General features: G+C 45.1%; 114 protein-coding genes, 15 tRNA genes, 1 riboswitch and 1 other annotated feature (1 of these 131 running past the window's edge). Of the genes, 93 read left to right on the forward strand and 36 right to left on the reverse strand.

Going from position 1 to position 115,343, the window contains the following annotated elements; all coding sequences use genetic code 11:
• Window positions 1–35: 35 nt before the first annotated feature.
• The 17 genes from CXK86_RS17930 to CXK86_RS18005 all read left to right on the forward strand — a co-directional run bounded on the left by CXK86_RS17930 (window position 36) and on the right by CXK86_RS18005 (window position 2,924).
• A tRNA-Ser gene (locus CXK86_RS17930) sits at window positions 36–127 on the forward strand.
• A gap of 9 nt (window positions 128–136) precedes the next feature.
• Window positions 137–208, forward strand: a tRNA-Glu gene (locus tag CXK86_RS17935).
• A gap of 67 nt (window positions 209–275) precedes the next feature.
• Window positions 276–351, forward strand: a tRNA-Val gene (locus CXK86_RS17940).
• A gap of 17 nt (window positions 352–368) precedes the next feature.
• Window positions 369–442, forward strand: a tRNA-Met gene (locus CXK86_RS17945).
• 27 nt (window positions 443–469) lie between these two features.
• Window positions 470–547 (forward strand) — tRNA-Asp (locus tag CXK86_RS17950).
• 95 nt (window positions 548–642) lie between these two features.
• Window positions 643–718: transfer RNA gene (locus tag CXK86_RS17955), tRNA-Phe, on the forward strand.
• Window positions 719–738: 20 nt separating this feature from the next.
• A tRNA-Thr gene (locus CXK86_RS17960) sits at window positions 739–814 on the forward strand.
• A gap of 9 nt (window positions 815–823) precedes the next feature.
• Window positions 824–909, forward strand: a tRNA-Tyr gene (locus CXK86_RS17965).
• 6 nt (window positions 910–915) lie between these two features.
• Window positions 916–989 (forward strand) — tRNA-Trp (locus CXK86_RS17970).
• Window positions 990–1,018: 29 nt separating this feature from the next.
• Window positions 1,019–1,091 (forward strand) — tRNA-His (locus tag CXK86_RS17975).
• Window positions 1,092–1,113: 22 nt separating this feature from the next.
• A tRNA-Gln gene (locus CXK86_RS17980) sits at window positions 1,114–1,188 on the forward strand.
• 4 nt (window positions 1,189–1,192) lie between these two features.
• Window positions 1,193–1,267 (forward strand) — tRNA-Gly (locus tag CXK86_RS17985).
• Between the two features lie 6 nt (window positions 1,268–1,273).
• Window positions 1,274–1,347, forward strand: a tRNA-Cys gene (locus CXK86_RS17990).
• 6 nt (window positions 1,348–1,353) lie between these two features.
• Window positions 1,354–1,432, forward strand: a tRNA-Leu gene (locus CXK86_RS17995).
• Window positions 1,433–1,615: 183 nt separating this feature from the next.
• On the forward strand, window positions 1,616–1,753 hold the full coding sequence (locus CXK86_RS32125; protein WP_179087968.1) for a hypothetical protein: 138 nt from the start codon (window positions 1,616–1,618) through the stop codon (window positions 1,751–1,753).
• A 113-nt stretch (window positions 1,754–1,866) separates the two neighbouring features.
• Window positions 1,867–2,541: a class I SAM-dependent methyltransferase gene (locus CXK86_RS18000; protein ID WP_179087969.1), complete on the forward strand. Its 675-nt coding sequence runs from the start codon at window positions 1,867–1,869 to the stop codon at window positions 2,539–2,541.
• Window positions 2,542–2,843: 302 nt separating this feature from the next.
• Window positions 2,844–2,924: transfer RNA gene (locus tag CXK86_RS18005), tRNA-Asn, on the forward strand.
• 56 nt (window positions 2,925–2,980) lie between these two features.
• Here the strand turns inward: CXK86_RS18005 and CXK86_RS18010 are convergent.
• Window positions 2,981–5,344: a helix-turn-helix domain-containing protein gene (locus CXK86_RS18010; protein ID WP_180361792.1), complete on the reverse strand. Its 2,364-nt coding sequence runs from the start codon at window positions 5,342–5,344 to the stop codon at window positions 2,981–2,983.
• 583 nt (window positions 5,345–5,927) lie between these two features.
• Between CXK86_RS18010 and CXK86_RS18015 the strand changes: the two genes are divergently transcribed.
• From CXK86_RS18015 to CXK86_RS18070, 12 genes are all read left to right on the forward strand, one after another.
• Window positions 5,928–6,236: a LiaF transmembrane domain-containing protein gene (locus CXK86_RS18015; protein WP_017692311.1), complete on the forward strand. Its 309-nt coding sequence runs from the start codon at window positions 5,928–5,930 to the stop codon at window positions 6,234–6,236.
• A gap of 35 nt (window positions 6,237–6,271) precedes the next feature.
• On the forward strand, window positions 6,272–6,943 hold the full coding sequence (locus CXK86_RS18020; protein WP_076254540.1) for a PspA/IM30 family protein: 672 nt from the start codon (window positions 6,272–6,274) through the stop codon (window positions 6,941–6,943).
• Between the two features lie 5 nt (window positions 6,944–6,948).
• Window positions 6,949–7,182: a PspC domain-containing protein gene (locus tag CXK86_RS18025; RefSeq protein WP_036673255.1), complete on the forward strand. Its 234-nt coding sequence runs from the start codon at window positions 6,949–6,951 to the stop codon at window positions 7,180–7,182.
• A 17-nt stretch (window positions 7,183–7,199) separates the two neighbouring features.
• The gene (locus CXK86_RS18030; RefSeq protein ID WP_017692314.1) at window positions 7,200–7,709 is read left to right on the forward strand and encodes a PspC domain-containing protein; all 510 of its coding nucleotides are present in this window, start codon (window positions 7,200–7,202) and stop codon (window positions 7,707–7,709) included.
• A 1-nt stretch (window position 7,710) separates the two neighbouring features.
• Window positions 7,711–8,418, forward strand: a complete 708-nt coding sequence (locus CXK86_RS18035) for a PspA/IM30 family protein (RefSeq protein ID WP_017692315.1) — start codon at window positions 7,711–7,713, stop codon at window positions 8,416–8,418.
• A 150-nt stretch (window positions 8,419–8,568) separates the two neighbouring features.
• Window positions 8,569–9,216: a cell wall-active antibiotics response protein LiaF gene (gene liaF / locus CXK86_RS18040; protein ID WP_036605686.1), complete on the forward strand. Its 648-nt coding sequence runs from the start codon at window positions 8,569–8,571 to the stop codon at window positions 9,214–9,216.
• 31 nt (window positions 9,217–9,247) lie between these two features.
• Window positions 9,248–10,363 carry a sensor histidine kinase gene (locus CXK86_RS18045; RefSeq protein ID WP_076254542.1) on the forward strand — a complete coding sequence of 372 codons (1,116 nt, stop codon included), beginning with the start codon at window positions 9,248–9,250 and terminating at the stop codon, window positions 10,361–10,363.
• Entirely contained in the window at window positions 10,305–10,973 is a 669-nt protein-coding gene (locus CXK86_RS18050) for a response regulator transcription factor (protein WP_091020933.1), read from the forward strand. The genes CXK86_RS18045 and CXK86_RS18050 overlap by 59 nt, the downstream gene beginning before the upstream one ends.
• 452 nt (window positions 10,974–11,425) lie before the next feature.
• Window positions 11,426–12,175, forward strand: a complete 750-nt coding sequence (locus CXK86_RS18055) for a YwmB family TATA-box binding protein (RefSeq protein WP_076254543.1) — start codon at window positions 11,426–11,428, stop codon at window positions 12,173–12,175.
• 215 nt (window positions 12,176–12,390) lie between these two features.
• Complete coding sequence (gene zwf, locus CXK86_RS18060) at window positions 12,391–13,941, forward strand: glucose-6-phosphate dehydrogenase (protein ID WP_036605690.1); 1,551 nt, start codon at window positions 12,391–12,393, stop codon at window positions 13,939–13,941.
• A gap of 376 nt (window positions 13,942–14,317) precedes the next feature.
• Window positions 14,318–14,716 carry a DoxX family protein gene (locus CXK86_RS18065; RefSeq protein WP_024634146.1) on the forward strand — a complete coding sequence of 133 codons (399 nt, stop codon included), beginning with the start codon at window positions 14,318–14,320 and terminating at the stop codon, window positions 14,714–14,716.
• Between the two features lie 352 nt (window positions 14,717–15,068).
• Window positions 15,069–16,652, forward strand: coding sequence for a peptide chain release factor 3 (locus CXK86_RS18070; RefSeq protein WP_036605691.1), 1,584 nt, complete (start codon window positions 15,069–15,071; stop codon window positions 16,650–16,652).
• 230 nt (window positions 16,653–16,882) lie between these two features.
• Here the strand turns inward: CXK86_RS18070 and sspI are convergent, their stop codons facing one another.
• Entirely contained in the window at window positions 16,883–17,116 is a 234-nt protein-coding gene (sspI, locus tag CXK86_RS18075; protein ID WP_017692323.1) for a small acid-soluble spore protein SspI, read from the reverse strand.
• 128 nt (window positions 17,117–17,244) lie between these two features.
• Between sspI and CXK86_RS18080 the strand changes: the two genes are divergently transcribed.
• The 8 genes from CXK86_RS18080 (at window position 17,245) to CXK86_RS18115 (ending at window position 24,411) form a co-directional block, all read left to right on the forward strand.
• Window positions 17,245–17,946 carry a potassium channel family protein gene (locus CXK86_RS18080; RefSeq protein ID WP_076254620.1) on the forward strand — a complete coding sequence of 234 codons (702 nt, stop codon included), beginning with the start codon at window positions 17,245–17,247 and terminating at the stop codon, window positions 17,944–17,946.
• Between the two features lie 26 nt (window positions 17,947–17,972).
• Window positions 17,973–18,767 carry a TrmH family RNA methyltransferase gene (locus tag CXK86_RS18085; RefSeq protein WP_101314288.1) on the forward strand — a complete coding sequence of 265 codons (795 nt, stop codon included), beginning with the start codon at window positions 17,973–17,975 and terminating at the stop codon, window positions 18,765–18,767.
• 217 nt (window positions 18,768–18,984) lie between these two features.
• Window positions 18,985–19,488 carry an SMI1/KNR4 family protein gene (locus CXK86_RS18090; RefSeq protein WP_101314204.1) on the forward strand — a complete coding sequence of 168 codons (504 nt, stop codon included), beginning with the start codon at window positions 18,985–18,987 and terminating at the stop codon, window positions 19,486–19,488.
• A 332-nt stretch (window positions 19,489–19,820) separates the two neighbouring features.
• The gene (locus CXK86_RS18095) at window positions 19,821–20,579 is read left to right on the forward strand and encodes an SDR family NAD(P)-dependent oxidoreductase (RefSeq protein ID WP_101314205.1); all 759 of its coding nucleotides are present in this window, start codon (window positions 19,821–19,823) and stop codon (window positions 20,577–20,579) included.
• 60 nt (window positions 20,580–20,639) lie between these two features.
• Window positions 20,640–21,725, forward strand: coding sequence for an alkene reductase (locus CXK86_RS18100; RefSeq protein WP_101314206.1), 1,086 nt, complete (start codon window positions 20,640–20,642; stop codon window positions 21,723–21,725).
• Between the two features lie 175 nt (window positions 21,726–21,900).
• Window positions 21,901–22,899, forward strand: coding sequence for an NADP-dependent oxidoreductase (locus CXK86_RS18105; protein ID WP_101314289.1), 999 nt, complete (start codon window positions 21,901–21,903; stop codon window positions 22,897–22,899).
• A gap of 61 nt (window positions 22,900–22,960) precedes the next feature.
• On the forward strand, window positions 22,961–23,539 hold the full coding sequence (locus tag CXK86_RS18110) for a TetR/AcrR family transcriptional regulator (protein ID WP_101314207.1): 579 nt from the start codon (window positions 22,961–22,963) through the stop codon (window positions 23,537–23,539).
• A gap of 89 nt (window positions 23,540–23,628) precedes the next feature.
• Window positions 23,629–24,411: an SDR family NAD(P)-dependent oxidoreductase gene (locus CXK86_RS18115; protein WP_101314208.1), complete on the forward strand. Its 783-nt coding sequence runs from the start codon at window positions 23,629–23,631 to the stop codon at window positions 24,409–24,411.
• Window positions 24,412–24,429: 18 nt separating this feature from the next.
• Here the strand turns inward: CXK86_RS18115 and CXK86_RS18120 are convergent, their stop codons facing one another.
• The 5 genes from CXK86_RS18120 to CXK86_RS18140 are packed head-to-tail and all read right to left on the reverse strand — an operon-like array spanning window position 24,430 to window position 27,990.
• Window positions 24,430–25,029, reverse strand: a complete 600-nt coding sequence (locus tag CXK86_RS18120; protein WP_101314209.1) for a class I SAM-dependent methyltransferase — start codon at window positions 25,027–25,029, stop codon at window positions 24,430–24,432.
• Window positions 25,030–25,063: 34 nt separating this feature from the next.
• Window positions 25,064–26,107, reverse strand: a complete 1,044-nt coding sequence (locus tag CXK86_RS18125) for a sensor histidine kinase (protein ID WP_083685159.1) — start codon at window positions 26,105–26,107, stop codon at window positions 25,064–25,066.
• A 49-nt stretch (window positions 26,108–26,156) separates the two neighbouring features.
• Window positions 26,157–26,837 (reverse strand): response regulator transcription factor, encoded by a 681-nt coding sequence (locus CXK86_RS18130; RefSeq protein WP_076254579.1) that lies wholly within the window; start codon window positions 26,835–26,837, stop codon window positions 26,157–26,159.
• 57 nt (window positions 26,838–26,894) lie between these two features.
• Window positions 26,895–27,461 (reverse strand): class I SAM-dependent methyltransferase, encoded by a 567-nt coding sequence (locus CXK86_RS18135; protein ID WP_076254581.1) that lies wholly within the window; start codon window positions 27,459–27,461, stop codon window positions 26,895–26,897.
• A 40-nt stretch (window positions 27,462–27,501) separates the two neighbouring features.
• Window positions 27,502–27,990: a DedA family protein gene (locus CXK86_RS18140; protein WP_076254583.1), complete on the reverse strand. Its 489-nt coding sequence runs from the start codon at window positions 27,988–27,990 to the stop codon at window positions 27,502–27,504.
• An 855-nt stretch (window positions 27,991–28,845) separates the two neighbouring features.
• Between CXK86_RS18140 and CXK86_RS18145 the strand changes: the two genes are divergently transcribed.
• The 3 genes from CXK86_RS18145 (at window position 28,846) to CXK86_RS18155 (ending at window position 32,907) form a co-directional block, all read left to right on the forward strand.
• Complete coding sequence (locus CXK86_RS18145) at window positions 28,846–29,433, forward strand: sigma-70 family RNA polymerase sigma factor (protein ID WP_076254585.1); 588 nt, start codon at window positions 28,846–28,848, stop codon at window positions 29,431–29,433.
• A complete protein-coding gene (locus CXK86_RS18150) occupies window positions 29,420–30,169 on the forward strand; it encodes a DUF3600 domain-containing protein (RefSeq protein ID WP_076254587.1) in 750 nt (249 codons plus the stop codon). The genes CXK86_RS18145 and CXK86_RS18150 overlap by 14 nt, the downstream gene beginning before the upstream one ends.
• A 269-nt stretch (window positions 30,170–30,438) precedes the next feature.
• Complete coding sequence (locus CXK86_RS18155; RefSeq protein WP_143781326.1) at window positions 30,439–32,907, forward strand: S-layer homology domain-containing protein; 2,469 nt, start codon at window positions 30,439–30,441, stop codon at window positions 32,905–32,907.
• Window positions 32,908–32,957: 50 nt separating this feature from the next.
• Here the strand turns inward: CXK86_RS18155 and CXK86_RS18160 are convergent, their stop codons facing one another.
• The gene (locus CXK86_RS18160; protein WP_076254591.1) at window positions 32,958–33,833 is read right to left on the reverse strand and encodes an AraC family transcriptional regulator; all 876 of its coding nucleotides are present in this window, start codon (window positions 33,831–33,833) and stop codon (window positions 32,958–32,960) included.
• 108 nt (window positions 33,834–33,941) lie between these two features.
• Between CXK86_RS18160 and CXK86_RS18165 the strand changes: the two genes are divergently transcribed.
• Both CXK86_RS18165 and CXK86_RS18170 read left to right on the forward strand, forming a co-directional pair.
• Window positions 33,942–35,099, forward strand: a complete 1,158-nt coding sequence (locus CXK86_RS18165) for a Gfo/Idh/MocA family protein (RefSeq protein ID WP_101314211.1) — start codon at window positions 33,942–33,944, stop codon at window positions 35,097–35,099.
• Between the two features lie 330 nt (window positions 35,100–35,429).
• The gene (locus CXK86_RS18170) at window positions 35,430–35,804 is read left to right on the forward strand and encodes a helix-turn-helix transcriptional regulator (RefSeq protein WP_076254595.1); all 375 of its coding nucleotides are present in this window, start codon (window positions 35,430–35,432) and stop codon (window positions 35,802–35,804) included.
• 117 nt (window positions 35,805–35,921) lie between these two features.
• On the opposite strand, the gene CXK86_RS18175 is transcribed toward CXK86_RS18170, so the two are convergent.
• Window positions 35,922–36,242, reverse strand: a complete 321-nt coding sequence (locus tag CXK86_RS18175) for a winged helix-turn-helix transcriptional regulator (protein ID WP_036605715.1) — start codon at window positions 36,240–36,242, stop codon at window positions 35,922–35,924.
• A 415-nt stretch (window positions 36,243–36,657) separates the two neighbouring features.
• Here CXK86_RS18175 and zwf (CXK86_RS18180) point away from each other — a divergent pair, with 415 nt between their 5' ends.
• The 4 genes from zwf (CXK86_RS18180) to yunB all read left to right on the forward strand — a co-directional run bounded on the left by zwf (CXK86_RS18180) (window position 36,658) and on the right by yunB (window position 41,423).
• A complete protein-coding gene (zwf, locus tag CXK86_RS18180; protein WP_076254597.1) occupies window positions 36,658–38,112 on the forward strand; it encodes a glucose-6-phosphate dehydrogenase in 1,455 nt (484 codons plus the stop codon).
• Window positions 38,113–38,656: 544 nt separating this feature from the next.
• A complete protein-coding gene (gene gnd, locus CXK86_RS18185) occupies window positions 38,657–39,550 on the forward strand; it encodes a phosphogluconate dehydrogenase (NAD(+)-dependent, decarboxylating) (RefSeq protein WP_017692367.1) in 894 nt (297 codons plus the stop codon).
• Between the two features lie 86 nt (window positions 39,551–39,636).
• Window positions 39,637–40,281, forward strand: coding sequence for a fructose-6-phosphate aldolase (gene fsa, locus CXK86_RS18190; RefSeq protein WP_036605718.1), 645 nt, complete (start codon window positions 39,637–39,639; stop codon window positions 40,279–40,281).
• Between the two features lie 263 nt (window positions 40,282–40,544).
• Window positions 40,545–41,423 (forward strand): sporulation protein YunB, encoded by an 879-nt coding sequence (gene yunB, locus CXK86_RS18195; RefSeq protein ID WP_076254599.1) that lies wholly within the window; start codon window positions 40,545–40,547, stop codon window positions 41,421–41,423.
• Between the two features lie 88 nt (window positions 41,424–41,511).
• Here the strand turns inward: yunB and CXK86_RS18200 are convergent, their stop codons facing one another.
• On the reverse strand, window positions 41,512–42,582 hold the full coding sequence (locus tag CXK86_RS18200; protein ID WP_076254601.1) for a M23 family metallopeptidase: 1,071 nt from the start codon (window positions 42,580–42,582) through the stop codon (window positions 41,512–41,514).
• A gap of 240 nt (window positions 42,583–42,822) precedes the next feature.
• Between CXK86_RS18200 and lipA the strand changes: the two genes are divergently transcribed.
• Window positions 42,823–43,722: a lipoyl synthase gene (gene lipA, locus CXK86_RS18205; RefSeq protein ID WP_017692371.1), complete on the forward strand. Its 900-nt coding sequence runs from the start codon at window positions 42,823–42,825 to the stop codon at window positions 43,720–43,722.
• A gap of 14 nt (window positions 43,723–43,736) precedes the next feature.
• Entirely contained in the window at window positions 43,737–44,156 is a 420-nt protein-coding gene (locus CXK86_RS18210) for a YutD family protein (protein ID WP_235200693.1), read from the forward strand.
• A gap of 28 nt (window positions 44,157–44,184) precedes the next feature.
• On the opposite strand, the gene CXK86_RS18215 is transcribed toward CXK86_RS18210, so the two are convergent.
• Together CXK86_RS18215 and ylbJ are read right to left on the reverse strand one after the other, a co-directional pair.
• Window positions 44,185–44,988, reverse strand: coding sequence for an NAD kinase (locus CXK86_RS18215; protein ID WP_036673293.1), 804 nt, complete (start codon window positions 44,986–44,988; stop codon window positions 44,185–44,187).
• 104 nt (window positions 44,989–45,092) lie between these two features.
• The gene (gene ylbJ, locus CXK86_RS18220) at window positions 45,093–46,346 is read right to left on the reverse strand and encodes a sporulation integral membrane protein YlbJ (protein WP_047841314.1); all 1,254 of its coding nucleotides are present in this window, start codon (window positions 46,344–46,346) and stop codon (window positions 45,093–45,095) included.
• Between the two features lie 152 nt (window positions 46,347–46,498).
• Between ylbJ and CXK86_RS32130 the strand changes: the two genes are divergently transcribed.
• The 3 genes from CXK86_RS32130 (at window position 46,499) to CXK86_RS18230 (ending at window position 48,059) form a co-directional block, all read left to right on the forward strand.
• The gene (locus CXK86_RS32130) at window positions 46,499–46,663 is read left to right on the forward strand and encodes a hypothetical protein (RefSeq protein ID WP_155984997.1); all 165 of its coding nucleotides are present in this window, start codon (window positions 46,499–46,501) and stop codon (window positions 46,661–46,663) included.
• 243 nt (window positions 46,664–46,906) lie between these two features.
• On the forward strand, window positions 46,907–47,284 hold the full coding sequence (locus CXK86_RS18225) for a globin domain-containing protein (protein WP_076254602.1): 378 nt from the start codon (window positions 46,907–46,909) through the stop codon (window positions 47,282–47,284).
• A 43-nt stretch (window positions 47,285–47,327) separates the two neighbouring features.
• Window positions 47,328–48,059, forward strand: a complete 732-nt coding sequence (locus CXK86_RS18230) for a DUF2225 domain-containing protein (protein WP_076254604.1) — start codon at window positions 47,328–47,330, stop codon at window positions 48,057–48,059.
• A gap of 12 nt (window positions 48,060–48,071) precedes the next feature.
• Here CXK86_RS18230 and CXK86_RS18235 read toward each other — a convergent pair whose 3' ends face one another.
• Window positions 48,072–48,305 (reverse strand): hypothetical protein, encoded by a 234-nt coding sequence (locus CXK86_RS18235; protein WP_017692378.1) that lies wholly within the window; start codon window positions 48,303–48,305, stop codon window positions 48,072–48,074.
• Window positions 48,302–48,472 (reverse strand): YycC family protein, encoded by a 171-nt coding sequence (locus CXK86_RS18240; protein WP_017692379.1) that lies wholly within the window; start codon window positions 48,470–48,472, stop codon window positions 48,302–48,304. The genes CXK86_RS18235 and CXK86_RS18240 overlap by 4 nt, the downstream gene beginning before the upstream one ends.
• Window positions 48,473–48,773: 301 nt before the next feature.
• On the opposite strand from CXK86_RS18240, the gene CXK86_RS18245 reads away from it, so the two are divergent.
• Together CXK86_RS18245 and CXK86_RS18250 are read left to right on the forward strand one after the other, a co-directional pair.
• Complete coding sequence (locus CXK86_RS18245) at window positions 48,774–50,573, forward strand: M3 family oligoendopeptidase (RefSeq protein WP_076254606.1); 1,800 nt, start codon at window positions 48,774–48,776, stop codon at window positions 50,571–50,573.
• 288 nt (window positions 50,574–50,861) lie between these two features.
• Window positions 50,862–51,272: an O-methyltransferase gene (locus CXK86_RS18250; RefSeq protein WP_076254608.1), complete on the forward strand. Its 411-nt coding sequence runs from the start codon at window positions 50,862–50,864 to the stop codon at window positions 51,270–51,272.
• Between the two features lie 85 nt (window positions 51,273–51,357).
• Here the strand turns inward: CXK86_RS18250 and CXK86_RS18255 are convergent, their stop codons facing one another.
• On the reverse strand, window positions 51,358–51,591 hold the full coding sequence (locus CXK86_RS18255) for an alpha/beta-type small acid-soluble spore protein (RefSeq protein ID WP_047841310.1): 234 nt from the start codon (window positions 51,589–51,591) through the stop codon (window positions 51,358–51,360).
• Between the two features lie 205 nt (window positions 51,592–51,796).
• On the reverse strand, window positions 51,797–52,771 hold the full coding sequence (locus CXK86_RS18260) for an aldose 1-epimerase (RefSeq protein ID WP_076254610.1): 975 nt from the start codon (window positions 52,769–52,771) through the stop codon (window positions 51,797–51,799).
• A gap of 245 nt (window positions 52,772–53,016) precedes the next feature.
• Window positions 53,017–53,285, forward strand: a binding site (T-box leader).
• A gap of 73 nt (window positions 53,286–53,358) precedes the next feature.
• Here CXK86_RS18260 and trpS point away from each other — a divergent pair.
• Window positions 53,359–54,351 carry a tryptophan--tRNA ligase gene (gene trpS / locus CXK86_RS18265; protein ID WP_036605729.1) on the forward strand — a complete coding sequence of 331 codons (993 nt, stop codon included), beginning with the start codon at window positions 53,359–53,361 and terminating at the stop codon, window positions 54,349–54,351.
• 115 nt (window positions 54,352–54,466) lie between these two features.
• Here the strand turns inward: trpS and CXK86_RS18270 are convergent, their stop codons facing one another.
• Complete coding sequence (locus CXK86_RS18270) at window positions 54,467–54,667, reverse strand: hypothetical protein (RefSeq protein ID WP_017692385.1); 201 nt, start codon at window positions 54,665–54,667, stop codon at window positions 54,467–54,469.
• A 120-nt stretch (window positions 54,668–54,787) separates the two neighbouring features.
• Between CXK86_RS18270 and CXK86_RS18275 the strand changes: the two genes are divergently transcribed.
• Window positions 54,788–55,006, forward strand: coding sequence for an alpha/beta-type small acid-soluble spore protein (locus tag CXK86_RS18275; RefSeq protein ID WP_017692386.1), 219 nt, complete (start codon window positions 54,788–54,790; stop codon window positions 55,004–55,006).
• A 116-nt stretch (window positions 55,007–55,122) separates the two neighbouring features.
• Here the strand turns inward: CXK86_RS18275 and CXK86_RS18280 are convergent, their stop codons facing one another.
• On the reverse strand, window positions 55,123–56,103 hold the full coding sequence (locus tag CXK86_RS18280; RefSeq protein ID WP_036605731.1) for a metal-dependent hydrolase: 981 nt from the start codon (window positions 56,101–56,103) through the stop codon (window positions 55,123–55,125).
• A gap of 435 nt (window positions 56,104–56,538) precedes the next feature.
• Between CXK86_RS18280 and CXK86_RS18285 the strand changes: the two genes are divergently transcribed.
• Window positions 56,539–57,150, forward strand: coding sequence for an SCO family protein (locus CXK86_RS18285; protein ID WP_076254612.1), 612 nt, complete (start codon window positions 56,539–56,541; stop codon window positions 57,148–57,150).
• 73 nt (window positions 57,151–57,223) lie between these two features.
• Here the strand turns inward: CXK86_RS18285 and CXK86_RS18290 are convergent, their stop codons facing one another.
• Both CXK86_RS18290 and CXK86_RS18295 read right to left on the reverse strand, forming a co-directional pair.
• Window positions 57,224–57,571 (reverse strand): toprim domain-containing protein, encoded by a 348-nt coding sequence (locus tag CXK86_RS18290; RefSeq protein WP_062837991.1) that lies wholly within the window; start codon window positions 57,569–57,571, stop codon window positions 57,224–57,226.
• 526 nt (window positions 57,572–58,097) lie between these two features.
• A complete protein-coding gene (locus tag CXK86_RS18295) occupies window positions 58,098–59,273 on the reverse strand; it encodes an MFS transporter (RefSeq protein WP_101314212.1) in 1,176 nt (391 codons plus the stop codon).
• 190 nt (window positions 59,274–59,463) lie between these two features.
• Here CXK86_RS18295 and CXK86_RS18300 point away from each other — a divergent pair, with 190 nt between their 5' ends.
• The 11 genes from CXK86_RS18300 (at window position 59,464) to CXK86_RS18350 (ending at window position 73,093) form a co-directional block, all read left to right on the forward strand.
• Window positions 59,464–59,946: an ATPase gene (locus CXK86_RS18300; protein WP_174806458.1), complete on the forward strand. Its 483-nt coding sequence runs from the start codon at window positions 59,464–59,466 to the stop codon at window positions 59,944–59,946.
• A gap of 18 nt (window positions 59,947–59,964) precedes the next feature.
• On the forward strand, window positions 59,965–61,110 hold the full coding sequence (locus tag CXK86_RS18305; RefSeq protein WP_101314213.1) for a transglutaminase domain-containing protein: 1,146 nt from the start codon (window positions 59,965–59,967) through the stop codon (window positions 61,108–61,110).
• 105 nt (window positions 61,111–61,215) lie between these two features.
• On the forward strand, window positions 61,216–63,252 hold the full coding sequence (locus tag CXK86_RS18310; RefSeq protein ID WP_101314214.1) for a peptidoglycan D,D-transpeptidase FtsI family protein: 2,037 nt from the start codon (window positions 61,216–61,218) through the stop codon (window positions 63,250–63,252).
• 396 nt (window positions 63,253–63,648) lie between these two features.
• The gene (locus CXK86_RS18315) at window positions 63,649–65,598 is read left to right on the forward strand and encodes a peptidoglycan D,D-transpeptidase FtsI family protein (RefSeq protein WP_180361793.1); all 1,950 of its coding nucleotides are present in this window, start codon (window positions 63,649–63,651) and stop codon (window positions 65,596–65,598) included.
• 237 nt (window positions 65,599–65,835) lie between these two features.
• Window positions 65,836–66,780 (forward strand): metal ABC transporter solute-binding protein, Zn/Mn family, encoded by a 945-nt coding sequence (locus CXK86_RS18320; protein ID WP_074096385.1) that lies wholly within the window; start codon window positions 65,836–65,838, stop codon window positions 66,778–66,780.
• A gap of 31 nt (window positions 66,781–66,811) precedes the next feature.
• A complete protein-coding gene (locus tag CXK86_RS18325) occupies window positions 66,812–67,633 on the forward strand; it encodes a metal ABC transporter ATP-binding protein (protein WP_244898219.1) in 822 nt (273 codons plus the stop codon).
• Window positions 67,634–67,636: 3 nt separating this feature from the next.
• Window positions 67,637–68,596: a metal ABC transporter permease gene (locus CXK86_RS18330; protein ID WP_017692397.1), complete on the forward strand. Its 960-nt coding sequence runs from the start codon at window positions 67,637–67,639 to the stop codon at window positions 68,594–68,596.
• Window positions 68,596–69,468, forward strand: coding sequence for a metal ABC transporter permease (locus tag CXK86_RS18335; RefSeq protein WP_047841304.1), 873 nt, complete (start codon window positions 68,596–68,598; stop codon window positions 69,466–69,468). Before CXK86_RS18330 ends, CXK86_RS18335 begins: the two co-directional genes overlap by 1 nt.
• Before the next feature lie 690 nt (window positions 69,469–70,158).
• Complete coding sequence (locus CXK86_RS18340) at window positions 70,159–70,908, forward strand: Cof-type HAD-IIB family hydrolase (RefSeq protein WP_036605740.1); 750 nt, start codon at window positions 70,159–70,161, stop codon at window positions 70,906–70,908.
• Window positions 70,909–70,962: 54 nt separating this feature from the next.
• Window positions 70,963–71,403, forward strand: a complete 441-nt coding sequence (locus CXK86_RS18345; RefSeq protein ID WP_047841365.1) for a DUF456 domain-containing protein — start codon at window positions 70,963–70,965, stop codon at window positions 71,401–71,403.
• A 61-nt stretch (window positions 71,404–71,464) separates the two neighbouring features.
• On the forward strand, window positions 71,465–73,093 hold the full coding sequence (locus tag CXK86_RS18350; RefSeq protein WP_076328978.1) for a putative polysaccharide biosynthesis protein: 1,629 nt from the start codon (window positions 71,465–71,467) through the stop codon (window positions 73,091–73,093).
• A gap of 199 nt (window positions 73,094–73,292) precedes the next feature.
• Here the strand turns inward: CXK86_RS18350 and CXK86_RS18355 are convergent, their stop codons facing one another.
• Window positions 73,293–74,579, reverse strand: coding sequence for a DUF2515 family protein (locus CXK86_RS18355; RefSeq protein WP_101314216.1), 1,287 nt, complete (start codon window positions 74,577–74,579; stop codon window positions 73,293–73,295).
• 141 nt (window positions 74,580–74,720) lie between these two features.
• Here CXK86_RS18355 and CXK86_RS18360 point away from each other — a divergent pair, with 141 nt between their 5' ends.
• The 6 genes from CXK86_RS18360 (at window position 74,721) to CXK86_RS18385 (ending at window position 80,418) form a co-directional block, all read left to right on the forward strand.
• Entirely contained in the window at window positions 74,721–75,065 is a 345-nt protein-coding gene (locus CXK86_RS18360; protein WP_017692403.1) for a thioredoxin family protein, read from the forward strand.
• A gap of 527 nt (window positions 75,066–75,592) precedes the next feature.
• Window positions 75,593–76,531, forward strand: a complete 939-nt coding sequence (locus CXK86_RS18365) for a COX15/CtaA family protein (RefSeq protein ID WP_036605745.1) — start codon at window positions 75,593–75,595, stop codon at window positions 76,529–76,531.
• 163 nt (window positions 76,532–76,694) lie between these two features.
• Window positions 76,695–77,411, forward strand: coding sequence for a Cthe_2314 family HEPN domain-containing protein (locus CXK86_RS18370; protein WP_076253223.1), 717 nt, complete (start codon window positions 76,695–76,697; stop codon window positions 77,409–77,411).
• Window positions 77,412–77,540: 129 nt separating this feature from the next.
• A riboswitch (SAM riboswitch) is annotated at window positions 77,541–77,682 on the forward strand.
• 126 nt (window positions 77,683–77,808) lie between these two features.
• Window positions 77,809–78,843, forward strand: a complete 1,035-nt coding sequence (locus tag CXK86_RS18375) for a methionine ABC transporter ATP-binding protein (protein WP_101314217.1) — start codon at window positions 77,809–77,811, stop codon at window positions 78,841–78,843.
• Window positions 78,844–79,503, forward strand: a complete 660-nt coding sequence (locus CXK86_RS18380; RefSeq protein ID WP_076253225.1) for a methionine ABC transporter permease — start codon at window positions 78,844–78,846, stop codon at window positions 79,501–79,503.
• 75 nt (window positions 79,504–79,578) lie between these two features.
• Complete coding sequence (locus CXK86_RS18385) at window positions 79,579–80,418, forward strand: MetQ/NlpA family ABC transporter substrate-binding protein (protein WP_036673328.1); 840 nt, start codon at window positions 79,579–79,581, stop codon at window positions 80,416–80,418.
• 118 nt (window positions 80,419–80,536) lie between these two features.
• Here the strand turns inward: CXK86_RS18385 and CXK86_RS18390 are convergent, their stop codons facing one another.
• Complete coding sequence (locus CXK86_RS18390; protein ID WP_180361794.1) at window positions 80,537–81,493, reverse strand: DUF2167 domain-containing protein; 957 nt, start codon at window positions 81,491–81,493, stop codon at window positions 80,537–80,539.
• A 215-nt stretch (window positions 81,494–81,708) separates the two neighbouring features.
• On the opposite strand from CXK86_RS18390, the gene CXK86_RS18395 reads away from it, so the two are divergent.
• Window positions 81,709–82,488: an SDR family oxidoreductase gene (locus CXK86_RS18395; RefSeq protein WP_076328983.1), complete on the forward strand. Its 780-nt coding sequence runs from the start codon at window positions 81,709–81,711 to the stop codon at window positions 82,486–82,488.
• 138 nt (window positions 82,489–82,626) lie between these two features.
• On the opposite strand, the gene CXK86_RS18400 is transcribed toward CXK86_RS18395, so the two are convergent.
• Complete coding sequence (locus CXK86_RS18400) at window positions 82,627–82,872, reverse strand: NifU family protein (protein ID WP_017692412.1); 246 nt, start codon at window positions 82,870–82,872, stop codon at window positions 82,627–82,629.
• Window positions 82,873–82,950: 78 nt separating this feature from the next.
• Here CXK86_RS18400 and CXK86_RS18405 point away from each other — a divergent pair, with 78 nt between their 5' ends.
• Window positions 82,951–83,205, forward strand: a complete 255-nt coding sequence (locus CXK86_RS18405; RefSeq protein WP_076328984.1) for a YuzB family protein — start codon at window positions 82,951–82,953, stop codon at window positions 83,203–83,205.
• On the opposite strand, the gene CXK86_RS18410 is transcribed toward CXK86_RS18405, so the two are convergent.
• Window positions 83,202–84,263: an NAD(P)/FAD-dependent oxidoreductase gene (locus CXK86_RS18410; RefSeq protein ID WP_036605751.1), complete on the reverse strand. Its 1,062-nt coding sequence runs from the start codon at window positions 84,261–84,263 to the stop codon at window positions 83,202–83,204. The genes CXK86_RS18405 and CXK86_RS18410 overlap by 4 nt on opposite strands.
• Before the next feature lie 115 nt (window positions 84,264–84,378).
• On the opposite strand from CXK86_RS18410, the gene CXK86_RS32695 reads away from it, so the two are divergent.
• Window positions 84,379–84,513 carry a hypothetical protein gene (locus CXK86_RS32695; RefSeq protein WP_257467904.1) on the forward strand — a complete coding sequence of 45 codons (135 nt, stop codon included), beginning with the start codon at window positions 84,379–84,381 and terminating at the stop codon, window positions 84,511–84,513.
• Here CXK86_RS32695 and mqnE read toward each other — a convergent pair.
• Entirely contained in the window at window positions 84,498–85,604 is a 1,107-nt protein-coding gene (gene mqnE / locus CXK86_RS18415; protein WP_047841294.1) for an aminofutalosine synthase MqnE, read from the reverse strand. The genes CXK86_RS32695 and mqnE overlap by 16 nt on opposite strands.
• A 630-nt stretch (window positions 85,605–86,234) precedes the next feature.
• On the opposite strand from mqnE, the gene CXK86_RS18420 reads away from it, so the two are divergent.
• From CXK86_RS18420 to CXK86_RS18450, 6 genes are all read left to right on the forward strand, one after another.
• Window positions 86,235–86,591: a HesB/IscA family protein gene (locus CXK86_RS18420; protein ID WP_036605753.1), complete on the forward strand. Its 357-nt coding sequence runs from the start codon at window positions 86,235–86,237 to the stop codon at window positions 86,589–86,591.
• Between the two features lie 224 nt (window positions 86,592–86,815).
• Window positions 86,816–87,457, forward strand: a complete 642-nt coding sequence (locus tag CXK86_RS18425; RefSeq protein WP_101314219.1) for an NAD(P)-dependent oxidoreductase — start codon at window positions 86,816–86,818, stop codon at window positions 87,455–87,457.
• A 285-nt stretch (window positions 87,458–87,742) separates the two neighbouring features.
• Window positions 87,743–88,108, forward strand: coding sequence for a hypothetical protein (locus CXK86_RS18430; RefSeq protein WP_144029805.1), 366 nt, complete (start codon window positions 87,743–87,745; stop codon window positions 88,106–88,108).
• A gap of 345 nt (window positions 88,109–88,453) precedes the next feature.
• Window positions 88,454–89,032: a hypothetical protein gene (locus CXK86_RS18440; protein WP_101314221.1), complete on the forward strand. Its 579-nt coding sequence runs from the start codon at window positions 88,454–88,456 to the stop codon at window positions 89,030–89,032.
• Between the two features lie 151 nt (window positions 89,033–89,183).
• The gene (gene rarD, locus CXK86_RS18445) at window positions 89,184–90,062 is read left to right on the forward strand and encodes an EamA family transporter RarD (RefSeq protein ID WP_101314222.1); all 879 of its coding nucleotides are present in this window, start codon (window positions 89,184–89,186) and stop codon (window positions 90,060–90,062) included.
• A gap of 193 nt (window positions 90,063–90,255) precedes the next feature.
• Window positions 90,256–90,597 carry a hypothetical protein gene (locus tag CXK86_RS18450; RefSeq protein WP_101314223.1) on the forward strand — a complete coding sequence of 114 codons (342 nt, stop codon included), beginning with the start codon at window positions 90,256–90,258 and terminating at the stop codon, window positions 90,595–90,597.
• Between the two features lie 8 nt (window positions 90,598–90,605).
• Here CXK86_RS18450 and CXK86_RS18455 read toward each other — a convergent pair whose 3' ends face one another.
• The 3 genes from CXK86_RS18455 to CXK86_RS18465 all read right to left on the reverse strand — a co-directional run bounded on the left by CXK86_RS18455 (window position 90,606) and on the right by CXK86_RS18465 (window position 93,307).
• Window positions 90,606–91,061, reverse strand: coding sequence for a hypothetical protein (locus tag CXK86_RS18455; RefSeq protein WP_101314224.1), 456 nt, complete (start codon window positions 91,059–91,061; stop codon window positions 90,606–90,608).
• A 621-nt stretch (window positions 91,062–91,682) separates the two neighbouring features.
• Window positions 91,683–92,732, reverse strand: coding sequence for a glycoside hydrolase family 53 protein (locus CXK86_RS18460; RefSeq protein WP_036605759.1), 1,050 nt, complete (start codon window positions 92,730–92,732; stop codon window positions 91,683–91,685).
• 347 nt (window positions 92,733–93,079) lie between these two features.
• A complete protein-coding gene (locus CXK86_RS18465; protein ID WP_017692425.1) occupies window positions 93,080–93,307 on the reverse strand; it encodes a hypothetical protein in 228 nt (75 codons plus the stop codon).
• Between the two features lie 248 nt (window positions 93,308–93,555).
• On the opposite strand from CXK86_RS18465, the gene ppk1 reads away from it, so the two are divergent.
• Window positions 93,556–95,637, forward strand: coding sequence for a polyphosphate kinase 1 (gene ppk1, locus CXK86_RS18470; RefSeq protein WP_036605760.1), 2,082 nt, complete (start codon window positions 93,556–93,558; stop codon window positions 95,635–95,637).
• On the opposite strand, the gene CXK86_RS18475 is transcribed toward ppk1, so the two are convergent.
• Both CXK86_RS18475 and CXK86_RS18480 read right to left on the reverse strand, forming a co-directional pair.
• Complete coding sequence (locus tag CXK86_RS18475) at window positions 95,597–97,126, reverse strand: Ppx/GppA phosphatase family protein (protein WP_047841288.1); 1,530 nt, start codon at window positions 97,124–97,126, stop codon at window positions 95,597–95,599. The genes ppk1 and CXK86_RS18475 overlap by 41 nt on opposite strands.
• Window positions 97,127–97,152: 26 nt before the next feature.
• Window positions 97,153–97,407 carry a hypothetical protein gene (locus tag CXK86_RS18480; protein ID WP_017692428.1) on the reverse strand — a complete coding sequence of 85 codons (255 nt, stop codon included), beginning with the start codon at window positions 97,405–97,407 and terminating at the stop codon, window positions 97,153–97,155.
• 238 nt (window positions 97,408–97,645) lie between these two features.
• On the opposite strand from CXK86_RS18480, the gene CXK86_RS18485 reads away from it, so the two are divergent.
• A complete protein-coding gene (locus CXK86_RS18485; RefSeq protein ID WP_076253234.1) occupies window positions 97,646–98,305 on the forward strand; it encodes a YheC/YheD family protein in 660 nt (219 codons plus the stop codon).
• A gap of 355 nt (window positions 98,306–98,660) precedes the next feature.
• Window positions 98,661–98,804: a sporulation histidine kinase inhibitor Sda gene (gene sda, locus CXK86_RS18490; RefSeq protein ID WP_017692430.1), complete on the forward strand. Its 144-nt coding sequence runs from the start codon at window positions 98,661–98,663 to the stop codon at window positions 98,802–98,804.
• A gap of 21 nt (window positions 98,805–98,825) precedes the next feature.
• Here sda and CXK86_RS31875 read toward each other — a convergent pair whose 3' ends face one another.
• Together CXK86_RS31875 and CXK86_RS18495 are read right to left on the reverse strand one after the other, a co-directional pair.
• Window positions 98,826–99,077, reverse strand: coding sequence for a hypothetical protein (locus CXK86_RS31875; protein ID WP_074096361.1), 252 nt, complete (start codon window positions 99,075–99,077; stop codon window positions 98,826–98,828).
• 76 nt (window positions 99,078–99,153) lie between these two features.
• Complete coding sequence (locus CXK86_RS18495; RefSeq protein ID WP_218640802.1) at window positions 99,154–100,128, reverse strand: NAD(P)/FAD-dependent oxidoreductase; 975 nt, start codon at window positions 100,126–100,128, stop codon at window positions 99,154–99,156.
• A 654-nt stretch (window positions 100,129–100,782) separates the two neighbouring features.
• On the opposite strand from CXK86_RS18495, the gene CXK86_RS18505 reads away from it, so the two are divergent.
• A complete protein-coding gene (locus CXK86_RS18505) occupies window positions 100,783–101,976 on the forward strand; it encodes an NAD(P)/FAD-dependent oxidoreductase (protein ID WP_036605766.1) in 1,194 nt (397 codons plus the stop codon).
• The gene (locus CXK86_RS18510; protein WP_036605767.1) at window positions 101,973–102,227 is read left to right on the forward strand and encodes a hypothetical protein; all 255 of its coding nucleotides are present in this window, start codon (window positions 101,973–101,975) and stop codon (window positions 102,225–102,227) included. Before CXK86_RS18505 ends, CXK86_RS18510 begins: the two co-directional genes overlap by 4 nt.
• Before the next feature lie 303 nt (window positions 102,228–102,530).
• Here the strand turns inward: CXK86_RS18510 and hemQ are convergent, their stop codons facing one another.
• A complete protein-coding gene (gene hemQ, locus CXK86_RS18515) occupies window positions 102,531–103,277 on the reverse strand; it encodes a hydrogen peroxide-dependent heme synthase (RefSeq protein WP_036605768.1) in 747 nt (248 codons plus the stop codon).
• A gap of 452 nt (window positions 103,278–103,729) precedes the next feature.
• Between hemQ and CXK86_RS18520 the strand changes: the two genes are divergently transcribed.
• Together CXK86_RS18520 and CXK86_RS18525 are read left to right on the forward strand one after the other, a co-directional pair.
• A complete protein-coding gene (locus CXK86_RS18520; protein ID WP_017692435.1) occupies window positions 103,730–104,023 on the forward strand; it encodes a YuiB family protein in 294 nt (97 codons plus the stop codon).
• Between the two features lie 384 nt (window positions 104,024–104,407).
• Window positions 104,408–105,943: a replication initiation and membrane attachment family protein gene (locus CXK86_RS18525; RefSeq protein WP_101314225.1), complete on the forward strand. Its 1,536-nt coding sequence runs from the start codon at window positions 104,408–104,410 to the stop codon at window positions 105,941–105,943.
• A 109-nt stretch (window positions 105,944–106,052) separates the two neighbouring features.
• Here CXK86_RS18525 and CXK86_RS18530 read toward each other — a convergent pair whose 3' ends face one another.
• Window positions 106,053–106,871 carry a hypothetical protein gene (locus tag CXK86_RS18530; protein ID WP_047841287.1) on the reverse strand — a complete coding sequence of 273 codons (819 nt, stop codon included), beginning with the start codon at window positions 106,869–106,871 and terminating at the stop codon, window positions 106,053–106,055.
• Window positions 106,872–107,125: 254 nt separating this feature from the next.
• On the opposite strand from CXK86_RS18530, the gene CXK86_RS18535 reads away from it, so the two are divergent.
• Both CXK86_RS18535 and CXK86_RS18540 read left to right on the forward strand, forming a co-directional pair.
• Window positions 107,126–108,349 carry an RNA polymerase sigma factor gene (locus CXK86_RS18535; protein WP_047841286.1) on the forward strand — a complete coding sequence of 408 codons (1,224 nt, stop codon included), beginning with the start codon at window positions 107,126–107,128 and terminating at the stop codon, window positions 108,347–108,349.
• Window positions 108,350–108,523: 174 nt separating this feature from the next.
• Window positions 108,524–109,189 carry a Type 1 glutamine amidotransferase-like domain-containing protein gene (locus tag CXK86_RS18540; protein ID WP_076253236.1) on the forward strand — a complete coding sequence of 222 codons (666 nt, stop codon included), beginning with the start codon at window positions 108,524–108,526 and terminating at the stop codon, window positions 109,187–109,189.
• Between the two features lie 490 nt (window positions 109,190–109,679).
• Here CXK86_RS18540 and CXK86_RS18545 read toward each other — a convergent pair whose 3' ends face one another.
• The gene (locus tag CXK86_RS18545; RefSeq protein ID WP_076253237.1) at window positions 109,680–111,326 is read right to left on the reverse strand and encodes an RNA polymerase sigma factor; all 1,647 of its coding nucleotides are present in this window, start codon (window positions 111,324–111,326) and stop codon (window positions 109,680–109,682) included.
• 665 nt (window positions 111,327–111,991) lie between these two features.
• Here CXK86_RS18545 and CXK86_RS18550 point away from each other — a divergent pair.
• Together CXK86_RS18550 and CXK86_RS18555 are read left to right on the forward strand one after the other, a co-directional pair.
• Complete coding sequence (locus CXK86_RS18550) at window positions 111,992–112,576, forward strand: AMP-binding protein (RefSeq protein WP_076253238.1); 585 nt, start codon at window positions 111,992–111,994, stop codon at window positions 112,574–112,576.
• Window positions 112,473–113,558 carry a class I adenylate-forming enzyme family protein gene (locus CXK86_RS18555; RefSeq protein ID WP_256720146.1) on the forward strand — a complete coding sequence of 362 codons (1,086 nt, stop codon included), beginning with the start codon at window positions 112,473–112,475 and terminating at the stop codon, window positions 113,556–113,558. Before CXK86_RS18550 ends, CXK86_RS18555 begins: the two co-directional genes overlap by 104 nt.
• 144 nt (window positions 113,559–113,702) lie before the next feature.
• Here CXK86_RS18555 and CXK86_RS18560 read toward each other — a convergent pair whose 3' ends face one another.
• Window positions 113,703–115,343, reverse strand: partial view of an endo-beta-N-acetylglucosaminidase gene (locus CXK86_RS18560; RefSeq protein ID WP_076253240.1) — the 3' portion only. The gene runs 1,182 nt beyond the window's last position; 1,641 of the gene's 2,823 nt are visible here — the last part of the coding sequence; its start codon lies beyond the right edge, outside the window; it ends in the stop codon at window positions 113,703–113,705.

Consider the following 115,343-nt stretch of genomic DNA (forward strand, 5'->3'; position numbering starts at 1 on the left):
TGTCACAGGTTCGAGCCCTGTTCGGGGAGCCATATGGAGAGGTGTCCGAGCTGGCCGAAGGAGCACGATTGGAAATCGTGTAGGCGTCACAAGCGTCTCGAGGGTTCGAATCCCTCTCTCTCCGCCATAATATTAAGGCCCGTTGGTCAAGGGGTTAAGACACCTCCCTTTCACGGAGGTAACAGGGGTTCGAATCCCCTACGGGTCATAATAACTTCAAAAAAAGAAGTTGATTTTTACAACAAGATTATGGTATGATCATAAATGTGTTGTTCGGAGGCTTAGCTCAGCTGGGAGAGCATCTGCCTTACAAGCAGAGGGTCGGGGGTTCGATCCCCTCAGCCTCCACCATATAAACTTTATAACGACGCGGGGTGGAGCAGCCCGGTAGCTCGTCGGGCTCATAACCCGAAGGCCGCAGGTTCAAATCCTGCCCCCGCAATTATACTTTCCTTTGAGAAAGTGATCTGGAACCGTGGTGTAGTTGGCCTAACATGCCTGCCTGTCACGCAGGAGATCGCGGGTTCGAATCCCGTCGGTTCCGCCATTTAATCTTTACATGAGGCAAACTGTTCACTACATCTGCTGTATGGCACTGATGCCCTATATAAAGTGTAAGGAGTTAAGATTAGACTTTATTATGGCTCGGTAGCTCAGTCGGTAGAGCAGAGGACTGAAAATCCTCGTGTCGGCGGTTCGATTCCGTCCCGAGCCACCATTTATAAAACAATTTAATATGCCGGTGTAGCTCAACTGGTAGAGCAACTGACTTGTAATCAGTAGGTTGGGGGTTCAAGTCCTCTCGCCGGCACCATGTAATCCTGGAGGATTAGCGAAGTGGCCAAACGCATCAGACTGTAAATCTGCTCCCGTACGGGTTCGGTGGTTCGAATCCATCATCCTCCACCAGTTTTTAGGGGCATAGTTTAAAGGTAGAACAACGGTCTCCAAAACCGTTGGTGTGGGTTCAATTCCTGCTGCCCCTGCCAATTAACTTTTTAGAAATTAACCTTATATGGCGGTCGTGGCGAAGTGGTTAACGCACCGGTTTGTGGATCCGGCATTCGGGGGTTCAATTCCCCTCGATCGCCCCTTTGTTTTTTCGTTTTTTATTGGGGATTAGCCAAGCGGTAAGGCAACGGACTTTGACTCCGTCATGCATAGGTTCAAATCCTATATCCCCAGCCATTATGCGGACGTGGCTCAGCGGTAGAGCATCGCCTTGCCAAGGCGAGGGTCGCGGGTTCGATTCCCGTCGTCCGCTCCAAAATATGGCGCCATAGCCAAGTGGTAAGGCACAGCTCTGCAAAAGCTTTATCCCCAGTTCGAATCTGGGTGGCGCCTCCAGCATATGCCGGCGTGGCGGAATGGCAGACGCGCTCGACTCAAAATCGAGTGGGAAACCGTGGAGGTTCGAGTCCTCTCGCCGGTATATTGAATAGCCCTACATGTTGCTTATGCAATGTGTAGGGCTATTTTTATTTTATATGAAACGATTTATGTGCAGTAAGAAAATCTAGAGTAAGAGAAGATGGACGTTAATAAAGATTGACGTATGATTATATTGAGTATATTGTAGATAAGTAAAGTCTTTAATATGGAGGAGTGAAGTAGAGTGACTAATGGAAAAAATGTATCGGATACCGATCTGTTATTTGATCTTTCTGTATGGGAAGAGGCATGGAAGAATCGTCCGAGAAGTTCAAAATATAAGAAGAAAAGCGCCCCCTTTAATATAGAAGAAGCTTTTTAGCGATGGGCCAGGGATTATCATGCACAGTCGTTCACCGAAGAAGGAAAGCAGCGTTCTGAACGCATTATGGGCTGGATTGAAAACCAGGGTGTGGAATCGCAGGGTTATCCATTTTGGACATTGGAGCCGCTTCAGGCATATTTACCATTCCTTTTGCGAAAAAGGGGGCAAGTGTGACCGCAGTTGAGCCTTCTGAGTTACTCGTTTCACTCATGAAAGAAACGATACCTTCAGCTCTGGAATCCAAAATCGAAATCGTAAACGAACGATATGAGGAAATCTCTATTCAGGATAAAGGCTGGGAGAAGAAATATGACTTTGCATTTGCATCCATGTGTCCGGCGATGTCGGATTGGGAAACGATTGAGCAGGCGATCAATTGTGCCCGGAAGTATGTGTATATAAGTACTATGGCGGGACAGAAGGAACACACACTAATGGATGAACTTAAGGATGTACTGGGGGTAACTTCTTCATATAAGGACGGTGATATGGGGTATATCCAACAGTTGCTGTATTTGCAGGGTTATTCTTATACGATGATCATTACGAGAGAAGTTAACTCATTTGAAGTACCGGTGGAAGAGATTATCGAGAAGCTACCAGAATGGCTTAATACGTATGAGTTACCATCGGATGAAGATTCCCTCAGATTGGCTGAGGATTACATTAACGATACGTACAAGGATAGTACGTTGACCTTCTCACGTGGAGGAAGATTTGGTAAGATTCTAATTCAACTTGAACAGCCCAATATGAAAACAGTTCGCACTAAGGATAAGCGATAAATCGCATAAGATTGGCAAGTGTACTAATAATCAGGAATTGAGACGGACAATGTAGTCTAACCTCTAAGATGACACTAGGAAGCATCACAACGCTGTGCCAAAAGATGAACGGTTGAAACATGTGAAGTTAAGATTGTAGAAGTAAAGTTGTAAGTGAAGGGAGCCGGTTATGTGCTCCCTCTTTTTTTAAGCCACTAATTCATCAACCGCTTTGAACCAGACCCTCGTTTATTTAGAGATGTTCGAGACAACGAAAAACAAAACACATACCTAGCTTTCAGAGAATGATCTCTGAAGCATATTCCCTGATAGTTCAGTTGGTAGAGTACTCGACGGTTAATTGAATTGTCACAGGTCCGAGCCCTGGCCCTGTTCGGGAGCCATATGGATAGGTATCCGAGCTGGACGAAGGAGTACGACTTACATTCGTTCTCCTTTTCTAATTTCTGTTCGATACTTCTGCTTTCTGTTTACGCTGCCGATACTGGCCGGGGGTGATTCCTTCCCATTTACGGAATGATCGGATAAAGTTTTGCGGATTGTTGTACCGAAGTCGTGCTGCGATATCTTTAACGGTTAGATCACTTTCGTCCAGCCATTTTTTAGCGATATTAAATCGGTACTTGGTCAGATATTCACTAAATGCACAGCCTGTCTCTTTGCGGAAAACACTACTTAAGTAGTTGGCATTGTAGTGAAGCTTCAAGGCACATTCCTCAAGCGTCAGATCCTTATCATAATCTTGATGAATCATGGCAATCATTTTCTCAGATATATGCTGATACTGGGCATATTGTCTCGCTTTAAAAACCTGAATGACGGGCAAGATGACTTGATATTTAAACCAATCCTCAACTTCAGCAGCGTACTGCAAACTATGAAGTTCATGAAACATCGAACCACGACCTTGGGAGATCTGTCCGAGTCGTATGCCGGATTCCTGAGTCATTTGCAAAATATGCGTGAGTAGCCTCGTAAGAGCCACCTCATACTCCTCCGGTGTAACCTCCATACCAAAGATCACTTCAAGCAGTTGTTTCAGAAGAGCAGAGGCCTGGACTTCGTCCGCATTTTGAATAGCTTGGATCAACGAATATTCCAATGATTCCGGGTAGGTCATGGACCAAGTGGGAGTGTGATGATCTATGTTCTCATATTGAAAAATAATGCCTGTTCCCAGCTTCATCCGATGCCTCAGTGCTTCCAAGGCTTCTGTGTAAGCTTGAGGGATGTGATGTAGAGAGCTGTGCGACTGGCTGAATCCTATACTGACTTGAAGAGCCAGAATCTTATCCATCTGTTGTTGTAACTGGTCTGTTAATACATATAGCTGCTGTGAAAAAATAAACTGATCCTGTTCCACGGTGCCAATCACCGTGACTACTGTATGTTCCAGCACAATGGGAAGCAATTGTTGGTTATGCACAACCGTTTCCTCCAATATATTTTGAATAGCGAATAATAAGAGATCACGATCACTAGCTCTATATTTTGTATGATTAACAAGATCGGCCTGTAGTGTAATAACAGCAATTTGTTGCCATTCCCGAACCTGATGCGTGTAGCCATATTCATTCAGGGCGTCATGAAGAGTATGAACAGGGATCTTACCCTGGAACAGATTCATCATAAAATGATTGCGAATCTGCAATAGATGCACATTAAGTGTGTTCTCTAATTGGGAGTGAGAGGCAGATAATTGTGAGACACCTGCTCTGATCTGTTCGAACTCATCAGAAAATGGTGGTGATTGCTGAGCTACCGTGTTTCCTTCTTTGGACAGGTGGTTGTCACCAAGTTGGGTTAAAAGTTTACGAATCGGGACATGCATTCGCTTGGAGCCGAGCCAGGCGAGTAATAATGAAAGTAAAAGTAAGCAGATACTGATATACAAGGTGTGTAATCCGATATCGATATATTCTTGTGTCAGAATATTGGTAGGTGAGATTAGCACATAAGTCCATCCCTTTAAGGTAGAAGGGCTATACGTCAGGGAATAATGTGTATCGGCGATCTTAACTTCCCGTTTTTCAAAGCCTGTTGAAAATGTGATGGGTGATAGTTTGGTTATGTTGGCTTCCGTATCCCGATCCTGTAATCCAATGGCAGACAACGGTTGTCCAATGTATACAGGATCGGGATGGACCAAGATACGTTGTTCCCGATTCAAAATGATCAGTCCTGAGGCAGCATTGCCTAAGGAGGCTTCTCCTAGTGTATTTTGCAAAGAGCATGCAGGGATTCCGGCAATCAGGGCAGCATCGGAAGATGTATTCAGATTCGGAATAGATCTCGCAAGGGCAATATGATAGATACAGCCTGTACCTGGTGAACGCTCATCATTACTGAACACCGATGAAGGGGAGAGTTGCCATCCAGAGGTTAGCGTATCCGATATCAATTCCTTCATGGGAAGAGCCAGTGGAAAATCCGTATTACGATATAATCCGGCATGATCAATAAGCCAATTCTGAGATTGATTCACCAGGGTAATATCTAACAAAGGTTCCCATGACCTCATATTCTGAAATTCGTTCTGCAGCTTGTCGGCAAGTAAAGGTCCTTTCCCTTCTATTGAAGAAGAAGCAGACAGGGAACGGAGGGTTACTGGAGAGCGAACGGCCTGATCAAGCATATAACTGACTGTAGCAAGTTTGTGCTCTACGTTGGATTGCATTTGTTCCAGCAACTGTCTGTTGGCCTGCGTACGATGCAGCTCAGTTTGGTTTGATGAATAGATAAATGCGGCAATTCCCGTTAATAAAATGGGCAGGGTGCTTAACAGGATTCCGAAGATGATCATTTTATGGAGATAGCTGATTGGTCGCACAGTTTCAGTTCCACCCCTGACATTAGAAATAGTAACACTTTCTATTTTAGTAAACGCTTACATATAGAACAATCTAAATTTTGTTTATTTGGATAAATAAGTAATTTAACAAAAGTGTATAGAAGTAGAGATAAGGGATTGCTGATAGATGATTTTGCAGAAAAGGTTAGAGAAATGGCTTGGACTGACTATCCAATACGGAATCATGAGAAACGAAATTGCAGTGTGAACGTAAATAGAGACATGGACAACATTCTCTCTACAGGTCGACATCTGCTAAAGGGTAGCCTGAATACGGGTAATAGAAGGTATCTGGAGTGCTATTCAGCTTAGGTGGAACGTTGGTCTTATATAGGGACAGACAAAGGTCCAACTAGATCCCCGACCTGAGTCTAGGATGAAAAACCGTCCACGGTCTGTTTTGAAAAGTCGCGGAATCCCCTAGAATAAGGACATAAGGTTAAACAAGAAACACGGAAACAAAAAACAAGAAACAAACGAACAAATGACTCAACACATTAAAAGGAACGAATGGAAAGGGCGGTGAACAACAATTATGAGATTGAATAAGGGAAATGGCTGGGCGATTGTATTGATTGCGCTGGGTGCACTACTCCTCTTCGGAAAGTTAACTCCACTTCTTGGACACTTAATGGGTTATCTGATTCCGGTCCTGATGATTGCACTGGGATACTACGGAGTTAAACGAGGGAATGTGATGCTTGGCTGGATTGTTCTCATCATCGGTATCATCTCACTGATGGGTAAACTGGCATGGTTGATCGGACCGATCATCGCGATCGGGTTAATCATCTTTGGTATCTCAATGCTAAGCAATAACCGCAGTCGTCGTGGTCGGTACTAAGCTTTCACGATTATGAAAAGGAGGGACAGAACATAATGAGTGTATTTCGTCGAATGCGGGATATTACCGTAGCTAATCTGAACGAACATTTGGAGCAAAGTCAGGACCCAGTCAAACTGATTGATCAGTTCCTGGTCTCGACCCGCCAAGACATCGGTGAAGCCGAGAAACTTCGTCATCAATATGCAAGCCATACCAGACAAATGAAACAACAAGCCGATCAGGCAGCAGGTATGGTGAACAAACGGGAAGAACAGGCTTCCATGGCTCTGAAAGCAGGGGAAGAACATCTCGCTAAGCTGGCCTTGCAGGAGAAAATCCTCCACGAGGAAAAAATGGAACAGTACAATGAATTGTATGCACAAAGTTATGCGGCATTACAGGAGTTGGATGAACAGATCGACCAGCTGAAGGTTGAATATCAGAATGTATACAGCAAACGCCAATATTACTACGCTCGTATGCAGACGATTCAGTTACAGCAACGTATGAACCAGAGAGGCAATCACAACGGTCAGAATGTACCCCGTATGTTTAACCGACTGGATGACCAAGTCTCTGATCTCGAATATGAAGCACAAAGTCTCCGCGATATCCGGCGGATGAATCAAGATGGTTCAGGAGTGACTGGCAGCATGTCATCCTCTACGCTGGATAAGGAACTGGAACACTTAAGACAGAAATTGAACAATGACAGAAAGGAGTAGTCACAATGAATAAATTATACCGCTCGGCGCGTAATCGAAGGCTAACAGGTTTGATCGGTGGCATTTCTGAAAATCTCGGATTGAGTACCACGCTGCTACGTATCATTTTCTTCATCAGTATTTTCGCTACGGGAGGTACATCATTGTTGATCTACTTCATCGCTGCATTGGTGGTACCAAAGGAATCCAATCACGTTGATCCATATGCTTATGATTCCAACGTAAGAGGATACAAGTAAACGAAAGGAGCAAGCACATGAGCAAATTATACCGCTCAACGCGTGACCGGATGTTAACCGGCTTGTGCGGCGGAATTTCCGAAACCATCGGAATGGATTCCACCCTGCTGCGTATCATCTTTGTTATCAGTATCTTCGTAACTGGCGGCACGTCGTTGTTAATATACTTTATTGCAGCACTGGTGGTACCAAAAGAACCGTATCCGCCTTATGATCCATATGGCTACGGTCCGGGCCAAGGCCCTGGTCCTGGCAGAGGATACGACAACTATGATCATCAGCCACCAAGAGGTCCTTTTCAAAATAATCACAACCAACAAGGTCCTGGTAACTTCGGTCCCGGCCCTGGATTCAACGGCAGACCTCAATCTGGTCCCCGTTCTTATGACAACAACGCCTACGGAGCAGGAGCACCGCAAGAAAGTGAACTTGATTCCATGATGAAAGATATCGAGAAAAAAGCACTGAAAAAAGAAGTTGAAGAGCTTCGCCAAAAATTATCTCGTTACGAGAAGGGAGAAAAGTAAAATGGGAGTATTTAAACGGATTAAGGATATGACGAAAGCATCGGTAAATGATATGTTGGATAAAGTAGAGGACCCGATTGTAATGTTGAACCAGTACTTGCGTGATATGGAGGCTGAGATTCATGAGGCAGAGGTAACTGTTGCTAAACAAATGGCAAATGAGCGCCGCATGAAACAACGTTTGGATGAAGCGGAGCGTACTTCGGTACAACGTGAGTCCCAAGCAGAAGCTGCTCTGTCTAACGGTCAGGAAGAAGTGGCACGCAAATTGTTGGAAGAGAAAATCTACTTTGATCAAAAAATTACGGAGTACAGCGAACTGCATGCACAGTCCGAAGCACAAGCAAAAGATCTGTTGCAACAGTTGCATGATATGAAAGATGAGTTCTACAAAATGCGTAACAAACGTAATGAACTTGTATCCCGTGCACAAATGGCAAAAGCTAAAAAACAAATGTCTTCCATCAACAGCTTGCATTCGATCGAAAGTGGCGGCGCATCACTTGGATTCCACCGCATGGAAGAGAAAATCATGCAGCTGGAAGCTGAAGCTGACGTAGCTCGTGCACCTTATCGCAACACATCATCCACGTATACGAATCCTGTAGATGTGGAAAAACAATTCAAAGTGGATCAGCAATTACAAGCCCTCAAAAATAAAATGGGCAATGGTTCCAAGAATGAAGCGAACGGAACTTCAAAAGAATAACTGTTCGCTTAGTGGACAATATGATATTCTATAAATCGTGTATAATGTACGGTTGGTAGAACAAAAGTTAAGCCATACAGGACTTCATTGCCTGGTATGGCTTTTCCGTTGAATAAAGAGAGATTAACTTACAGAGGAGGTGCGGCGGGGATGAATCAAAAGAGTAAATGGCTTGCAGTTGTCATTATGATTATTGGCACAATGATGTTATTGAATGACAATATTAACTTCCTGACCGCTGCCGCACTGATTCTGTTAACGGTTGGAATGCTTCAAGTCCGCAATGGGGATACCCGCAAAGGTCATCGGTATCTTGGCATTGGTGCGGCACTGTTATTGCTGGATAATTTAATGATTGTATTTTTGATTGTACTGGCTTCTTTAGCTTACTTTTATTCGAAAAACAAAAAGATTCATCTGGACGAAGGCGTTATGAAGAAACAGAATTTCATGGCTCGGTACTACTGGGATCAATCATCCTGGACGTTACGTAGTATGAGTCTGTGGCATGCCATAGGTGAGGTTAACGCGGATCTATCTCTTTCAATTCCGGAGGAGAAACAAACAATTGTGCTGCTGCAAGGAGTTATGGGTAATGTTCGCCTTACACTACCAGAAGATTATGGTGTGGAGATTGAAGCATCGGTTCTTTTCGGCCGGATTAATCTTCTTGGAGAACAAGATAGCGGTATGATGAACAAATTAGTATGGAGAACGCCTGGATATGAATCCAGTGAACATAAAGCAAAATTTGTCATTTCTTATATTGTTGGCGACCTAAACATCAGTAATCCGTAGTAAAATAGATGAAGAGAAGGAGGAGACCCCGATGAAGACAAAACGACATACCGACATGGTAACCCGAAGTATGGGTGAAGGGATCCTCCTGGTTTTCATTGTGCTCGCTGTTATTTTGTATGTATTGTATACATATGGTTATCTTGCTCCGTTTACAGGTTGGCGTCATCTGATTCAATCGGGTCTGGCCTTATTGCTGCTTCTGATTGGAATCGGTGCGGTCTTTGGGTTCTATCAGAGTTACCGGGTTAAACGCCGGCTCGAACTGCTGCGGGAAACACTTCTACTGTGGGAGAAGGGCTCTCTATCACGCACTGTACCTGATCTGGGCGATGATGATGTGGGCCGTTTAAGTGAGCAACTCGGACGAATCGGCAAAAAGTGGGAAGATCAGATATCTACGCTCCAGCGATTGTCTACTCATAATGCACAGCTTGCTGAACAAGCCAGAATTACGGCTATTGTGGAAGAGCGGCAACGTTTGGCACGGGAACTGCATGATGCGGTATCGCAACAATTGTTCGCGATATCCATGACAGCAACGGCCGTTGGACGGAAGATGGAGAAGGATTTTGAACGTGCTCAGCGGCAGGTGGCTTTGATTGAGGAGATGGCTTCGGTAGCCCAGTCCGAGATGCGTGCGTTACTGTTACATCTGCGTCCAGTCTATCTGGAGGGTAAACATCTCGAACAAGGTCTGCGTGATCTGGTGATGGAACTGAAAACAAAAGTACCCATGGACATTGTGCTCGAAATGGACGAAGACATTGATCTGATCAAAGGCATCGAGAATCATCTGTTCCGGATCGTTCAGGAGGCTATGTCCAATACGTTACGGCATGCAAAAGCGGAAAAAATGGAGATACGGATCCAGCGTCGTACTGATGCGATCCGGGTATTGATTCGTGATGATGGGCAAGGCTTTGATCTGGATGAGAATAAACAAGCTTCTTACGGTCTGGCTAACATGCGTGAACGTGTTACGGAGATTGGCGGGGCCATACATTTTGTAACAGCGCCTGGTAAGGGAACGCGGATTGAGATTACGATACCTTTGATGAACGATGAAAGCGAGGAAGAACATGTCAATGGAACCGGAAGTCGAAACGGAGACGGAAACGTCGATCAAAGTGTTGCTCGTGGATGATCATGAGATGGTACGTATTGGTCTTGCAGCGGTACTGGATACCGAAGATGGAATTGAAGTTGTTGGTGAAGCAGGTAGTGGAGAGGAAGGCATTCGGCTTGCACAGGAATATAAGCCTGATGTTGTTCTGATGGACCTGGTTATGGAAGGAATGGACGGCATTGAGGCTACTCGTCAGGTACTTAAAATGTATCCAGAGTGCAAAGTCATTGTATTGACCAGTTACTTGGATGATGAAAAAATGTATCCTGTCATTGAAGCAGGTGCATTCAGTTATCTGTTGAAAACATCAAGAGCCAATGAAGTGGCAGATGCGATTCGCGCAGCCGCTCGCGGGCAATCCGTTCTGGAGTCACAGGTGGCTTCGAAAATGATGAATCGCTTCCGGCAGCCACAGGCAGCAGCTCCTTTGCATGATGAATTAACAGACCGTGAAATGGATGTGCTCCGGTTGCTCGCCAAAGGTAAATCGAATCAGGACATCGCTGATGATCTGATCATTGGTATCAAGACGGTCAAATTCCATGTTACAAACCTACTGGCAAAATTGGGCGTAGACGACCGTACACAGGCCGCGATCTATGCTTATAAAAATGGACTTGCAGAGTAAAAACAAGAACTAAATGCAATAACATAATTAAGCCAAAGAACCGTGCATTAATGTGCGGAAGTATAGATAAGAGATGATTTATATAAATTGAACTAAAGATTTACACAAAACGGAGAGGACAGAAGGAACCTGAAGAAGCGAAGCTAAAAGCTTTCTGAAAGAAAGCTACTTCGGAAGCATAAACTTCGCCTTTATCCCCGGATTTACCCTTTATAAAAAGAATCAAAAAATCTGGGGATAACAGCGATCGGAAGGTTGTTCTGTCAGCGGAGTGGCGAGTGTAAATATTGTGTAGTTCAATTTATATAGAAAAGATGAATGGAAAGCTCTGATCTGCCATGCAAGTGGCGGGTGGGGCTTTTTTGTTGTGTGCAGAAGAAGTATAGCAAATATGCGAAAGGGGCATGCTGTTGATAGATTCATAGAATGCAAGAAAGAAGCGGGGGATTCAAATGTTAAATCGATGGATGACAACAGGTATCTTGGCAATAGCTATCATAATTCTTATTGGTGTGACACAGGTATACGCAGAGAAGAACGAATCCAAAGCTGCCCAACTGGAACAGTTAATCTATACTGCTGACAGTGTGATTGATAATGTGGATCTTCTAGTTATTAAATGGCAAGGAGAAGGCAAGGGAGATGCACAAGCGCAGGCCGTGTTACTGGCAAGTCACTTGGGACTTGAACCACCTGTGCGGGTAAGCCAGACGGGTCATGATGTTTACCGCAGTGAAGAGATTGTCGATACGGCTAATGGAGGTGTAGGCTTGTTGGTCAATGTCGTCGATACAGGTGACAATGGTTACTACGCCATCGTACAACTCTCAGGGGATGCACACACGGATCGGAAGGCATTAATGACATTACATGAAGAGGTCGATCAACTGCTTGTAGACTCAGGGATGAAGGCAACCTGGAATATGTCTGTGCAAGGTACAGCAGTTACTGCTACTGAACATGATGCGAGTCAGCAACTGGAACTGATCGAAGAACAGCTGTCCACAAAGGTGGATATCGCCTCCGTCGAACGTTATACAGATGCAGGCACTGCAAGTGTCTCTTATAAGGCGGCTGAGCTGCCCCTATCGATCAAGAGTGGCTCGCACATGTTGAATATGCAACTCGCAGTTCACCAGGTTGGAGACGAGGTCGATAATCGAATTACAGTGGGGTTTCCGGTGATTACGATTGAATACTAAGGGATGGATTTTTCATGAATTAGGACCCAATATTGAGAATCTTTATCAGAAAAATGAGTTTGAAATAGTGCATCCGTTCAGTTGATATGCTAAAATGGCATCACATCCAAGAAGGAACTTGCTGGTAATTGACAGTTGTATGTCGTGCATATATAACACCATTACATAGCTCGGGGAGAGCGTGAAGGTTATCTTCCCGGAAGAAAGAGGAGCCCATGGTTGAAAAACAATTGCAAGATGAAGTACAGACACCAGGCGCAGTATTTTTCATTTTTGGAGCAACGGGTGATTTGGCCCGCCGGAAGCTGTTTCCGGCTATCTACAGTCTTTACCGTGAAGGCAAGCTTGCCGAAGACTTTGCGGTTATTGGCGTAGCACGTCGTCCGAGGTCCCCAGAAGAATTCCGGGAAGACATCTATGAATCCATTAAAGAGTTCTGCCGTTATCCAGCGGGGGAACCTGATGAGTGGAACGCTTTTGTCGATCATTTTGAATACAAAGCACTGGATATCAATAATGTGGAAGGATTCAAAGAGCTACGTGCGCAGACGGAGCATCTGGAATCAAAGTTTAACACGCCGGGGAATAGGCTGTTCTATCTGGCACTGGCACCTGAGCTGTTTGGCAGTGTCTCGTACAGTTTGCGGGACGGTGGTATGTTGGAAAGTCAGGGATGGAACCGTTTGGTGATCGAAAAACCATTTGGTTATGATCTGCAATCGGCCGAACATTTGAATGAGCAGATTCGTGAGGTATTCCGTGAAGAGGAAATCTATCGGATTGATCATTATCTGGGCAAGGAAATGGTGCAAAATATCGAAGTGATCCGCTTCGGAAATGCTTTTTTTGAACCGCTCTGGAACAACAAACATATTGCCAACGTTCAGATTACGCTTGGTGAGACGGTAGGCGTGGAAGAACGTGGCGGTTATTATGATCACTCCGGAGCACTCCGTGATATGGGGCAAAACCATATGCTTCAGATGCTGACGATGATTGCGATGGAACCGCCGAGTCGCCTATTCCCGGAGGACATTCGGGATGAGAAGGTGAAGGTATTGCGTTCATTGCGAGCCTTTACTTCGGATGAGGAAGTGAGCAACAACGTTGTGCGGGGGCAGTATGCCGAAGGGGAGTACCGTGGCAAGCAGCTTCCGGGGTATCGCCAGGAAGACAAGGTTGATCCGCAGTCGAATACGGAAACTTATTTTGCAGCACGTGTATTCGTGGATAATTTCCGTTGGGCGGGTGTACCATTCTACATTCGGACAGGCAAGCGTCTCCCGGTGAAAACCACCGAGATCGTAGTTGAGTTCAAGTCGATGCCAAACAACGTGTACCTTGGGAAAAAGTATAAATTGGAACCGAATCTGCTAGTCATTCGGGTGAATCCGATGGAAGGCATATATATCAAAATTAATGCTAAGAAGCCAGGCTCGGATTCCGAGATTCAGCCACTTGCAATGGATTTCTGTCAGAGCTGCATGATTGGAATTAACTCGCCTGAAGCGTATGAACGTCTGCTGCACGATGCCGCAGAGGGGGATTCTACGTACTTCACCCGTTGGGATGAAGTGGCAACAGCCTGGTCTTTTGTGGATCGTATCGCAGCAGCCTGGGGGCAGAATCAAGGAGAGCTTCATACGTACCCTGCTGGAACTTGGGGACCAGAAGCGACAGATAAGCTGCTGGAGCAGGACGGATTCCACTGGTGGCCGGTGAATGGTCAGGACGAGGATAGCGTGATCTGGCAAGTGAATGGTTAGGGTAGGGTAAAGGCATTAACAACAGTATTAACAACATACACAACATGACTGAGCCTGGGGAAATCGCAAATTTTGCGGTGTACCCAGGCTTTCTAGCGGGGAAAAGGTAGGTATCCATCATCAGGAAATAAGTAATTTAAATTAAGTTGTTGACAAAAAGTAAGTATGTAACTTATACTCAACACATGAGTTAAAGAGTTACGCAAATGACAAACTTCATTCGGGCAAACGTTTCGGATAAGTTATCATTCATGAGATAAAATGTAAACCAGTTGAAGGGGTTTGCGTCACAGAGAATCATGAAGAAAAAATGTGCATAATATCTTTAATCTAAGAATACTATTTTGTATATATCGAATGGAGGAAAAAGAAAATGATGTTGGATGTAGGGTTGTTGTTGATTCGTTTGGTGATTGGATTGTCGTTCATGGCGCACGGGGCTCAAAAGCTGTTTGGTTGGTTCGGAGGTTACGGGATCAAGGGTACAGGTGGCTGGTTTGAGTCGATGGGCATGAAGCCCGGTGCATTGGTGGCGTTACTGGCTGGACTCGCGGAATTCGGGGGCGGATTGCTGCTGGCCCTGGGTCTGCTTACACCGGTAGGTGGCATTCTGATTGCATTGACGATGGTCATTGCGATTGTGAAAGTCCATGGAGCGAACGGATACTGGTCCACACAGAACGGATTCGAATATAATCTCGCGATTCTGGTGATTGGTGTAGCGCTGGCATTGACAGGTGGCGGACAATACGCGCTGGATGCATTGATTTTCTAAAACCGATAAATAAAAATGAATGAGGAGTGCCTGGATGCCATGGAAATGGCTGAAGGGTGCTTTTTTTTTGCAAGGGAAAAGAGAAGAATCTACGGTAGTAATCGGTTATTTTCGGTACAGATTATGGTACAATAGGAGAGTTGGGTTAAGAAGCAGTTCACGGTATACATGAAAGCACAGATTTGAGGAGGATGAACTCCATTGTAAATGTGTAAAATTAATCTAGTGTGTAAATACCTAGTACGTAAAAACTGATGTACAACCAACCGGCCTCGCCGGATTGCATAAAGATTGAATGATGGACCGGCTATGCCGGATTAACGTGAATGAACGGACGAAAGGGATTAAACCTATGAGCAAAGCTGCAAATGATATTCTTCAACAGGAAGTGGACAAACGCCGGACGTTTGCCATTATCTCTCACCCGGATGCGGGTAAAACTACATTAACCGAGAAACTGTTGCTGTTCGGGGGCGCGATTCGCCTTGCGGGAACGGTAAAAGCTCGGAAAGCCAGCAAACACGCAACAAGTGACTGGATGGAAATTGAGAAACAACGGGGGATCTCGGTTACCTCTTCCGTAATGCAATTTGATTATCTGGATCATCGCGTCAACATTTTGGATACACCGGGTCACCAGGATTTCAGTGAAGATACGTATCGTACACTGACGGCTGCCGATAGCGCGGTGATGTTGATTGACGTGGCAAAAGGTGTCGAGGCACAAACGATCAAGTTGTTCCAGGTATGTGCGAAGCGTGGCATTCCAATCTTTACGTTTATCAACAAACTCGACCGTGAGGGTAAAAGCCCATTTGACCTGATGGAAGAACTTGAAAATGTACTGGGTATTCGTTCGGTTCCGATGAACTGGCCTATTGGTACAGGTCGTGAGCTGTGCGGTGTCTACGACCGGATGAAAAATCAGGTGGAATTGTTCCAAGGGGACGATCACTCAACGATCAAAGTACAAAAGGTAGATGGCTACAAAGATCCGATTATCCGTGAGATGGCAGGGGAATATCTGCATGATCAATTGTGTCAGGATCTGGAGTTGCTGGATATCGCGGGCGACCAATTCGACATGGAGAAAGTTCAACGCGGCGAATTGACACCTATTTTCTTCGGTAGTGCGATTAACAATTTCGGCGTACAGACTTTCCTGGAGAACTTCCTGGAACTGGCACCGAAGCCTGAACCACGTCGCAGTACGGCAGGAGAGATTCAGCCAACAAATGAGAAATTCAGCGGTTATGTGTTCAAGATTCAGGCAAATATGAACCCGGCACACCGGGATCGTATTGCGTTCCTGCGTATTGTGTCAGGCAAGTTCCAACGTGGAATGAGTGTGAAGCATACTCGTGTGGGCAAAGAGATCAAGCTGTCACAGCCACAGCAATTCCTGGCACAAGACCGGGATATTGTCGAAGAGGCATATGCTGGCGATATTATCGGTTTGTTCGATCCGGGTATTTTCCGGATTGGCGATTCACTGAGCCAAGGCAGCGAAGTTATTTTTGAGGAATTGCCAACGTTCTCACCAGAGATTTTCGCCAAAGTTACTGTGAAAAATGCATTGAAACATAAACAGTACCAAAAAGGAATTGATCAGTTGACGGAGGAAGGAACCATTCAGGTGTTCCAGACGGCAAGTTTCGACGAGACAATCCTCGGCGTAATTGGTCAACTACAGTTCGAGGTATTTGAATACCGGATGAAAGGCGAGTATGGGGTAGACGTACTATTACAACGCATGCCTTATCAGTTCGCTCGCTGGATCGTGGACGAGAATCTGGACCCAAGCAAATTCCGGATTAACTCTGCACTTGTAAAAGATAAAAAAGGGAATTATGTGGTGCTCTTCGAAAATGAGTATGCAATGAGAACGGCTATGGATAAAAATCCTACAGCTCAATTCCTGGAGACTGCGCCTTAAGTGAAGACGGAAGTCTTTCGTGGGAATTGTTAAAAGATTTGCTAAACGTGACAAGCTCATGTGATGAGATAGAACTTGTTAAAAATAAGATCCCTCCGCCAATTGTGGCGGAGGGATCTATTGCTATACACCTTACCTGGAGGCGGGTATGATCCAGCCGAATAAGGGAAAGCTTTCTTTTGCAGACAGAACAAACGTAATGATGGTTACCTTACCCTCCACTGCTTCGATTAGCTAAGCGGTTGGACGGGAATGGTGTGCAGATGCTCTTGCGCGATTTGAATGAGTTCTTCCTGCTTGGCAGGTTCTGTGTTCTTCCAGATCATCTCGAAAATGGCGCCAAGTCCAGGTAATGCAGCTTCCGGTCCATCTACTGAACCTTCAATCATCTCCCGGAGCTGATCATCACTCTTGTCATGAACTTTATGAACAATCGCTTCACGCAGGCTTAATGTAATGGGCATCGCAATTCCCTCCTCGTATATTCGGCTGCTCTAATACTGTTCCCTGGGAAGCGCTAGCGCATTCAAGTTTATCAGGCTTTGTGGTATACTACGAAGGATTATTTACGTTAGCATGGGTATCCGTAATGATGCGTCATGCTGAAGAGCAGCGGGAGGTTAAGACCCTAATGGCCAAGAAACAGTATGCCGTAATTGGTATGGGACGGTTCGGATCAAGTGTTGCCAATGCACTGAGTGGCATGGGATTCGACGTGCTGGCAATTGATGCGGACGAGCAGAGGACTCAGGAAATGTCCAATGTGGTGACCCATGCGGTATCGGCAGATTCAACAGATGAAGAAGCGCTGCGTGCGCTGGGCATACGGAATTTCGACGTTGTCGTTGTGGCGATTGGTGAAGATATTCAGGCGAGCATTCTGACAACCCTGATATTGAAAGATATGGGTGTACCGGTTTTGATCGTAAAAGCCCAAAATGAGCTTCATGGTAAGGTATTACAGAAGATTGGGGCAGATAAAGTCATCTATCCTGAGCGGGATATGGGACTACGCGTAGCCCATCATCTGACCTCGCCTAATATACTGGATTACATCGAGTTATCTGAGGATTACAGCATTCTGGAGATGAGAGCCTCCGAGCAAATGATCGGTAAAAACCTGATGGAATTAAACATCCGTGCACGTTTTGGTTGTAACGTGATGGCGATTCGCAGTGGAAATTCGATGAACATCTCGCCGTACGCGGAGGACCGGATCGAAGCTGGAGATGTGCTGATCATTGTAGGTCACAAGGATCATTTGACGAAAATGGAGCTTGCGTATCCGAAGTGATGGATGCAGATGGGAAGGATGGAAAGATGGATATTGTATCACCGCAAAATACACGTGTAAAAGAATGGGCGCAGTTGCTGGAGAAAAAGCATCGTACCCGTCAACATAAATATATCATTGAGGGCATTCATCTTGTACAGGAAGCACTACGTGCCGGAGCAAATCTGGAGTGTATCGTGTACGATGGAGAGCAAGGCGTACCGAATGAGCTTGCCGGGCTTGAAAACCCGCTTCAGCGTGTGGAGTGGGTCAGTGTATCTCCTGCGGTTATCGCCAAATGTACGGATACAATGACTCCACAGCCTGTATTCGCGATTGTGCGTAAAGGCAGTGAGCCACTGGAAAGCCTGATTACCGGAGCGCGCGGGCTTGTTGTGGTGCTGGACGGAGTGCAAGACCCGGGTAATGTGGGGACGATCATCCGTAGTGCGGACGCAGCTGGAGCAGCGGGGGTTGTACTTGGCGTGGGCTGTGCTGATGTGTATAACCCGAAGACGATTCGTTCGACGATGGGGTCATTGTTTCATTTGCCCATTGTGGAGGGCCAGTTGGAATCTTTGCTTCCCGAAGCGAAGGCTGCGGGCGTGAAGCTGGTTAGTACTTCTTTGCAGGCAGAGCATTCATGTTATAGTTATGATTTTACGCAGTCGGTATGGCTTGTGATCGGTAACGAAGGCAAAGGCATTTCGGATGCTACGGCACGTTTGGTAGATGATGCGATTACGATCCCGATGCAGGGACAGGCAGAGTCGCTTAACGCGGCAATGGCGGCGACGATTTTGTTGTTTGAGGCGATGAGACAGCGGATTTTTAACAAATAAATGATTCCTGTCCAATTTCAAATTTACCGTCCCTAACTAAAATTAACTGTCCCCAAACCACCAAAGACTGGAACCTGGTTGCCGCTTTTCTCGGGCCATGTTTCCAGTCTTTTTGTCTTTCTCTTTGAAGCACGACAGCAGGGATTTTCCATTCAAATCCCGAATAGGTGATATAGTTTCTATTTCTTAAGCTGATAGGCAGGTGTATAAATTGGAAATGAATAATGGAAAAGAAAAAACTCACCTTAGGGAATTTATTACTTGGGCCGGGGAAAAGGGCTGGGACATAATGAGTAAATCCGGTTCGCAGTCACATTTAAACAGCAGCGTTACTTCAAGATATAAAGGACTTCCAGATGAATATTTAGAATTTCTAAATGTAGTTGAAAAATGCGTTGCACCGGATGAGAAAACCTGGTTTATTTGTGAGGCTGAGTTCAACAATAGCACGGAGACCGCATTCCAATGGAATGAATTTGAAATGCTTAGTTTGGAGGCAGCAGAGGGTGATTCTATTTGGCAGTCAGAGATAACGGCCTGGTGGGATCATCACTTGCCGATCGTAATGTCTGTGGAGGATGGATATTACTTCTATGCCATTGACTTAACAACCGACAGTGGAGGTATTGTCCGTGGATGTGAGCCTGAATTTGAAGAGGTTGAAAAGGTATCCGATTCGTTTGGAGAATTTCTGGCATGGATGATGTCGAATTCAGATTAGCGTAGCTAGGAAAGGTTGATGGTTATACTTGTGGCCATTGGCCTGACATTAGATTAACCAATGAAAGAAAAGTTAGTTCTGCTTAAATTGAAGGAGTGAAACGATATAGGAATTCTTAATTTATGATATAAAATGGTTTATATAGCGTCTCTCTTCTCATTTAAGTAAGTTCCAAGCATGTTTTTTACATATAAAATAATTCTTTACTGTTCGTTCTAGAAATGATATGCTAACAGCAAGTTAGATCTAACTACTTTTTTTTGCACAATAAAGAACGATCGTTCTCAAAACTGAGATTACACTAATCTAAAGAATATAAGGGAGAGAATATGATGAAATACACAGTGATTACAGGAGCAAGTTCAGGAATTGGATATGAAACAGCATTGGCATTTGCAACACGGGGCAAAAACTTGATTTTGGTAGCTAGAAGATTGGATAAGCTTGAAGAACTTAAATCAACTATTCAGGGTATCGACCCTAAAGTAAATGTTATCGTTCAAACAAGCGACCTGTCTGTTACCGCAGAGGCGTACGAACTGTATAACGATTTGAAAGAATATCAAATTGAGACTTGGATCAATAATGCAGGGCTTGGAGAAGGCTCGTTCATTGCTGAACAGAATTTGGATAAAGTGGAGACCATGCTGCGTGTTAACATCGAATCTTTGACCATTCTATCTACACTGTATGTGCGAGATTATGCAAATGTGGAAGGCACTCAATTGATTAACGTCTCATCTGCACTCGGATATGCCATTGCTGTAGGCAGTGTTGCTTATTCTGCATCGAAATACTACGTTAGTGCCTTCACAGAAGGTCTAGCCAAAGAACTGGAACTGAAAGGTGCAAAACTAAAAGCGAAGATCCTGGCACCAGCGATCACGGAAACAGAATTTGTGCAAAAATCAATAGATGCTGAAGGATTTGATTACAAAGCGAATATGCCCAAATATCACACAGCTAAAGAAATGGCAGGCTTCATGATCGATCTGTATGATCACAATGAAGTGGTCGTAGGGATTGTAGATCAGAACTATGATTTTCAGCTGACAGGTGCAATCTACCCGGTGATTTCAGAATTGAATTAATACAGCAGAATCCAGAGGATACATTTACAAAATCTCAAATTAGAAGAGGAGTACATTCAATTGGAAAAGATATGGAGTAAAACAAAGATTGGCAACATGGAATTGCCTCATCGACTAGCGATGGCACCTATGACACGCAGTCGAGCACAAGAAGATGGTACACCTGGAGAGTTGGCGGCACTTTATTATGCTCAACGCGCAACGATGGGACTCCTTATTACGGAAGGAACACAACCTTCTGATGATGGACAGGGCTACTTATGGTCACCGGGCATCTACACCGATAAGCATATTGAAGGATGGAAAAAGGTAACGGATGCGGTGCATGAAGCTGGCGGATATGTATATATCCAATTAATGCATGCGGGTCGCATGTCACATCCGGACAATACCCCGCATCATCGTCAACCGGTTGCTCCGTCAGCAATCGCACCTGGTGTAGAAATGTTTACGGCTACAGGGATGCAGGATATCCCCGTTCCCCGGGAATTGAGTCAGGAGGATATTCAAACGACCATTGCCGATTTCCGAAAAGCAGCAGCCGCAGCGATCGAAGCAGGGGCGGATGGCGTTGAGATTCATGGGGCCAACGGATACTTGATCAATCAATTTTTAGGAGAAAATTCGAATACACGCACAGATGAGTACGGCGGATCTTTTGAAAATCGTACTCGCTTTGCGATTGAAGTAACCAAAGCCATCGTGAAGGAAATAGGGGCAGAACGAACAGGCTTCCGTATCTCACCAGGGACACCGCTGGGTGGAATTCAAGATGGCGAACAAGGTCCTGAACTCTACCGCTATCTTGTAAAAGAATTGGCTCAATTGGATTTGGCTTACCTTCATGTTATGCATCTTGGAGATGAGAACTTACTCCAAGACATTCGTTCGATCTGGCAAAATCCACTGTTGGTTAACCGGGCCGGAAGAACTTTGGATGATCTCAGTGTCGATTTAGATCGTGGTCTCGCTGATGTGGTACCTGTAGGTGTATGGTCCTTGGCTAATCCAGATTTGGTGGAACGACTTCAACAAGGTGCGCCACTGAATGAAGCAGATCCGACAACATTCTTTGGATTGGGAAGTAAGGGCTACACGGATTATCCTACGTTGGAAGAATTAAAGTCGCAAGAGGGGCTACACTAGCACAAAGTATGGAGCATGGCGTACAACTGAACATTGCGCGCCATGTTCCTACATAAGTTGAACTACTTATTTACACGATAACAGCGATTGGAGGGGTGTTCTGTCATCGTAGTGTCAGTGTAAATAATCTTTAGTTCAACTTATATAGTCTATAAGCAAAGGAAGAGGATAAATGATGAGAGCAGCTCAAATACAGAAATACTCCAAAAAAATCCAAGTGGAAATCAATGATATTGAGATACCTCAGATTCATAGCCGTGAGGTCCTCGTCAAAGTAAAAGCTGCGGGTGTAAATCCACTGGATATCTTGAATATGAATGGCAGTGTTCGGATGATTGCCGACTATACGTTACCTTTAACTTTAGGGAATGAATTATCGGGTGTCATTGAAGCTGTCGGTGATGATGTTTTGAATTTTAAAGTGGGGGATTCGGTTTATACGAGGTTGCCACTAAATAAAATTGGTGCTTTTGCTGAATATGCGGCTGTACATGAGGATGCTTTATCCATGATGCCTGAAAATCTGTCTTTTATCGAAGCTGCTGCAGTACCCCTTACTGCCTTGACCGCGTATCAAGCATTGCATGATGTGCTCCGAGCGGAACCGAATAAAAAGTTGTTTATTCCTGGCGGAACCGGGGGATTCGGTGCGATGGCTATCCCAATTGCCAAGTCCATGGGATTAACGGTTATTACAAGTGGCAGTGAGAGGGGCAGAGCACGTACTCTATCCATTGGAGCAGATCAATTCATTGATTATAAGACTGAGCAGTATGCTGACATTCTGTCCGATATCGATTATGTGATCGACACCTTGGGTGCGGATGAGATCAAAGCTGAACTGAGCATTTTGAAACCACATGGCAAATTAGTTTCTTTGAAGGCAGGACCCAATTATCGCTTTGCAGTGGACAGTCAATTCCCGTTGTGGAAAAGAGCATTGTTTGGTCTCGTAGGTGCACGTTTGGATTCCATGGCACGTAAGACTCAAACTGAATACCGTTTTTTATTCGTGCATTCCAGTGGGATTCAATTGCAAGAAATCACAGCTCTTGTAGAAAAAGAAGACATTAAACCTTCGATCGATTCTACGTATACGTTTGATGACATTGAAAAGGCATTGATCAAAGTATCAACGGGTCACTCTCAGGGTAAAGTCATTGTTACCTTTTAAAGGCTCGTTAAGATCATGCTTATGCTATTCAATGTTCGTTTTCTGAACAGGAGGGAAGCCAATGGCAAGAAGCAAAGAGTTTGAAGAGTCTGTTGTACTGGATAAAGCGATGAGACTTTTTTGGGAACAAGGCTATGAGAAGACGTCTATGACGGATCTGGTTAATCATATGGGAATTCATCGTAAAAGCTTGTATGACACATTTGGCGACAAACATACCTTGTTTCTAAAGACAGTAGATCTGTATGATCACAAAATCAGCTCCGCCCTTGCAGCAGGTGTAAAGCGTTCTCAAACGGCAACGGAAGCACTTCAGTTTATATTTATTTCTTTAATTCATGGAGAGGAATCTCCAGCATCAGGCTGCTTCATTGTTAATTCGACGGTAGAATTGGCGGCACGGGATAAAGACATGAACCACCGATCGACGGAGATGTTTGCAAATACGGAGAAACTAATCAAGGACATTATGGTGTGGGGACAGCAAGAAGGTGAATTCACAACGGAGTACAACGCCGAGGCATTGGCGGAATATCTGCATAATGTAAGCATTGGGTTAAGGGGGATGGCCAAGACTTCGATGACTAAGGAAAAACTGCTTCGTATAGCGACGCTATCCATGGATCTTATACTAAGGTAGTTTATTTTTTTCACTTTAAAAGAATGTTCGTTCTAATAAGGATGTTCCAGATTAGATATATTTTATAGAAAAGAGAGGTAGGTAACAACATGAGGAAGACAGTTCTGATCACAGGGGTCTCGGGTGGGATCGGTAAAGAGTTAGCAGATCGGTTTGCCAAAGGTGGACATCATATTGTGCTGGTAGCACGAAGCAAGGGTAAAATACAGGATCTAGCTCAGGAGTATCAGAAAAAGTATGGCATTCAGGCGACGGTTATTGCCAAAGATGTAGCAGCACCTGGGGTACCACAGGAGATTTATCATGAGTTGAAGGAAAAGGGGATTGTTGTTGACTATCTTGTCAATAATGCAGGCTTCGGTCTGTTCGGAACGTTTATGGAAACGGATATGGAACAAGAAGTTAATATGATTGACGTGAATATCAAGGCTTTAACCGTCATGACAAAGCTATTCTTGCCGGATATGATCCAACGTGGGCACGGCGGTGTGATGAATGTGGCTTCGTTGGTAGGTTTTTTCCCTGGGCCAATGATGTCGGTATATTATGCAACAAAGGCATATGTGCTATCGTTCACCGAGGCTTTGGAGAATGAAGTAAGTGGAACTGGCGTTACGGTAACGGCACTGTGTCCAGGCCTGACATCCACCGGGTTTGTGGATCGTTCGGGTATGGGTGTCTCGAAGATGTTGCAGGGCCCGATCATGGAAGCCGGACAGGTGGCCGAAGAAGGGTATCGAGGTTTCTTACGTGGCAAGACGTTAATTATGCCTGGTGCTCGAAACCGATTCATCGCGTTTATGCCGCGGTTGTTGCCGCGTAAGATGATGACTCGCATAATTAGATCCTCACAGGACAAGACGGGACATTAAACATATAAAGAGGATAAATCAAGTCTTCCTCAAGTCGATCGATAAACGTTGTCCTTCATCTTGTCTTTTACGACAAACATATACAAAAACAGGAGGGAAGCTGAAGGGCACAAATTGAATTTTCTCCATCTCAAATAACTCAGCTAATTGTTTCTTCATATGAAGGGAGTACTGGTATAACACTAATGTGCCTCCAGGTCGGAGCGCTGTATCGATCTGTGACAGGATGTTTTGTCTCATTTCTCTGGAAAAATTAAAAAATGGCAGTCCGCAAATGATGCTATCCAACTGATGGATATATTCTTGATTGATCCTTTTTAATAGATAGGATGCATTGGAATGGAACATGAATTCAGGATAGTTTTTCTTCAGATTACTTCTCATTTTGGGGTCTCTTTCAAATAAAAACACGGTTGCAGATTTCGGTAAATGTGATCTTATGAGACGTGTGACGGCCCCTGTTCCTGGACCCAGCTCAGCAATGGTTCTTACCTCATCCCATCGTACAGACTGGACAATTTTCTTAGCCAAATATTTGGAGCTGGGGAGGACACTGCCTACTCGTTTGGGGTTCCTCAGAAATCCTTGCAGGAAAAGAAGTGGTTCGGATGTTTTCATCGCGGTATCCTCCATTATCATTGCTATTGATGTTTCACTGGATGTTAGAAGGCAAGCTTAGTTGGAATATAAATACGTTACGCGTATGTTTTAGTGTTAAAGTCCCCTGATGTAAATCCGCAATGTTCCTCGCAATAGAAAGACCCAGACCAGATCCTGATTGAATACCTTCGCTATTCCTCGAAAAATCCACCTTATAAAAGCGATCAAACAGTCTGTTTTTTTGTTCTATCGTTAGTGGTATGCCTTTATTCTCTACTTCAATGGTAACGTGATTATGCTGCACACTCATTCGAACATGAATCGTGCCCGGTTTAAAGGAATACTTGAGTGCATTCATGAGGAGATTGTCGATGGCTCGAGCGATCTTATCACTATCCAGGGAAACCATGATTGGAGCATTACCGAGTGTTTTTTCAATACGAATCCCATGCTCCTGAGCTAAAGGTTCGAATTCAAACAACAATTGGTCCAATAGCTGACAGAGGTCAATATTTTTCAAATCCAATTGGGTGTTCACTTCGTTAAGACGCGTATATTCAAATAAATCATCAAGTAACTTCTTCAAATGCGTTGCTTTGTTATAGGTATTTTGGATGAAACGATCATACTCTGCTTTGTCTTGAAATGATTCTGATTTGAGAAGCTCAATATAGCCAATTATGCTGGTAAGCGGTGTACGCAGGTCATGTGAGATGCCAGTGATCATGTCCATCTTGGATTGCTCCAATTCACGTTCTTTAGCAATCTGTTGCTTTAACTGTTCTGTCATGTGATTGATGTTGGAAGCAACGCGTCCAAGTTCATCTTGTCGATTAACGGGCACCCTATAATTCAGATTTCCTTCAGATATGATTTGAAGCCCTTGCTCTAATGTAATGAGATCTCTCACAATTTTTCGTGTGGAAAACAAAAAAATTAACGTGAAAATTACGATGAAGATTGGTGTTAGAACGTAAGGAAAAATGTAGAGGAGCGAAGGCCAATTAAATCTTTCACTAATTTTTGCGGCAGCTATGATTAACATATTATTTACACCCACAGAGCCAACAAACGAAATCAATAAACTGATCAACATTTGATATAGGATGTTAATCTGTATCTTTTTTTTAAACTGTGGTAATCGTTTAATCAATTTTATATCCCACTCCCCATACCGTTTTAATGTAATGAGGTTCCCGCGGATTTACTTCCAATTTCTCTCGCAGGTTACGAATATGAACCATCACCGTATTATCTGAATACCCGTAAGGTTCTTTCCATACGGTTTCGTAAATTTTCTCGGAGCTAAATACTTGTCCAGGATAGCTGGCAAGCAGCACCAGAATGGAAAACTCCAGTGGTGTAAGCGAAATGTCATTATCTTGGAGCTTCACAGAATGTTTACTGGTATGAATGACAAGGTCCTTGATCAGGATAAGTGAATTGGATTCTGGTTTTCCGATCAGTGTTTGACGTCGTAACTGAGCTTTAACGCGAGCCAGCAATTCTAGTGGATTAAACGGTTTGACCATGTAATCATCAGCCCCGGTAGTCAGGCCCGTGATTTTATCAATGTCTTCTTCCTTGGCGGATAGCATTATAATCGGAGTGGATGATACTTCTCTTATTTTGAAGCAGGCTTTGATTCCATCCATAATGGGCATCATAACATCCAGAATAACGAGTTGAACCGATGTTGTTTTGATAATATTTAGCGCTTCCTCACCATTGGCTGCTTCAATGACATGATATCCTTCGTTACGTAAATAGACATGAATGACATCCCGGATATCGGGTTCATCATCAACAACGAGAACGGTATTCATAATTCAACACTCCTTAAAAATTAGGATAACATCAGTGTAAACGATCGTCCGGAATGTTTAAATTGTTTCCTTTTTGCGACAGACATAAACGAACGCAGGTGGGATATTAAAAGGCACTAATTCTATTTTTTCGATGAAAAAGTGTTCGGATAATGTTTTTTTCATTTGGAGTGAATATTGAAAGGCGATGAATAACCCTCCAGGTTTGAGTGCCTTATGGATCTGGTCTACCAACGCATTTCTTAATTCAGGCTCAAAATTGAAAAACGGCAATCCGCTAAAAATGTAATCCAGCTGCTGAACGCCCTCTTGATTCATGGATTCTACCAATCGAGCGGCGTCTGGATAACAGGAGAACTCCGGGTATGTCGTCTGAAGAGTATTCCTCATCGTTTCGTTCATCTCAAACAATAGGACTTTGGTGGAATCCTGTACTTGTTGATGAATATAGCGAGTGATAGGACCTGTACCCGATCCAAGCTCGGCGACTGCTTTTGCCTCTAGCCAAGAGGCTTGCTTCACCATTTTGCTGGCGAGAAACCGGGAACTGGGGATGATACTGCCGACATGTTTAGGGCTTTGCAGAAAGCTTTTCAAAAATAAAACAGGTTCATTGGAATTCATAGGGTTCCTCCATAATGTGATGGTATGTTATCCAAACCAGTTAGAAATGTAATAAATGAAGCGTAGATAGAATGGGGTCACCGAAGTAAATTCCCGCTGTAAAATACGTTATGGTCCATAACAAAGCACTGGAATAGGAGATAAGAGCAAATTTTCTATACTGCACGCCGCTGAGTCCCATCACCAAAGGGAGAACATACCGCACGATTGGAATGAACAAACCGATGCACATCGCCCAATTGCCACTTTTATTCAGAATCAGTTCAGCCTTAACGAAGTGTTTATGATGTTGAAATCTGTGTTTTATCTTGGTTCCAAATAACTTCCCTGCAAAATAAGCAAAGGTAATGGCCGTTAATAGTCCTGATAAAATACAGAAGTATGTGATCCATGAATTGATAACTCCTGTGTGACTCAAAATGGCACCGCTGATAATCGTGATCTCATTTGGAATTGGAATACCGAAAGGCCCTAATGAGAAGGCAAAATAAAAAATCAGATAACCATACTGATGAAGTAGCTCTAAGATCTTCCTCTCTTGTTGATATTGACATCATAATGAAAAAAACTAAGGAATTAATGAGCATATTTCTGAAGAAAATCTAAAGAATACATAAGCAAAGCCAAACAACTTATGTTTAAGAGAAAAAAGCCTTGCCAACGTACTGGCAAGACTTAAACAGGTAGAACTATTCAGAAGCGGTGATCAAGTGATATGAATTTCTGAATATCAAATAAAGTTTGCCTCAAAAAGGAACGTATAAGCTAGCTCGAGTTGATTACCTATATCTTTATCTGTAAGGAAGAGGATGAGCATCAAAGAAGAGCCGAGACGTCATAATGACGACTCAGCTCTTTTTTGATGTCCCAGGGGATCAGACTTCTTTGAATCAGCTTATTGTAGGAAGTAGAACCATCTGAATTTGGTACCAGCAACAATAAACAAAACAATCCATCCCCATAAAAACAACAAACGTAGAGGTCGTGGAATCAGGAGATATTCTGAGTACAATTTGCTGAAAAGTTTCATTACAGTAGTGACCACCCCTGCTAAGTTGCTCCCTTATTTCCGCTTTCGAAAGAAAAAGAGACGATAAGATAACCAATATCCCAATAAGTCTGTATACCGTGGCGTAGGCCTCGAAGTAGCTTCTGGCGATTACCAATCCGATGATCGAAATAAGATAATAGCAAAAGACCAAAGGGGATCTTATAACTCAGATGCAGAACCTCCAATTATATCAAAATTAGGTATATTATATCATGATAAACACCAGAGGACCTTTTTGTATCAGATTCAGCCATACCTACTCATTCAATAAATAAATCGAACGATATGATGCTGGCATGCCAATATATAGTGTAAGGAGGAGGGGAATGGATAATGAGTGAACAAGATGAGTACATAGAACTTGTAACGTTAATACGGGCGGGGCATGAAGAAGCATATGGAGAATTATATGAGAAAACAGTGACGAGGATATATCAAACTGTGCGATTTCTCATCAAGGACAAGTCTGACGCGGAGGATGTGGTACAGGAGATTTACATTCAGGCGTATCGATCATTGGCGCGATATGATGCGGAGCGTGCTTTTCGTCCCTGGTTGATGGGGGTGACGATGCGACAGGTTCAGAGTTATCGACGCAAAAGATTGATGCAGTTTCGGTTTGGTAAGCGGATCGAGAAATCTGACGTTGGACTAGAATATGATTTTTCCACTGATCTGGTCAACAAACTGGCAAATCGTCCTCTGCTGGAAGAGGTGCACCGTTTGCCGTACAAGCTGCAGCAGGTGGTTACACTTCATTATTTGAATGAATACACGCAAGAGGAGATTGCTGGCATATTGGAGATTCCGCTTGGAACCGTAAAATCGCGCATACATGCGGCGCTGGCGAAGTTAAGACAGAAAGAGAAGATGAATCCAAGATTGCGGGGAAAGGTGGAGGATCTGCATGAAACTCGATGAACAGTTGCGAAGAGCCTACCAGGAAGAGACCAATGATTGGTCCGTTCCTGCGAGAATTAAACATAAAATGATGGATAGTATTCGAAATGATTCACACATCAGAAGAAATCGAAAAAAATGGCTGGTCACTGGGCTATTAGCAGTTGTGCTCGTTATTCCCACCGGAGCCTACGCAGGATACACCTATCTCGCAGACGGAATATATGGTTCACAGGAGAATATCAAAGCTATGGGGGGAACAGCTGAGGATTATATGAGGTTGGAAGCAAAGTTGCAGATGGCCAAGGCCTATTTCAGCGAAGAAGAATTTGTTCAATATATGGACTTGCTGAAGCAATTAGGGCAAATGGCCGTGAAGTTTGCCGATTCTCGGGGCAATATGCATCCAGAGCAGTGGAGTACAGTGGAGCAGGAACGATATAACATTCTTGTATCTGAGTTGGAACCGTTTTTTGAGAAGCTGGAAGCTGTGAGTGTAGGGTCCTCCAAAAAACTGATGGACGAGCAGCAATTTTGGACGGAACAGTTGGAACAGGCAGAAAAGACATTTACCAAGGAACAATATCGGGAGTTCAAGTCTGTCTATGAACAAATGAAAAAATACAAAGTTATGGTGATGGACAAGGATGGAAGTATCCATGAGAAACGCTTGTCAGCGGAGCAGAAGGATGATTTAAGGTATCTAGAGAGACTCCTAATTCCCTACTTGAAACGGTTGGAGCTCAATGTGCGTTGAGTTAGGCAATAAAGGATAATCATGAGTTTATGATTATTCTTTATTGCGATGTGCAGAAATGGAAAAAAAAGGAGGTTGATGACAAAGACACAATAAGTACTTTAAATGTTTTTAGTTAAGTGAAGATCTTTTTTATTAGATTAAAAATAAAGTATACAAATGAATGAAAATATTGTTAGTTTTAAATTTCTGTGATACCTTTTTAAGAGGCTTATGATACTAAAGTAGTAGGTCTATAGAATTAAAACCAATGGAGGCGAAATTGAAACGTGAAAAAGTGGGGAAGTCTATTTTTATCAGGAGTATTGTTATTTAGTGGTATGGCTACATCAGTACAGGCTGAAGTAACCAAAGACGGATGGATTGGGAATGAATCATCCTTAAAAACAGCTCAACAATCTTTCAAAGATGTGGAGGGCAACTGGGCTCAGGAAGTAATTGAAAAGTGGGCTGACCGTGGAATCGTCCAAGGAAATGAACGAAATACGTTTTTGCCCAAAGGAGAAGTTACGCGTGCTGAGTGGGTCGCGATGATTAACCGAATTTTCCAGTATGAAGAGGTAAGCAATACTACTTTTTCAGATGTAACATCATCGGGTTGGTATGCTCAAGATATTGCTAAAGGAGTACAAGCCGGATATATCCGAGGATATGCAGATCACTCATTTCGGCCGACTGGTTCAGTGACAAGGCAAGAAGCAGCAGCTACGATCTCGCGGATACTGCAATTGCAGGGAAGTGGGGAGTCTAATTTTGCCGATGATAAGGATATCCAAAGTTGGAGTAAAGAAGCAGTAAGTGGAGCAGCTGACAAAAAGATTATCGTTGGTTACAGTAACGGCAATTTTATGCCGAACAAGGCAATTACTAGAGCTGAAGCAGTACAGATTTTGGATCGAGCTTTTAGTACATATGGCAGTTGGTATGGGCAAGAAGGAACCTATGGATCTACAGAAAAAAGGGAAGAGATATCTGGCAGTGTAGTGATCGGTACATCAGGCGTTACACTTCAGAATATGAATATTACAGGTGATTTGATCATTAGTAAAGCGGTCGGTGATGGCGATGTGTTCCTCAAAAACGTAACTGTGCAGGGGAAAACATATGTATATGGTGGCGGTGAAAATAGCGTACATCTGGAAGATTCGGTCCTGTTGACGGTTATTGTGAATAAACAGGATGGTACTGTGCGTTTGGTTGCAACAGGAAAAACAAAGGTTCAGGAAATCACTGTTCAAACGGCGGCCAACATCGAGTCTGACATGGGGGCAAAGATCGACAAACTGACATTGTCCGAGGCACTGCCGGAAAAATCAAGAGTATACCTTAAAGGTAATTTTGAAACGGTTAATGTGGTTGCCAAAAGCATTAACATTCAAATTCCATCGGGTACGATTAATCAACTGAACGTTGACGATTCTGCGTCAGGAACTACGGTTCAGACTAATCAGGAAGCCAAAATTATATCAGCTATTCTTAATGCAGCTGTAAGAATGTTAGGGACAGGAACCATTGAGCAGGCTACAGTTAACGCTGTAGGCGTGACCATGGAGACAGCACCAAATAAGGTTAACTTGGGAGAGAGTGTACCTGCCGATACAACAGTACAAATTGGTGGGACAAGTAAACCCGTGACTTCAGTTACACCTCCAGTTACGCCTGCTCCATCAGCTAGTGGAGGATCATCCTCAGGTTCATCAGAAGGAAGTGGTGGTAGTACAACTCCTGTAAATCCGGGTACGGGCAATGGCGGAGGAACTACACCAACTACTCCTTTACCGGGAAATGAATATGGTAGTTATGAGGGTGGTTCATTCTTCTTGCTCGGTGTAGAGTCAAACACAATAACAGTAACGGAATCAGTATATTTATACAGTCCTCGAAGTGGTTATGCATATGTGACTACTCAAAATATTGATGGAAGTAATCTTATCCTCCTTGAAGAAGCAGTTAATGCTGGCGCAGCTATGAAGCTTCCTATTGTTGCAAACGAGAGAGCTGAAATCCAAACCGAAACGCTAATCACAAAATATGGACAACTTAGAATTTTCGTTCTTGATTCACAAGATAAGAGTTCTCAAACTCAATATGTGACAGTATTGGATGGCCCAAATCAACGTTTAGTTCAAAACGGATCAAGTATGAGGGGAAGCTGGAGTGATAGCATAGAAACGTACTCAATTTTTTTTAATCGTATGATTATGGAATCCGAACTTGGCAGTCTAAGAGATCATATTCAGGTATCTACAAACTCTCAAACACCTGTATTCGTTTCTCTGGATCCAGAAGATGTGGTTTCAATAAGATACAATGAAATCAAAATACACCCTAAACAGATGAGCTTAGGGAAAAGTACTTATTTTAGAATATTAGAAGGTGCAGTTTCAACAACAGACAGCGTGTACAGAAACGAAGTATTCACGTCATCTAAATTTGTTTCATTCACTCGTCCAGTTTTTGTAGATTATCCGACTAAATCAACTATTCAAGTCCCAGTAGGAACTGTAATTAAATTCACAGTTAATTATGGTGGGGATACAGCATATTTAGTTTATAGGGATACTTATGGTTCATATGCAAATTTTGATAAGGAAGTCACTGATGGCCATGGTATGAAATTAGTTATTCCACAACGTTTTGAAGGAGAAATTTTCGAATTCGATACCAGTGATTTACAACCTGGACAATTTAAATTAAGCCTTACAAGTGGATATACAATATATGTAGATTTAAAATAGTATTTTTGTTTATAGCAGCGAGAGGAGCTCCAATTCCTCTCGCTCTTTTGTTACTTCCTCCCCTGCACCTTCAGCCGATATTGATGTGGTGTAGAGCCTGTGGTAGTACGGAATACTTTGCAAAAGTAGGAGGGGCTCGTCATACCGACACGGTGACCGATTTCGGGAACGGTGAGCGAGGATCGAGTGAGCAGTACACAGGCATGACGGATGCGGGTGGCTTGAGCATAAGCAACGATGGTGGTGCCAGTCGCTTTTTTGAATACATGAGATAGATGATAGGGGGATAGATGAAGTGTATCTGCGATATGCTCCAAACGAAAAGGCTCTTGGTAATGCTGCTCAATCCATTGCATGATGGCTTCGGCATGAGGGTGAAGAACGTTAGCACTGGACGAAAGTACATCTTGGGAGCAGCTTTGCTGCCCGTCCTGCCACAGATAGCGAAGTTGTGCGAGCAGATCCAATAAAAAGAGGCGTGTATCCTCCTCTATTTCGTGAGGAAGCAGACCTGGATACGTATCTGCATATTGTTCCATTCGTTGAACGAGTGGGGATGTGGCAGCAAGTCGGATGGGCTGAATGGGGGATTGCTCTTCCAGCAGATCCTGTATGAAGTCGTGAGTAACGATAAATTGGGGCCAATGTGCCTTCAGTAGATCAAGTTCAACCATGAGTACATTTCGAATGAAAGGCTGCAGTCTGGATACTTGAATCTGGATGTGGTGCAATTGAAAAGGTCGAAAAATCATGAGCATACCGGGTTCAAGGGAGAAAACCTGACCTTCGGTTATCAACTGCCCATATCCTTCGTGAATATAGGTTATCTCCAGCTGCGAATGAGCATGGAACACTTCGCGAGACGTAGTATTGGATGTACGACGACAGACCAGATTAAATTGTTCTCCCAGAAAGATGGACTTCATGAATGCCTCCCTTATCATGCGCAAGATAGTTTTATTTTAGCACAAGATGAACGCATAAAAGCGCTTTATTATTGTGTATTGTGAAGGGAATAAGGGAGGTATGCAACGATGTTAAAAGTGGCGATTATCGGAGCAGGTGCAATTAGTGGAGCACATATCTCAGCATATATGTCGTTCCCTGAGCGATGTCAGATTGTTGCTGTGGTCGATATCTACGTGGAAAAAGCACAGAAGCGAATTAATGAATATGGTCTGGAAGGTGCACAAGCTGTCACGGATTACACAGAGTTACTTGCCCAAAACATTGATCTGGTATCAGTCTGTACACCACCGTATACGCATGCTCCCATTGTGTGTGATTTCATGCAAGCAGGTGCACATGTGCTGGTTGAAAAACCGATGGCTTCTTCCCTGGAGGAAGCGGATCTGATGTTGAGAGCAGCGCAAGCAAGTGGCAAGTTGTTATCCGTAGTAGCACAGAATCGTTTTACGACACCAATGATGAAGCTAAAAGGTGTGCTGGACAGTAAACGGATGGGACCGATTGTACATGTGCAGGTTGATTCGTTCTGGTGGCGGGGCCACAATTATTATGATCTGTGGTGGCGCGGGACATGGGAAAAAGAAGGCGGAGGCTGTACCCTTAATCATGCGGTGCATCATATTGATGCCATGCTCTGGATGATGGGACCTCCAGTGGAACTACAGGCGATGATGGCAAATACGGCACATGATAATGCCGAAGTTGAGGATATATCCATGGCGATGCTTCGCTTCCAGGAAGGGGCGCTTGGCATGATTACCAGTTCCGTCGTACATCACGGAGAGGAGCAACAGTTAATTTTTCAGGGCAAAGAAGCCCGGGTATCTGCACCTTGGAAAGTGGTTGCTTCTACCGCACGGAATAACGGATTTCCGGAACCAAATCGAGAGTTGGAACACCAGATTCAGAAGCTCGCTGACGAATTACCGGATGTTACTCATGTCGGTCACGCTGGGCAAGTTGAGAATGTGTTAAATGCTATTGAGACAGGATCTCCCCTTATGGTGGATGGCGAAAGTGGTCGGAATACACTTGAACTGATTGTGGGTATCTATAAGTCGGCAAGTACGGGAGAAAAGGTTGTTTTTCCACTAGAGGCCGAAGACGCGTTTTACACAAGAGAAGGAATTATGCAACATGCCGTACACTTTTATGAAAAAAAGACGACGGTGGACAACTTCGAGGATACGAGTATTACACTCGGGAGCAAGTTGGATTCGTAGTGTTTTCCGTGAAAAGGATGCCCCTCACATAAGTGAGGATGGGCATCTTTTTTTGTACTAGGTCGATTACACCTACATCACCATAAAAAATCAATACACTTGGTTTTTCCATCCATGTAACTCGTATTCGCTTCAAGATCATAATCTCCATAGTCAGGGATTGGATCAATGAGAGCTACAATCAGTCTCGTAGTCGTGTGAGGGAGAATAGGAAGAATCAGTGCTGTTTAGCTTCAGCTTTTGAGCGTTTTGGTTCAACAGAAAGAGGGTGCAAATGTAGCGCTTTCACAGTTAGCGGATTCACGTCATTTTAGACACTTGGAGAAGATGATGTGGTGGATTAAAAAGCATTTGGATTATGAGATCAGATTGGGCAAGATGGCGGCAGATGTTCACCTGTCCAAATCGTATGCCTCCCGCATTTTTCATCAAGAAACATGTAGCAGCATTACGGATTACGTCACAGCTCGAAGGTTGAAGCAGGACTACTTACGCCTTGATATAACAACATTTTCGGTGGAGGAGATTGGCAGACGTGTCAGATTTCCGAACGGATGTATTTCATCCAGTTATTTCGCAAATCTGCCGGGACGAGCCCGTTGTATTATCGGCAACAATTTGAACGGTGCAGTAAGCATTATTTTAAGTTTGCAAAATAATAGCGTTATTACGTCTCTATATACACAATTAGTATTTACCGTTTGAATTAAAAAAATCCCGGATGCGGATTGCACTGGCCAGTTGCTAAATGCGATACTCCACCTCCGGGATTACACATCGGTAATCTTCAAGCTAAATAAACATTAAGGATTCCTCAAGCTGTTACAGCCACTTATCAGCCCAACGTTCCACGGCGCTTAGCGCTCTCCCCAGTTCCGTTCCTTTTCGTGACAACATATATTCAGTTCGAACTGGACGTTCCGTGACCACATGGCGAACCACAAGTCCTTCTTCCTCCAATTCCTTCATTCGCTCATTTAACACACGTTTGCTCAAGTCAGGGATATAAGCGTGAATCTCACTGAAGCGTTTGGGTTCCTCCATCAATGCATGGATAATGAGGGCTACCCATTTTCGGCCAATGATCTGATAAGATTGTTCCACTTTTGTGCATATTTGCTTGGCATTCTCATCATCGCTCATGATTGTACTCCTTTGATTTAGTATTGCTTGTAATATCATTAGTATACTTATTGTAACCTACTTGTCCACAGGCCATATGTGTAAAATGTCACATACCAATTGTTCTTAATGTTACCACATAAAGCGTTATCATCAAATAAAAACCCTATAAACACTGGAGTTCACAGGTTCGACACGATTATTGACGAATTGTGACGACAGGTGTAATATGGGTAACGTTAATTCAAATGGTTACAATTTATAACCTAAACACAGGTTGTGGAGAGAAGGAATGTTCCATGGTTGAATTCGGGTACGATATATAAACGGAGGCAAGGCGGGGAACACACCCACTTATTCCGTCTTTTGTCATGCTTGGATTTGAACATTTTGCAACATCATATACTATACTGCACAGATCACAGGAGGCACTCCAATGGATGCAATGACATTTGTCCTGTTCGGGGCAACAGGCGATTTAGCCAAACGCAAGATTTACCCTGCATTATATAACTTGTACATGGATCAGAAAATGCCGAAATCCTTCTCCGTTATCGGATTGGGACGACGTGAATTGTCGGATACGGACTTCCAGGCGAATGTTGAAAAGTCACTGCATGAATTCTCACGTCAGACGCCGGAAGAAGAATCACAAGTTCGTGATTTCATTGGAGCTTTCCGTTATTGTTCTTTAAATAATACGAAGCTTGAAGATTACACCAAACTGTTGGAACGGGTTCAACAGCGTGAACAAGAGCTTAACATTCCCGAAAACCGCATGTTCTACATGTCGGTGGCACCGGAATTCTTTGAGCCAATCGCACTGAACATTCAAGAAAGTGGCCTGGGTAACACCAAAGGCTGGAAGAAACTGATTATCGAAAAACCATTCGGACACGATCTGCAATCAGCTCGTGATTTGAACGAAAAACTGAGCAATACCTTTGCGGAAGAAGAAATCTATCGCATTGACCATTTCCTCGGTAAACCGATGGTTCAAAATATTGAGACGCTCACCTATGCAAATCCGGTGATTCAAGCGTTGTGGTCTAACCGTTATATTGCCAATGTACAGATTACGGCAAGTGAGACGGTGGGTGTTGAAGAACGTGCCGCGTATTACGACCAAAGTGGTGCTCTTCGTGACATGTTCCAAAACCATATGCTTCAGTTGCTGATGATGATTGGTTTGCATTTGCCAAAACGTTGCACACCGGAAGAAATTCAATTCAAAAAGCAAAAAATTGCTGAAGCACTTCGTCCGTTGACAAAAGAAAATATCGCTTCTGAAGTTGTTCGTGCGCAATATGCAGCAGGTGAGCTGCAAGGTTCCTCGGTTGTTGGATATTTGGACGAGCCTGGCATTCCAGTCGGATCTCAGAACGAGACCTATGTTGCCGCAAGACTTTGGATCGATGATCCGTTCTGGAGCGAGGTTCCATTTTATATCCGTACAGGTAAACGCCTGGCTGAGAAATCCACCCGAATCGTTGTTGAGTTCAAGGCTCCACTGAAGACCGGTCATGAATCCGAAAATACAACGGAACCTAACCTGCTGACGATTGAAATTGGTCCGGGAGAAAGCATCTCGCTTCAATTAAATGCGAAGAATCCATTGAACCATGGTGAAGTGGAACCAATGCATATGACCTTCAACTCGGGTAAACGTAACATCCCTGAAGCTTACGAGAATCTGATCTTTGATGCGATGCGTGGAGATTCCACCTTCTTTGCACACTGGAACGAAGTGGAGCTGGCATGGCAATGGGTGCAACCGATTCAGGAAGCATTCGAAGCGGGCAACGTGCCACTGGATACGTATAGTGCAGGTTCGCATGGACCAGAGTCAGCAAATCGTCTGACCGCAGCAGACGGTTACCGTTGGTGGTAAGTGAAACAAAAGAGTGAGCATAAGAGAACACAAATAGTAAAAACAACTTTACAATCCGTTCTGCTCACAAATAATCATTTGCACAAATCCAAACAAACCTTTCCAAGTTAACAGGATATAGAACGAAATGTTTTATTCCCCTAGAGCTTGTACTCAGGAGCAAGTTGGATCGAATGTGCAAAATGCTGATATATACAGTATCTATTGTGAATTATACCGTTCCAATTTTGCATAAGCCCTTCCGGTTATATTTGCCGGAAGGCCGTGAAAATTTTTGAATATAGATTAGCTGTTCAGTTTTGAAAATGGTTGGCTTGAACGCTGAGAATGTAGTGTAGGGGACGAAATCGATTCTGTAGAAGCATAGCGTTCGCCTTTATCCCCGGATTTTCTCCTATATAGGAGATTCAAAAAATCTGGGGATAACAGCGATCAAAAGAACGATTCGTGACCGGAACGGTTACTTCGCCAAACGTTAAGCACTTATTTTTAATTTTGAACGCAAATAAAAATTAAACATTGTTCATAACAGGAGGATTTTGAAATGAAACTTGGACTTGTCGGATTAGGAAAAATGGGATTGAACCTGGGTAGAAACCTGATTGATCACAAACACGAAGTGGTTGCTTTTGACCTGAACGCTGAAGCAGTAAATGAAATGAAAGAATATGGCGCTGAAGGCGTATCTTCTTACGCAGAGATGGTGGCTTCACTCGAATCCCCACGTGTATTGTGGATCATGGTTCCCCACAATGTAGTAGACGCTGTATTGGCTGAAGTTAGCCCATTGTTGTCCAAAGGTGACATCATTATTGAAGCGGGTAACTCCCACTACAAAGAATCCATTCGTCGTTACGAAGAGATGAAACCTAAAGGCATTCACTACATGGATGCAGGTACATCTGGCGGTATGGAAGGCGCACGTAATGGAGCATGTTATATGATCGGTGGAGACCCGGAAGCTTGGGCAATCGTTGAACCGGCATTTAAAGATACTTCCGTAGAGAACGGCTACCTGTATGCAGGTAAAGCGGGCAGCGGTCACTTCCTCAAAATGGTTCACAATGGTATCGAGTACGGTATGATGGCATCCATCGGTGAAGGTTTTGACGTATTGGAGAAAAGTGGATTTGATTTCGACTTCGAACAAGTGGCTCGCGTATGGAACAACGGTTCCGTTATCCGCTCTTGGTTGATGGAGCTGACAGAACGTGCCTTCTCCAAAGATGCAAACCTCGATGAAATTAAAGGCGTTATGCACTCTTCCGGTGAAGGACGCTGGACGGTAGAAACGGCATTTGACCTTCAAACCGCTACACCGGTTATCGCTTTGTCCTTGTTAATGCGTTACCGTTCCCTGGAAACAGACACATTCACAGGTAAAGTGGTAGCAGCATTGCGTAATGAATTTGGCGGTCACGCTGTAGAGAAAAATTAATTTTATATATAACTGTTAACATATGATGAACATCGGGTAATAACTTATATCGTGTTTACGAATTCATCAAGTGGAGGGAACATATCATGAAATTTTTCTTGGATACAGGGAATGTGGAAGAAATCAAACGGATCGAACGTCTGGGTCTGGTGGATGGAGTCACGACTAACCCGTCTTTGATTGCCAAAGAAGGTCGCGTATTTAAAGAAGTCATTCAGGAGATCTGTGGCGTTGTTAAAGGCCCGGTCAGTGCTGAAGTCATCGGTCTCAAAGCCGAGGATATGTTGAAGGAAGCTTATGAAATTGCAGAATGGGCACCGAATGTAGTCATTAAATTGCCGATGACCGAAGATGGGCTGTACGCTTGTCATGAGTTGACGCAAAAAGGGATCAAAACCAATGTCACGCTGATTTTCTCCGCAGCACAGGGCCTGATGGCGGCGAAAGCCGGTGCAACCTACATCAGTCCATTCGTTGGTCGCTTGGATGATATTGCGGTGGATGGTATGAAATTGATTCGTGATCTGCGTCTTATTCTGGACATGTATGATCTGCCTTCCGAGATTATCGCAGCAAGCATTCGCAATATCAAACATGTAGAGGATGCAGCCCTTTCCGGTGCGCATATTGCCACCATTCCGGGTTCGCTTCTGCCGACACTTTGGAAACACCCACTGACGGACAGCGGGATTGAACGTTTCCTGAAAGACTGGGAATCTGTTCCGAAATAAAAGGATAGACATGGCCTGAATCTTTGGGTGGTCTGAACATAAAACCTTTTGCCTTGCAGAGTAATCTGCGGGTGAAAGGTTTTTTTATCTCTGTTTATGTAGTTTCCGATTCGAGGTTAGTTTAACCAATGAGGAGTGCTTGTCCCTTTCATGTTGTTGTTACTTTTTATCCAGTGTCCATGTGCTGTCCTTCTTTTTCGGGACAACGGTGCATAAGGTTAACATATAGCCTATAGCTCATCCCGTAGGGGAGGGACACTTCGATGATGAGAAGAAAATGGCGAAGCCGGAGACGCCGTAAGCCGCCAAGCGGCAAACGCAAAATGTGGTTGATCATTTTATTGGTCACCGCGTTTTGTTTGATGCAGGGCTTTGCTTATGTGGATAAAAAGATGAAGCCCCCCATCATGCACTTGGCCAAGATCAGAGTGAAGCAGATTGCGACCGAAGCGATCAACAAGGCGATTACAGCACAGGTTGCCGATGGCAAAACCAACGAAGGACTGATTGACTGGAAGACGGATACCGCCGGGAAAGTGTCCGGTTTCATGCTGAACTACAATGAGCATATGCGAATCACTGCAAGTACGATGAATATTGTGCAATCTACGTTGCAGAATGTACACATGTTAAAAGAAAAAATCCCACTGGGGCAGGCGCTGGGCAGTCCGGTGTTGGCTTCATTTGGCCCGAGTATACCGGTTCGTATTGAGCCCCAAGGTGCTGTCAAAGTGGATCTGAACACCCGTCAACAGAATGCGGGTATTAACATGATTTTGGTGGAAGTGTACATTCACATCATTGCTGAGGTCGCGGTCGTGGTGCCCTTCGACATGGAACCCGAAACGGTCGATACGGAAATCCCGATTTCCTACCTTTTGGTTGTCGGGGATGTGCCAATGTATTATTACGATAATCAGGGCAAGCCAGTGGGCAGTAACGGCAGTAATGCCCCAGCTATTGCGCTGCCATCAGGTCATACGGGTGTATCAAGCGGTAATGGAGTAACTACGAATCCCCCTGGCCAGAATCAGCAACAGACGCCGTCAGACCATTTGCAAAGGAATGAACTTGAAATTGAGCCGGATGATCTGCCTGATGTGAATGGGGGATTGCAGCTCAATAAGGACGCGCACCCATGATACACACAAATTTGAATTGCAAAGCAAAGAAAGGGGCCTCTATTAAAGAGGTCCCTTTTTCGCTTTGCTGATCGTGCATATCCTCGTCTCACTTGTTTTTCTTGCTCTTTTGTTTGCGTTCATCCTGTTCCCAATGTTTCAGCTGTGGATAAGGGTCGAACGACCATTCGTGCAGTCCGCTGTCGCGATAGATCCCATAGTGCAGATGTGGAGGGAATTTGCCCTGTGTCCCAGGTTTCCCGTAACCCGAACTGCCAACCCAACCTACGACCTGACCGGGGATCACAACTTCACCGATGCGTGCACTTTTGTCAAAACCCGAAAGGTGGGCGTAATAGTGATAATGATTGTTCAAATCCCGAATTCCGATGCGCCAGCCACCAAACGGATTCCAGCCTTTGATTTCCACGACCCCGTAACAGGTACTGCGCACAGGCAGGCCATGCGGGGCGAAAATATCTGTTCCCTCATGAATGCGATAACCGCCCCAGCTTCTTTTTGTCCCCCAGGTACTGCGATAGGAGTAGTTGGTTCCGAGCGGGACCGGAAAGGCATGTCCGAATAGATCCAGATTGTCAAAATGCTCATATAACTTCGCGAATTGCTGTATCCGTTGCACAGCACGGGAGTTGTGATAATATTCCCACAAGGCAATGTTGAAGTCCTCTTGTTTGTTTCCGTAACCTTGAATAACAGAAGCCATGCTGTACAGCACATCCTGATCATTGTTGGCATCCGCTATACCGTCTCCTGAACCATCACGTCCATATCCTTTGAAAAAAAGAATGGATTCCGGATGTTGATCCGTCTCATCGGGATTTAGCCATCCTCTCCAGGCCGGAGGGGTCATGAAGATACCCGTAAGCCGCTCCGGATGCTTGCGATCCTTTGGATGTGCACGAGTAATCGTTCGTTCATACTGATCAATGGCAGCAAGCCTGTACCAGGGAATCTGGGTCATCTGACCGATGGTTTCATATAAATGGCGACGTGCAGCGAAAATTTCTGCGGGTTTTAACTCGGCAACCTGTGGTTTGGGAGCGGCCTGGGCGGGTTCACCGTAAACTTCAACAGGCAAGAATGGGAGAAGCAGAGTACCTGCAAGTAATGTTTTGATCCAAAAGCGGTACGTCTGCCTGAAGGTCAAGCGTTGTTGCACTGGGAAGCAACCCCTTTCCATTAGAATGATACAAGGTACCCGATGAACCAAGCTAAAGGTTAGCGTTCTTCAAAAGTTCTCATTTTATCCATGTAAGCTCTTGGGGGGAATCCAATTATACAAATTGTCCATATCGGGCATGAATGCACAAGATGTGACAAATGGGGGTTTTTCCAGCGCTTTCATGGTATAATATGTTCCGAGCAACAGCCTAACTTCAGTAGAAAGAAGGTTTATGCATTGGCTAAACGTGTTAAAGAACCGAAGCCGGATTGGATTCGGATCAAATTGACAACCGGCGATAACTATCAGGAAATGAAAACGATGATGCGTTCCAAAACGTTGCATACGGTATGTGAGGAAGCACGGTGTCCGAATATTTATGAATGCTGGGCCAATCGAACGGCCACTTTTATGATTTTGGGCGACATTTGCACAAGGGCATGCCGTTTTTGCGCGGTGAATACAGGCTTGCCAACGGAGCTTGATTTGCAGGAACCAGAACGTGTGGCGGAAGCAGCAGAGCAGATGAATCTGCAACACTGCGTAATTACAAGTGTAGCCCGTGATGACCTGAAGGATGGGGGAGCTACGATTTTTGCAGAGACCGTGAAGGCCGTAAGACGACGGTTGCCATTGTGTAGCGTTGAAGTACTCATTCCAGACTTTCTGGGCGATCGGGAATCTTTGCAGATTGTAATGGATGCCAAACCGGACATTCTGAATCACAATATTGAGACGGTTGAGCGGTTGTCAGACAAAGTGCGTGCCAAGGCGAAATATAAACGTTCACTGGAATTGCTTGCTCGTGCCAAAGAAATGCAACCTAACATCCCTACGAAATCAAGCATTATGCTTGGTGTAGGTGAGGAATATAATGAAATTTTATCAACAATGGATGATCTTCGTGCGGTGAACTGTGATATTATGACGATTGGTCAATATTTGCAGCCATCGGAGAAACATCTGTATGTTGAAAAGTATTATCCGCCAGAGGAGTTTGCTGCATTGAAACAGGAAGGATTAAAACGTGGGTTCAGCCACGTCGAATCCGGCCCGATGGTACGCAGCTCCTACCATGCGCATGAACAGGTGAAATCGGCTACCAAACATGCTGAACAGGCGGCAACACACGCGTGATGGAGGATACCGGATTGGAAGAAGAAAAAATCACAGAACAGATTCAGGACCAACTTCAGGAGCAGATCCAGGAGCCGGTTCAGGAATCAGTTGTTGAATCAGTTGAGGAAAAGCCCAAAGAACCGGTCATTGTACAGATCGGCGGCAAAAATTATGAAATCGTCCAGAACCACAAAGAAGGCTGGAATCCAGAGGTCTTCCGTGATCGTTACAGTGAAGTGCTGGAGCGTTATGATTATATTATCGGAGACTGGGGTTATAGCCAGTTGAGGTTAAAAGGTTTTTACCGTGATAACCATCCAAAAGCAACGAAGGATTCCACGATTGCCAGTATGGTGGATTATATCAATGAATATTGTAACTTTGGCTGTGCGTACTTTGTGCTTCAGAAGAGCAAGGATCAACCTCAAGCCAAAGCAAAAAGCGGTTCCTGAGAAGGACCGCTTTTTTGGTGTGTTTATTTTAGTCAAGAAATGCCGTGCGAACCCGGTTCCAGAATGGATAAGGGCGGAAACGTGCGAAACTGACCTTGTGACTGGATACCTGACAACGGACGGAGATCAGATCCTCCACCATCACATTCACATGATCAATCGTCATCAATAACCGCTGATCCTTGCGGGAGAAAATATCACAATGATGATGCTTGGGCAAAATAACCGGTGAACCAAGTGTACGATAGACCCGGTTATTAATCGATGCAATCTCCGCAATCTGAATCGCCTCGATGGTTGGATGAACCATGGCACCGCCAAGGGCCTTGTTGTATGCCGTGCTGCCTGATGGCGTGGATACACAGATGCCATCCCCACGGAACATCTCAAATGTCACATCGTTAATATCGACCTGGGCTACGACGGTACCGTCTACACCTTTTAACGTAAATTCATTAAGGGCGATGTAAGAGGAATTCCCCGACTTTTTACGAATCTCAAGCTCCAAGAGTGGGTATTGTACAATACGTGGTTTGAGACGCTCCGGATCTCCCTTGCCACTCATCAGCCTGACTAACTCCCGTAATTCTTCCTTCTTCCAATCGGCGTAAAAGCCGAGATGGCCTGTATGAACCCCAACAAAAGCAATATCCGGAATACGGTCGATGAAATTGTGAAATGCCTGTAGCATCGTACCATCGCCCCCGATGGAGATAACAATCTCCGGCGATTCTGCATCCAGCTTGAACCCTTCTTCCTTCGCCAGCGCGTGAAACTGCTGACTGAGATCAATCGATAACTGGTCTCCGCGGTCTTGAACATAGTATCTCAAGATGAAAGCTCCTTTGTGGTCATTATACTACCGATGATAATCAATTCCGCGGAAGAACACAACGTTTGGGCGCATATTCAGTTAAATATAGATGAATCGTTCACTTATTTTTTGGTATGTCGTCTAGGCTTGAGAATGGAACTTAATATCGCAAGGAATAACAACAACACGATGAGGCTTACAAAAACAATCATTCCGGATAAGAAAATCAGTCCCCAGTCCGGTGTATACGTTGATAACGATGGGATGAAACCGGGCTCCATGAGAACGGGTGAAGAGGAACGCCCCATCAGGGGTGTCCACAACAGCAGGACCAGCATAGGTGCGATTAGCGCATGGATTGCTCTGGCAAATAGAAATGGACCGTATCTCATGGGTGTGTTGCTAAGAACACTCATAATCTGTGCATGGACGGATAATCCACCCCAAGAGAGAACAAAGGCTGCTGCTGCTACTTTATAGACGAGTGGGATGGATGCCCCGGCACTCCCAGCCTCTTTGTTCCCCAGCGTTACTTCAAACAGCCCACCGACCAAGCTAGGAGATAAGGATGGAGGCAGTCCGCTATGTCGTAACAATTGCTCGGTTATCCCGTATAATCCGCCAAGCCAACCGGTCTGGACAAGTAGCTCCATCATGACCGAGAAGAATACAACCAGCCCTCCTACGATAATAATAAGGCGAAGGGATGAGGAGACTGCCTGGCGCAGCAGTTCACCAAATGCCCGTCCGTCAGCTTTTCTTGCTTCATGCATCGCATAGATGGCCCGGACCAGTCTGTTTCTAGGTATCCCCTCCGATGGAGATCCAAAAGAACTGTCTGGGTGTGAGCCTTTTGCTGTACCCCCGTGAAAACGCATGAGCATACCCACCAGAAAAGCTGCAGCGTAATGGCTCGCAACCAATACTGGAGCAATGGCGACATTATGGAAGAATCCAACCGATACCGCTCCAATCATGAAGATCGGATCGGATGATGTAGTGAAGGCAACGAGCCGTTCTCCTTCTTCCCGGGTAACCAGCTTTTGTTCCCATAACTGAGCGGTCAGTTTCGCCCCTGTAGGATAACCGGATGCACAGCTCACGGCAAATACAAAACCACCGCTTCCGGGAACACGAAACAATGGACGCATCAGTGGATTCAGCAAGGTACCTAGAAAATGAACAATGCCAAAGCCGAGCAGCAGCTCGGACAGCACCAAAAAAGGAAAAAGGGAGGGAAACAATACGTCCCACCAGATGGACAGTCCACGTACACCTGCATGCCAGGTTTCCGCTGGATACAAGACCATTAACACACAAAGGATCAGGAGAGCGATTGTGACCAGGACATGGGTGAGTCGTTGTGAAGCAGCCATGAATTCTTCTCCTTTATATTTGGAATGGTCGGTGTGCGGAAGTCTGTGATGTTATTGCCATCAATATATGAAAAAAAGTGGACAAACAGTACAAAATTATACGTAGAAAGCGCTTGCAAAAGTGGCTGTGTTTTTGAGTGATGTGTGCTAAAATGAGAAAAACGCCTGAACGTCACCTAATTGTCTCCAAGGTGGAATTCAATTCGGATGGAGTGATGATCATGAGTCTTGTCACCGGAATCCTGGTCTGTGCTTTTGTATATGTGATACGTGCCTCGCTGGTACGCTCTGAGGAAGAGGACTGGCGGAGTTATTAATGAAATACTAGTGCGCCAACCCAAGCGGTTGGCGCTTTTTTTGTGTTATGTTTCGAATAAGGTCCTATATACAGATGGCAGGTTACATGTCCTGATGATTTCATGTTATATAGGACTTTTTGGTTTTTTTTGATAGAATGGAGATAAAGGCTTTTGTGGCCTGGATATTGTTACTGTTTTCACAATGTTCACGGAACGTGTAATATATGGCAAAATTCGACATCAGAAAGGGGAATCAGACGAATGAATCCCAGTTTAAGCATTTATGACAATCTTGGCGGTGAGAAAGGTGTTCGCGCACTGGTCGAGGCTTTCTATCCGATCGTTCAGCAGAATGAGCAGCTGGCTCCGCTTTTCCCGGAAGATATTCAGCCGGTCATCGACAAGCAGTATATGTTTTTGTCTCAGTTTTTTGGAGGACCAGGGCTGTTTTCCGAGGCGTTTGGACATCCGATGATGCGTGCCCGTCATATGCATTTTGAAGTGACTGTTGAACGGGCTGAGGCGTGGCTTGCATGTATGGATCAAGCCTTAACACAGATTGGTGTGGAGGAGCCCTTGCATGCGTTTATCCTGCAGCGTTTATCCGGGCCTGCACATCATTTTGTGAATACACCGTAGATCCGAATATGATTACAAGCGTACGGGAGAGGGATGGAAGAAATTGGAATTAGAGCCGCTGTATAAGGTGAAGGTGACCTGCCATTATTGCGAAACCGAGTATGAAACCTCACGGGTAAGACCGAGTTTGAAAAGGCCCTACCGGACGGATTCGGATTTTTGTGCTTACTACAAGCTGGAGAATCCAGATTTTTATGTGGTTCGCATCTGTCCGCAGTGCGGGTTTGCCACGACGGAGAACGCAACGGAGCATTTAAATGATGCTCAGCGCAAGGCTTTTAAGGAACAGATCGGTAACCGCTGGGTTAAACGTGATTATAGCGGAGCACGAACACTGGAACAGGCGTTGGCAACGTACAAGCTTGCCTTGCTGTGCGCACAGGTTATCCAGGAGAAAGATCGTGTCGTTGCTGGTCTGTTGCATCATATAGCTTGGTTGTATCGTTATATGGAGGACCATGCACAGGAACATCGTTTTCTTGAATTTAGCCTGGAAGCCTATGTGAAGGTGTTCGAACGTGAAGGAACGGGTGGCAATGAAGCCAAACTGTTGTATTTGCTCGGGGAATTGAACCGCAGGGTAGGCCGGTTTAATGAAGCAGTGCAATGGTTCAGCAAGGTCATTCATGACAAGCGGATCACAGATGCGGCCATGATTCGTGCTTCAAGGGAACAGTGGGCCGTGCTGCGTGAGCAGATGATTTCAAGTAAGTTGGAACTCCCTGAAGAGATGCTGGAAACAGACAAAGAGGCTGCAAAGCGCAGCCCCCTCTAGGTTGATCTTACATTAGTTACGGACAGGACGGCTGGATAACAAATAGTCACTGTCGTTGTCGATCACGGTCATGCTTGTATTACAGCAGGGAAAGACCAGTAATTTCTTTTTGCCTTCGCGAATGAGCACAAGCTCTTTGGGTTTGAGGGGGAGCAGCACGTTGCTTGCATGACAGTAGGGACATTGCTGTACATAGATGTCTCCCATCACAATATCGTAAGGCCAGCTGTTCTCAAACGGAATCATTCTTGTTCGCCTTCTGGTGCGGAAGGTTTGGAGGCTTCTTGTTTGGCGAGTTCCGCAATCTTCTGCATCAGGATATGTTGGGGCATGTGCATCAGGTGCTCCAAAGGTACGCCCAGGGATTCTGCTAATTTGACGGCTGTATCAGCCGATACTTGTAAAGGTTTCATACGTTTACCTCCTGAAAGTTACTATGAATACATGTTCAAAAAGTCTGGTTTTCAGTACCGAGAAGATGGAATGAAGCTAGAAATGGAGTAGCGGAGCGTAGGCAAACTACGTGAGCAACGGACATTTCGGCTGAATTTCATATTCGATGCTGATGATGCCGTTAGGCATGATTCGTAATCAAAAGTGGGCTTTTTGAACAACCTCTGTAGCTATTTCTCTAGTATAGAGATATGGCTCACAGAAAACCAGTTTTTAATTCAATCCTAACCATCCAATTTATAGAGAGAGGTGCCTTATTAAATGAAAACGCCATTACACCCAGTATGGGACCTGGAGTCCATTTTTAGTGGAGGTTCTTCCTCCGAGACATTTGCTGCGTATCTGATTGAACTGGAAGAGGATGTACGTAAACTGCAACATCTGTTGAACGAAACAGATGCACCGACTTCATTAAAAGAGACGGCTGCATTTGATCCGATTTTGGAACTACTGCAAAGCTGTTATATCCGCATATCGGAAGGATCTGCGTTTGTATCCTGCCTCTCATCGCAAAACCAGAAGGACAAAAAGGCAACGCAGCTTCAAGGCGCCATCAGTTCTATTTCAGCGATGCTGAACGGCAGCAAATCGAAGTTTGATAATACACTCAGTCAGACATCGGATTCGGTGTGGGACGCTTGGATTGCTCGGGAAGATATTCAGCCGCTGGCATTTGTACTGAACGAGAGTCGCACGCTGGCTCGTGAGAAGCTGTCGCCTGAACTGGAAGGCCTTGCACTGGATCTGGGTGTGGATGGTTACCATGGTTGGGGCAAATTCTATAACACGATTGTCAGCAAGGTGAACATTCCATTTGAGCAAGATGGGGAAACGGTGATGCTCTCCGCAGGACAGGCTGCCAACAAGCTGAGCGATAGTGATCGGAATGTACGCGAGACGGTATTCGCAAACTGGGAGCAAGCTTGGACCGATGTCGAAGATTTCTGCGCTGACACGCTGAATCACCTCGCGGGATTCCGTCTGAAGTTATATGAGAAACGTGGCTGGCATGATATCCTCAAAGAACCCCTGGCCATCAACCGGATGTCACGTCAGACACTGGATACGATGTGGGATGTGATTAACGGTGCCAAACCTGCGCTTGTTCAATATCTGGAGCGCAAGGCAGAACTGCTGGGGGTAGACAAGCTCAGCTGGAGCGACGTAGATGCACCTGTAGGTAAATCAAGTGGCAAAATCACTTACGATGAGGCAGCCATCAATATTGTTGAACAGTTTGCCAAGTTCAGTCCTAAACTTTCCTCGTTTGCAGAGATGGCTTTTGAGAAACGCTGGATCGAAGCAGAAGACCGTCCTGGCAAGCGTCCAGGCGGATTCTGTACGTCTTTGCCACTTAGCAAAGCAACCCGAATTTTCATGACCTTCTCCGGGACACCATCTAATGTGTCGACTCTTGCGCATGAACTTGGGCATGGATATCATCAACACATTATGGAAGAGTTGCCTGCATTGAATCAACGTTATGCGATGAATGTGGCTGAGACAGCGTCCACGTTTGCTGAACTGATTGTAGCAGATGCCCTGGTGCAGGCGGCAACAGATGAGCAAGAGAAGCTGGCTTTGCTGGAAGACAAGATACAGCGAAGTGTGGCTTTCTTTATGAACATCCATGCCCGGTTCCTGTTTGAGAATCGTTTCTACGAACAACGCAAAAAAGGCTTGGTCAACGCGGATGAATTATCCAAATTAATGGTGGAGGCGCAGCAGGAAGCGTTCTGCGGTGTGCTTGCATCAGATCATCCTCATTTCTGGGCATCCAAACTGCATTTCTATCTGACAGGTGTGCCATTCTATAATTTCCCATACACGTTCGGTTATATGTTCAGTGCGGGAATCTATGCAAGAGCGCAGCAGGAAGGTACAGCATTTGCAGATAAATATGATGATTTGTTGCGGGATACAGGGCGTATGACGGTCGAAGAACTTGCTCAGAAACATCTGGGTACGGACCTGACACAACCGGAATTCTGGCAAAATGCTGCGGACTTGGTTATTGCCGATATTGAGCAGTTTCTGCAGATGACAGCAACCGAAAAATAAGTTGAATATAATAGGTTGAATATATATAAAAAGGCTGCAATTCCGTGTTAACAGACACAGGATTGCAGCCTTTTTTTGTACAGAATCCTCATTTTTGATTCTCGAAGATTTTGTCGTAATTAAGTGAAAAAGCTCAGTTTAAGGGAGCGGAATGGCAATTAATTGTGCAAATCATAGTTAGAAATACCCAACTTTGCCGTTCTTTGTTGAATGAGCACATATGATGTCATATAATGAGTCGTAAGTCCTTGCTGTATAGGACTATAAGCATATAAGGAGAGTGTTAATATGAAAATTGATGAGCTTTCATTAGCGAGACAGTTGGATCTGGTATTCAAAGAACTTGATAATGAGTTATCAGGGTTAGATTCAGGGGTAGTTTTTGTGCAAATACGAAACAACGTAATTGGGAAATTCGGTATTCGACATAATCCGATAGCTGGACGAGATGGGCAGATGGATGTGGAGGAAGGGGGGCTAAACGAAACCCAGAGAACTTCTTTCCGGGCAATGGCACTGGAGACGTTGAAATTCAAACGTAATTGGACACATGGCGAAATATCGTACGACTTCACAGTAAGACAAGGTATGATTTTGGTAGATGCAACAATGGAGTCTAATTACAATATGGCGAGCCTGATGATTCGTTACCCTAGAACCAATACATACAAGGATTCAGATATGGAGTCGAGCTCATAATTCGTTGCACAAGAGAAAGCGGCACTTCCGAAGAAGGCCGCTTTTACTTTTGGATTCTGCTTAGGCTCAAGCAATAATTACGAGCTTACGAACGACCCGATAATTGCTGCTCAGCGATTTGCACCAGACGTTTAGTGATGTATCCACCCAGAGAACCTGTCTCACGGGAAGTATAGTTACCGTAGTAACCATCTTGTGGAATAGTTACACCCAGCTCTTGAGCAGCTTCAATTTTCAATTGTTGCAATGCTGCTGTTGCTTGGGGAACGACCAGGTTGTTGGAGCGGCTACCGCTACCTTGGTTTTGACTTCCGTACATATGTGTCACCTCCTTATGGGTTGGTGATGTTAGTATGGTTAGAGAATACGGAAATATACATGATATGGCGTAAGGGAAAATATGGATAACTATCAGTGCATAGGACACATAAAAAAGCCGACCCAATGCGGGTCGGCAAGTTGTATTTGGATATCAAAATAGAGGGTGATATGCGTAAAAGCAAAATAGAGCATGATCAGCTCGCTTAGTCTGTAGGAGGTATAACCTCAATACGTGTAAATATCTCAACAGGCTGTTCCGGTTCCAAGCGAATCAACCCGGTTTGTTCATCTGATAAAGCCAAATTAGGTGCATCCGGGAGCCAAGTGTACGGTTCAATGCACAAGAACTGATCGGATTCACCTTTGGTAAAGAGAACCCAATGTTTGAAAAACGCTTCATCTGCTGAATATTTCAATGTATATCCATCTTGCCTGCGTAAGTAAGCCGTAGCCGGTTCACCTTCGGTAGCTTTCAACAGGGTATCCCAGTTACGTCCCTGCAAATTGATGCCTTCGTTCAGAGCAGACCATTCACCCAGGGATTCCAGTTCACCTGTCGGTAGTTGTTCTTCATTCTGTCCGTATATTCCGGAAACAGGCAGTTGCAGTGTCCAGTCGGCAGGTTTGCCGTCTAACAAAAACCATGTATGATATCCCATCCCAAAAGGAGCAGGTGTTGAGCTCAGATTGGTGACTCTCAGACGCTGGCTAAATACAGCGTTTTGCAGACTGAACGTCATCTCAAGTTTTAGGGGAATCGGGAATTGTGCCATCCAATGCTCTTCATTTTCGGTCAGTAATTCAGTCGTAATTGCACAGCCGTCTTCATCTTCCTCAATGTCACTTACACACCAGGATTGGGTACGGTGGAGACCGTGAATATGGTTGTCATTCGCCGTGTTCTGATCAAACTGGTAACGAACGCCTTCATATTCGAATTGTCCGCGATGAATGCGCCCTGGTGGAATCAGGAGAGGAACGCCAAAATGGTACGGCTTCTGCAGATAAAAGGCAAGATCGTCTTCATCCGGACGGCGGACGACATCTCTGTCCTGCACTAAATCGCGAATCGAAATAATATTATTTCCAAGACGCGGCAGCAGGGTGATTTCCAATTCACGGCTATGTAGGATATACGTGTCGTAACCATTCCATTGGCCTTTGGTCACTTGTTTCATATCGATGCTCCTTTTCCCACTTGAAATCTGTCTGCAAGCAGTTGTGATGAAGCTACTGCTGCAGGCGTGTCGTTGTGTACATGCCAGCGATTTCCTGCGCTATTTCGTGTGAAGCAGGCAACAGGATAAGCAATTCCATCATAACAGATTTTGATGTCTCGGGTAAAAAAGTTCAACTCATTTTGACATTCACGCCTGTGCGCATTAAGATGGAACTCTAAAAGCATTTATTAGAATTAAATGACATGAAATCGATGACAGGGATAAGTAGGCCAAGAGAATCCTCTCCAGAAAGCCGGTGGTTGATGTGAACCGGTGTGAGCTCTTTACCGAATGGACCCTTGAGTGTAGGTTTGAACAGGTTAAGCCAGAGATGGGCTTGCCCCACTAGAGTCTGCCGTATAATCCACGTTACGGAACAATGAAGGCATTTCTTCAGCTTGACTTGATTTCAGGGTCAGGAGCAATCGAAGAAAAGCGAATAAGGGTGGCACCACGGTCTCACGTCCCTTGCGGATGTGGGGCCTTTTTGCGTTCGCAGAGAATGGCAGGAGTTTTTTATAACAATCAGGGAGGCGTTATGTGTAATGAAAACAGTACTTTCAGGTATTCAGCCAAGCGGTAAGCTCACATTGGGCAACTATATTGGTGCAATCAAAAATTTTGTAAAACTCCAGCATGACTATCAATGTCATTTCATGGTGGTTGATCTTCACGCCATCACCGTGGCTCAGGAGCCAGCAGCATTGCGTGAACAGTCTGAAGCGGTAGCCGCACTGTTTATTGCAGCAGGTATTGATCCGTCGAAATCTAACGTATTTCTGCAATCCCATGTACCGCAGCACGCGGAATTGGGCTGGTTGATGACAACGCTGACCTCCATGGGTGAGCTTGAACGCATGACTCAGTTTAAGGATAAATCATCCGGTAAAGATTCGGTTGGTGCCGGACTGTTTGTGTATCCATCATTAATGGCGGCTGATATTTTGTTATACAATGCTGACCTTGTGCCAGTAGGTGAAGATCAGAAGCAGCATCTGGAACTGACACGTGATCTGGCAGGACGTTTTAACCACCGTTATGGGGAGTACTTCACCATTCCAGATCCGTATATCCCGCAGGTGGGTGCACGGGTAATGTCACTTGATGATGCCTCTTCGAAAATGAGCAAAAGTAACCCTAACGCTGGCAGCTATATTGCCCTGCTGGATCCGCCGGATGTGATTCGCAAAAAAATCAGCCGTGCCACTACAGATTCGGGACGTGAAGTTGTATATGATCCCGCAAACAAACCGGAAGTCAGCAATCTGATGAGTATCTACGCTGAATGTGCAGGTATGACGCTTAAGGAAGTAGCTGAGCGTTATGAAGGCAAGATGTACGGTCCATTCAAAAAGGAACTGGCTGAAGTGGTTGTATCTGTGATTGAACCGCTCCAACAACGATATAATGAGATTCGTGAGTCTGGCGAATTGGCGGATGTTCTGGATACGTCAGCCCGTCGTGCAGAAGAAGTTGCTGCTCAAACGTTGGATGCAGTGAAAGAACGTATGGGATTTGTTCCGAGACGTAAACAGTAGTCCTGAACAAAGATCTTCATTTCACGCAATGAATAGTTAACACAAATAAAGAGGAGCCCTATTGAAGGACTCCTCTTTATTTGTGCGTTCATTATTGAACTATCAAATGAACTAATCAAGAAGTGGGCTCTGAAGCAGCCGAGCGAACTTCCTGACGTTCTTTTTTGGCGCGAATCACAAATCCCCAGCCAATGTTGGCAATGGACAGGACAAACAGTAGTGCAGCAAACCAACCGGAGTAGGAGATCATAATTGCTGAAACCGTTAACAAGATAATCGAAGAGAATGCGAACCATAGGGACAAGCCTTTACTCATTGGGAAAAACCTCCATCTACAAATTTAGTAAAACTCCGTATAACCTGTAGCCTACGAGCCATAATAATCTTGCAAGCTTGCAATTACATTACAGACACAGATTGAAGGGAGATTATAAATATGGCTCAAGGATCTCGTTCTAACAACTTGGTGGTACCTCAGGCAAATTCAGCACTGCAACAATTGAAAATCGAGGCTGCACAGGAACTGGGTGTAACTATCCCACAAGACGGTTACTATGGTAACTACACTTCCCGTGAAACAGGATCTTTGGGTGGATATATCACCAAACGTCTGGTACAAATCGCTGAGCAGTCTCTGGCTGGGTCTGGCAAATAATTTATTTTAACCAACAGCAACAAAACAGGATAAACGGAAAGCCCGGAGCGGAAACGCTCCGGGCTTTCTCGCGTATCAGTTCCTATGTCTGATTGTGCCTTGCCATGCTCACTTCGTCAAGGGCGTGCAGATAAAAGTTTTTTATCCATTTTCTCATCGCTTAACCAGCCTACATACGTATCAATCGTTTCAAAATTCCGATCCATCACAATCACAGCGACAAATGGATATTGTTTCCGGTGTCGATAACGTACATCTGCCCAACGGACCTTGTAACCGGCAGGCAGTTCTTCAACCTCTGCCACCGCATAGGAGGTGAAATAGAGGAAGGCACTGACTTCCGGTGATTTGCGTGAAGCAGCAACGGCCGCATGAGTAGAAGACGAAGCGTGCAGACTCCATACCAGATTAGAACCATCCATTTTACCGATCACATAACTGCCGTCCTCAACTCGTTTAACCACATGCCAGCGGTTCCATGATATCGTTGGAATGACGATGTATCTTGCCTGCTCTGGGCTGTTGTCGAGACGTCTAACTTTTCTGACCGCTTGTGCACGAGCAATCGTTCGCCATATATAATATAAACCGGTCAAACTATACAACGTAACGAAGAGTGGTGCAGGGGCGATCAGATCAAAAGCCCATAACAGGATAGCTATGACATGGGTAGTGAATAGAAACGGATCAAAAATATGAATGATGTTCCAGGCAATCCAGCGTTCTGTAAAAGGCCGGGCGGCTTGGGTTCCATAGGTGTTGAACAGATCGGTGAATACGTGAAAGCCTACGGCCACAGCGGTCCAGGTGGCAACGTGTCCAATAGGGACACCAGGGAATATCAGTGCAATGACGCCGGTGATGAGCAAAACCCATAACAGGAGAAATGGCAGAGAGTGTGACAAGCCCCGATGATTCCGAATGTAAAGCGAGTTGCTTTTGAGACGTAACGCAGTATCAATGTCCGGGGCCTGGGAACCGGCGATCGTGCCAACCATTACCGCAGCTGCAAGCATGGGACTCGCCGCGACGACAGGATCGACATAAGCCAGACCGGCTAGACCAATCCCCATGACAAAATGTGTAGAGGTATCCATAAACGTCTCCTTTGTGTGGTATATCGTTCTAAGGCATATTACTTCTCTATCTAGGTGATACCCATATATAGTGTATAATATCCGTTTGTCAGGATGCAAAACATCCCTAATTTCAAAGTTATGACAATTTCCTGTGCCATACCCAATAAATGTACGTAGTTTGTCAAACTATTTTGGCATTTCCTATGATAAACTTTATATCGGATACAGTGAGAAAATCGCCAGAGAACGTACGATACTATTCGAATGATATACAATGCTAAAATAATTTATGGGCATTGTTCCTTTAAACCGTTACAATAATATAGAATCTCATAAAAAGTAGGTTTCTTTGAATACATATGTCACAGTAGATGGATAAAGCGAAACAAACGTGATTTTGGATTCACATATGTATGCGTATTCATAAGAAAAGATGCAGAAGGGACGAGGAAGATGCTGAAAAAGTACAAATGGACATGGATGCTGCTCGGGCTCGCACTGATTATGGCTGTGTATCTGATGTGGGGCACCGTATTTGCCAGTAAGGAAAAATTACCCGAGATTCGTGAAATCCAATCCTTTTCTATGGAAAATGTAGATGGCAGTACAGTATCGCTGGAGGATACTCAAGGGAAAGTCCGCTTGTTCTACTTTTATTTCACCAGTTGTCCGGATGTCTGCCCTATTACGACCTTTACGTTATCCCAGGTGCAGGATCTGTTGAAAGAGGACGATACCTTTGGTAAAGATGTCTCATTTGTATCTATTTCATTCGACCCGAAAGTCGATACAAGAGAGAAGATTAAGACGTTTGCGGACCGCTTCCACGCGGATTATTCCGGATGGTACTTCTTGCGAGGCGATATGGACAAAACCAAACAGTTCGCCAGGGAATCATTCCAGATCCTGATCGATGGGGAGAGTAAGGATGATTTTGCCCATATGAATATGATTGGTCTGGTGGATGAGAACAACCAGCTACGCAAGGTATATAATGCATTTAATACAGAGGACGTTGTGCCTGCTGTCATTGCCGAGGATATTCGCAATCTGATCAACGAATAATCATGTTACTCATATTGTAAAGGCTGCCTTCAGGTTGGATATCAACCCAAAGGCAGCCTTTTGGTATTTCATTTTAAAAGGAAGGATGTTCAGGGTATTGGATGTATGTCTCTAACCCGGCCTTTTCCAGCTGGGCAATGATATACTCATCAGGTGTTCCTTCCACACCCGCATATCCTCGTCGTGTATACATCTGTACTGCATCCGGGAAAGCATCCCGAAGTACACCTCTAATTTTTTTGCCGGAACTGTCATTATCCATAAATAAAAAGACTTCATCATAACCGACTTGCTTGCGCAGGGTCTCCAACTTGAGGGAATTAAGTGTTCCAAACGTACATAGAATGTTGATTTCGGGCCCAACCAGACGTTTCAGTTTGCTTCGATCATTCTTACCTTCCACAATGACATGAATAGGCATGATATTCACCTCTTGTTCGAGAGCTTATGTCGACATTCCCCGGGAAATGTTGCAGCGAAAATCGACTGATTATATAAAATGGACTCCCTTCTTTACACTGTTCACCACGCGGACAGGAGCACCTCTGATTTCTAAATTCTTTTACACATACATCAGGAATTAATTCTGATCAGTAGTGACCGTTACGGTTACGGATCGTTCCTTCGATCGCTGTTGTCTCCAAATTTCTGATTGATTTTATTTTTTATAGGTTGAAATATGGAGACAAAGGCGAACGCTAACGCTTCTTCAAAATCGATTCCGTACCCTTCACTACTTCCAATGATCGTCCATACCTAATGATGGTATTCAAGAAAAAGATGAAATTTTAAAGACGGCGCTGATGATCCCTAGGCCGCTCCGTTCGAGTGTAAAACGTTAGTCCATTTTATATAGTTTAGCTGTAAATGGGGGAATGATGCAAAGCTAATGAAAATACAGACCTAATTGCTGTCATAACAGTAGGGAAGAAGAGCTTGATACAGGCCTAATTCAATATACTTTTCGGATCGGACAGGGGAGCTTCGCGTCTGGATGTATAGTATGGAAGCAGCAGCATACCAATCATTAACAAAAGAAACGCGATGAAATAGGGTGATAACCCGACACGAAGTTGCCCGGCTGTGATGGGGCCGATGAAAGAGCCGATGGAGGTGGCTATGGATTGCAGCGAGAAAATGCGGCCCAACTTGCTTCCTCCGCTCAGACGGATAAATAGAGTAGCCATAGCTGGAAAGATGATGCCTTTGGACATCCCAAGTACAAACAATACGGTGGTCAACGGAACTTGCGGAATGGCTGCCATCACAAAAAAACACAAGGACATTAACAGCACGCCCGCAACCAGACGCAGCTTGGGGGAATACCGGTTGAGAAATAACATGCTGAGGGTGAAGAGTGCCCCAATACTGATTATAGAGAACAGCAGTCCGGTAGACATGATGGACGATTGTCCTCCGCCCCGCAGGGGTAATTCGAAGAAGAGAATCCCTTGGGCACAGGCAATCACCAGAGGCAAAGCAAAGTATCGCCAGGACACCGGCAGGAATGCACTTGTGGCATCTGCTGGTGAAGCGTCAGGTTTAGTAGGTACCGTTACTCTCTCCTGCTGTTTGACGATACCACGGGGCATCGTCATGAAAGCAATGACACCTGTGAGAATAAGCAGATAACCCAAGCCTGAGAATGTAGCAGAGAATCCCATGGAACCCACAATGATCGCACCGGCTGCTGGCGATACAACAGAAGCGAGGGTATGTACTACCCCGTGACCCGACATATACTTCCCCTGTTTCACCGGATCGCTGGATAACTGTGCAAGCAGGGCGAGACATGCAGGAGACAGGAAGGCCAGTACAAACCCGCTGATGGAACGCAACGCCAGCAGTTGCCATGGTGTCTGGACATAGGCTTGTAAGAGCAGGATGAATCCTGCTCCGAGCAGACTGAATACAATGTAGCGGCGACTCCCATGTTTATCGATTTGTGTTCCAGCAATCAGATTGCCAGGAAGATGTGTTAAGGAATAGATGCCCATCATCCAGCCAATGAAAGTAGGGGCGGCTCCCAGCGAGATGGCAAAAGGGGTCAGAATGGGATACTGGGCGTGCAAATCAAATACAGCAAGGAACAAAAACAGGTATAGCCAGATGGCCGTTTTCACATAAGCCCCTCCTTGTTAAGCGATGCATGTTCAAACTACAGGTCTTGAACGTGTTCCCCGTTCGCCCGGCAGAACCTCATGGTACTACTTGTACGCCCGGCGGGACGAACTTAGACCGTTTATTTTTAAGGGAGAGGGCTTAGCTGACAGCAGCTTCGGAAATCATGTATAATATTCGGGAGTGTTACGAATGAATTCTAATACGGAAGGTGTAGTCATGAACATAGAAGTAATCAAAGAGTTTGTGATGCAGAACTGGCTGGTGATCGTGGTTGCATTGATCATATTGTTCTTTGTTCTGAATGTGGTCAAAACCGTATTGAAATGGGCGATTGCCATCATCATTATTGCGGCTCTACTGATATACAGCGGCATCTCCATTGATCAGATCAAACAGACAGTGACAGACGTACAATCCAGCACGATGGACACATTGAAGAAGGAAGCAACCAGCATGATGCTGAAGGAGGCTTCCAAAGCGAAATACGTCAAAGGACAGGATGGAGCGTTCACCATCACAAGTCCCAATGTGGAGATTAAGGGCAGAACTCAATCGGATAAAGTTGATGTGACCTTCCGCGGAATTTCACTTGGCGAATGGAAACTCGACAATGAAACTATACGTACGTTTGTCGAACAGGCACAGGAGAACAAAACAGCACCAGCATCGTAGTAAAGGGGGAATCGGTACGTGCTGCAGAATTGGCTGGACAGCCTGAAGGAATTGAATGGCATCACGATTATGCTGTTGCTGATTGTGGCTGCTTCATTATTGCAGGGTTGGTCCAGAGGGGCTTCGCGTTCAGCAGGCAGACTCTTTGGGTTCCTGATGGATGGCATTATGGCGGTCATCGGTATTCTGTTGTCGATCGGTTTAACGTTGTGGCTTGCGCCATATGTACAGCAGTGGCTGTCTGAGTATGCTTCAGCCATGCCTAACCGTGAGTTGAACCGGTGGGAACAGATGTATTATACGTTGGTTACGGCGATTGCAGATTTTCCGCTGATGCGGTTCGCTGTATTATTTGTACTTAGCTATGGACTCATCCGACTGATTCTCGGGTTTCTCTCTTCATTTATTTTTAGTAGCAGGCAGAGGTCATCCGAGGAAAGTGCGCCTAAAGGTATGTTTAGTCGCTTGACGGGTGCATTCATTGGCACGATCATAGGCTCCGTCCGCGGAATGATTGTCATCGCAGTTTTGTTCATGATTGTCAGTCTTTACCCTGGAAGCATGTTCAGCCGATATGTGGAAGCATCCCCGATCTATATGCAAGGGGCCAAATCGGTTATCGAACCGTTGTCTGGCACGTTTATCAAGGACAAGCTACCCGTCTTTACGCAGGCTGTGCAGAAGGAACTGGGCGGCATCCTGCAACGCAAATATGAAGTCATCGACCACAATATTCCGACGGATATTGAATCTGCAGCGAGTGAGATTGTCAAAGGCCAATCGACAGATGAAGCCAAAGCAAGAGCGCTTTACGACTGGGTAGGTTCACGTATTCAGTATGACTATGGTAAAGTGGATGACTATGAGCAAAAGGGCATATGGCATGAACAAAATCCACAGAATACATTTGATACACGCAAAGGCGTATGTATTGATTATGCCCGTCTTTATGCCGTGATGGCCCGTTCACAAGGACTTGAAGTCAAAGTTGTTACAGGACTTGGTTATAACGGCCAGGGAGGGTACGGTCCGCATGCGTGGAATGAGGTGTATTTGAGTGGTTCCGAGAGCTGGGTTCCGCTTGACCCGACATGGGCGATCAGTGGAGACTGGTTTAATCCTCCGAATTTTGCCGACACCCATCTAAAGGATCAATCAGCTTAGCAATACAACGGACATGGGTCCGGAATATGACGACGTTGCCAGGTTATCATGCCGCGAAGAATCAGTTTGAGCGGTATGCATCAAGTCATGAAAGAGGTAGGATGGATGAAAAAACATTCCAATGAGAAGGATGAACTTACGGACAAACGGCGCTTCAGTTACCGAATGAACGTATTTTTCTTCGCTTCCTTTGTTATTTTTAGCGTTATTATTGTACGCTTGGCCTTTTTGCAATTCGTGGAAGGGCCTGAACTTAGCCAGGAAGAAGCAAGTAACATTACCAAGGATGTACCACTTCCTCCTGTGAGAGGCACGATCTATGATTCCACAGGTGAGGTGAAGTTGGCGTACTCCAAGCCCATTCAGTCTCTCTACCTGACGCTTTATAAAAACTATGGGGATGTTGATGGGAAACCGAGTCCTAACATAGGGGAAGTGCAGGATATTGCAACCCGGTTGCATGATGTGTTTGAACAGTACAAGCTGAAGGATTCAGAGTCACTTACGGTGGAGAAAATTATTGAAGAGATGGACTTGAACTCCCGCAAAGCGAACGGTTTTATGCCACGTCTGATCAAGAGTGATCTGTCCGAGGAAGAAGTTGCTTATTTCCTACAGCACAAGGACGAGTTCAAAGGTATTCAGATCGTCGAGGAGAGTGTACGATTCTACGATCCGGATACGGTAGCGGTTCAGACCATCGGTTATCTGAAGAAGTTCAGAAGCTCGAAGTCCTTGAACAAATACAAAGAGGTGGACGAGGCCAATAAAACGCAAACGGATCCGGGCCTGGTGTATACAGAGAACGAATTCGTTGGTTTTGATGGACTGGAGCTGCAATATCAGGATGCCCTCCGCGGCAAAAGTGGATATACATCGGTTGATGTTGATTTGCGTAACTTGCCTGAAGGTGTAGCAGGCTCTACCCCGCCGCAGAAAGGTTACGACCTGATTTCCAGCATTAACAAAAACGTTCAGGTGAAAACAGAACAGGCCATTCTGGATCAGTTGAGTTGGCTTCATCGGAATCAAGTTTCCGGTCGATTACATCCGAATGCCAAGACCGGATTTGCAGTTGCGATGGAAGTGGATACCGGGAAAATCGTATCTGCTGCCAGTATGCCAGATTATGATACCAACATCTGGAGAACAGGCAGTATCACAAATGATCAGTATGATGATATCAAATATGTGTATCAAAATGGTACGATTCGTTCATTCCCTCCGGATGACTCTAAAAAGCGAGCTGAATCGATCGTGTTACTCGGTTCCACCATCAAACCGCTTAGTGTCTTGATCGGTTTGAAAGAAGGTTTCTTCACTACCAATACGGTTTATTCGGATAGAGGTTCAACGACCTTTGGTGGGGACAATCGCAGAGTGCAGAACTCATCAGGGCATGTGTATGGTGCAATGTATCCTCGTGATGCGATTCGTCATTCCTCGAACGTATTCATGATTGATGAGATTGGGAAGAAGATGTACTCAAAATACGGTGCGACCGGAATTGACAAATGGGATGAATACATGAAGCAGTTCGGCCTTGGGGTATCTACAGGGGTTGATCTGCCGAATGAATTCCTGGGGATACGGGATTACATGAACGACACGGAAAGCTCGCTGACTCGTCTCGTGTATGGTTCCTTTGGACAGCAGGGAAAATACACAACCATGCAGTTAGCACAGTACACGACAATGCTGGCGAACAAAGGAAAGCGGATGGAGCCACAACTGGTTAGAGAGTTCCGGGATTCGGAAGGCAACGTGGTCGAGAAAGTAAAACCTAAGGTACTCAGCACGGTGGAGTTTAACGATGCCTACTGGAATGAAGTACAACGAGGCATGGCAACCGAGGTATCTGCATTTAGCGGATTCCCTTATGACTTTGCCAGAAAAACAGGAACATCGACACAGGTAGTAGGCGGTAAACTGGTGGATAACGGTGTATTTATCGCCTATGCACCACGTAATAATCCAAAGCTTGCTGTCGCTGTGGTTATCCCCGAAGGGGGCTTTGGATCGAGCAGTGCGGCTCCGGTTGCACGTGCGATCTTCGATGCCTATGACGAGGAATTCGGTCTCGACGGTGTACCGAAAAAAGACAAAAATAAAGATTCAGAATCGGGATCAGGCACACAGTGATGTGAGGCATTGGTTACAGAGGGGACCCTTCATGGGTCCTCTTTTTTGTTTTTACGTGGAGAATGGATCGTAAGAGTGAATTAATTAGTTGCATTAATATGTAACCATATGAGCTGTACCACGTTTATATAAAGGAAGGGTAAACGCGATCTGGGGAACGGGATAACGTTGATATGTCAGTGTTTACATTGGGATCGGTAGATTGGGTAGTGTAACGGTTCTGTTTACGAAAATGTAACCAAATATTGAAAGACGTGACAGCTAACCTTTGGTAGACTTGTATGAGAAAGGATTAAATATTGGATTGAACACGTTCACAAGACGGATTAAATATTTTATTTTTATAGAGGAACGGGAGAGGCTTAAAACATGTTTAACCGATTGAGGAAGAAACCCATGACTGAGGAAGATACACCCGTCAACAAGCCTTCCACCGCAAGGCTGAATCTGTTTTTTTTCGCGGCATTTGTCATATTCAGTATCCTTATTTTCAGATTAGCCTTTGTGCAGTTTGTGGAGGGTCCTGAACTGACGTATATGGAAACGAGTCGTAATACCAAAGACATTCCACTCGCACCTGTTCGTGGTCCCATCTATGATGCGACAGGGGAAGTCGCGCTCGCTTATTCCGAACCTGTACAGTCCCTGTATGTGCTGTTATATGAGGATTATCGGAATGATGAACGTAGACAGGAAGCAGAGGAACTGGCTCATGATCTGGCGGCTGTGTTTAAGCAGTTTAATCCAGGGGACAAGGAGCAGCCGGACGGGGAAGAGATCATCAAACGATTGGATCTGGATTACCAGAAAACGTTTGGGTATGTGCCGAGGCTTGTGAAGTCAGATCTATCGACCAAAGAAATTGCTTTTTTCATGGAGAAAAAAGCAGAATATCCAGGCGTTATGGTGTTGGAAGAGAACATCAGAAAATATGACCCGGATGGTGTAGCCGTTCAGGTTGTGGGTTACACAAGAGAGTTCAAGCGAGCACCAGATTCCATTGCCAAATATAAGGCCATCCGTGAGGGGGCAAGTACCCAGCGTGATCCTGGTCTTGTGTACCATGAAGAAGAAAAGGTTGGCTTCGATGGGCTGGAGCTTCAATACCAGGAAGAACTCCGTGGACGAAGCGGTTACCAATCCATTGATATTGACGCACGTAATCTGCCAGATGGAACGATGTTACAAACTCCACCTGAGAAAGGCTACAGTCTGGTCTCCACCATTAACAAGGAAATTCAGATGGCCGCACAAGAGGCGATAACGGACGAATTGCGCAGACTTCCGAAGGCAATTACCGGATACGCAGTAGCCATGGAAGTGGATACAGGTAATGTGGTAGCTATGGCAAGTATGCCGGACTATGATCCGAACGATTGGGATTATGACAAAATCAAATATGTGTTCCGGAATGGAACCACCGAGTCGTTCCCACCGAATGATGCCAAGCCTAGTCGGGCGGAATCCGTTGTACTTCTTGGATCAGTAATCAAGCCGCTAAGTGTGCTGATTGGATTGAAAGAGGGATTATTTACAGCAGGAGAGACCTATCATGATCAGGGATATGCGGTTTTGGGAAAAGACGGACGACAAGTGAAGAACTCGCATTCTGCATATAATGGTTCTATTACGGCGAGAAGAGCGATTGAGAAATCCTCCAATGCCTTCATGATTGATATGGTGGGTAAACGTTTGTTACGTAATTATGGCTCAGAGAAAGGCATCGATGTCTGGCACAAACACATGCAGGAATTCGGATTGGGTGTGTCCACTGGTGTAGATCTGCCTAATGAATTTTTGGGTAGGCTAGAATATAATAATGATGACGAATCAGCTCTAACACGTTTGGCATTTGCCTCCTTTGGACAGCAAGCCAAGTACACTACAATGCAACTCGCACAATACACGACGATGCTTGCCAATAAGGGCAAACGGATGGAACCACATCTGGTGAAGGAAATCCGTGACGCGGACGGCAATGTGGTGAAAGAGATCAAACCTAAGGTGCTTAATGAAGTTGATTTTGCCGAGGCGCACTGGAATGAAGTGCACAAAGGAATGGTTACCAAAGTAAGTTCATTTGACGGTTTCCCATACGATTATGCACGGAAAACAGGAACATCAGAGCAGGGGACCGGACCGAACAAAAAAGAGAACGGTGTGTTTATTGCCTTTGCACCACGAGATAATCCGAAGCTTGCTGTAGCTGTTGTTGTACCAGAAGGTGGATTCGGGTCAGTCAGTGCTTCACCAATAGCACGAAAAATTTTCGATGCATATGATGAAGTGTATGGTCTCGATGGAACGCCGAAAGGTAAGAAAGACGAAGGGAAAGACAAAGAGTAATGTAAAAGAAACGAGGCAGATGTAGCGCTTTTACATCACATCTAACAGGTTAATGAAGTGAACAACATATGAATTTGGACAGGCAGGGGAAATAATCCCTTGCCTTTTTTTTTGGCTTCGGATAAAATTTGCACAAGGGAAACATTATTAGTCTTGATTAAAACTTAATACCTTGTACAACAAAATTAGATGTAGACAAGTATTTTAGGAGAGGGAAAGGGGACGGTTGAATTGTTAATGGTGAAAATGAGGAGTATTCAGAGGGGGTTCATCACGCTAGCGGCTCTGGTTCTGGTTGTTGTACTTACGGCATGTTCCAGTGATGCAGAGACAAGCAGTGGTGGCAAGCTGCAAGTAACCGCTACAACGGGAATGATCGCTGACGTAGCACGTGAGGTAGGCGGGGCATATGTTGATGTTACCGGGCTAATGGGCCCAGGAGTTGATCCCCACTTGTACAAGGCATCCCAAGGTGATATTCGCAAGCTGGAACAAGCAAAAGTCATTTTTTATAATGGACTGCATCTTGAAGGCAAAATGACAGACATTTTGGAGAAAATGTCCTCAAGCAAGCTGGTTACTGCTGTTACAGAGACTATTCCAGTCGAGGAGTTACACTCAGGCAAAGATACAGGCGGCACCGAATATGATCCACACGTCTGGTTTAACGTCAGCCACTGGATGCATGCGGCAGAAGCCGTACGCGATACGCTCGTGGAGGCGGACCCGGACCATGCTGAAGAATACAAGGCTCAGGCAGAGGCGTATCTGGCGAAGCTCGAAGTACTGGATGCCGAGGTGCGTGAGAAGATTCTGGAGATTCCGGAAGCAAGCCGGGTATTGGTTACGGCGCATGATGCATTTGGATATTTCGGGCAGGCATATGGCATGAAAGTGATGGGGCTTCAGGGCATCAGTACAGCAGCCGAATACGGAGCAAAAGATGTTAGCGAACTGCGGGATTATCTCGTAGATAACCATATCAAAGCAGTATTTGTTGAATCGAGTGTACCCGCAAAAGCGATGGAAGCCATCATTGCTGGAGCAGCTCAAAAAGGACATACAGTCAGCATTGGTGGAGAACTGTTCTCGGATGCCATGGGGGCTGAGGGAACGGAAGAAGGCACATACATCGGTATGATTCGCCATAATGTTGAGACGATTGTAGAAGCCCTGAAATAATGAATCACATGAAGAGAGGAGTTACAGGATTATGGAAGATACAACTTTATTGGAACAAACTCCTACGAAACTGAACAACAGTCACTTGCAGGGAACGCAGCCAACATCGGCTCCTCTTAGTGTGAGGGATCTGGCTGTTGCATATCACAAAAAGCCTGTGCTTAGCAGCGTATCCTTCGATATTCCGGAAGGACAGCTCATCGGAATTCTCGGACCAAATGGTGCAGGAAAATCCACCCTGATCAAAGCGGTTCTGGGACTCGTACCGAAGATGCATGGAGAGGTACGGATCTTTGGACAATCGTACAGGGAACAACGTCGCCGCATCGGTTATGTGCCCCAACGGGAATCGGTGGACTGGGATTTTCCAACGCATGCACTCGATGTGGTGATGATGGGACGGTATGGTCATCTAGGATGGTTCCGTCGTCCGGGGAAAAAGGAGCGAGACCTGGCGGCACACTGCCTGGAGCAAGTCGGCATGGGTGATTACATGTACCGCCAGATCAGTCAGCTGTCCGGTGGACAGCAGCAACGTGTCTTTCTGGCGCGGGCACTCGTGCAAGACGCGGATCTGTATTTCATGGATGAGCCATTTGCAGGTGTCGATGCCACCACGGAGAAAGCGATCATTTCGCTTTTGGAACAGTTGAAGAAACAAGGCAAGACGGTACTGGTTGTTCACCATGATCTGGCGACAGTCGAGGAATACTTCGACCATGTGCTGCTGCTCAATGGACGACTGGTGGCAGGTGGGCCGACAAGTGAAGTATTTGTACCGGATACATTGCAAGAGACGTACGGAGGCCGGATTGCGATGATCGGAAGCCGGACGGAGAAAGGCCAGGTGTAGTGCATGTGGAACTGGATCGTTGCCATCTTATCTGACCCCAATACACGTTGGATATTACTTGGCTGTCTGTTGCTGGGATTCAGTAGCGGAATTATTGGCTCCTTCACCTTTCTTCGCAAGCAGAGCCTGATGGGGGATACCCTCGCTCATGCTGCTCTGCCCGGGATCTGTATTGCATTTATGTTGACGGAAACGAAGTCGGTCGGATTATTCCTGTTCGGTGCTCTGGTGGCTGGCATTGTTGCTACCTTCGGAATCTCGTGGATTACGCGCTACTCCCGAATCAAGCAGGATGCGGCGATGGGAATTGTGCTGACCGTCTTTTTCGGGGTTGGTGTAGTGATGCTGACGCGCATCCAGCATGGGGCGAGCGGAAGTCAAAGCGGACTCGATAAATATTTGTTTGGGCAGGCGGCATCCATGGTCATGACGGATGTGTATGTCATGGGTGGCGTATGTCTCGTATTACTGATTGCCTGTCTTGCCTGGTTCAAGGAATTCAAACTGGTGAGTTTTGACCCAGGCTTTGCAAGAGGTATGGGTCTGCCAGTTGCCATGTTGGAGCAGCTCATCCTGCTCTTAACGGTAATCGCGGTGGTGGCCGGAATACAAGCCGTTGGTGTCGTGCTTGTTGCGGCCTTGCTGGTAACCCCAGCAGCAGCGGCACGTTGCTGGACCGACTCACTCGCACTGATGGTGGTATTGGCTGGCATATTTGGTGCATTGAGTGGTGCAACAGGGACTATCTTCAGTACGCTTGTACCTAATCTGCCGACAGGACCTGTAACCGTTCTTGCGGCTACGGTGTTGTTTGCCGGGTCAGCCTTACTGGCTCCGCGTCGTGGATTATTAGCTCGACGTTTGCGTAGTATTCAGGCAAAATCGGCGTATATGCGTGAAGAGCGGGCTACACTCCAGACTCTCGCCACACAACGAAATCAGCAGGAACGGGGGGAGATGTAATGGCAACGTTTTGGATTATCTTAACGGCCGTATTGGTTTCTTCCGCCTGCGCCATCCTCGGTTGTTTTCTGATTCTGCGGCGAATGGCTCTGGTCGGTGATGCGATCAGCCATGCGGTTCTCCCTGGTATTGCGATTGCTTTCCTGTGGAGCGGTTCCAGAGATTCATTGTGGATGCTACTTGGTGCAACGGTGTTTGGACTACTGACGGTGTTCTTCATACAGAGTTTGCAGGCGGGAGGACTGTCGTCTGATGCCTCGATCGGAATTGTGTTCACAGCACTCTTCGCAGTAGGGGTCATTCTGATTAGTCTGAACGCCCAGCATATTGATCTGGATCTGGACTGTGTTTTGTTCGGTGAGATCGCTTATGTACAGTGGGATACGCTAACCCTTGGGGGTACGGATGTCGGGCCGAGGGCGGTCTGGATGCTAGGTATCACTTTACTAGTCATCCTCGTCGTCATTGGGCTGTTCTACAAACAGTTCAAGTTATGTGCCTTCGATCCGGCGCTGGCTGCGGCCTGCGGCATTCCAGTAGTGTTGTTCCACTATCTGCTCATGGGACTCGTTTCGATGACGTCCGTAGCTTCATTTGAGAGTGTTGGTTCGATTCTCGTTGTGGGCATGTTGATTGTACCTGCGGCAACGGCTTACCTGCTCACAGATCGTCTGGGCAAAATGATTCTGTATGCCGTCCTAATCGGAGCAGCATCCTCGGTTGGAGGTTACATCATGGCATACGCCCTGGATGCTTCCATTGCGGGCTGTATGGTAGCTGTTGCTGGAATTTTGTTTGTTCTTGCACTGTTGCTGTCACCGAAACATGGCATTGTATTCCGTTACGCTCGTCGCAAATTCGCGGCAAGGTAATGGAAGTTTAAGTGAATAACAGGTGAATAAATAAAATTATAAGAAGCCGTCTGCATCGCAGGCGGTTTTTTTGCGTGTCTGGTCGTATTACTTTGACAAGGGCAACCGGATATAACATATGCAATATAAATTGATAATGTAGCGTCATCCTGCCGATTACGGGTTATTTTGTTGCATACAGATGATCTGTGGTAAAATGTCGTTAGCTGTGACGTCCGGAGCGTCCGTTTTTACAGATGCCGGGCGATCTTGTTGTGAGAGAATGTTTAAAATAGATAAAGAGAACCTTTAAGTTGAACTGGAGAACCATTGTGGAACGTAGAGGACAGAAAGGATCTAGAGAAGGGAAATTTGTTTATGAATTTCCTTCTTGATGTTAGGTGTTATGAGCTCTAAATACAAAGGTGATGTAGTGAAGGGGACGGAATCGATCTGAAGAAGCGATAGCGTTCGCCTTTGTCTCCGAATTTCTAACCTTTAAGAAGAGAGAATCTAGAAAATTCGGAGACAACAGCGATCGGAAGACGATCCGTACACGTAACGATTACCTCGTATAATCTCAATACACTAAAGAAAAAGGTAATTCTAAAACAAAGATACTACCACTCGAAAGGTTTTCTGCCCGCGTAGTGCCTGAATGGATATCCATGAGTTCATTTTGGAGAGAGACAAAATAGGAGGAACTACTGTATGAGTGAACTGAAATACAAATTGCTTGCATTGGATATGGATGGAACATTACTTAACGATAATCATGAAATTACACAGGAGACCGCCAAGTGGATTCAAATTGCCATTCGTCGGGGTGTACATGTGTGCCTTTCTACGGGAAGAGCGGTATTCCACGCCATGCCTTATGCGGTCCAGCTTGGGCTGGAGACACCGATGGTTACTGTTAATGGTAGTGAGGTCTGGAAAGCCCCGCATGACCTGCATATGCGTCATCTGATGGACCCGGCATTGATTCGCAGAATGCAGGAAATCGGTGAAAAATATAATAGCTGGTACTGGGCATACTCCGTGGAAGAACTGTTCAATCGGGACCGCTGGACGGACAACATTGAAGGTCTGGAATGGTTGAAATTCGGCTTCAATACGGAAGTGGATGAAGTGCGTCACCAGATCATGATGGAACTGCAACAAATGGGCGGTCTGCAAATGACCAACTCCTCACCCGTTAATATTGAGATCAACCCTGCTGGCGTATCCAAAGCCAGTGGTGTAGCCGAAGTCTGCAAGCTGCTGGGCATCGAGATGTCCGAAGTTGTTGCTGTCGGAGACAGTTTGAATGATCTGGCTGTCATTGAGGCCGTGGGTCTTGGTGTGGCTATGGGCAATGCGCAAGAGCAGGTGAAGGAAGCAGCTGATCTGATCGTAGCGAGTAACAATGAAGACGGCATCGTCGAAGTGATCCGTGAACATATTTTGAAGGGGGAGTAACCTTTGCTCGCAACCGTTGCCTGGATTTTAATTGTACTGCTGTTTGCAGTGGGGATGGCTGGAACGGTATATCCTATACTGCCTGGTGCTGTAGCGATTTTCTTCGCGTTTCTGGTCTACGGCTGGTTCTTCAGCTTTGATCCGTTTGGTGTGTGGTTCTGGATCATTCAGATTCTGATTGTTGTTGTGTTGTTTGTGGCTGATTATGTCGTCAGCGCATGGGGTGTGAAGAAGTTCGGTGGCTCCAAGTTATCGACCACGCTGAGTACCATTGGTGTTATCATTGGTCCATTTGTCATTCCGGCATTCGGACTGGTGCTGGGACCATTTATCGGTGCATTTATCGGGGAACTGATCGGAGGGTCTTCACCTTCCAAAGCGTCGAAAGTTGGATTTGGTTCCGTCGTGGGGCTATTTACGAGTACTGTGATGAAAATTATTTTGCAAATCGTCATGATTGTTCTCTTTATTATCTGGGTGGTAAGATTCGCCTAAACGTTCAGGATTAGCTTCAACGGGATGCACGTCCGGTGTGGAGGAAAGAAGGGGAATTCGTTTGTCTAAGAAAGAAACATTCATTAGGGGTACGCTCATTTTGGCGGCCGCTGCGCTTATCGCAAGAGTACTCGGATTGGTTCAACGGGTGCCGCTGGAGCATATCCTCGGCGATATCGGTAACGCATCGTTTACCATCTCCAATACGGTATATTTAATGCTGTTAACTGTAGCAACGGCGGGCATACCGAGTACACTTAGTAAGATGGTATCGGAACGTTATGCGCTCGGACGCGCGAGTGAAGCCCAACAGATCTACCGTGCAGCCCTGATCTTTGCCGCTGTGGCTGGGGTAGTCATGTCTGCTTTGTTGTGGTTCGCGGCACCTTATTATGCTACGTATGTGTCCAAAGTACCGGAGTCAGTCAGCGCCATTCGCGCCTTGGCTCCAGCGTTACTACTTTTCCCGGCTATTGCGATGATGCGTGGATATTTCCAGGGACGTGGCAACATGACAGCAGGCGGTATTTCACAGATCGTGGAACAGTTCGCCCGTGTAGGTACAGCCATTATCGTGGCTTATGTCATGCTGCAATGGAATTATGATGACCAGACGATTGCTGCGGGTGCTTCATTTGGTGGGGTATTAGGAAGTGTGGGTGCCTTCGGTGTCATGCTGTACTTCACCTTGAAGCTACGTCGTAGCGACCGTGCGGCCCAATTGAATTACGAGCGTGCAGAGCAGTTGCCAATGCGAGGTATCTACAGTGATATCTTCAAGCTGTCTATTCCAATTGTGCTGTCTTCACTTGCGGTTCCAGCCATTAACTTCATCGATTCATCCCTTGTGGTGCCACTGCTTAGTGGCCAGATCGGACTCGAAGAAGCGACAGGTGTACTTGCGATCCTGGGTGCGAAAGCCCAAAGTATTGCGGGTATTCCTCCGATTCTGGCTATCGCTTTGAGTCAATCGTTGGTGCCTGTCATATCGGCAGCATTTGCCCGCAAGGATGAAGCGCATCTGAAAAGTCAGGTTACACTTGCCTTGCGCATTTCGATTCTGACTGGTATGCCGATTGTCATTGCACTTTGTGCGGCAGCGTATTCGGTCAACGGATTGCTGTTTACCAATCTGGATGGAACGCCGATCATTGCCTTGTTAACATTCGGTACCATTTTCCAGATTACGATGATGACCACCAACTCTATTTTACTAGGGGTAGGGAAACCGCGGATTACGATGATCAGTGTCGCAGCAGGTGTTGTGATCAAATTGATCGCAAGTCTTATTCTGGCGCCGATCTTTGGCATTTACGGCATCATTATAGCAACGGCCCTTTGTTTCCTAGTTATCACATACCTGAATCTGAGGGTCCTTCGCAAAATCGTTGATTTCTCCATCATGGGAGATCGTTGGAAAGGGTTTATCATTACGGTCTTGCTTGCAGCAGGTGTAGGATTTGCAACGAACTGGATTGGCAATACGATCTTTGGACTGTTCCTGCCAGCGCGTGTATCCTTCTTGCTTACCTGCCTTGTGGTTGGTTTGCTTGTTGTGGTGGTGTATCTGGTTCTCATGGTTGTGCTGCGTGTACTGCGCAAGGACGAGCTGGGCAGTTACCCCCGTATTCTGCAAAAAATTCTTCGTCCACTTATGCGTCTTCAACGTGGAGCTGGGCAAAGAGGTTAAACATGCAAGGAGCATCATCCATGCTCCAATATTTTGTGAAAATAGGATACAGGCTCTGTCTGCTGTTTAGCGGACAGGGCTTTTTGTATAGTTAAGGAGAGTTGAGCGACTGAACTCGACATTAGCCCAGCAAGCGAGGATTAGCGGTACATCGGGTATCACATCATCCGTCTTTGCCTGCTCTATATGATTTTTAGCATTAGTGTGTGATGGCCTTGGCATCATGAGCCAGTGCTGTTTTCAGCATGCCATACCGGTGTTCGTGACTCATCTCAAACAGCCATGGCCGACGCGGTGCCGTCAGATAACCGAGACTATCCCGAGTCTGAAGCCAGTCCTGTCTGGTGATCGGTTCATAAGGTGTGTCCCCCCATACGGAGAGCAGTTCCGGACTATATAATCGTTGCCCTTCTGGAAGCCATTCTTCATCCATTAGCTCCTGAGCATAAAGTGTATGTTCCCCTGCCTCGTCTTCACGATTGGTAAACAGCCCAGGCCAATATTCAGCGCGCGAGCCACGATGGGGAACTAAGCGTGCGAACTCCAACACATGTGTGTGTACTTGCTCCACGCCAAACAACAGGGCATATAGCCCTTTACCAAACATGATTCGCTCATCTAGTTTGCCAAAATGTTCAATGACGCGTCCTGCGAGTCCTGCTCCCTGTCCAAGAGGAAAGACGATATGATTCAGACCGGCCAGATTATGCAGATGGAATGCGGGTTTGGAAAGTACTTCTTTTTGAAAATAAGGATGTTGCACCACCCGGCTCTCGATATAGTTCTGCTCATTAATAATTAATGCCACACTTAGCAGTGAACTGCATCGTTCCAGCCAAAAGCGTTCCCAAAACGGCGTCATAAACGCCGATACGTGAAAGTGCGACAAGAGATGGAAACAGCTACGTCCGATCCGGCGACTGTTCATATACAGCAGAAGCTGTGGATATGCATCCTGGAAAATGAGTGCATTGCACCGCTCCAGCAGCCGATACATATGCTGGCGATCGCTTTGATTCTGTAGATTATGCATTAAGTCACTCTGAAGATCTGTCATGTGATATCCGCCGTTGCGAGAGACCATATGGGCCAGTAGTGCCCAATGCAGTTCGGGATATTGCTCATAACATTCCAGATAGGCTGCCGTGCGGGTGATATTACTCCGATTGTGCTCCTGAGTCAGTGTCTTAATCTCTTCCAGAATGATGCAATCTTCTTCGCAGACGAGTGCGCTTTGAACCTGGTCCGTGCGTGTAAAAGATTTGTTGCTGGTAGGTAACAAACGCTCCACCTCAGACTGTAAGGCAGCTGCCGTATCGGTATCCCACTCGATGTCACGCAATGGGTGACGAAGCTGTGCTGAAGCTTGCCATGCAGCCTGTTTGCCACGCCAGATTTCACGGGCAGCACCCGGAATGGAACGGACCATCTGCAGAAGGGACCCGTGATGTTGTTCGCTGGAAGAATCGGTTCTGGTGGAAGTCATGATGTGACATCCTTTCATGATGTTCTGGGTTTATTTTCACAGACCATGTGGTTATTCTAAGTATGCGCTGATTATTTGACTTCCACTCGCCAATTTGCTTCACTTAGGGTAAGACAAGGTACAGAAAGGGAGATGAACCGAATGGAACAGATTACCTCCAAACCGGCTTTTGATGTAGCCATCCAATCCCCACGTTTGACGATTGCCGTATTCAAGGCAGACTGGTGTGGTGACTGCAAATACATCGATCCGTTTATGCCTGAGGTTGAAGAGAAATATGCACGTGAATTGACCTTGATTGAGGTCGACGTGGATCAGGTTGGAACCGTTAGTGAAGAGCAGAATATTCTTGGCATTCCGAGCTTTGTGGCGTATACAGATGGCCGCGAACTCGTACGGTATGTGAACAAGCTGCGCAAGTCGAGAGAAGAGATTGAGCAGTTCTTAGATCGAGCAGTTGAAGTGTACAACACGATCCATAAATAATGTTATATAAGTTCAAATGATGAATATCACACAGGCACTACGATGACAGAATAACCTTCCGATCGCTGTTATCCCCAGATTTCTTTGATCCCTTTTATAAAGGGGAGAAATCCGGGGATAAAGGCGAAGCATATGCTTCCGATGCAGCTTTCTTTCAGAAAGCTTTTAGCTCCGCTTCTTCAGGCTATTTCTGTCCTCTCCGTTATTGTGTAAATGTTTCATGAACTTATATAAAAGTATGACAGGTTCATGTTGTAAAAGGGTATAATAAAAAGAACGCCATTTCTCTTGAAATAGGGAAATGGCGTTTGTGTGTTCGACACGTTCTATGTAAGAAACATTTCTGTACATATCCTCAATGACCTGTGGGTCATTATTTCACCAGACGTTAACATTTTGTCACAAAGCGCGACGTCAATGAACATTTTATCCGTTATAATGAATTTAGTTGTGAAATAAGTGTCAAAGTACCGAAACAAGCGGAGAATATTCTTCGCCATCTTAAACCAACAGCGGGTGAGAAAAAATTGAAACACTTAACTTTGTTTAAATGGTTAACCGTATTAACCTGTCTTGTCATGTTTCTGGCCACTTTTGGTGGAGGCATCGTAACCAAAACGGAATCAGGCCTTGGCTGCGGAACAGAATGGCCTTTATGTAATGGAAAACTCGTTCCGGCACATACTGTGGCTTCACTTATTGAATATTCCCATCGCGCTGTAAGTGCACTGGCTGGACTGTTGTCCATTGCCTCGTTTGTCGCTTTTCTGCGGTTTGGCAAGTCACGCCGTGACCTGCAATTGTTTTCTTTCTTAACTCTGGTATTTGTCATCGTCCAGGGAATCATGGGGGCTTTTGCCGTTGTCTTCTCCCAATCTTCAGCAGTCATGGCACTGCATTTTGGCTTTGCACTGATTGCTTTTGCCAGTTCTCTAATGATGGCGCTGGGCATCAGGCAAGAGGCAAAAGATGGCGGATTGGAGCGACTGAATAAATACCCTCGGGTTAGTAAAAAATTCAGGAATCTGGTCTGGTTCTCCACCATTTACACATATCTCGTGGTATACACGGGTGCATTTGTGAGTCACACGGATTCTGCAGGGGGATGTTCTGGATTTCCGCTCTGTAACGGGCAGATTATTCCTGAGCTTTCGGGTGGGGTAGCGGTTGCTTTTGCTCACCGTGCAGCAGCTGCGTCGCTCGTGATTGTTATCGCAATCCTGGGTCACTTCGCTTACCGTAATCATCCGGACAACAAGGAAATGCGTACTCTGGGTGTGGTATCCGTTGTTCTTATTCTGATGCAAGTAGTCATTGGTATTTTCATGATGGTGACAATGAACCGTCCGGAAGTATACATGTTCGTAGCTCTTGCTCATATGCTGGATATCGCCATATTGTTCGGAGTCTTAACGTATATGAGTTTCCTGGTGTACAAGCTACATCGCCCGGCTAATCGTTTTTAAATATGAAAGTCCACCATCCAGTGATGTACATCATTGGACAGGTGGACTTTGTTTGATGTCAGAGGGATCAGGGCAACCTATGGCAAGCAGCAATTACACGGAATGAATGATGTTTCGTTTACGGTGATGAATTCTTGTTTTTTTGGAAAAGAGGAGGTTAGATATGCTGCGAACGTTGTTGGGGGAAAAGCCACGTATAAACGAAGGTAAATTGAAGGCAGCGATGGACGCAATGGCGCATACGCTTGAGCTATTTCAACGACAAATGCATGTGGACCATGATCCCACGCATGACTATCGGAAACTGTATGTGTGGACTCAGGGACTCATCTCCTCACTGGATGAACTGGAGCAAAGCTGTTTCGCTGCTGCTCATTTTCGTAAAAAGGTCGTTGCAGGATCAACGGATGATATGACGCCGACTGAAAAAGCCGAGTATGCACGGTATGTGTATTTCTACAAAGATGGCTTTATCCGCTGCTTTGCCATTCTGGATAAAGTCGGCACGGTATTAAATGAAATATTCCAGTTGAATACTTCAAATACCAAAGCGCATTTTTCTTATTTCACAATGTTAAGGCAGTTCGACTATGCGAGGGAACATCATGATCTTGCGTTGCAATTAATACAGATCAAGGACTCTTATCGTGAGCCGATGAGCAAGCTGCGCAAACGACGTAATATGGAAATTCACTACATGAACTCAGAAATGCACGATGACCTGTGGCAGTTACACCAGACCTTGCAAGGTAAAGTGAAATTGGAGGATCTGAATCAGCATGTGCAGGAAATGCGTCAGGGTGTCGATATGGTCTGTGAAACGTTAACAGCCTCTTATAGTTATATCAATAAAATATGGAAAAGAAATAATTCCCTTTGACAAATCGGAATACTTGGAATATACTGAGTTTCAATCGAATGTTACACGGATATAACTGATTTTTTGGAAGTTACGTTCACATTATAAAGCATAAACTACATGAACTTATAAAATCCTACAACAACATATTTCTTATCGAGAGCGGCGGAGGGACAGGCCCGATGAAGCCCGGCAACCGATTTGTAATGACATGATACATGTATCATTCGTTATAGATGTTAGGTGCTAATTCCTACAAAATGGTGCAAGACACGATTTTGGCAGATGAGAAGGTATATTCTTTCACGTGAAGAGCCCTCTTTGTATCTGCAAAGGGCTCTTTTTTTGTACTTTAAGGGGAGTTTTCCTTTAGATCGGGTAAAGATACATGTAGGTGGTTGGAAAGGGGCAAGTGCGATTGATTGAATTAAAAGGTTTAACGAAAACGTACGGCAAAGGAACAAAATCTACAACAGCGTTATCCGAGTTGAATTTGAGCATCCAAAAGGGCGAAATCTACGGAGTGATTGGCCATTCCGGAGCGGGCAAAAGCACATTGATTCGCTGTATTAATTTGCTGGAACGGCCTACGGAGGGTGAGGTATGGGTTGACGGAATTAACCTGACTGAACTGAGCAAAACCGAATTGCAGCAACAGAGACGCAAGATCGGAATGATTTTTCAACACTTTAATCTGTTATCTTCGGCAACGGTATATGACAATGTAGCTTTTCCACTAAAGCTTGTGAATACACCCAAGGAAGCCATTGATCGCAAAGTGAAGGAAATGCTTGCACTGGTTGGTCTGGAGCACCACAGCAGCAAATATCCGGCTCAATTATCGGGTGGCCAGAAACAACGTGTAGGGATTGCGAGAGCACTTGCAAGTGATCCAAATGTACTTCTCTGTGATGAGGCTACTTCGGCACTTGATCCGCAGACGACAAATTCAATCCTGAAGTTATTACTCGACATTAATGAAAAGTACAACCTAACGATTGTGCTGATCACACATGAGATGCATGTCATTCAGAACATCTGTGACAAGGTGGCTGTCATTCATCAAGGTGGCATTGTGGAACAAGGACCTGTAACAGACGTGTTCCTGAAGCCACAGCATGCGATCACGCGGGACTTCATGATGCGTGACCATGAAGCTGGACTTGCTCTGGAAGAGACCGCTCTGGCAAATGCAGGCGTTGAATTGCAGGCAGGTGCTGCTTCCAAACTTGTGAAGATATCCTTTCTGGGTAACAAAACGTATGAAGCGATTTTGTCTAGAACGGTACGTAAGACAGGCGTGGATTTTGCCATCCTGCAAGGTACAATCTCTACGATCAAACAGGTTCCTTATGGGCAGCTGACCGTTCGGTTCGAGGGTGATTCAAATGCGATTGATCGGACGATATCAGAATTAACCGCTGAGGGACTTGATGTGGAGGTGCTTCGTTAGATGGATTTTTCAACAGTTCGCTGGGAAGAGGTTGGTAAAGCCTCCATTGAGACACTGCAAATTTTGGGTGTATCAGGCTTGTTCACCGTAATTTTTGGTTTACCGCTCGGAGTGCTGCTGTTCATGACAGCCCGATCTGCTTCGATCAAGTCACGGACGGTGTACATTATATTGTCCTTGATTGTGAATATTTTGCGCTCAGTCCCATTTATCATATTGATTGTTGCTCTTATACCGTTCACTCGTTCACTCGTCGGTACTGCTACAGGTGTGTTAGGTGTTATACCACCTTTAGTTATTTCAGCAGCTCCTTATTTTGCTCGTTTGGTGGAGACGACGTTGCGAGAAGTTGATCGGGGTGTCATTGAAGCGGCACAGTCGATGGGTGCATCGACCGGACAGATTGTAAGACGGGTGTTACTGCCTGAGGCACTGCCTGGACTGCTTGCGGGTATAACGATCACCATTGTTACGCTTGTCTCCTATACGGCGATGGCGGGCATGGTTGGCGGTGGAGGTCTGGGAACACTGGCAATCAACTATGGGTATTATCGTTATCAAAATGAAATCATGATTATATCCGTAGTGTCGATGATCATTCTAGTGCAAATTCTCCAGATGGCTGGAGATCGCTTGGTTACATTTTTCACCAGGAAATAACACATAGATAACATGATGGTTATGCAATAATGCGGACGCCACATGACAAAAATGATTAGAGAAGGGGTTTTACACATGAAAAAATGGTCTTTTGCTCTACTTAGTCTTATGTTGATTGCGGTTCTCGCAGCTTGCGGAAACAACAAGGACGCCGATAGCGGCGCAGACAATTCAGCAGGTGCACCTCGTACAGTTGAATTGAAAGTTGGAGCTTCACCTACACCACACGCAGAGATTCTGGAAAGCATCAAGCCTGAACTGGAAGCACAAGGTATTCGTCTGCAAGTCGTTACATTCAATGACTATGTACAACCCAATCAGCAGCTTGCTGATAAAAAATTGGATGCGAACTTTTTCCAGCACCAGCCTTATCTGGACACAGAGAATAAAGAACGTGGATTCAACCTCGTTTCTGTAACACCTGTTCATGTTGAACCTTTTGGTGGATACTCCAAAAAGATTAAGTCTTTGGATGAATTGGCAGACGGCGCAAAAGTAGCAATTCCAAATGACCCATCCAATGGTGGACGTGCACTGTTGTTGCTCGCGAAGGAAGGTATTATTACGCTGAAAGACAACACAAATATCTCATCTACGATTCAAGACATCACAGCCAATCCGAAGAACCTGGATATCATTGAGCTGGATGCAGCCATGATGCCTCGTCAATTGGATGAAGCGGATCTGGTATTTATCAACGCTAACTATGCGCTCGAAGCGAACCTGAATCCGGCGAATGATGCTTTGCTGATCGAAGATCTGCAAGGTAACCCATACGCAAACATCCTCGTTTCCCGTGAGGACAACAAGGATGCAGATGCAATCCAAAAACTGGCTGCTGCTTTGCACTCCGAAGAAGTGAAAACATTCATCAAAGAACGTTATAAAGGTGCAGTTGAACCTGCAACTGAATAATTCACGATATGTATGATATGATGTGAAGCTATTAAGAATAAGCCGTATATCTCTTCTGAAGAGATATACGGCTTATTTTATGTTTCCTAATCTGTGCTGACGTGGGGATCAACACAAGTCAGAGTTTTTCCGGTTTATCCGCGTTGGATGGATGCCCAGATTGGCGGTAGTAGGATAATTCATTCTGATCAGCATACTGCTGTTCATCGGCTTCTTGCAGGTACGTCCTCTCGAAGGGAGAGAGTTTCTCTTCTTCTCCGTGTGAGCTTTTGATTTTGTATCTGATCCAACCGATCAGCCCAAGGACGACAACCAGGATCAAGGCCCATCCTTTTTTAAGCAAAAGAAGAGCACTAAATTTCTGGGAAGCCGTGTACCCGATCCCGCCCATCAGAAGACTGTTGAGCCCTATGGTGGATGTTTTGTCAGTCGAAGCATTGTACTCCTCATAGGTGTATCCTGCATTGATGCTAAGCTTATGAAGTACGGTTTCCTCGAATGCCTGACGGCTCTGTTGAAAGTTGGCCGTATCTGTAACCAGAATGGCTGTGATGTATCCTTCGCGTGTCAGGAGTTTTACATTGTAATTGACCATGGCTTGCTGATCAGCATTCTTGAAACCAAGGGAGTAAACCAACTGGTGTTTGGTACTGTCATATGCCGGTTCGATTTCCCACCCCGTTATGTACGTTCTATATTCAGGATCAAGTTCTCTGTTATCTTCTTCTGTGCCTCGGATATAACTGCTTAACAGTTCTTCGGCATTCAAATTTTGATCGTCATCGTGGATGTGACCTGTCTTCACGTACTCGAACACTACATACCACGAGCCGAATTCGCTATTGCTGGTTAGGCTTCCGATTTCATTCCCGTTAGGCTTTCCATCACTGTTAAGTATCGATCGTTGGGTATTGGGCTTATCCAGATAGGAATGGCTTTCAGGGACTTCCAGGGTGACCTTACCGTCCAAAGAGACAGATGCTGGTCCAGTAATCCAATCGTACTCATCAGGTGCTTGCTCATTCTCACTTGCCGCTGATACCTGTAAGGCACTAGAGATTGTGAATAAACTCAACATTAAAAGTGTAAGAAATGATATCCATCTTTTGTTCTTCATATTCATGTAGAGGTCCTTTCGGGTTATATCCTCGACAGTACCATAGGTGTTTGATTTCAATCAAGATATATTTGGAATCAAAGGTGGATAATCCCTTGTGGATAAGCGAGTTGTAGGAGGACGATAAATCTTTTATACTGGATAGTGACTGCTCTTTGAAGAGGGGGATGAACGTGAAGGGAAAGATTGCCCTCATAACGGGAAGTGCCAAAGGTCTTGGTAAAATGACGGCCCTCAGTCTGGCAGATCAAGGGTGCCATATTGCCCTGAACTATGTACACAGCAGAACAGAAGCTGAGGCTTTAAAGGCTCAGATTATAGCCAAGGGTGTGCGGTGCATTGCCATCCAGGCTGATATATCCAAGGTGGAAGATATCTCTTCATTGGTTGAGCAGGTGGAAGGTAACCTTGGCAGCATTGATATTTTGGTGAATAACGCAGGTCCATTTGTCCGTGAACGACGATTATTTGCGGATTATTCTGAAGCTGAGGTCCAGATGCTTGTGCAAGGAAATCTGTTGGGACCGATGTTACTGGATCAACGTGTATTGCCAGAGATGAGACGCAAGCAATGGGGACGCATTATCCATTTTGGCTTCAGTCATGCTGGAGAAGCGAGATCTTGGCCTCATCGCGCCGTATATGCGGCTGCCAAGGTGGGTCTGGTTTCGTTCACAAAGACACTCGCGGTTGAAGAAGCCCCGTATGGAATTACGGTTAACATGGTATGTCCAGGTGACATTCGTGGTGCGAACAAAGAGAAAACGATTGATGAAATGGCAGGCATCATCGACGAGGAAACACCAAGAGGGCGTCCAGGCAGCGGTGAAGATATTGCACGAGTGATTACGTATCTGTGTCTTGATCATTCCGATTTTATAACAGGCAACATTATGGATGTATCTGGAGGACTTGATCCGATTCGTCCGACTATACAGCGCGAGGATACTTAAAAGGTGAATTGAAGGATTGTACGTGGAAACGGGTCAAGGTGACTGTGAACATGGACTCTCTGCATATGCACACAAAAAAAGAGCCCTCCGCTTCATGCGAAGCGAAAGGCTCTTGAGGTTTATTTCGTGAAGGATTGATTAGAATACTTGTACGACTTCTTGTACACCCTCAACTTCTTCGAGAAGGGCACGTTCAATCCCGGCTTTTAAGGTAATGGTGGAGCTTGGGCAACTGCCGCAGGCACCGACCAGTTTCAGCTTAATAATGCCGTCTTCCACGTCGACCAGTTCCACGTCACCGCCATCGCGTTGCAGAAACGGACGAAGTTTGTCAAGCACATCAATTACTTCATCATACATGGTGCTTTGTGCGTTTTCGCTCATTTTTTTCAACTCCTTTCCCCTATATTATATTACAAATGGCCACAAATTAAAATGGTCAAACAAAGCAGGTGAACCTATATGAGACCGATTATTGAATTTTGTGCCAATAATATGCATTTTGGCACAGATGAAGTCATGGATCAACTGGAAGAAAATCCAGACTATGATGTGATTGAATACGGCTGCCTCACCAACTGCGGCCAATGTTCTATGACTCCATTTGCACTGGTGAATGGCGAAGTTGTCATCACGGACAAAGTGGAAGATCTATATAACGCCATTCTGGCCAAAATTGGCGAAGCCGATGCCTGGGACGAGCTCGATCTCGACTAACCGAGATGGCGCTTGGACATCCAGAGCACACCACTTTTCAAAATACGAGGTACACGTCCCATCATGGACGTTTTGCCCATCAGCCCAAACCCAGACTTCTTGCCGAGTGCACCCAGTGTGCCACGAAGCTTGAGTGGATGTGGATTGGGCTTTTCGCCTTTCCAGAGGGCATGCTGAATATGGGCGATCTGCTCACCCTGTACTTCCGCAGCTTGACCACTAGGTGCATAAGGTACACTGGCACAGTCACCAACGACATACACATCGGTATATTCCGGGATTTGGTAGTATTCATTCAAGACGACACGTCCTTGAGGGTCTTTGGTTACGTCCAGATCCTGTACCACTTTTACTGGCTGAATGCCTGCAGTCCATACGACAGCATCTGTTAGAATCTGTTCATCCCGGTTATAGATGGCATTAGGTTCAACGCGTGAAATGGCGATATGCCCGCGTGTCTCTACCTGATGTTCGTTGAACCATTCATGCACATACACGGATAGACGTTGCGGGAAAGCGGATAATACACGTTCACCACGATCCAAAATGCTGATGTTCAGATCCGGTCTGCTCTCACGAAGTTCGGCTGCTATCTCGACACCACTTAATCCGCCACCTACGATATGCACATTGCCATAGGCTTTGACTTCATTAAGGCGCAGGTAGGTCTCGCGTGTTTTGCTAAAGCTCTGAATGGTACAGCTGTAGTCTTCGGCGCCTGGCGTGTTGTGGAAACGGTCTGTACAACCAAGTCCAATGACAAGCTTGTCGTACACGAGCGGGTCTTGGCCTTCAAATTCAATCTGACGCTGTTCCAGGTCAATCGAAGTAACTTCTCCATAACGGTAAGTGACTTTATCGCTCACTGGAAATTGGATACGCAGGTCATAATCAGATACGGTTCCTGCTGCGAGTGCGTAATATTCTGTCTTTAATCCCTGAAAGGGGCTGCGGTCCACCAAAATAATTTGTGTATCGGATGGAATTTTACCTTCCAGAAGTTCCTTGATGATGGTGAGGCCGCCATAACCGCCTCCAAGAATGACGAAATTTTTCATGACTCGGCTTCCTTTCTGCATCAGTCCCACTGAAATGGGGCTGTAAACTGTGGAGCAGCTATGCAATAACATAGCTGCTCCTTTTGTTATGATTTGAATAATTGAAAAGTAGACATTGAAAATTGAAGATATTATTCAGCAGTTTGCACCACTCGAATTCAAACGTCTCCCTATAATGAAAGCTGCGTTCTGGAGTGGTGCTGGTGCAATATTGGTTGTGGATGAAGGTATATCCTATTCGTACACTTGAATTTCATTGTAGAACGTATCACGTTCTACCGGAATACGTCCTGCACCTTTAATGAGCCATATGAGCTCTTTACGTGTAAGGCCTTCAGGTGTGAGTGCACCTGCCGCATGACTAATCCGTTCGCGAACGATTGTGCCGTGTGCATCCGAAGCACCGAATCCAAGGGCAACTTGAGCCAGCTGTGGACCGATGTTAATGAAGTATGCTTTGATATGATCGATGTTATCCAGCATCAGACGGCTGATCGCAATTGTTTTGAGATCCTCATAAGCCGAGTTACGACGCATAATGCTCGCGTTTTTACTTTTTGGCTGCATGGAAAGCGGGATAAAGACCATGAATCCGTTGGTCTCGTCTTGCAATTCACGGATCTGCACCATATGGTTGACGCGGTCCTCATAGGATTCAATTGATCCATACAGCATCGTTGTATGGGTACGCATGCCCAGGTTATGAGCAGTACGGTGCACCTCAAGATAACGATCCACGTTCGCTTTGTCTACACGCATTTTTTTGCGATATTCATCCGACAGAATCTCAGCGCCGCCACCAGTCAATGTTTTCAAACCTGCTTTTTGCAGCTCTTGCAGGACTTCCTTGATACTGAGTCCGCTAATCCGGGTGAAGAAATCAATCTCGGCTGCCGTGTAGGCTTTCAGCGTAACATCCGGATATTTCTCGTTTAAAGCACGCAGGGAATCGACATAATACTGAAAAGGAACATGGTTGTTATGTCCGCCTACGATATGGAACTCACGTACGCCTGGATGAATATGCTGTTCCACATAATCGATCATTTCCTGACCGGATAATGTATAGGAGCCTTCTTCACCCTGGTCTTTACGGAAATTACAAAAAGCGCAGTGAGCTTCACATACGTTTGTAAAATAAAGACTCATGTTTTCGATGAAATATACTTTCTTGCCATTTTTCCGCAAGTTGGCCTCATTGGCCAGCTGGCCCAAAGTTAGCAGATCATCTGTTTCATACAGATATACGCCGTCTTCTACGTTCAGCCTTACGCCGTTCTGCACTTTCTCAACGATTTCAGCCATTCTTTTGTCTGTGAACGGTGTTACCAATGTAGACATACTGTTTCCTCCTGTTCTTAACCGGATTTGAGTTTGTGTGTAGGATCTGCATACAGAACTACATAGCAAAGATGCGGTCAACTGCCGCCTTCTTATATGGACTAACTCTTATTTACCCGGTGCAGCGTGTGCTGCGTACGTAAAGCTAATTTTTTCATTAAAGTGAGTCTTGTGACTCTATATGCATTGGGGACTGCGGACAGTCTCGAAATGTGAAAAAAATTACAACTCTATATATGATCGTCACCTGAATAAGTCATGGCAAAATATCGACATTTCAGTGCGACCACCTATTCATTATAAACCTCGTGTCGCGGGGGTTCAATACACTGGGAAGAAAAAGGAGTTCAGGGGGAACGCGGAAAGAGGCAAACATGACTTGAGACCCTTGACGGGGTGGAGTATAATTTAAAGAAGAGTTAATGAAAGGTAGTTCAAAAAGTCCGCTTTTGATTACGAAGGATGCCTAGCGGCATCTCAGCGTCGAATATGGGATTCAGCCGAAATGTCCGTTGCTCACGTAGTTTTGCCTACGCTCCGCTACTCCATTTCTATCTTCATCCCATCTTCTTGGTACTGAAAAGCGCCTTTTTGAACATGATTTTATATGAAAAAGGAGAGTGACCTGGCATGATTAACATCAGCGAAACGGCTGCTGACAGATTGAAAGAGATGCTTGCACAGCAAGAGACACCTGGTATGTTCCTGCGTCTTGGCGTAGCACCGGGCGGTTGCACCGGATTTTCGTACGCCATGGGCTTTGACGATAAAGAGTCCGATGAGGACCTGTATATGGATATTCAGAGTATGAAGGTTGTAGTCGAGAAGGAAAACCTGAAGTACCTGGATGGTCTCGAAATTGATTTTGAAGAGTCCGGTATGACGGGTGGGTTCACCATCCATAATCCGAACGCGGTAGCCACTTGTGGTTGTGGATCTTCTTTCCGTACGAAGGAAGATGCGGGTGTGCCGGATAAGGATTGTTAAGAAACGGAGTTGTACAGCGGTTTCCCGATTCTGTTTTGAAATAAGCAGTTTGCAATCCCTTTAATAGATAGCCTCTGAATTGTATCCGTTTAGCACGGGCATGATATCAGGGGCTTTTTTGCGTGTACTGATTGTGCATGGTTGACAAACTTAGTTGTAACAACTATAGTTACATTATAAAGTTCAAATATAAACAATATCGATAATTTAAAGGAGAGATCATGATGAACATTGCAATCATTGGTGCAACAGGCAAAGCAGGAAGTGTAATTTTGAAAGAAGCAGCAGACAGAGGGCATAAAGTAACGGCAATCGTTCGTAATGCATCCAAATTGGAAGATAAAAGCCTGAATACGCTGGAGAAAGATGTATTCGATCTTACAGCTGAAGATCTTAAAGTATTCGATGTGGTTGTAAATGCATTTGGTGCTCCAGCTGGTAAAGAAAACCTGCATGTGGAAGTAGGACAAGCGTTGATCAACATCCTGAAAGATGCACCAAACACTCGTCTGATCGTGGTGGGTGGAGCAGGAAGCCTGTTCACAGATGAGTCCAAAACATTGCGTGTCTTTGAATCCCCAGGATTCCCGGATGCTTACAAAGCAACTGCAACGAACCAAGGCCAAAACTTGCAGGATCTGCAAGCATCCTCAGGTATTCAATGGACGTTCCTGAGCCCGGCTGGATTCTTTAATCCAGAAGGTGCACGCACCGGCAAATATCAAGCAGGCAACGACGTTATTCTCGTGAATAGCGAAGGCAACAGCTACATCAGCTATGCAGACTATGCGATTGCTTTGGTTGATGAGATCGAAAATCCACAACACAAAAACGAGCGCTTTACCGTTGTTGGCGAAGTGAAGTAAAACTTTTAAATGATAATATGGAACATACAAACGGACGCTGATCTCCACAGATCGGTGTCCGTTTTTTTATGTTATCGAAGAGGGATGTTCTGCAATAACGTTAGACAGGTTAGATGATTATCGTTCAACTTCCAACTACTCCTTTGAATCTATGTTATATTATTCTAAAGATGGGAAGGAAATGTGATTATGTGAGAACCATCATCTCTTCATTGGAATTGCTGCGAGTTCAAAAGTATAAGGGAGTGAACAGTTGTGAAGATGTATTCCAAAGGAGTTATACTATTGATCTTTGCGGTTTTTATGATTAGTGTATCGAGTGGTTCAGGGTTATCCCAATATACAAACGTTAAAAATAAGATGAATCAATTTCACATCACTTCTCTTTATCCGAAAAATAAGAATGGACAGACATATGGTTCTGCCGTATATGCGACTTCTCCGGAAACGGAACCTGATTTAATCTTGGCTTTTGGTGTGGATGGTAAAGAAGGATATCTGCTGAAAAAAGACATGGAAGGTGAGCTACCAAAGACACCTGAAGAAGCTATTGCAATGCAGAACAGCAGATCACCAGAAGGTCGTGATATTCCCCTGTATGACAAAGATGGTGAAACCGTAATTGGTGTGTTTCATGTTGGAGGAAAGTGAAAGGAACCAAAATAGGATCAAATGTGACGCTACCATACATAGACGATTCTTTTCTGAATGGCTTCCTACTACAGGATATGAACAGGTCGACGGAATGGAATTTGAAATTACTGGAGTTAAAGATGGACTGAATTTTGTTGAGTTATGGTTTGCTGTAAGAAAAATATCTTAGTTTTATTTCTTTTAGATTAGTCTTGAATAATAACTTAATAAAGACAAATGGAGCAAACAATTGTGTCCGATTGGTTGCTTCTTTGTTCATTCACCTACCGGCCAGGGAAAATGCAACATTTTTCCTGTTAAACAGGTCAATAAAGATGTACCAATTAACATTATGAGAAGAAGGTGGAAAAACTGAAGCTTCGTATAATCACGTTAATATTTTTCATATCTAGCGTGTTCTTTATCTCAAATACACAAGATGTTAACGCTTTGTCATGTGTTGAATCGGGAGGTCCCCGAGAAGAGTTAGAAATATATGATGGAGCTGTTTATGGTGAAGTAAAGCAAGTAAAGGTCGACTTGAAGCAAGAGGGATTTACGGGGACCAAAGAGAAAATTAGATATATTTTAGTGGAAGTTGAGAGGAGTTGGAATACTGAAGTTGACTCTCAACTAATTATTGCAACTAACTTCACATGGGGATTTGATTTCAAGGAAGGTAACAAATACTTAATATACTTTAGTCAAGTGGATGGCGAATTAAGTAGTAGTCCGTGCAGTTTGACCATCGAAATGAATGATTTGAACCAAGCAACTGAGCTATTTGGGGAAGGATATCCACCCAAACAACAAGTGAACGTAGAACACAAAATGTGGTTTATGTTTGAGCAAGATATGGATTTGTTTATCGTAGGTGTAGTCGTATTTGCGGCGATCTTTATCTTCTTCATGAGAGTAAGAAAGAAAAAGCGCAAAGCATAATTTGGTAGCGCTAAACGTGAAGCTTTTGCTCAAACAAAAAGTCATTTGAACTAGGCATGGATTCCTGTATGACCTATTACCCCCTTTACTTAAATGAGGATCGAGGCGTATAATCCGTTGAGATATCAGAGCAATAAGAGGGGATACAGTTATGAATAGTGGATTAATCAACGCGATCATTGCGTATATCATGTGGGGAGTTCTCCCGCTGTATTGGAAGTTGTTTGAAAATGTACCGGCAGGCGAGATTTTATCGCACCGGGTTGTCTGGTCATTTGTCTTTATGGGGATTTTCGTTGCCGTCCAACGTCGTTGGAGTGACATGAAGCGCATTCTGACCAGTCGTTCGACCCTGCTGTCCCTTACCGCGAGTGGGCTGCTAATTGCTATTAACTGGCTTATCTTCATTTGGGCGGTTAACAACGGTCATGTCGTTGAGACAAGTCTGGGCTATTATTTGAACCCGTTGCTGAACGTGTTACTGGCGGTTGTCTTTCTTCATGAAAAGCCAAACCGTGGACAGTGGATCGCGATTGCCATCGCTGGTGTCGCGGTGCTTATCATCGCTATCGACTACGGACGTTTCCCATGGGTTGCGATCTCATTGGCCGTGTCATTTGGCTTGTACGGTCTAGCGAAGAAGAAGATCAAGCAAGACGCTTCAGTGGGCTTATTTTCGGAGACAGCTGTAGTTCTGCCCGTCGCACTCGGCTACTGGATCTACTTGGCCGTTGTAGGAAAAGCAACGGCATGGACGTTGCCTGCACCGATGTTCTTCGAACTGCTGCTTTCCGGTGTGGTGACGGCGTTGCCGTTGCTGTTCTTTGCACGGGCGGCTGCTCGAATGTCATTGTCCACACTAGGCTTCGTACAGTATATTGGGCCGACAATCATGCTGATCCTGAGTGTGTTTGTGTTCAAGGAAACGGTCTCGCCAGTTCTGCTTGTTGGTTTCGCTCTCATTTGGACAGCGCTCATCGTATACGCTGCCGCATCGATACGTGCTACGAGACTCGCTAAGGTAAGCTGAACAGAGGTATCTTAATCGTTATAAATGCCCTTTCTGCCAATGAGGTGGAGAGGGCAATTTTTTGTTTGTGGGGGAGCGATAGGTCGATAAAAACTAAAAAGGAAGGCTGATCAACGTTATGGTAAAATACAGGAGTAGTAATCAAAAATAGTAACCAAAAAGAGTAATCAAAAAACGAGGAGGCAACAGATATATGATGGTTAATAACCGTTACCGCAAACGTGATCCATTCTTTGTAAAGAAGGCTGTAGTTCAGATACTATTTCAGTTTGCAGTTTCAGCGATAATCGGTAGTATATATGGGTTCATGATGGTCAACGAGACGATAGGTGGATATATTAATAAACTATTACCGAGCACGGATGGTCCAGATCTTCATTTATATCTGCCCGTTGTGGTTACGGTGTTCATCTACTCGTGTTTTATTCAGAAGAAACAACGGATTTTTCTTGAAAAAATCTCATTTAGTTTTCTCCATATTTTGGTTGCCCTGCTAGGCTGTATTTCTTCAGTTGTTGTGTTATTGGTGATCTAATCCAAATCCTACGTATCTACACCTTCAGCCCCATCAACTGCATCAATGACACCGACAGCGAGTGTTGTTACCGCAGCAGCAGCTAAAAGATTCTTGGCACCGAGCTTGACTCTGTCCTTATCTTCCTCTTTCATGCCCACAACAACATCTTTACCGCTGTTATATACATACTTGGCTGATATCGCTACACCTTTTGCAGTATTGGTTACAGCACCTCCAATATCGGCAAGCCCCGCGTCTATGGCAGTATCATCTTTTCGAATTGCACCACTGGCAAGATCATAAGTTCCGCTAGCGAGTTGTCCAACGGTTTTGCCTGTATTAATTGTGGCTTTCTCTACGCCGTTCCCGATTTCTTTGATAAAGGGGCTTCCCGCGATTTCACCAACAACCCTCACGCTGCCGCCCAACACTTTTCCGGTAACTTCCCCAGCTAACTGACCGAGCCCTTTTAAAAAACTCATCCTTATGCCTCCTCTCCAATTAGAAGTTGATCCTATGTGTTATCTCAATAAACTTATTATATTCATATGTAAGCCAAAAGAACATCAGTCTCCAGCCCGAGTGGTGTACTCCTCCTCGATTGAACGCGACACGCTTTAGAAGTGCCACAAGGAGCAGCAACGTAGTGGAGGGGGTGGAATCGATTCTGAAGAAGCGGAGCGTTCGCCTGAAAGCTTTCTGCAAGAAAGCTACATCGGAAGCATAGGCTATCCCCGATTTCCCCCTATAAAGGGAATTCATAAAAATCTGGGGATAACAGCGATCATAAGAACGATCCGCCTCCGGAACGCCCACCACGCTGCCCGCAAACACACAAAAGGCGCTAATCCCACAGGAAAGCGCCTTCCGCTCTTCATTACCCTAATCCATTTGCCTACACACGGTTTTAGAAGTGTCTCAAGGAGCAGCAACGCAGTGGAGGGGGCGGAATCGATTCTGAAGAAGCGGAGCGTTCGCCTTTGTATCCTAATTTCAACTTTTGAAAGTTGTTCAAGAAATTAGGATACAACAGCGATCATAAGAACGATCCGCCACCGGAACGCCACCACTGCTCCCATCCAAACTTCTAACCTCTCCGTGTTCTAGTCAATAAATCCTTCCATGACAACAGTTGGCATCATATTCGACTGCCAAGCGCCCTTACCATATCCACTGTTATAACCTGGTGTAGCCTGAGGCTCCCAGTAGAATACACCTTTACCTTTGCCATTTGGCAGATTGCGGATTTGGTTTTTCATCGCAGCAACAAAACTTTTACCAGCTGCAGCTTGGTTATTGTCCATGCCAATTTCGGAGATGATGATCTCTTTGCCATAACGGTTGATCATGTCCTTGGCGTTGTTTACCGTATTTGTCACAGCGGTGTTCCAGCCGGAAGCTGAAGGATAGAGGGACATGGCAATCATGTCAAAGTTAGCTCCGTTATTAATCAGACCACCGATGTTCCATACATAGAGGGCGTTATCATCTCCACCTGCCAGATGCACAATGGTTTTGGTGCCGCTGCTCAGGGATTTTACTGCGTTATGGCCTGTATTCACCAGCCACGCATAGTTTTTCATGTTGGTGGATGCTTTACCATCTTCCCATAACATGCCGTTGCTTGTTTCATTACCGATCTGTACCCAGTCAGGGGTAACGCCTTTGCTTTGCATCGCCGTCATAACTTCACGAGTGTGGTTCCATACCGCATCCATGAGCTGTTGGAACGTATAGTTTTTCCAGGCAGCAGGTTTGGTTTGCTGACCAGGGTCTGCCCAAGAATCGCTATAGTGCAGAGTGAGCATTACACTCATGCCAGCATTCTTGGCACGTTGTGCGAGTGCAGCCGCACGATCCTTATTCATGTAACCGTTCCCATAATCATTCGAAGGATTAACGAATACCCGAATGCGAACGGAATTGATTTGATAGTCTTTTTTCAAAATATCAATGATGTCGCGCTGTACGCCGTTTTTATCTTTCCATTTGTAGCCTTGGGCTTCCATTCCGGGAACCCAACTGATATCGGCTCCTTTGGCGAAACTTGGTGCTGCGCTGGCATGCTGACCTGCGGGCAACATGATGGAGGTGAATAACAAAACAAAAGCCAACATGATGGATGTCTTGAAACCCCTTACATTTTTGAACATTACAAGATGCCTCCTCGGATTTAGGTTGAGTTGCATCCTAATTATAGCCATCCTGGTTTTCTCTACTAAAGGGTCCATTTCCAATATTTTGGGTGTTTTCTCAACCTCTCTACAGAAAAAGAGAAAACAAAAAGCCGTCCGAAGACGGCTTTTCTACCCGTGGCGCTTTTTGAAACATTGATCCGTATCCCGCGCCTCCACCAGACTCTTTTAATTTGAGCTAGTGGATCGGGTAAGGGACACGTTCAACATGACATTAGAAATGTTGACGCACCTCCTTTCCTTGTGGCAAGAGTATACAACACCTTGTTTCGGAAAGCTAGTCTTTTTTACGTATTTACGAAAAATTATTTTTCAGTCTGGAACATCGTGATATCTCGTGCATAATGGCTCTTGGTTCCGTCATTGTTTCGGATGCGCACACTGTCTTCACTGATCCGCTCCACAATGCCACAACCGACCTCGCAATAGACGCCAGCCGGGTCTTCCTGCCATGCGCTTACCATACATTGGGATAGTGCAGCCGTGAAAAACTCTATATTTTTTTGTAACGTTCTAGGTTTGTTGGATTTCATTATATACTCCTTTAATCAACTATATTTGGAATGAGAACAAGCAACCGGACCAAATCACACTGTACTTCACTTTACTCTGTCTATTGACCTTTGTAAAGGGATGGAAAAAGTTGCGGCCATGAGGTATCATTTACATAAATTTTACGTAGCGTTTACACTGCGCTGACGCTTGATGTTGATTACGAATAGTACAATTATATGAGAACTTCTAACCAAGAATAGATATGCAACACATTCGGAGGCCATACATGCATAGAGACGTCAAAACAGGCAACTACGTTAATCGTGATTTGAGTTGGGTTGAATTTAATCGGCGCGTACTTCAGGAGGCCCAGGATCCAACAACGCCTCTGCTGGAACGCATGAGATTTCTCGGCATTGTCGCTAGTAATCTGGACGAGTTCGTCAGTGTAAGGGTGGCGGAGACAAAAGAGAAGATCAAGGCCGGATTCACGCAAAAAGATTTTACAGGATACACGCCATCGGGATTGTACCGCAGATTGATCAAACGAACCGGGACCATGGTCGCCGAACAGTATAAAACGTATCGTGAACTCATTCGTCTACTCGCCAAGAAAGGCGTGAACATTCAGGAATATACAGATCTTAATGTGACACAGCAGCGCGCAATGGACCAGTACTTTCATGAAATTATTTTTCCGGTACTCACACCGATGGCGATTGACCAGAGTCGTCCGTTCCCACTGGTACACAACAAGTCTGTCTATCTGTCCGTGATGTTACAGAAGGAAGGGGAGCAAGAGGGAGAGCCGTTTATGGCTATTGTTCAGGTACCTTCCAATCTGCCGCGGGTAGTTCAGGCTCCCATTCGGGCGAATAGCAAAAAGAAAACATTCATACTGATTGAAGATCTTATCAAACATCATATCCATACGCTCTTCAGCGGATATATCTCGCTTGCTGCACAGGAATTCCGAGTGACCCGTAATGCGGATCTGTTCATTAATGAAGAAGAAGCGGAAGATCTGCTTGAGGCTATTGAAAAAGAATTGCGCCGCAGACGCCGCGGGGCTCCTGTACGACTGGAAGTGTGCAAGGATTTTCGTCCGGATGCCTTATTGGAATTGCAGGATGAATTTGATATTCAGGACCCGGTATATGAAATTGATGGACCACTTGATCTGAGTTTTCTGGCGGGATTCGTAGACAGTCTGGAAAGTTTCTCACATCTGAAATACAGTCCGGTGAAGCCAGTCTACCCACTTGAGTTTCTGCCAAGAGAAAGTCATTTTGAGCTACTGCGCAAACGCGATGTACTGGTGCATCATCCGTACGAATCGTTTGAACCAGTCACTGATTTTATATTGGAGGCTTCGGAAGATCCAAGAGTTCTGGCCATCAAGATGACCTTATATCGGGTCAATGGCGATTCACGCCTTATTCCGGCACTTGCACTTGCCGCTGAGAGTGGTAAGCAGGTCACGGTGGTGGTGGAACTGAAAGCCCGGTTTGATGAAGAGCGCAACATTGCTTGGGCGCGTAAGCTGGAGAAAGCCGGTTGTCACGTGGTATATGGACTGGTTGGACTGAAGACCCATGCCAAAATCATTCTTGTTGTACGCAGGGAACAGCAGGGGCTGAGACGTTATGTTCATGTAGGAACCGGTAACTATAATGAGAGTACAGCCAAAGTTTATACGGACGTGGGACTGTTCACCTCTAATCCAATTATTGGGGAAGATGCATCCGAATTGTTCAATGAGATTACCGGATACTCCGGTCCGAAGGCATTGCAGGCGTTCCGTGTAGCTCCGGATGGTATGAAGGATGAGTTGTTTGCACTGATTCGTAGAGAAACAGAGCACGCGCTGAAAGGCAAACCTTCCAGAATCATTGCCAAGATCAACTCCTTATCCCATCAGGAAATGATTGATGAATTGTACGAGGCTTCTCAAGCCGGCGTGCAGATCGATCTGATTGTACGTGGGGTATGTTGTCTGCGTCCGGGGGTAGAGGGGCTCAGTGAGAATATTCGGGTCATTAGCATTGTGGATCGTTTTCTGGAGCATTCACGGTTGTTTTATTTTGAAAATAGCGGCAACCCGGATGTATTCATCTCCAGTGCAGACTGGATGACACGTAATCTGAATCGAAGAATTGAACTCATGTGTCCCGTATTTGATCCAGAGCTGAAAAAGATGCTGGTCGATATTCTTAATCTGTCCCTTATGGATAATGTCAAAGCGAGACAACTTATGCCTGGTGGCAATTATGTATTTGTAGAAAATGAAAAGCCCCCGCTGAGAAGTCAGACGGAGGCCATGGGTATTATCCCTTGGAAGCCTGCTGAATGGAGTGCGTTAACGTAACTCCCCAGGCTTCCTTCAGATCCTTGACGGCCTCTTCCAGGCCATCAAGTTCCAGTAACGGCTCAGCTGTACAGGTGAATTGCACCTGCAGCGAGTCGTTTTCTTTTGTTGCTTTGATCGCAGCGATGCTCTCGGATCGATTGATGGCTTCAGCTACGCGCAGCAGAGAGCCTAAACGATGAGCATGCCGCTCATCCGAGTTTTTCAGAATGTCCCGGTGCTTATTCAGCAGTTGGGGCGTTCTTTTTTTGGGATGATAATCAGCTGCACTGGCACTTAGAATGGTCTCCCGATGAGAAAGTCCATAAATGCTTGAATTCATGATCCAATAGGCCGAGTGCTGTGTATAACGGAAATAGTTAATCTGTTTACCTGCCATGTGCAACATGGAGGATGCATACAGGATTCGGGCATCTGCTTGATCAGGAGGGGTACCTTGTAATGCTGTATACAGGGTAACCATATCCTGATGAATCCGTTGCAGACGTTTCTCTGGAATAGGTGGACCAAAATGGATAAAGTTGCGGATACTGTCCTTCAGCGCGTCTGGAACGACCGGCTGCCCTCCAGCCATGTAATCACGCAACAACCCGTCTCGTAGACCCGCGCCACTAACCACATAACGATCTCCCTGTATTATCTGGAAGACAGTTCGTAGGATCAGTACGCCGGGCACAATGATGTCAGCGCGATCTTTGGCGAGCCCAGGTACCTTTTTGCGCTGTGCCGAGGTGAGATGTGGTAAGGAGCGAGCGATGTTCTCCATCGCTTCCTCACTGATCTCATAATGATGGCTGACAGGCAAAGAATACTGGGTACGCTTCTGTTCCACTTTGGCGAGTGTACGCATTGTGCCGCCAAGTCCGATGAGTGGCAGACCAGGATGCTCACGAATCCAATCCTGTCCGCGGAGAGCCTCAGTGACTTCGTTGCATAATGCATTTGCATTTTCCTCGGTCCACTGATCTTCGCCCCCGTAACGGGCATGTGAATTCACTGCACCAATAGGGAGGGAGATGCTATGTAACCTTTTCCGATCCCGAAAGACCGTGATCTCTGTGCTGCCGCCTCCAATATCCACGACGTAACCGTCTGCCAGATCAATGGATTGAGTGACACCAAGGAACCCATAATAGGCCTCCCGATCTCCCGATACACATTCAATGGTAAGCCCCGTCTCTGTCTCCAGCCATTCGATAATCTCCAGGACATTGCTTGCATTACGAATAGCTGCGGTAGCTGCTGCGCGAATCAGTTTGGTCTGGTACGCTTCACAGGTCGCTTTGAATTGACTCAAGATGGTGATGGCTTTATCCAGAGAATGGCGCAGAATGGTTCCATCGGACTCAACAACGCTGCTTAGACGAGCGGCGTATTTGTCTTCATGAATGATGCGATAGGCTTCGTCCTGGTCCAGTTCATAGATAACTAGACGAATGGAGTTCGAGCCGATATCAATAATTCCTAAGGTTTCATTAGTACGTGTCATAAGCATCTCCTTCTACAGAGGTTCAACTACCCGAAGTGAAGAAGGGCAGCCATGGCTTCCGGTGAACCCGGCGGTGTGGCAGAGAAGGGCGTAGTTAACATAACAACAATGATAAAGACGATGAAACAGGCAAATATAAGACAACTCACGGCAAAGCCGCGATTACGCTTTTGCATAAACAGTCGAATACCTGTGACAAAGAGAAGTACCGTAACAGCTACCAGAACGATCGACATTGCAAAATAGGCTACGCCATAAAGTGATTTGAAAAATGCTTCCATTTGTTCTTAACGCTCCTTAGATCCTCATATTTAAGCCCTTCCAAGCCATTCCTTAGTAGCATACGACAGATTGACTTGTTTGAAAAGTAAACCGGGCGCTTGTTCCCGTTTCCGCCATCACCCCTGGGACAGGTTACATGGAAAAGGGGCCTTTGCCGTGGACAGACATCCAAGAAAGCAAGGCTTCTGTTGAGTATGTATAAGGAAGGACTATTGTTTCAAGGAAGGAGATCAACCCATGTCGAGACAACTTGCAAGCAAATGGCGGAAGACAGCGGCTCTGATGAAATACCCGGTAGCTGCTGTCCATATCCCACAGACCAAGGCATTCAACTCGGGTAATCTGCTGCAAATGCTCAGTCGTTATGGAATGGTGTATGTCAAACCTATTGTAGGAGGCGGAGGTTACGGTGTCATCCGGGTATCGGCCAGCGGTGGGGCTTATCGATACACCCATATGAAAACGACCCGTTCTTTCGCCAGTTTCAGCCAGATGTATCGCTCTCTGGTGCGTGTAAAGGCTAGACGCAAGTACTTGATCCAGCAAGGCATTCATCTGGCAACAATTCAAGGGAGACCTGTTGATTACAGAGTCAAAGTTGTCAAAACCCAACGAGGCTGGGTATTCCGTTCATTAGTAGGACGACTCGCTCGTCCCGGACTCTGTGTGACAAATCTGAGCAAGGGTGGCACCATGTTATCAGGAAGGCGAGCTCTTGGTTTATCCCTGCCGCATATATCCGGTCGGCACAAACGCCGGGAGATGCGTTCCCTTACGCTGACATGTACGTACATTATGGAAAGTCAGTTCCCTGGTGTAGGTCAGCTTGGATTTGATTATGGACTGGATTATTCAGGCAAGATCTGGATTCTGGAAGTGAATACCAGACCCCAATAGAAAATGAATGGGAAAACTCAAGAAAATTCAAGAAAAACCGATAATATATAAAAGAAAACGGTATGAAAACCGTTTGAAATTTTACATTACCGGGTAATTTACTCGCAACAAGTCTTGAAACTATGAATTTATTCCAAAAAAAATACGCTGATAAACGTTCTGACAGTAGTACAAACTCCCTGTGCATAAATATTGTCCACACTATACACGTTGATTACTCTATATTTTTTCCATTTATCAACAAACTATGCACAGGATTTCCACATATCGTTGTGGATAACAAGAACGCTTGTTCTCTATATGAATCTCTGATATGATAGTTTTGAGGAAAAAAAAGGAAAGGTTGTGGCGGGAAATGGCTATGTTATCCGATGAGATGTTGTTGGATTCCTACCATAAAGCGATTGAGTTGAATCTCGAACGAGATTTCATCGCACTGCTGTTGGCAGAAATCCATAAGCGCAAACTGGGTACCGACGTATCTGCCATTCTTCACTAGAGATCCTCATTGCAGGCAATGTTACAGGTTTCCGGACAAGTCCCATAGTGAGACTGGCCATGGCGTGCTCGTCTGACAATGGTGACAGTACATCACATGATTGCAAACGTTTTCGACTTCGTCTGCCGTGTCAGAGGAAGGTTGGAATACGTAGGGGCTGTATGGTCCGGTGTAATCATCCAATTTGCCGCATTCTAACAGTCCCTGAAGGCAGTGGGGGCAAGCCTGCTCCGGTACAACCAGACCGTTACACAGCGGGCATATATAAGACAAGGGTATCCCTCCTGATATGGATTCACTCAGGAGTAAGATACCCTTTTTTGTATCAATATATGTTATTTCAGCAAAACTAGCGTTTCATGTTACTGCTGTGTCCTGGGGACAACTTGGCATCCGGATCGAAGTATACCTTCGCATTGTTGACGGCTGTTGGAGCTTCGCCGAATCCGACAGCGATCAGCTTCAGTTTACCCGGATATGTTGTGATATCTCCGGCAGCAAAGATTCCTGGAATAGATGTTTCCATGCGGGAATCAACAACGATGGAGTTACTGTCAATTTCGATACCCCACTCGGCAATCGGTCCGAGAGAAGAGACAAATCCGAAGTTAACGATCACGTCATCTACTTCGATTTCCTGAGTTTCTTTGGTTTTCACATGGGAAAGGGTTACCTTGGTAATCGTGTCATCCCCATGAAGTTCCGTGATTTCGGTCGGTGTAACGACATTCACCTTGGAATTCATCAGGTTTTCGACACTGTGCTCATGTGCACGGAACTTGTCCCGGCGATGGATCAGTGTCACTTGCTCAGCGATAGGCTCCAGCATAAGTGCCCAGTCTACTGCGGAGTCACCGCCACCACTGATCAGTACCTTTTTGCCAGCGAAGGCATTCAGATCACTGATGAAGTAGTGCAGGTTGCTCTTCTCGAACTTGGTAGCACCTTCAAGCTCCAGGCGACGTGGTTCGAATGCACCTACACCAGCTGTAATAATGACGGCTTTGGCATGATATTCATTCTCATCCGTCTTCACGACGAAATGTTGCTCATCCTTTTTCTCCACCGATACAACCTTTTCTTCAAGCCGGATGTTCGGGTTAAAATGATTCATTTGCTCAACCAGGTTATTCACCAGTTCCTGAGCTGTTACTTTCGGGAATCCGGCTACATCATAGATGTATTTCTCCGGGTAAAGAGCGGCAAGTTGTCCCCCGAGCTGTGGCATACTTTCAACCAGTGTAACGGATGCCTGACGCATCCCACCATAAAACGCGGCGAACAGACCCGCAGGGCCTCCACCGATAATAAGTAAATCAGTCATATCATGACTGGAATTTTGTGCAGTCAAGAATCAACAACACCTTTCATATTTTAATAGGTAGTTAACAGAAAGAATGTGCAGGCTACGTATCATAACCGGCATGGGTGCTGAACTGTCTTTCCTATTATAAACGGTGTATTCAGGGTTGCAAAGTTAGCGGCGTCACGAAACTGGGAACAATTGATGAAGATCAGATGAGAATAGGATGAAATTGGAAATGAAAGGTTATGAAAAATAACAAAAAAAACCTTGATCTTTACTAGAAATACAGATATCCTTGACCTGTACTATGTGTTTTTTTGTCTAATTTAGAGTCAATATGTAATATGAAGACAGATCCCGTGTTTTGTAGAATCTTGTGGTTAATTTCACAACTTGAAACGATAACTTGCGTGCAAACGTATCAATTTCATAAACCCTTTAGTTGCTTCAATCAAGTCTAGATATAGATCAAAACGGTTCGATACGTCGATATCTAGTTTCATAAAATCCATTTTTAGTGAGTTATGAAATTGATGCAAACGTTTAAATAAATTCGCGAAGTTAACATTTGTCGTCATAATGGGCAAGACCTCATCAATATTTGTAAGTATGTGCATTTTGCATCTCACCCAAGATCGGGCTGATGCAAGTGAAACCGGAAGGGGTATAGACATGAGCAGTATTCCCAAAATCGTCATCCTCGGCGCGGGCTATGGCGGGATTCTGACAGCCCAGCGGCTGCAGAAGGAATTGAACTATAACGAGGCCGACGTCACACTGGTGAATCGGCATGATTATCATTATATTACTACACATCTACATATGCCGGCAGCCGGCACGGATACCATTGAGCATGCAAGAGTGCCCATTTCCAAGCTGATTGATGAGTTCAAGATTGATCTGGTCAAGTCTTCCGTGAAGGAGATTCGTCTGCAGGATCGGAAGATTATTCTGGAGGACGGCACGTTATCCTATGATTATCTGATTATTGGACTAGGCGGTGAGCCTGAGACCTTCGGTATTCCGGGGATGCTCGATCACGCCATGACAATCCGCAGCATTAACTCGGTCAGACTGATTCGAGAACACATCGAATATCAATTTGCGATGTACAAAAACGATAACAAACGAAATCGTATTCGGTTTGTCGTAGGTGGAGCGGGTTTCAGTGGTGTTGAATTCGTAGCTGAACTTGCAGATCGTATTCCACAGCTGTGCAAGGAGTTCGACGTGAATCCGAAACATGTGCATATCTATAATGTAGAGGCAGCGCCTTCGGCCTTGCCTGGATTTGACCCGGAACTGGTAGAACATGCGATGAATGTGCTCAAGAAAAAGGGCGTTACTTTCAAAATTGGTGTTCCAATCAAGCAATGTCTCCCGGACGGGGTTATTGTGGGTGAGGGTGAAAAGCTCGATGCGGCTACAGTCGTATGGACCGGCGGTATTCGTGGTAACTCACTGCTTGAACAGGCAGGTCTTGAAGTGATGCGAGGACGTGTGAAAGTAGACGACTACTTGCGTGCTCCAGGGCATGAGCATGTCTATGTCATTGGTGATAATTCACTTGTGTTCAATGCTGAAGGACGGCCTTATCCGCCAACAGCCCAGATTGCGATGCAGCAGGGTGTGAACTGCGCCAAGAACGTTGTGGCATCCATTCGCAAGAAACAGCCACAACCTTTTGTATTTACGAGCAAAGGCACGGTTGCATCACTGGGTAAAGGTGAAGCTATTGCCGTTGTGGGCGGCAAGAAATACAAGGGCTGGAAAGCGGCTCAGTTGAAGAAGCTGGTCGATCTGCGTTATCTGTTCATCATTGGTGGTATTCCGCTAGTCCTGAAGAAAGGGCGGTTTTTTGGATGAGACATTGCAGTGTTCAGGTCCGGGGGCTATTAACACGTGAAGAGCTGGATCGTTACAACGCCCTGATGCAGGTCGGTGGTTATCTGGAGGAACAGGATCAATATGATCTGGCCTACATCGTGCAGAAAGAAGTGGATATTCTCATTATGCCTGCGATTGAGCGGCTTAAAGAGAAGGGTCGTGACCGTGACCGGGCCACAGCCGAATTCCTCGAATCGCTGAAAGCGGTAGATGATGAGGACGAGGATTAGAGACGATATAAGTTGAACTAAAGATGTTTACACATACACTTCAATGACAGAATAACCTTCCAATCGCTGTTATCCCCAGATTTTTTTGATTCCCTTTTGTTAAAGGGAAAATCCGGTGATAAAGGCGAACGCTTCGCTTTTTCAGGTTTTTTCTGTCCTTTCCGTTTTTGTGTAAATAAATAGTTCAAACAATATAGATCTAAATCAAGCTTGAGGTAGTAGAATATAGATAGATAATAAAGCACCGCAGACAGTATCCTTTACAGGAGATGTCGCGGTGCTTTATTGTGCTTTGTACTATTTTTACAGCTTAAGCATGTCTTCCAGTGTTCCTTCGTTCAACAGACTTCCCACATAGAACGAACCGAATTCGCCATAACGGGCGCTAACTTCATCGAAACGCATCTCATAGACAAGTTTCTTGAACTGAAGTGCGTCATCCGCAAATAGCGTAACGCCCCATTCCCAATCGTCGAAACCGACAGAGCCGGTAATGATCTGTTTTACTTTACCCGCATAGCTGCGGCCAATCATGCCGTGACTGCGCATCATGGTGCGACGCTCGTCCATGGACAGCATGTACCAGTTGTCATTCAGCTCACGTTTTTTGTTCATTGGATAGAAGCAGATGTATTGTCGTTGTGGCAGAACAGGTTTCAGACGGGCGATAATATCCGGATTCTGCATCGGGTCTTCGCCTTCTTTGCCAAGATAGTTGCTCAGTTCCACTACACTGACGTATGAATACGATTTGGTTGTGTATTGGGCAAACATCGTTTTGTTAAACGCGTTCTCAACAGCCTTCAGATCCTCCAGCGTTTCACGCAGGTGCATCATGACGAGGTCTGCTTTTTGACCTACAACCGTATACACAACGGTACTTCCTTTGGATGAATCCTCGACTTCTTTCCATTCTTTCCAGAATTCCTGAAGCTCGTCCAGTGCTACAGCGCGTTCTTCATCATCTGCTGCTTTCCAGGCGGCCCAGTTAATCGAGCGAAAATCATGCAGGGCATACCAGCCCTCCAGTGTTGATGCGGCTTCGTTCATTGGTTGTGTTCCTCCTGCAAGGTATATTTCCAAATCCCTATAAGAGGTTGTTCAAAAAGTCCGCTTTTGATTACGAATCATGCCTGGTGGCATCTTCAGCGTCGAATATGGCATTCAGCCGAAATAAGTGGGAGGCTTACGAAGTATGTTTCCTTAGGAAACATTGTAGCTGCTCACGTAGCTCTATCTACGCTCCGCTACTCCATTTCTAAACTTCATTCCATCTTCTCGGTACTGAAAACCAGTCTTTTTGAACACGCACTATAAGGGACGGGTGATTGCTTTATCGTTTACATTGTATCCCAACATGAAGCAGAAGGGCAAATGAACAGAGTATAAATATAGGGAAATTTGTCCAGAAAGTTCGTTGCTTCGCCACATTTTTTGCGGTACACTAACTACTATCCAGAAGTGAAACCTGAATGTGTGAAAGAAGAGGTGAATGTCGCCCGATGCAATTTATACCTGTGTTGGTATTGATGGTATTATTTTTCGTTATGATGTTTGGTATCGGTTTCATTCTGAACATGCTGATGAAGACAACCTGGTTTCCTTCCTATCTGTTCATCATTGTGATTTTGCCTGTCGTCGTGTACTCTCTATGGGATCATTCGTCATCTCTGATGTCACATCTGGGTTCTTTCCAGCTTGTAGACTATATGACGGGCATCGCTGGACTGGCTGGTGCGGTAATCAGTGGCTGGACGATCCAGAAGTTGCGACTGGGTGGGTACAGAATGTTTTAGATTGTTGGAAAGAGGTAACACATGCCACTGTAATCGCGTGAAAGTCTTGTCTTTGTCGTAAACGCTTACGAGTACAAAGGGAAGGCTTTTTTGCTATTCATTTATATTATAAGGATTATTGTACACTTGTACTTCATATACATCTGGAGAACATTCTCTTTAGATATTCACTTGTATTTTGCTGCTAGAGCTTTTATAGTATTCTAGCGACTCTCGACATTTTATTTTAGAAATTTGCTGAATTCGGCGAAAACGTGAATGATGTCGACCTAGGACGAAACGGAACGAGAACAGGCCATCTTTTTACCTGTTTTTGAGCATTTGAGGATCAGACATTTATGATAGAATAGATAAACATACTTTTGGGGAGAAGGAGATCAGGCTATGCGCATGAAGAATCTGCACCATTATACTGAACATCATCGCTACTGCGTATACAGGGAGTTTGGACTTAGCGCCCTGGATGACCGTATGCTTACAGGAGCATATCAGCCCATGGTAGGTGCTTTTGCGGTTGGCTTGTATCGGCTGTTGTTTCAGCATCTTCCCGGTGAACAGGTCGGTTATTCGCCGCTTGAACAGCAACGGAGGCTGTTCATGACGCTTGGCTTGGAGCCAAGTGAGAAAGGGCGCAAATATTTGTTAGAGCAGACATCCAAGCTTGAGGCAGTGGGGCTACTTCAGACTTCACGGCTATATATACCGGAAAATGATGATTACATCTACGAATATGAGCTGCAACCGCCGCTCTCTCCGGCAGAGTTTTTCCGGACACAGCATTTGACACTGCTGCTTCGTGACAAGATAGGCAAATTCGCCGTCCTTTCCCTGCGTTCGGGTTTCTCGGCAGTGGAAAATGGGGACGCGCCTTATCCGGCAGCCAATAAAGAGAATATTTCCGTTCCCTTTTACGATATATTTGAATTGAATACCCATGTGATTGATTACGAGTTGGAGCAGGCTTTGTCGGAAGTATCAACTACGGCCCAGCGGACAGGCACGAATGATGCAGCGGAAGAAAATAGTTTGAACTATGCCGACATTATTTTGCGTTTTCCACGGGAGTCGGTCAATCGTCGTCATGTAGAACAGCTGCGGTTCGATCATGAACAACTGGGCATTGTAAATTATGTAGTAAACAAGTTTAACCTCAGTGTGCAGGATGTATGCCGTCTGCTGGACGAAGATGATATCTTCAGTCCACAGGGCCAGCTGATTCTGGATGATCTTCAGCATAAGGCGAGCATGCAGTTCAGACAGACGAAGAAGCGTCATGAGCAACAGACTGTACAGGCGGCCAAGGTCGTGGCACTGAGACAGCATATGGAGGAGCCAGAGCGGAAAGAAGACTCCGGTGAACCACCTGTTGAGCATGGAGTACAGATGGAATACTACGTCGAAGTACCTCCACAATTTATGACCAAGTGTGATATTCATCAATATAATATGATGTTGCGCAATGAGCCATACACACGTCTGTTGCAGACGTTCTTCCCAGGTGCAGTACCGGACAATCTCATCGATATATTTGAGAAAATTGATCTGAGTTACAAGTTGCCGGGTGAAGTCATCAATGTATTGATTCATTATTTGATGGCATTACTTGTATCTGGCGGCGAGCAACGGATTAACCGTAACTTCGTTGAGGCCATTGCCTCCAACATGCTGCTCAAGCAGGTGAACTCATATGAGAAAGCTGTGCAATATATTCGTGATCAGGCCAAGGTCAAAGGCAAACAGGCTGCTGGTGCAGCTGGAACCCGTACCCGTACATACGGCAAAGGAACCAAAGCCAAGCCCGAAATTCCGATTGTACAAGACATAAGCACCGATGGGGACGCCGTATCCGAGCAAGAGTTCGAAGAGATGATGAGATTTGCCCAGCAGATGCAGGCGAGTAAGCAAAAAGGAACTTCTTAAATATTTTTAATAAAGCCAAAAAGACGAGTCCTCCGATTAATGGAGACTCGCCTTTTTGCTATATAAGTTGAACTGAAGCAACGTATTTTACGTTTAATCATTTTTTTTATTATTTTTTAGAATATTTATCTAATCTAAACCACTGCTGAAATTCTTTTTTTGTGATTTTTTTTACAGGCTTAACTTTTTTGCTTCCTGTATCGTATCTGAAAAGAATCCATTGATCTGAAGGATACTCACTAATATAATCAATATTTTTTCCGTTCTTATGCCATAAAATTAGACCTGTGCTAATATAGTTGGTTGCCCGAGGGAGATAAACAACGCTGTCTTTCTTAGTGTCGTATATTGCTAACGTGCTTTTATCCGTACTTCCATAAGAAAATGCAATAATGTCTTCTTTTGGTGACCAATTATATGATGAAAGGGTTTCTACATTTTGTTTACCTGCTTTTTCAAGACGTTCGTTTATAATCGTGTACTTTCCTGTTTTAAGGTTCATGAGAATGAGGTTGCTGCCAGCACTTTTTTCTACTTGGATAGTAATCCATTCATTCGATGGAGATACAGCAACACTAGTGATATCCAATAATTTAACTTCAAAATCTCCCGTTTGTAGGGTGTGCTTTTCTTTACCATGAGTAACTACAATGGTGTCAATGATGTTTTGCTCGAAATCAGCAGCAGCATCTTGCTTTAAGGTGTTCGCGGTTATCGTGATGTCGTCGCCTCTCCAGACAATTTTGTTTGAGCCTTTTGTTTTTTCAAACTTAGATATACTCTGGTATGTCGAAGAGTTCACAGATGTTGAGTTAGCAACAATATGTGCTATTTTATCTGAAGTATGAAGTGAAGATGATGCAGTTGATAACGTGCCTAAGCTACCTAAAACAATGACGCTTGATAATAAAACATTAGTGTATTTCATTATTATCTCTCCTTCATTTTGGGAAGGCGGTTACATAATGTGATTCCCTCCAGATATATTCCATTCTTTTCTTATGATTACTCATTTGTAAAGATATAAAATCATAGAGAATTATGAAGTGAGATTTCAAAAAGGGTGATTAGTCCTGTAAGTAACAAACCTGAAAGATTGAATACATATTTATTTTATATTTATGTGGCCTTCTGACTCTCTCTGGTGTCTAATTCATTGTAAATCAAGAGGAGGTTCTTACCATGTCAGGAGCTCATGACACAAAACCTGTTTATCCGGATAAACAGGAAAGTATCACTAACTTTGAGAACACTTATGAGCTGTATCGTCAAAGAATTTGCAACTACTTTTCCCTGAAATTGAACCCGATGGTTGCAGATGATTTGACTCAACAGGTGTTTTTAAAAGCAGTCGAGAATCTTCACCGATTCCAAGGGAAATCAAATTTATTTACATGGATATTCAAGATTGCTCAGAATACAGTGAAAAACGAATATCGAAGATTATCGCGAAAAAAAGAAACGCCGTTTGATTTTACGGGATATGAATCACAGTCGATCTCCCTTGAATTTACGAAGTATGTTGATTTTCGAATTGATATCGGAGTTGCGCTGAAAAAGTTAAATGAAACCGACCAGGAAATCATTGCATTACGCTTTTTTGTGGACTGCACATTGCTTGAAATTTCTAAGATTGTAGGGATGCGTGAGAGTGCAGTAAAGAACAGGCTCTATAGAGCTTTGGAAAAACTTAAAAAGGAACTGAAAGAATGGGGAGGCGTTACGATCATGTCTATTCAAGATGTGATTTCAATTGTTAATAAGGGTGAAAACGAGGGATTGAACAATACGCCTAATAAAGTACACCATGATTTGTTCAATGAACTAAGTGATCATATTGAACGAATCTCGTTAAAGTACAATTATCATCCATCGCGAAAAGTAACGATTGAAGTATATCCTGATATGCCATCGTTTCACCAAGCGGTCGGAGAAGCAGATGCTCCGAATTGGTTCATGGGTACCTATGAAGGGAGTATTCTTAAAATTGTATCTCCATTAAATCCAGGACCGGAGCATACCTATCAATCGATTCTTAAAGGTACGGTTCACTTGTTCACCATGTGGCTAATAAGTGAAATCAATCCGAAGGCTCCGAAATGGATAAGGCAAGGAATTGGTGGATATGAAGCCAAGCTGATGACTCAGGACTATATTGAAGGTACAACAGAAGAGGCTATCCACAATCTAGAGATCCCAACGTTCGAACAATTAGATAATGATACCTGGGATTTCGAAACGATGAAGGGTTTTCAGTTTTCGTTCCTATTTGTGGAGTTTGTTGTTCAACAATATGGAATAGACCAGTTAAACAAATTGATCCGTAACCCCCAGGATTTTAATGGTATCTTTCAATGTTCCGAGAAAGAATTACATCAGAAGATGGTAGAATTTATAAGTAAGTAACCCATACAAAAATGTATGTTGCCCGGGGGGAAGAACCGGGCTTTTTTTAACGTGGTTAGAGTTATGGTAAAGGTACTATCAATAAATTGGGTTATTTTGTATAATGCATATAAAAAGAGGTTGTCTATGAATCCTATGGATGAATGTAAATAATACATATGGAGGTAATTAAGTTTGAAAACTCACTACTATTTCAGTTGGTTTAATCATTTTTTTCCTGAGAAGCTGGTCCATTATTTGCAGGAGGATATACAAGACAGAAAATCGCTTGTTATGATTAGTGCTAAACCGTCTGGTTATAAAGATGAGCAAGTTAACTTTGATGATATTTCTGAATGGACATGGTTGAATCAGGCTAATATTATTTTTGATGAATATCATTTCATTGATTACCGTATGCAGAAAGAAGATGCTCAGCGATTCATTCAGAACGCTTCTGTCATTTTTTTATGCGGTGGATATCCTGTTCTGCAGAACGAATTTTTGACGGAATATGAATTATCGGATGTTATTAAGAATAGCAATGCCATTATAATGGGTGCCAGCGCCGGTGCGTTAAACATGGCTGCAAAATGGTTAAGCTTGAATAACACTGATGAAGTTGAAACAAGTACTATTTATGATGGTATTGGCTTTGATCATTTTGCCTACGAATCTCATTCTCAACGCGATTACGCAACGTTTGTTCAAGGTTACCTGTTCCCCTTGTCTGAAGAGATTGATATTTATGCAGCAGAACAGGAGAGCGCTATACGTGTAAAGGACGGCAAAATAGAAATAATGGGACCTGTATATTTAATTTCCCACTCAAAGATTCAGAAGTTGGTTGAGACGCTCTAATTAGGGTGAGTGGCTGTGACCTTACATAAGTAATTCCTTTTGATGTATAAAATCATGGCTAACAGGCGAATCATCTCAGGTCTCCTTTCTATAATTGGAATACTGTTTGTAAACAGATGCAATCTTAATATTCCTAGGGCCTATAGTCGGCAGGTATCAAAGTAATCAGTTGATTATTTCAACTAGTGGACTGACAACAGGGATCGTTATCCTTATTGGTATACCTTTGGGGACGGTAGAGAACACGAAAATTATACTAGGATGATGAGCTCCTCATTAAGCTAACGGGAAACGTTATACGATTGCGATTAAAAACTACCCATGACGCACATGCGTCATGGGTAGTTTTTAATCATTTCCATACGTTCAGGAGGGGGCCGTGTGAAATAGCGATGTCCTAATCACTTCGTTGGACAGGACAGACAAAGTTTTGTGTAAAAATGGCCACCGTCCGGGAACGACTATCCTTCGTATACATTTCCGAACCGACTTACTTGACCGGCCCCATCCAGGTTGAAATCGTCTTCTGCTGGTGCGGCAACGGCGGTTTCAACTTCCCGTTATCGATCAAATGCTTCAAAATATAAGCGACAAGCCGGCCTCCGCCGGTGTTGCCTCTCACCATGTAAGCAAGTTGCGGCTCCAAATGCTTCGGCTGATTTTGCAGGAACAGCTTGAGCATTTTATCGTAGAGCTTGCCGACAGCAGGCGCATACAGAGCGGACAAATCCGGCATTGCCTTGTTCAACCGATCCAACGTTTGCGGAGAGTCGATCCAAACCGCATTGAACTTGTACCCCTCCTCCGTTTTGCGGATGTACCCCTTCTCCAGCAGGAACGAATATTGCTCGCTGTTCTCTTCGTTGTCGGGCAGTTCTCCTTGTTGGAACGCATGACAAATCTCGACATTCCGGTATTCCAGGGAACGCCAATCCACCTGGCGGTCGCTCCAGTACGTATTGAATTGCCACAAGTATAAGGGGCTGTCTTCGACGTAGCGGAGCGACGGACCGAAGGTGATGTAACTGCTCAAATCAAAACCCGGATCGGCATTGCTGCTCGTGTTCAACGCCGCATAGGCAATATACTGACCTCCGTCCTTTCGCATTGGTGCGACCGCATCGAAGTTGTCGCCCGCCGGCATGCTCCGCCAAGATTGCTCCTCGACGTTCTTGGGCAGCAAGGTCCAGAGCAGGAAGTTATAGTCGCCGTCCGGAACGTACACTCCGCTATCCTCGACTTGCCGGCGAACTTCCATTAACGCGTCGAAATGAACATCGGCCACTTCGGCGGCGCAATCTTGCCAGAATTGATGACCAGCTACGGCTAACTCGAAGAGGTCCCAGACGATGGTATTGCTTTGATATTTGCCGGGAGAGGTTTGGATGAGAAAATTGTAATCGGCCAGATGCCGGACTTCGCCTTCCAGCAAAGACGGCGGCATTCCGAGCTCCTCCGCGATTTGATGTACGGTACGCGCCTTATGATAAGCCGCGTAAACGATATTTTGCGCCAAGGCGCGTCCAAGAAAATCGTTGGTTTCGCCCAGGCTGCCGGCCGAACCGGAATGGCCCATTTCCCCCATGCTGATCGGATTGACACTTAAAGTTCCTGTTGCACGCATACGTTTCATCCCTTTCCGTAACTTCTTTTTGGCCTCGCTCAAATGCCACTTCACCGTGTTGACAGGAATGTTCAGAGCAATCGCGATATCGCCGATTTTAAGCTCGTCGTAGTAATGCATGACCACGATCCTGCGATGGATGTCGGACAGAAACGCGACTTCTCGGCGCAGCTCGCGGTAAGCTTCGGTTACCAGCAACCGGTCAAGCGGCTCTCGGGAAGGGGCGGCCGACAGTTCGGACATGCCGTTGATTTCGATCGCTTGGGGAGCGTGCGCACGCTTTTTCAACCAATTCACCCAAGTGTATCGGGCAACCGTCCAGACGTAAGCGTCAAGGCTTCTAATGTCCCGCACCCCGGAGAAGGATTTTAACAACTGCAACATAATCTCCTGAGCCAGATCCTCCGCCTCGGCCCGCTGCTTGACCCGGTTTAACGCAAAACCGAAAATCGGTTTGACATAGCTCCGAATTGCTTCCGCTGCTTCTTTTCCGTTTTTACCAATTGAATCCATCTTATGCCTCCATAGTTGCATCTGTAATTCCTGACAATTATATAGTGTGCCAGGCGAAATAAAGGTTGGGATTATTTTTTAAAAAATTTGGACGTCCTAACGGATCGCTCATACATGTATAATTACAAACATCAACATCATGAGTAGGTTATTTAAATGGTTAAAGAGACGTTATGAACTTTTTGTTAAACGAGATGAAGATTACTTTAGATGTAAAGGTCTCACTTTTAGTATATAAAGATACTTCTTTTCCGTTCAACTATGGGAGGATACAAACTAGGAGCACGAGCCGAAGTTCTTCTTCGGGTACTTGGGGTACTCCTTCGTTCCGTAGTTAACAGGAGTGGTCTCGATTAATTATTCAAATGCATAATTGAGGTGCATTAAACTAACGGGAAACTTTAGCTTAATGCTCAAAGAATCAACGTAATCAACGGCGGTTTACAACTAACGGATTTAAAAAGGAGCCCAATTTGATCTGCCTAATTAAGCTAGCAAGTAGGTTAACGGCAAGGATCGTCTATGGGCAGAACTGTAATATCAGGAGAATTTATGAGCTTAATAGGGGATGATGATTACTTATTATTCCAGATATATGCTACTCTCTTTTTATTCCATAGTTTTCTTAACGGAGAAATGGAAATTTAAATGTTGGGGGTAATTGCTTGCTTCTATCCGAACGATTGCCAATTGCAGCAAGTCTGTACCCTGAGGAACCTGCGTTAATGAGACATGGGCAAACGATGAGTTATGGGGAGCTTTACGGTCTGGTTGAAAGATTCAGTCATACCCTGTATGTTGAAGGACTCCGGGCCGGTGATCGTATTGCCCTTTTAGGTGATCCAGATCCCCAGCTCGTTGTTGCGTTTTATGCAGCAGTTGAGATTGGAGCTATACCGCTCGTGCCGTCTCCTTTACTAACAGTGACTGAACTCGCTGCGATATTTCAGGATGCAGAACCACATATGGTTATTCATGATGACCAACATGCTAAAGTAGCTATTGCCACGGTAAAGCTTCTTGGGTATTGTCCAAAACTGTTCACGATAGACGAAGAGCAGTTCGCTCGCTGCTCTTTTACAACAGGAACCCGCGTTCTCTCCAAAAGACCATTTCAAACGAAGTGTAGACGATACGGCAGTCCTGATTTATACGGGTGGGACAACTGGTCGGCCAAAAGGAGTAATGCATTCGCATCGTGGTATGGCTGCTTGGAATCAACTTACGCCTTCTGCAGGCTTCGGTCATGATCTCGGGCGTCGTGTGTTAGTGCTCAACTTATCCCATTTGGTGGGTCAGTTCCAGCTGTGGGCGACCATGGCTGCTGGAGGCTGTCTTGTATTCCTAGACGAATACCCAGCGGATGTACACCGCATTATGGAAGCTATTGAACGTGATCAGATTACACAACTCAGCACAGTAGGCCAACTGCTTCGTGATCTTACCCGCGAGGCATCCGTAGGAGGTAGAAACTTGAAGAGCCTATCGCTTATTGGTTGCGGAGGGTCCATCATTTCCCCGGATACACTACAGGAGGTCGTATCGCAATTTCCTGAAGTTATCATTGTGAACAACTACTCACAAGCGGAATGTGGAATGTCCATAAGCCGCCTTTTTCCTGCTCAGCATATGGGCGATCCTCATCGCCTTCGATCCGTAGGTCGTCCTGCTGACTTGGCTGCCCAAGGTGAGCAGGCCTTCGAAGTTCGGATAATAGATACGGACGGAAGTGAGACAGTTACGGGCGAGGCTGGAGAAATCGTTGTTCGGGGTGCACAGACCATGCTGGGGTATTGGCTCCAGTTGGAGGCTACTGCCGAGACCATGTCCGATGGCTGGATTCGAACTGGGGATGTCGGTTGTCTGGATGTCGAAGGTTATCTTTATGTGTTTGATCGCTTGAAGGATATGGTTATTGTGGGCGGTTCCAATGTGTTTTGCGCCGAAGTGGAGCATGTTATGGTGAGACATGAGTCGGTAAGCGAGGCGGCTATAATTGGACATCCTCTTCCTGACGAAGGCGAGGAACTCGTCGCTTTCATCGTGTTACGGGACGGTGAAAGTATGGATCTGACGCGGGTGCGGGCGTTTTGTGAGCCACACCTTGCTCCGTACAAATGGCCGACTCAACTGTTCATTGTGGATACTTTGCCGAGAACAGCCGTGGATAAAATAGATAAAAAGCAGTTGCGCAAGCATCTATCCTCAATTTCATCCGAAGGACTATGCTAACGGGAATGCTGTTTAATAGCTGTTGGATTGAATATTTATTGTTAAATCAACAAAAACAGCCCTTCAACTTCCTTTTGGAAGTGAAGGGCTGTACGTTTTTATCTCAACTGTTATGCAGGCGAGAACAAAAAATACTTTGCAGTATTATCTCAAAATCGTACTGACCTGATTGCCCGCATAATCCTCAATAACCAGCTTCAATGAGCTGTTGTTGGACGATGGCGTAAAGGTCAGTTCACTCAGCTTTGTTCTTCCCCGAATGATATACGGGAATTTCTGCGAAACGTAAGTGACTCCGAACTCGCGTGGTACCCCATTTTCATATACATAGATCTTATACCAGTCCTCCAGATCCGGGAGGGCTAATGTGTACTTTCCATCTTTTACCGTGACCTTTTCCTTGGCGTATGGTGTAATCTGAAGATCTGCGAGCTGTCCGGTATGGGTTACCGGGTTCTGCCCGCCAATGGCGATGTTCAGCACGTAATGTTCACCATTGGTCGGAAGTCCGGTCAGGACGGCAGACTGTTTTCCTTTTTTAACCTGAAGTGACTTGGTGAATGGTTCTTTCGTGTATTCAGTTTCTAGTGTAAGCTGAATCGATTCGTTGCCTTTATCTTTGTCTTTATTTTTATCCTTGTCTTTACCGGTATTCTTATCTTTGTCTTTGCCCGAATCTTTTGCTTTTTTCGGGTTTTTCCAGCTTACGATGGCATCGCCATTCTTTTTGAATTTCACATCGATATTCTGAATGGCTGCATTCAGATCGTAAGGCAGGACGTTTGCTTCACTTTCGGTACCATCTGCACCAACAGCACGAATGGACAGTTCACCAGAAGGCTGTTTTAGCGATTTGATATAAAAAGTGGAATCATACACGCCGCCTACATAGGCGCCATTTTCATATAAATTGTATTGTTTGACCTCTGAATAGTCCTTCATGTCCCATGCAACAACCAGTTCGTCGGTGTTGGTCAGTGCCTTGGCAATATGGAATCCTGTCGGTGCATCCGGTACAGCCGCTGAACCGTCGAACATGCGGATCTCGCCAATATTCATCTGGTAATTCTCAATCGCTTTGCCATTCGGGTCAAAAGATAACCCCATAGCGGCAATGGTTTTTCCATGATAGGCGCTCAAATCCAGCGAAGTTGTCTTCCAGCCTTCCGTTTGCTGGCCTGACTGAGGCACTTCCACATTGACCACGTTGGATGGATCATCTTCGAAGATCAGCCCAACATGTAGGGAAGAAGCATCGCTGGTAGACGGTTTGTTATACGTCAGCTCCAGTTTCGATTGTCCGTTGACGGACAGGTCGGTTTTGTAGAGGCGAAGGAAGTTCTCCGCGTTCAGTGTACCGTTCACCACGAGAGAGCTGCCGCCATTAAACGCGCCAATGGAGTCATAGTTGTACCGTGCGCCTTTCTCGTAAGAGGGACCGTAGTCAAAATCAACACTGAGCTTGTCGCCTTCGCTATCCATCCACCATTGCCAAGTGACAGGGATATCCTGAATGTTGATATTGGACCATTCTTTATCGTTCGAGACAGCACCGTCTTCATAATATTTCAGACCGTGCCCCGTATTGAAACTGGTTGCAAAATTGGAGCCGTTGATGACGGATCGCTCGGTAAGATAAGCGGCAATTCCATCCCAATTTGCACCGGAAGCATACACATCCGACAGATCGGCAGACGCATTACGACGTGCATCTGTCGGGTCTTGATTTGGACCAGACCACCAGGCACGATCACGTACAAAGGTCATCCACTGGTACTCATCTTC

Origin of the sequence: Paenibacillus sp. BGI2013 (assembly GCF_002843485.1) — a bacterium.
GTDB lineage: Bacteria > Bacillota > Bacilli > Paenibacillales > Paenibacillaceae > Paenibacillus > Paenibacillus amylolyticus.

Coding starts and splice junctions, on each gene's coding strand:
- CXK86_RS18520 (WP_017692435.1), top strand. CDS start 103,730: ATGCAATTTATACCTGTGTTGGTATTGATGGTATTATTTTTCGTTATG.
- CXK86_RS18145 (WP_076254585.1), top strand. CDS start 28,846: ATGAGTGAACAAGATGAGTACATAGAACTTGTAACGTTAATACGGGCG.
- CXK86_RS18150 (WP_076254587.1), top strand. CDS start 29,420: ATGAAACTCGATGAACAGTTGCGAAGAGCCTACCAGGAAGAGACCAAT.
- CXK86_RS18545 (WP_076253237.1), bottom strand. CDS start 111,326: ATGGATTCAATTGGTAAAAACGGAAAAGAAGCAGCGGAAGCAATTCGG.
- CXK86_RS18340 (WP_036605740.1), top strand. CDS start 70,159: ATGAGTGAACTGAAATACAAATTGCTTGCATTGGATATGGATGGAACA.
- CXK86_RS18495 (WP_218640802.1), bottom strand. CDS start 100,128: ATGACTGATTTACTTATTATCGGTGGAGGCCCTGCGGGTCTGTTCGCC.
- zwf (WP_036605690.1), top strand. CDS start 12,391: ATGGTTGAAAAACAATTGCAAGATGAAGTACAGACACCAGGCGCAGTA.
- CXK86_RS18525 (WP_101314225.1), top strand. CDS start 104,408: ATGCGCATGAAGAATCTGCACCATTATACTGAACATCATCGCTACTGC.
- CXK86_RS18325 (WP_244898219.1), top strand. CDS start 66,812: ATGGAAGATACAACTTTATTGGAACAAACTCCTACGAAACTGAACAAC.
- CXK86_RS18510 (WP_036605767.1), top strand. CDS start 101,973: ATGAGACATTGCAGTGTTCAGGTCCGGGGGCTATTAACACGTGAAGAG.
- trpS (WP_036605729.1), top strand. CDS start 53,359: ATGAAAACAGTACTTTCAGGTATTCAGCCAAGCGGTAAGCTCACATTG.
- CXK86_RS18310 (WP_101314214.1), top strand. CDS start 61,216: ATGAAAAAACATTCCAATGAGAAGGATGAACTTACGGACAAACGGCGC.
- zwf (WP_076254597.1), top strand. CDS start 36,658: ATGGATGCAATGACATTTGTCCTGTTCGGGGCAACAGGCGATTTAGCC.
- CXK86_RS18160 (WP_076254591.1), bottom strand. CDS start 33,833: ATGAAGTCCATCTTTCTGGGAGAACAATTTAATCTGGTCTGTCGTCGT.
- CXK86_RS18110 (WP_101314207.1), top strand. CDS start 22,961: ATGGCAAGAAGCAAAGAGTTTGAAGAGTCTGTTGTACTGGATAAAGCG.
- mqnE (WP_047841294.1), bottom strand. CDS start 85,604: ATGTCTACATTGGTAACACCGTTCACAGACAAAAGAATGGCTGAAATC.
- CXK86_RS18225 (WP_076254602.1), top strand. CDS start 46,907: ATGAATCCCAGTTTAAGCATTTATGACAATCTTGGCGGTGAGAAAGGT.
- CXK86_RS18330 (WP_017692397.1), top strand. CDS start 67,637: ATGTGGAACTGGATCGTTGCCATCTTATCTGACCCCAATACACGTTGG.
- CXK86_RS18455 (WP_101314224.1), bottom strand. CDS start 91,061: ATGAGTTTTTTAAAAGGGCTCGGTCAGTTAGCTGGGGAAGTTACCGGA.
- CXK86_RS18015 (WP_017692311.1), top strand. CDS start 5,928: ATGAGATTGAATAAGGGAAATGGCTGGGCGATTGTATTGATTGCGCTG.
- CXK86_RS18165 (WP_101314211.1), top strand. CDS start 33,942: ATGTTAAAAGTGGCGATTATCGGAGCAGGTGCAATTAGTGGAGCACAT.
- CXK86_RS32130 (WP_155984997.1), top strand. CDS start 46,499: ATGAGAAAAACGCCTGAACGTCACCTAATTGTCTCCAAGGTGGAATTC.
- CXK86_RS18085 (WP_101314288.1), top strand. CDS start 17,973: ATGGATATTGTATCACCGCAAAATACACGTGTAAAAGAATGGGCGCAG.
- CXK86_RS18120 (WP_101314209.1), bottom strand. CDS start 25,029: ATGAAAACATCCGAACCACTTCTTTTCCTGCAAGGATTTCTGAGGAAC.
- CXK86_RS18285 (WP_076254612.1), top strand. CDS start 56,539: ATGCTGAAAAAGTACAAATGGACATGGATGCTGCTCGGGCTCGCACTG.
- CXK86_RS18030 (WP_017692314.1), top strand. CDS start 7,200: ATGAGCAAATTATACCGCTCAACGCGTGACCGGATGTTAACCGGCTTG.
- hemQ (WP_036605768.1), bottom strand. CDS start 103,277: ATGAACGAAGCCGCATCAACACTGGAGGGCTGGTATGCCCTGCATGAT.
- CXK86_RS18345 (WP_047841365.1), top strand. CDS start 70,963: ATGGCTGGAACGGTATATCCTATACTGCCTGGTGCTGTAGCGATTTTC.
- CXK86_RS18130 (WP_076254579.1), bottom strand. CDS start 26,837: ATGAATACCGTTCTCGTTGTTGATGATGAACCCGATATCCGGGATGTC.
- CXK86_RS18245 (WP_076254606.1), top strand. CDS start 48,774: ATGAAAACGCCATTACACCCAGTATGGGACCTGGAGTCCATTTTTAGT.
- CXK86_RS18485 (WP_076253234.1), top strand. CDS start 97,646: ATGTCGAGACAACTTGCAAGCAAATGGCGGAAGACAGCGGCTCTGATG.
- fsa (WP_036605718.1), top strand. CDS start 39,637: ATGAAATTTTTCTTGGATACAGGGAATGTGGAAGAAATCAAACGGATC.
- CXK86_RS18460 (WP_036605759.1), bottom strand. CDS start 92,732: ATGTTCAAAAATGTAAGGGGTTTCAAGACATCCATCATGTTGGCTTTT.
- gnd (WP_017692367.1), top strand. CDS start 38,657: ATGAAACTTGGACTTGTCGGATTAGGAAAAATGGGATTGAACCTGGGT.
- CXK86_RS18050 (WP_091020933.1), top strand. CDS start 10,305: ATGGAACCGGAAGTCGAAACGGAGACGGAAACGTCGATCAAAGTGTTG.
- CXK86_RS18240 (WP_017692379.1), bottom strand. CDS start 48,472: ATGAAACCTTTACAAGTATCGGCTGATACAGCCGTCAAATTAGCAGAA.
- CXK86_RS18380 (WP_076253225.1), top strand. CDS start 78,844: ATGGATTTTTCAACAGTTCGCTGGGAAGAGGTTGGTAAAGCCTCCATT.
- CXK86_RS18025 (WP_036673255.1), top strand. CDS start 6,949: ATGAATAAATTATACCGCTCGGCGCGTAATCGAAGGCTAACAGGTTTG.
- CXK86_RS18095 (WP_101314205.1), top strand. CDS start 19,821: ATGAAATACACAGTGATTACAGGAGCAAGTTCAGGAATTGGATATGAA.
- CXK86_RS18035 (WP_017692315.1), top strand. CDS start 7,711: ATGGGAGTATTTAAACGGATTAAGGATATGACGAAAGCATCGGTAAAT.
- CXK86_RS18420 (WP_036605753.1), top strand. CDS start 86,235: ATGATTAACATCAGCGAAACGGCTGCTGACAGATTGAAAGAGATGCTT.
- CXK86_RS18170 (WP_076254595.1), top strand. CDS start 35,430: ATGTGGTGGATTAAAAAGCATTTGGATTATGAGATCAGATTGGGCAAG.
- CXK86_RS18465 (WP_017692425.1), bottom strand. CDS start 93,307: ATGAAATCCAACAAACCTAGAACGTTACAAAAAAATATAGAGTTTTTC.
- yunB (WP_076254599.1), top strand. CDS start 40,545: ATGATGAGAAGAAAATGGCGAAGCCGGAGACGCCGTAAGCCGCCAAGC.
- CXK86_RS18010 (WP_180361792.1), bottom strand. CDS start 5,344: ATGATCATCTTCGGAATCCTGTTAAGCACCCTGCCCATTTTATTAACG.
- liaF (WP_036605686.1), top strand. CDS start 8,569: ATGAATCAAAAGAGTAAATGGCTTGCAGTTGTCATTATGATTATTGGC.
- CXK86_RS18135 (WP_076254581.1), bottom strand. CDS start 27,461: ATGAATTCCAATGAACCTGTTTTATTTTTGAAAAGCTTTCTGCAAAGC.
- CXK86_RS18475 (WP_047841288.1), bottom strand. CDS start 97,126: ATGACACGTACTAATGAAACCTTAGGAATTATTGATATCGGCTCGAAC.
- CXK86_RS18370 (WP_076253223.1), top strand. CDS start 76,695: ATGCTGCGAACGTTGTTGGGGGAAAAGCCACGTATAAACGAAGGTAAA.
- CXK86_RS18450 (WP_101314223.1), top strand. CDS start 90,256: ATGATGGTTAATAACCGTTACCGCAAACGTGATCCATTCTTTGTAAAG.
- CXK86_RS18535 (WP_047841286.1), top strand. CDS start 107,126: ATGTCAGGAGCTCATGACACAAAACCTGTTTATCCGGATAAACAGGAA.
- CXK86_RS18400 (WP_017692412.1), bottom strand. CDS start 82,872: ATGAGCGAAAACGCACAAAGCACCATGTATGATGAAGTAATTGATGTG.
- CXK86_RS18065 (WP_024634146.1), top strand. CDS start 14,318: ATGTTGGATGTAGGGTTGTTGTTGATTCGTTTGGTGATTGGATTGTCG.
- CXK86_RS18290 (WP_062837991.1), bottom strand. CDS start 57,571: ATGCCTATTCATGTCATTGTGGAAGGTAAGAATGATCGAAGCAAACTG.
- CXK86_RS18090 (WP_101314204.1), top strand. CDS start 18,985: ATGAATAATGGAAAAGAAAAAACTCACCTTAGGGAATTTATTACTTGG.
- CXK86_RS18335 (WP_047841304.1), top strand. CDS start 68,596: ATGGCAACGTTTTGGATTATCTTAACGGCCGTATTGGTTTCTTCCGCC.
- CXK86_RS18385 (WP_036673328.1), top strand. CDS start 79,579: ATGAAAAAATGGTCTTTTGCTCTACTTAGTCTTATGTTGATTGCGGTT.
- CXK86_RS18255 (WP_047841310.1), bottom strand. CDS start 51,591: ATGTACGGAAGTCAAAACCAAGGTAGCGGTAGCCGCTCCAACAACCTG.
- CXK86_RS18275 (WP_017692386.1), top strand. CDS start 54,788: ATGGCTCAAGGATCTCGTTCTAACAACTTGGTGGTACCTCAGGCAAAT.
- CXK86_RS18530 (WP_047841287.1), bottom strand. CDS start 106,871: ATGAAATACACTAATGTTTTATTATCAAGCGTCATTGTTTTAGGTAGC.
- CXK86_RS18505 (WP_036605766.1), top strand. CDS start 100,783: ATGAGCAGTATTCCCAAAATCGTCATCCTCGGCGCGGGCTATGGCGGG.
- CXK86_RS18260 (WP_076254610.1), bottom strand. CDS start 52,771: ATGAAACAAGTGACCAAAGGCCAATGGAATGGTTACGACACGTATATC.
- CXK86_RS18410 (WP_036605751.1), bottom strand. CDS start 84,263: ATGAAAAATTTCGTCATTCTTGGAGGCGGTTATGGCGGCCTCACCATC.
- ylbJ (WP_047841314.1), bottom strand. CDS start 46,346: ATGGCTGCTTCACAACGACTCACCCATGTCCTGGTCACAATCGCTCTC.
- CXK86_RS18020 (WP_076254540.1), top strand. CDS start 6,272: ATGAGTGTATTTCGTCGAATGCGGGATATTACCGTAGCTAATCTGAAC.
- CXK86_RS18480 (WP_017692428.1), bottom strand. CDS start 97,407: ATGGAAGCATTTTTCAAATCACTTTATGGCGTAGCCTATTTTGCAATG.
- sda (WP_017692430.1), top strand. CDS start 98,661: ATGGCTATGTTATCCGATGAGATGTTGTTGGATTCCTACCATAAAGCG.
- CXK86_RS18045 (WP_076254542.1), top strand. CDS start 9,248: ATGAAGACAAAACGACATACCGACATGGTAACCCGAAGTATGGGTGAA.
- CXK86_RS18270 (WP_017692385.1), bottom strand. CDS start 54,667: ATGAGTAAAGGCTTGTCCCTATGGTTCGCATTCTCTTCGATTATCTTG.
- CXK86_RS18115 (WP_101314208.1), top strand. CDS start 23,629: ATGAGGAAGACAGTTCTGATCACAGGGGTCTCGGGTGGGATCGGTAAA.
- sspI (WP_017692323.1), bottom strand. CDS start 17,116: ATGCCCATTACATTAAGCCTGCGTGAAGCGATTGTTCATAAAGTTCAT.
- CXK86_RS18070 (WP_036605691.1), top strand. CDS start 15,069: ATGAGCAAAGCTGCAAATGATATTCTTCAACAGGAAGTGGACAAACGC.
- CXK86_RS18250 (WP_076254608.1), top strand. CDS start 50,862: ATGAAAATTGATGAGCTTTCATTAGCGAGACAGTTGGATCTGGTATTC.
- CXK86_RS18300 (WP_174806458.1), top strand. CDS start 59,464: ATGAATTCTAATACGGAAGGTGTAGTCATGAACATAGAAGTAATCAAA.
- CXK86_RS18315 (WP_180361793.1), top strand. CDS start 63,649: ATGACTGAGGAAGATACACCCGTCAACAAGCCTTCCACCGCAAGGCTG.
- CXK86_RS18055 (WP_076254543.1), top strand. CDS start 11,426: ATGTTAAATCGATGGATGACAACAGGTATCTTGGCAATAGCTATCATA.
- CXK86_RS18105 (WP_101314289.1), top strand. CDS start 21,901: ATGAGAGCAGCTCAAATACAGAAATACTCCAAAAAAATCCAAGTGGAA.
- CXK86_RS18320 (WP_074096385.1), top strand. CDS start 65,836: ATGGTGAAAATGAGGAGTATTCAGAGGGGGTTCATCACGCTAGCGGCT.
- ppk1 (WP_036605760.1), top strand. CDS start 93,556: ATGCATAGAGACGTCAAAACAGGCAACTACGTTAATCGTGATTTGAGT.
- CXK86_RS18175 (WP_036605715.1), bottom strand. CDS start 36,242: ATGAGCGATGATGAGAATGCCAAGCAAATATGCACAAAAGTGGAACAA.
- rarD (WP_101314222.1), top strand. CDS start 89,184: ATGAATAGTGGATTAATCAACGCGATCATTGCGTATATCATGTGGGGA.
- CXK86_RS18425 (WP_101314219.1), top strand. CDS start 86,816: ATGAACATTGCAATCATTGGTGCAACAGGCAAAGCAGGAAGTGTAATT.
- CXK86_RS18355 (WP_101314216.1), bottom strand. CDS start 74,579: ATGACTTCCACCAGAACCGATTCTTCCAGCGAACAACATCACGGGTCC.
- CXK86_RS18125 (WP_083685159.1), bottom strand. CDS start 26,107: ATGTTGATCAGTTTATTGATTTCGTTTGTTGGCTCTGTGGGTGTAAAT.
- CXK86_RS18405 (WP_076328984.1), top strand. CDS start 82,951: ATGAGACCGATTATTGAATTTTGTGCCAATAATATGCATTTTGGCACA.
- CXK86_RS18280 (WP_036605731.1), bottom strand. CDS start 56,103: ATGGATACCTCTACACATTTTGTCATGGGGATTGGTCTAGCCGGTCTG.
- CXK86_RS18235 (WP_017692378.1), bottom strand. CDS start 48,305: ATGATTCCGTTTGAGAACAGCTGGCCTTACGATATTGTGATGGGAGAC.
- CXK86_RS18080 (WP_076254620.1), top strand. CDS start 17,245: ATGCGTCATGCTGAAGAGCAGCGGGAGGTTAAGACCCTAATGGCCAAG.
- CXK86_RS18360 (WP_017692403.1), top strand. CDS start 74,721: ATGGAACAGATTACCTCCAAACCGGCTTTTGATGTAGCCATCCAATCC.